General features: G+C 70.2%; 99 protein-coding genes, 5 tRNA genes and 1 pseudogene (1 of these 105 running past the window's edge). 33 read left to right on the top strand and 72 right to left on the bottom strand.

The annotated features are described in order from the left end of the window. A protein-coding gene (locus ACWGLC_RS08190; protein WP_452099418.1) for an ABC transporter ATP-binding protein crosses the window boundary here: on the bottom strand, positions 1–745 show its 5' portion. 185 nt of this gene lie to the left of the window's left edge; the window shows 745 of its 930 coding nt (coding positions 1–745); its start codon is at positions 743–745; the stop codon falls past the left edge of the window. A gap of 80 nt (positions 746–825) precedes the next feature. On the opposite strand from ACWGLC_RS08190, the gene ACWGLC_RS08185 reads away from it, so the two are divergent. Continuing rightward, entirely contained in the window at positions 826–1920 is a 1095-nt protein-coding gene (locus ACWGLC_RS08185; protein WP_452099417.1) for an alpha/beta hydrolase, read from the top strand. A 43-nt stretch (positions 1921–1963) separates the two neighbouring features. Here the strand turns inward: ACWGLC_RS08185 and ACWGLC_RS08180 are convergent. The 3 genes from ACWGLC_RS08180 to ACWGLC_RS08170 form a co-directional block, all read right to left on the bottom strand. Then, positions 1964–2037, bottom strand: a tRNA-Ile gene (locus tag ACWGLC_RS08180). A gap of 54 nt (positions 2038–2091) precedes the next feature. Continuing rightward, positions 2092–3480 (bottom strand): carboxylesterase/lipase family protein, encoded by a 1389-nt coding sequence (locus ACWGLC_RS08175; protein WP_452099416.1) that lies wholly within the window; start codon positions 3478–3480, stop codon positions 2092–2094. Positions 3481–3552: 72 nt separating this feature from the next. Beyond that, positions 3553–4539 carry a diaminopimelate dehydrogenase gene (locus ACWGLC_RS08170; RefSeq protein ID WP_452099415.1) on the bottom strand — a complete coding sequence of 329 codons (987 nt, stop codon included), beginning with the start codon at positions 4537–4539 and terminating at the stop codon, positions 3553–3555. A 143-nt stretch (positions 4540–4682) separates the two neighbouring features. Here ACWGLC_RS08170 and ACWGLC_RS08165 point away from each other — a divergent pair, with 143 nt between their 5' ends. Further along, positions 4683–5102 carry a nuclear transport factor 2 family protein gene (locus tag ACWGLC_RS08165; RefSeq protein ID WP_452099414.1) on the top strand — a complete coding sequence of 140 codons (420 nt, stop codon included), beginning with the start codon at positions 4683–4685 and terminating at the stop codon, positions 5100–5102. A gap of 92 nt (positions 5103–5194) precedes the next feature. Here ACWGLC_RS08165 and ACWGLC_RS08160 read toward each other — a convergent pair. Together ACWGLC_RS08160 and dnaG are read right to left on the bottom strand one after the other, a co-directional pair. Further along, positions 5195–5267, bottom strand: a tRNA-Asn gene (locus ACWGLC_RS08160). An 80-nt stretch (positions 5268–5347) separates the two neighbouring features. Further along, entirely contained in the window at positions 5348–7348 is a 2001-nt protein-coding gene (gene dnaG / locus ACWGLC_RS08155; protein WP_452099413.1) for a DNA primase, read from the bottom strand. Between the two features lie 67 nt (positions 7349–7415). Here dnaG and ACWGLC_RS08150 point away from each other — a divergent pair, with 67 nt between their 5' ends. The 3 genes from ACWGLC_RS08150 to ACWGLC_RS08140 all read left to right on the top strand — a co-directional run bounded on the left by ACWGLC_RS08150 (position 7416) and on the right by ACWGLC_RS08140 (position 13080). Next, complete coding sequence (locus ACWGLC_RS08150) at positions 7416–9464, top strand: TPM domain-containing protein (protein ID WP_452099412.1); 2049 nt, start codon at positions 7416–7418, stop codon at positions 9462–9464. Positions 9465–9466: 2 nt separating this feature from the next. Further along, a complete protein-coding gene (locus tag ACWGLC_RS08145; protein ID WP_452099411.1) occupies positions 9467–10804 on the top strand; it encodes a serine hydrolase domain-containing protein in 1338 nt (445 codons plus the stop codon). A gap of 77 nt (positions 10805–10881) precedes the next feature. Beyond that, positions 10882–13080: an FUSC family protein gene (locus ACWGLC_RS08140; RefSeq protein WP_452099410.1), complete on the top strand. Its 2199-nt coding sequence runs from the start codon at positions 10882–10884 to the stop codon at positions 13078–13080. Between the two features lie 21 nt (positions 13081–13101). Here ACWGLC_RS08140 and ACWGLC_RS08135 read toward each other — a convergent pair whose 3' ends face one another. Genes ACWGLC_RS08135 through ACWGLC_RS08125 form a run of 3 tightly spaced genes read right to left on the bottom strand, consistent with a single transcriptional unit; the run spans position 13102 to position 16442 of the window. Beyond that, entirely contained in the window at positions 13102–14364 is a 1263-nt protein-coding gene (locus ACWGLC_RS08135; RefSeq protein ID WP_452099409.1) for a deoxyguanosinetriphosphate triphosphohydrolase, read from the bottom strand. A gap of 10 nt (positions 14365–14374) precedes the next feature. Further along, entirely contained in the window at positions 14375–14992 is a 618-nt protein-coding gene (locus tag ACWGLC_RS08130) for a YdcF family protein (RefSeq protein ID WP_452099509.1), read from the bottom strand. A 55-nt stretch (positions 14993–15047) separates the two neighbouring features. Further along, positions 15048–16442, bottom strand: a complete 1395-nt coding sequence (locus tag ACWGLC_RS08125) for a glycine--tRNA ligase (RefSeq protein ID WP_452099408.1) — start codon at positions 16440–16442, stop codon at positions 15048–15050. A 189-nt stretch (positions 16443–16631) separates the two neighbouring features. On the opposite strand from ACWGLC_RS08125, the gene ACWGLC_RS08120 reads away from it, so the two are divergent. After that, positions 16632–17003, top strand: a complete 372-nt coding sequence (locus ACWGLC_RS08120; protein ID WP_452099407.1) for an ArsR/SmtB family transcription factor — start codon at positions 16632–16634, stop codon at positions 17001–17003. A 5-nt stretch (positions 17004–17008) separates the two neighbouring features. Next, a complete protein-coding gene (locus ACWGLC_RS08115) occupies positions 17009–17422 on the top strand; it encodes a Fur family transcriptional regulator (protein ID WP_452099406.1) in 414 nt (137 codons plus the stop codon). 68 nt (positions 17423–17490) lie between these two features. Here ACWGLC_RS08115 and ACWGLC_RS08110 read toward each other — a convergent pair whose 3' ends face one another. From ACWGLC_RS08110 to ACWGLC_RS08045, 14 genes and pseudogenes are all read right to left on the bottom strand, one after another. Next, a complete protein-coding gene (locus ACWGLC_RS08110; protein ID WP_452099405.1) occupies positions 17491–18330 on the bottom strand; it encodes an isoprenyl transferase in 840 nt (279 codons plus the stop codon). Further along, a complete protein-coding gene (gene recO, locus ACWGLC_RS08105; protein ID WP_452099403.1) occupies positions 18305–19120 on the bottom strand; it encodes a DNA repair protein RecO in 816 nt (271 codons plus the stop codon). Before recO ends, ACWGLC_RS08110 begins: the two co-directional genes overlap by 26 nt. A gap of 80 nt (positions 19121–19200) precedes the next feature. Further along, positions 19201–20109, bottom strand: coding sequence for a GTPase Era (gene era, locus ACWGLC_RS08100; RefSeq protein WP_452099402.1), 909 nt, complete (start codon positions 20107–20109; stop codon positions 19201–19203). Continuing rightward, positions 20106–21422, bottom strand: a complete 1317-nt coding sequence (locus tag ACWGLC_RS08095; RefSeq protein ID WP_295651032.1) for a hemolysin family protein — start codon at positions 21420–21422, stop codon at positions 20106–20108. The genes era and ACWGLC_RS08095 overlap by 4 nt, the downstream gene beginning before the upstream one ends. A 3-nt stretch (positions 21423–21425) precedes the next feature. Then, the gene (ybeY, locus tag ACWGLC_RS08090; RefSeq protein ID WP_230929556.1) at positions 21426–21908 is read right to left on the bottom strand and encodes an rRNA maturation RNase YbeY; all 483 of its coding nucleotides are present in this window, start codon (positions 21906–21908) and stop codon (positions 21426–21428) included. Then, a complete protein-coding gene (locus tag ACWGLC_RS08085; protein WP_230929604.1) occupies positions 21905–22888 on the bottom strand; it encodes a PhoH family protein in 984 nt (327 codons plus the stop codon). The genes ybeY and ACWGLC_RS08085 overlap by 4 nt, the downstream gene beginning before the upstream one ends. A gap of 65 nt (positions 22889–22953) precedes the next feature. After that, positions 22954–23766 carry a 16S rRNA (uracil(1498)-N(3))-methyltransferase gene (locus ACWGLC_RS08080; protein WP_452099401.1) on the bottom strand — a complete coding sequence of 271 codons (813 nt, stop codon included), beginning with the start codon at positions 23764–23766 and terminating at the stop codon, positions 22954–22956. Positions 23767–23772: 6 nt separating this feature from the next. After that, the gene (gene dnaJ, locus ACWGLC_RS08075; RefSeq protein WP_452099400.1) at positions 23773–24933 is read right to left on the bottom strand and encodes a molecular chaperone DnaJ; all 1161 of its coding nucleotides are present in this window, start codon (positions 24931–24933) and stop codon (positions 23773–23775) included. A gap of 83 nt (positions 24934–25016) precedes the next feature. Beyond that, positions 25017–26057 carry a heat-inducible transcriptional repressor HrcA gene (gene hrcA, locus ACWGLC_RS08070; protein ID WP_230929559.1) on the bottom strand — a complete coding sequence of 347 codons (1041 nt, stop codon included), beginning with the start codon at positions 26055–26057 and terminating at the stop codon, positions 25017–25019. Between the two features lie 114 nt (positions 26058–26171). After that, entirely contained in the window at positions 26172–27374 is a 1203-nt protein-coding gene (gene hemW, locus ACWGLC_RS08065) for a radical SAM family heme chaperone HemW (RefSeq protein WP_452099508.1), read from the bottom strand. 731 nt (positions 27375–28105) lie between these two features. Then, positions 28106–29494: pseudogene (locus tag ACWGLC_RS08060) on the bottom strand (WS/DGAT/MGAT family O-acyltransferase); the annotation flags it as partial. A gap of 144 nt (positions 29495–29638) precedes the next feature. Then, positions 29639–29848, bottom strand: coding sequence for a hypothetical protein (locus tag ACWGLC_RS08055; protein WP_344989714.1), 210 nt, complete (start codon positions 29846–29848; stop codon positions 29639–29641). Between the two features lie 9 nt (positions 29849–29857). Further along, on the bottom strand, positions 29858–31966 hold the full coding sequence (locus tag ACWGLC_RS08050; protein ID WP_452099399.1) for a M3 family metallopeptidase: 2109 nt from the start codon (positions 31964–31966) through the stop codon (positions 29858–29860). Positions 31967–31998: 32 nt separating this feature from the next. After that, the gene (locus ACWGLC_RS08045) at positions 31999–32820 is read right to left on the bottom strand and encodes a TSUP family transporter (RefSeq protein WP_452099398.1); all 822 of its coding nucleotides are present in this window, start codon (positions 32818–32820) and stop codon (positions 31999–32001) included. A 26-nt stretch (positions 32821–32846) separates the two neighbouring features. On the opposite strand from ACWGLC_RS08045, the gene ACWGLC_RS08040 reads away from it, so the two are divergent. After that, entirely contained in the window at positions 32847–33359 is a 513-nt protein-coding gene (locus ACWGLC_RS08040) for a CGNR zinc finger domain-containing protein (protein ID WP_452099397.1), read from the top strand. 79 nt (positions 33360–33438) lie between these two features. On the opposite strand, the gene lepA is transcribed toward ACWGLC_RS08040, so the two are convergent. Continuing rightward, positions 33439–35298 (bottom strand): translation elongation factor 4, encoded by a 1860-nt coding sequence (gene lepA / locus ACWGLC_RS08035; protein ID WP_452099396.1) that lies wholly within the window; start codon positions 35296–35298, stop codon positions 33439–33441. Between the two features lie 186 nt (positions 35299–35484). Here lepA and ACWGLC_RS08030 point away from each other — a divergent pair, with 186 nt between their 5' ends. Together ACWGLC_RS08030 and rpsT are read left to right on the top strand one after the other, a co-directional pair. Further along, positions 35485–36033 carry a type II toxin-antitoxin system PemK/MazF family toxin gene (locus ACWGLC_RS08030; RefSeq protein WP_452099395.1) on the top strand — a complete coding sequence of 183 codons (549 nt, stop codon included), beginning with the start codon at positions 35485–35487 and terminating at the stop codon, positions 36031–36033. A 165-nt stretch (positions 36034–36198) separates the two neighbouring features. Further along, complete coding sequence (gene rpsT / locus ACWGLC_RS08025) at positions 36199–36459, top strand: 30S ribosomal protein S20 (RefSeq protein ID WP_230929566.1); 261 nt, start codon at positions 36199–36201, stop codon at positions 36457–36459. Positions 36460–36606: 147 nt separating this feature from the next. Here the strand turns inward: rpsT and ACWGLC_RS08020 are convergent, their stop codons facing one another. From ACWGLC_RS08020 to ACWGLC_RS08010, 3 genes are all read right to left on the bottom strand, one after another. After that, positions 36607–37356, bottom strand: a complete 750-nt coding sequence (locus tag ACWGLC_RS08020; protein WP_452099394.1) for a hypothetical protein — start codon at positions 37354–37356, stop codon at positions 36607–36609. A 461-nt stretch (positions 37357–37817) separates the two neighbouring features. Next, complete coding sequence (gene holA, locus ACWGLC_RS08015; protein WP_452099393.1) at positions 37818–38795, bottom strand: DNA polymerase III subunit delta; 978 nt, start codon at positions 38793–38795, stop codon at positions 37818–37820. 156 nt (positions 38796–38951) lie between these two features. After that, complete coding sequence (locus ACWGLC_RS08010; RefSeq protein ID WP_452099392.1) at positions 38952–39881, bottom strand: SDR family NAD(P)-dependent oxidoreductase; 930 nt, start codon at positions 39879–39881, stop codon at positions 38952–38954. Positions 39882–40083: 202 nt separating this feature from the next. Between ACWGLC_RS08010 and ACWGLC_RS08005 the strand changes: the two genes are divergently transcribed. Then, complete coding sequence (locus tag ACWGLC_RS08005) at positions 40084–41739, top strand: RecQ family ATP-dependent DNA helicase (RefSeq protein WP_452099391.1); 1656 nt, start codon at positions 40084–40086, stop codon at positions 41737–41739. Here ACWGLC_RS08005 and ACWGLC_RS08000 read toward each other — a convergent pair. The 11 genes from ACWGLC_RS08000 to ACWGLC_RS07950 form a co-directional block, all read right to left on the bottom strand. Then, a complete protein-coding gene (locus tag ACWGLC_RS08000) occupies positions 41726–43192 on the bottom strand; it encodes a ComEC/Rec2 family competence protein (protein ID WP_452099390.1) in 1467 nt (488 codons plus the stop codon). The two genes, ACWGLC_RS08005 and ACWGLC_RS08000, sit on opposite strands and share 14 nt — an antisense overlap. A 7-nt stretch (positions 43193–43199) precedes the next feature. Next, a complete protein-coding gene (locus ACWGLC_RS07995) occupies positions 43200–44288 on the bottom strand; it encodes a helix-hairpin-helix domain-containing protein (protein ID WP_452099389.1) in 1089 nt (362 codons plus the stop codon). A 51-nt stretch (positions 44289–44339) separates the two neighbouring features. Further along, the gene (locus ACWGLC_RS07990) at positions 44340–45170 is read right to left on the bottom strand and encodes a DegV family protein (RefSeq protein ID WP_452099388.1); all 831 of its coding nucleotides are present in this window, start codon (positions 45168–45170) and stop codon (positions 44340–44342) included. Next, a complete protein-coding gene (locus ACWGLC_RS07985) occupies positions 45167–45865 on the bottom strand; it encodes a histidine phosphatase family protein (RefSeq protein WP_452099387.1) in 699 nt (232 codons plus the stop codon). Before ACWGLC_RS07985 ends, ACWGLC_RS07990 begins: the two co-directional genes overlap by 4 nt. A gap of 6 nt (positions 45866–45871) precedes the next feature. Then, complete coding sequence (rsfS, locus tag ACWGLC_RS07980) at positions 45872–46321, bottom strand: ribosome silencing factor (protein ID WP_230929575.1); 450 nt, start codon at positions 46319–46321, stop codon at positions 45872–45874. After that, positions 46318–47034 (bottom strand): nicotinate-nucleotide adenylyltransferase, encoded by a 717-nt coding sequence (gene nadD / locus ACWGLC_RS07975; RefSeq protein WP_230929576.1) that lies wholly within the window; start codon positions 47032–47034, stop codon positions 46318–46320. The genes rsfS and nadD overlap by 4 nt, the downstream gene beginning before the upstream one ends. A 60-nt stretch (positions 47035–47094) precedes the next feature. Then, complete coding sequence (locus ACWGLC_RS07970; protein WP_452099386.1) at positions 47095–48540, bottom strand: vWA domain-containing protein; 1446 nt, start codon at positions 48538–48540, stop codon at positions 47095–47097. 35 nt (positions 48541–48575) lie between these two features. Beyond that, positions 48576–49457 carry an AAA family ATPase gene (locus tag ACWGLC_RS07965; RefSeq protein WP_230929578.1) on the bottom strand — a complete coding sequence of 294 codons (882 nt, stop codon included), beginning with the start codon at positions 49455–49457 and terminating at the stop codon, positions 48576–48578. A gap of 66 nt (positions 49458–49523) precedes the next feature. After that, positions 49524–50828 (bottom strand): glutamate-5-semialdehyde dehydrogenase, encoded by a 1305-nt coding sequence (locus tag ACWGLC_RS07960; protein WP_452099385.1) that lies wholly within the window; start codon positions 50826–50828, stop codon positions 49524–49526. Between the two features lie 53 nt (positions 50829–50881). Beyond that, positions 50882–52171 carry a DUF222 domain-containing protein gene (locus ACWGLC_RS07955; RefSeq protein WP_452099383.1) on the bottom strand — a complete coding sequence of 430 codons (1290 nt, stop codon included), beginning with the start codon at positions 52169–52171 and terminating at the stop codon, positions 50882–50884. Between the two features lie 83 nt (positions 52172–52254). After that, on the bottom strand, positions 52255–52866 hold the full coding sequence (locus ACWGLC_RS07950; RefSeq protein WP_452099382.1) for a class I SAM-dependent DNA methyltransferase: 612 nt from the start codon (positions 52864–52866) through the stop codon (positions 52255–52257). A gap of 128 nt (positions 52867–52994) precedes the next feature. Here ACWGLC_RS07950 and ACWGLC_RS07945 point away from each other — a divergent pair, with 128 nt between their 5' ends. The 3 genes from ACWGLC_RS07945 to ACWGLC_RS07935 all read left to right on the top strand — a co-directional run bounded on the left by ACWGLC_RS07945 (position 52995) and on the right by ACWGLC_RS07935 (position 56951). Beyond that, positions 52995–55178 carry a RecQ family ATP-dependent DNA helicase gene (locus ACWGLC_RS07945; protein WP_452099381.1) on the top strand — a complete coding sequence of 728 codons (2184 nt, stop codon included), beginning with the start codon at positions 52995–52997 and terminating at the stop codon, positions 55176–55178. A gap of 106 nt (positions 55179–55284) precedes the next feature. Next, positions 55285–55677: a YciI family protein gene (locus ACWGLC_RS07940; protein ID WP_452099380.1), complete on the top strand. Its 393-nt coding sequence runs from the start codon at positions 55285–55287 to the stop codon at positions 55675–55677. After that, positions 55674–56951 carry an RNA polymerase sigma factor gene (locus tag ACWGLC_RS07935; protein WP_452099379.1) on the top strand — a complete coding sequence of 426 codons (1278 nt, stop codon included), beginning with the start codon at positions 55674–55676 and terminating at the stop codon, positions 56949–56951. Before ACWGLC_RS07940 ends, ACWGLC_RS07935 begins: the two co-directional genes overlap by 4 nt. 146 nt (positions 56952–57097) lie before the next feature. Here ACWGLC_RS07935 and ACWGLC_RS07930 read toward each other — a convergent pair whose 3' ends face one another. Together ACWGLC_RS07930 and ACWGLC_RS07925 are read right to left on the bottom strand one after the other, a co-directional pair. Then, the gene (locus ACWGLC_RS07930; RefSeq protein ID WP_452099378.1) at positions 57098–58918 is read right to left on the bottom strand and encodes an FAD-binding dehydrogenase; all 1821 of its coding nucleotides are present in this window, start codon (positions 58916–58918) and stop codon (positions 57098–57100) included. Positions 58919–58935: 17 nt separating this feature from the next. Next, entirely contained in the window at positions 58936–59667 is a 732-nt protein-coding gene (locus ACWGLC_RS07925) for an AAA family ATPase (RefSeq protein ID WP_452099377.1), read from the bottom strand. A gap of 23 nt (positions 59668–59690) precedes the next feature. Here ACWGLC_RS07925 and ACWGLC_RS07920 point away from each other — a divergent pair, with 23 nt between their 5' ends. Genes ACWGLC_RS07920 through ACWGLC_RS07910 form a run of 3 tightly spaced genes read left to right on the top strand, consistent with a single transcriptional unit; the run spans position 59691 to position 62031 of the window. Further along, on the top strand, positions 59691–60491 hold the full coding sequence (locus tag ACWGLC_RS07920; RefSeq protein ID WP_452099376.1) for an MBL fold metallo-hydrolase: 801 nt from the start codon (positions 59691–59693) through the stop codon (positions 60489–60491). Further along, a complete protein-coding gene (locus tag ACWGLC_RS07915) occupies positions 60491–61384 on the top strand; it encodes a Sir2 family NAD-dependent protein deacetylase (RefSeq protein ID WP_452099375.1) in 894 nt (297 codons plus the stop codon). Before ACWGLC_RS07920 ends, ACWGLC_RS07915 begins: the two co-directional genes overlap by 1 nt. 23 nt (positions 61385–61407) lie before the next feature. Next, positions 61408–62031, top strand: a complete 624-nt coding sequence (locus ACWGLC_RS07910) for a carbonic anhydrase (RefSeq protein WP_452099374.1) — start codon at positions 61408–61410, stop codon at positions 62029–62031. A gap of 2 nt (positions 62032–62033) precedes the next feature. On the opposite strand, the gene proB is transcribed toward ACWGLC_RS07910, so the two are convergent. From proB to ACWGLC_RS07850, 12 genes are all read right to left on the bottom strand, one after another. Next, on the bottom strand, positions 62034–63146 hold the full coding sequence (gene proB, locus ACWGLC_RS07905) for a glutamate 5-kinase (RefSeq protein ID WP_452099372.1): 1113 nt from the start codon (positions 63144–63146) through the stop codon (positions 62034–62036). Then, positions 63143–64603: a GTPase ObgE gene (gene obgE, locus ACWGLC_RS07900; protein ID WP_452099371.1), complete on the bottom strand. Its 1461-nt coding sequence runs from the start codon at positions 64601–64603 to the stop codon at positions 63143–63145. Before obgE ends, proB begins: the two co-directional genes overlap by 4 nt. 152 nt (positions 64604–64755) lie before the next feature. Next, a complete protein-coding gene (rpmA, locus tag ACWGLC_RS07895; protein ID WP_182633316.1) occupies positions 64756–65019 on the bottom strand; it encodes a 50S ribosomal protein L27 in 264 nt (87 codons plus the stop codon). A gap of 66 nt (positions 65020–65085) precedes the next feature. Continuing rightward, on the bottom strand, positions 65086–65391 hold the full coding sequence (gene rplU, locus ACWGLC_RS07890; protein WP_230929591.1) for a 50S ribosomal protein L21: 306 nt from the start codon (positions 65389–65391) through the stop codon (positions 65086–65088). A 239-nt stretch (positions 65392–65630) separates the two neighbouring features. Next, a complete protein-coding gene (locus ACWGLC_RS07885) occupies positions 65631–69227 on the bottom strand; it encodes an Rne/Rng family ribonuclease (RefSeq protein ID WP_452099370.1) in 3597 nt (1198 codons plus the stop codon). 334 nt (positions 69228–69561) lie between these two features. Further along, entirely contained in the window at positions 69562–69975 is a 414-nt protein-coding gene (ndk, locus tag ACWGLC_RS07880) for a nucleoside-diphosphate kinase (protein WP_230930849.1), read from the bottom strand. A gap of 30 nt (positions 69976–70005) precedes the next feature. Continuing rightward, entirely contained in the window at positions 70006–70443 is a 438-nt protein-coding gene (locus ACWGLC_RS07875) for a DUF4233 domain-containing protein (protein WP_452099369.1), read from the bottom strand. Then, complete coding sequence (folC, locus tag ACWGLC_RS07870; RefSeq protein WP_452099368.1) at positions 70440–72038, bottom strand: bifunctional tetrahydrofolate synthase/dihydrofolate synthase; 1599 nt, start codon at positions 72036–72038, stop codon at positions 70440–70442. Before folC ends, ACWGLC_RS07875 begins: the two co-directional genes overlap by 4 nt. After that, a complete protein-coding gene (locus tag ACWGLC_RS07865; RefSeq protein ID WP_452099367.1) occupies positions 72035–74746 on the bottom strand; it encodes a valine--tRNA ligase in 2712 nt (903 codons plus the stop codon). Before ACWGLC_RS07865 ends, folC begins: the two co-directional genes overlap by 4 nt. Before the next feature lie 99 nt (positions 74747–74845). Then, entirely contained in the window at positions 74846–75838 is a 993-nt protein-coding gene (locus tag ACWGLC_RS07860) for a malate dehydrogenase (protein WP_452099366.1), read from the bottom strand. A gap of 105 nt (positions 75839–75943) precedes the next feature. Next, complete coding sequence (locus ACWGLC_RS07855) at positions 75944–76573, bottom strand: 3-oxoacid CoA-transferase subunit B (RefSeq protein WP_452099365.1); 630 nt, start codon at positions 76571–76573, stop codon at positions 75944–75946. Continuing rightward, on the bottom strand, positions 76570–77337 hold the full coding sequence (locus ACWGLC_RS07850) for a CoA transferase subunit A (RefSeq protein ID WP_452099364.1): 768 nt from the start codon (positions 77335–77337) through the stop codon (positions 76570–76572). Before ACWGLC_RS07850 ends, ACWGLC_RS07855 begins: the two co-directional genes overlap by 4 nt. Positions 77338–77443: 106 nt before the next feature. Between ACWGLC_RS07850 and pcaD the strand changes: the two genes are divergently transcribed. The 3 genes from pcaD to ACWGLC_RS07835 all read left to right on the top strand — a co-directional run bounded on the left by pcaD (position 77444) and on the right by ACWGLC_RS07835 (position 80367). Beyond that, the gene (pcaD, locus tag ACWGLC_RS07845) at positions 77444–78235 is read left to right on the top strand and encodes a 3-oxoadipate enol-lactonase (RefSeq protein WP_452099363.1); all 792 of its coding nucleotides are present in this window, start codon (positions 77444–77446) and stop codon (positions 78233–78235) included. Beyond that, entirely contained in the window at positions 78232–79089 is an 858-nt protein-coding gene (locus ACWGLC_RS07840; RefSeq protein WP_452099362.1) for an IclR family transcriptional regulator, read from the top strand. Before pcaD ends, ACWGLC_RS07840 begins: the two co-directional genes overlap by 4 nt. A gap of 66 nt (positions 79090–79155) precedes the next feature. Continuing rightward, positions 79156–80367, top strand: a complete 1212-nt coding sequence (locus tag ACWGLC_RS07835; protein ID WP_452099361.1) for an acetyl-CoA C-acetyltransferase — start codon at positions 79156–79158, stop codon at positions 80365–80367. Between the two features lie 154 nt (positions 80368–80521). On the opposite strand, the gene catC is transcribed toward ACWGLC_RS07835, so the two are convergent. From catC to catA, 3 genes are all read right to left on the bottom strand, one after another. Beyond that, entirely contained in the window at positions 80522–80806 is a 285-nt protein-coding gene (gene catC, locus ACWGLC_RS07830) for a muconolactone Delta-isomerase (RefSeq protein WP_452099360.1), read from the bottom strand. Positions 80807–80879: 73 nt separating this feature from the next. Continuing rightward, on the bottom strand, positions 80880–82001 hold the full coding sequence (locus ACWGLC_RS07825) for a muconate/chloromuconate family cycloisomerase (RefSeq protein ID WP_452099359.1): 1122 nt from the start codon (positions 81999–82001) through the stop codon (positions 80880–80882). Positions 82002–82110: 109 nt separating this feature from the next. Then, on the bottom strand, positions 82111–82977 hold the full coding sequence (catA, locus tag ACWGLC_RS07820) for a catechol 1,2-dioxygenase (protein ID WP_452099358.1): 867 nt from the start codon (positions 82975–82977) through the stop codon (positions 82111–82113). A 348-nt stretch (positions 82978–83325) separates the two neighbouring features. On the opposite strand from catA, the gene benA reads away from it, so the two are divergent. The 7 genes from benA to ACWGLC_RS07785 all read left to right on the top strand — a co-directional run bounded on the left by benA (position 83326) and on the right by ACWGLC_RS07785 (position 93853). Further along, positions 83326–84741 (top strand): benzoate 1,2-dioxygenase large subunit, encoded by a 1416-nt coding sequence (gene benA / locus ACWGLC_RS07815; protein ID WP_452099357.1) that lies wholly within the window; start codon positions 83326–83328, stop codon positions 84739–84741. A gap of 32 nt (positions 84742–84773) precedes the next feature. Further along, positions 84774–85283: a benzoate 1,2-dioxygenase small subunit gene (gene benB / locus ACWGLC_RS07810; protein ID WP_452099356.1), complete on the top strand. Its 510-nt coding sequence runs from the start codon at positions 84774–84776 to the stop codon at positions 85281–85283. A 97-nt stretch (positions 85284–85380) separates the two neighbouring features. Next, positions 85381–87369: a benzoate 1,2-dioxygenase electron transfer component BenC gene (gene benC, locus ACWGLC_RS07805; protein ID WP_452099355.1), complete on the top strand. Its 1989-nt coding sequence runs from the start codon at positions 85381–85383 to the stop codon at positions 87367–87369. Next, positions 87366–88199 (top strand): 1,6-dihydroxycyclohexa-2,4-diene-1-carboxylate dehydrogenase, encoded by an 834-nt coding sequence (locus ACWGLC_RS07800; protein WP_452099354.1) that lies wholly within the window; start codon positions 87366–87368, stop codon positions 88197–88199. Before benC ends, ACWGLC_RS07800 begins: the two co-directional genes overlap by 4 nt. A 71-nt stretch (positions 88200–88270) precedes the next feature. Next, entirely contained in the window at positions 88271–89731 is a 1461-nt protein-coding gene (locus ACWGLC_RS07795) for an MFS transporter (protein WP_452099507.1), read from the top strand. A 4-nt stretch (positions 89732–89735) separates the two neighbouring features. Then, complete coding sequence (locus tag ACWGLC_RS07790; protein WP_452099353.1) at positions 89736–92588, top strand: LuxR C-terminal-related transcriptional regulator; 2853 nt, start codon at positions 89736–89738, stop codon at positions 92586–92588. Continuing rightward, a complete protein-coding gene (locus ACWGLC_RS07785; RefSeq protein WP_452099352.1) occupies positions 92585–93853 on the top strand; it encodes a benzoate/H(+) symporter BenE family transporter in 1269 nt (422 codons plus the stop codon). Before ACWGLC_RS07790 ends, ACWGLC_RS07785 begins: the two co-directional genes overlap by 4 nt. A gap of 129 nt (positions 93854–93982) precedes the next feature. Here the strand turns inward: ACWGLC_RS07785 and clpX are convergent, their stop codons facing one another. From clpX to ACWGLC_RS07760, 5 genes are all read right to left on the bottom strand, one after another. Then, on the bottom strand, positions 93983–95251 hold the full coding sequence (gene clpX / locus ACWGLC_RS07780) for an ATP-dependent Clp protease ATP-binding subunit ClpX (RefSeq protein ID WP_230930828.1): 1269 nt from the start codon (positions 95249–95251) through the stop codon (positions 93983–93985). Between the two features lie 146 nt (positions 95252–95397). Next, positions 95398–96021 (bottom strand): ATP-dependent Clp protease proteolytic subunit, encoded by a 624-nt coding sequence (locus ACWGLC_RS07775; protein WP_452099351.1) that lies wholly within the window; start codon positions 96019–96021, stop codon positions 95398–95400. Positions 96022–96089: 68 nt separating this feature from the next. Next, positions 96090–96731 carry an ATP-dependent Clp protease proteolytic subunit gene (locus ACWGLC_RS07770; RefSeq protein ID WP_230930826.1) on the bottom strand — a complete coding sequence of 214 codons (642 nt, stop codon included), beginning with the start codon at positions 96729–96731 and terminating at the stop codon, positions 96090–96092. 261 nt (positions 96732–96992) lie between these two features. After that, positions 96993–98369 carry a trigger factor gene (gene tig / locus ACWGLC_RS07765; RefSeq protein WP_452099350.1) on the bottom strand — a complete coding sequence of 459 codons (1377 nt, stop codon included), beginning with the start codon at positions 98367–98369 and terminating at the stop codon, positions 96993–96995. A gap of 49 nt (positions 98370–98418) precedes the next feature. Next, positions 98419–98495: transfer RNA gene (locus ACWGLC_RS07760), tRNA-Pro, on the bottom strand. A gap of 200 nt (positions 98496–98695) precedes the next feature. Here ACWGLC_RS07760 and ACWGLC_RS07755 point away from each other — a divergent pair. Further along, positions 98696–98769, top strand: a tRNA-Gly gene (locus ACWGLC_RS07755). Between the two features lie 44 nt (positions 98770–98813). Here the strand turns inward: ACWGLC_RS07755 and ACWGLC_RS07750 are convergent. The 3 genes from ACWGLC_RS07750 to ACWGLC_RS07740 form a co-directional block, all read right to left on the bottom strand. Then, positions 98814–99665, bottom strand: a complete 852-nt coding sequence (locus ACWGLC_RS07750) for an Fpg/Nei family DNA glycosylase (RefSeq protein WP_452099349.1) — start codon at positions 99663–99665, stop codon at positions 98814–98816. Between the two features lie 34 nt (positions 99666–99699). Continuing rightward, positions 99700–100182: a ribose-5-phosphate isomerase gene (locus ACWGLC_RS07745; RefSeq protein ID WP_452099348.1), complete on the bottom strand. Its 483-nt coding sequence runs from the start codon at positions 100180–100182 to the stop codon at positions 99700–99702. Between the two features lie 132 nt (positions 100183–100314). After that, a complete protein-coding gene (locus tag ACWGLC_RS07740; protein WP_452099347.1) occupies positions 100315–100941 on the bottom strand; it encodes a mycothiol-dependent nitroreductase Rv2466c family protein in 627 nt (208 codons plus the stop codon). A gap of 110 nt (positions 100942–101051) precedes the next feature. On the opposite strand from ACWGLC_RS07740, the gene pepN reads away from it, so the two are divergent. Next, positions 101052–103649 carry an aminopeptidase N gene (pepN, locus tag ACWGLC_RS07735; protein WP_452099346.1) on the top strand — a complete coding sequence of 866 codons (2598 nt, stop codon included), beginning with the start codon at positions 101052–101054 and terminating at the stop codon, positions 103647–103649. Between the two features lie 32 nt (positions 103650–103681). Here pepN and ACWGLC_RS07730 read toward each other — a convergent pair whose 3' ends face one another. Beyond that, on the bottom strand, positions 103682–104320 hold the full coding sequence (locus ACWGLC_RS07730) for an HNH endonuclease (protein ID WP_452099345.1): 639 nt from the start codon (positions 104318–104320) through the stop codon (positions 103682–103684). Between the two features lie 205 nt (positions 104321–104525). On the opposite strand from ACWGLC_RS07730, the gene ACWGLC_RS07725 reads away from it, so the two are divergent. The 3 genes from ACWGLC_RS07725 to ACWGLC_RS07715 are packed head-to-tail and all read left to right on the top strand — an operon-like array spanning position 104526 to position 107271. Continuing rightward, positions 104526–104921, top strand: a complete 396-nt coding sequence (locus tag ACWGLC_RS07725) for a globin (protein ID WP_344989529.1) — start codon at positions 104526–104528, stop codon at positions 104919–104921. Next, entirely contained in the window at positions 104918–106507 is a 1590-nt protein-coding gene (locus ACWGLC_RS07720; protein WP_452099344.1) for a glycoside hydrolase family 13 protein, read from the top strand. Before ACWGLC_RS07725 ends, ACWGLC_RS07720 begins: the two co-directional genes overlap by 4 nt. A gap of 20 nt (positions 106508–106527) precedes the next feature. Further along, the gene (locus ACWGLC_RS07715; protein WP_452099343.1) at positions 106528–107271 is read left to right on the top strand and encodes an SDR family NAD(P)-dependent oxidoreductase; all 744 of its coding nucleotides are present in this window, start codon (positions 106528–106530) and stop codon (positions 107269–107271) included. Between the two features lie 6 nt (positions 107272–107277). On the opposite strand, the gene ACWGLC_RS07710 is transcribed toward ACWGLC_RS07715, so the two are convergent. The 8 genes from ACWGLC_RS07710 to ACWGLC_RS07675 all read right to left on the bottom strand — a co-directional run bounded on the left by ACWGLC_RS07710 (position 107278) and on the right by ACWGLC_RS07675 (position 115151). After that, positions 107278–108342: a site-specific DNA-methyltransferase gene (locus tag ACWGLC_RS07710; protein WP_452099342.1), complete on the bottom strand. Its 1065-nt coding sequence runs from the start codon at positions 108340–108342 to the stop codon at positions 107278–107280. A 158-nt stretch (positions 108343–108500) separates the two neighbouring features. Continuing rightward, positions 108501–109184 (bottom strand): hypothetical protein, encoded by a 684-nt coding sequence (locus tag ACWGLC_RS07705; protein WP_452099341.1) that lies wholly within the window; start codon positions 109182–109184, stop codon positions 108501–108503. Beyond that, the gene (locus tag ACWGLC_RS07700; protein ID WP_452099340.1) at positions 109181–109666 is read right to left on the bottom strand and encodes an acyl-CoA thioesterase; all 486 of its coding nucleotides are present in this window, start codon (positions 109664–109666) and stop codon (positions 109181–109183) included. The genes ACWGLC_RS07705 and ACWGLC_RS07700 overlap by 4 nt, the downstream gene beginning before the upstream one ends. Then, positions 109663–110124 (bottom strand): acyl-CoA thioesterase, encoded by a 462-nt coding sequence (locus ACWGLC_RS07695; RefSeq protein ID WP_452099339.1) that lies wholly within the window; start codon positions 110122–110124, stop codon positions 109663–109665. The genes ACWGLC_RS07700 and ACWGLC_RS07695 overlap by 4 nt, the downstream gene beginning before the upstream one ends. 9 nt (positions 110125–110133) lie before the next feature. After that, on the bottom strand, positions 110134–110601 hold the full coding sequence (locus ACWGLC_RS07690; protein WP_452099338.1) for an acyl-CoA thioesterase: 468 nt from the start codon (positions 110599–110601) through the stop codon (positions 110134–110136). 5 nt (positions 110602–110606) lie between these two features. Next, on the bottom strand, positions 110607–112280 hold the full coding sequence (gene ettA, locus ACWGLC_RS07685) for an energy-dependent translational throttle protein EttA (RefSeq protein ID WP_452099337.1): 1674 nt from the start codon (positions 112278–112280) through the stop codon (positions 110607–110609). Between the two features lie 102 nt (positions 112281–112382). After that, positions 112383–112952, bottom strand: coding sequence for a single-stranded DNA-binding protein (locus ACWGLC_RS07680; RefSeq protein WP_452099335.1), 570 nt, complete (start codon positions 112950–112952; stop codon positions 112383–112385). A gap of 168 nt (positions 112953–113120) precedes the next feature. Beyond that, positions 113121–115151, bottom strand: coding sequence for a cytochrome c oxidase assembly protein (locus tag ACWGLC_RS07675; RefSeq protein ID WP_452099334.1), 2031 nt, complete (start codon positions 115149–115151; stop codon positions 113121–113123). Positions 115152–115259: 108 nt separating this feature from the next. Between ACWGLC_RS07675 and ACWGLC_RS07670 the strand changes: the two genes are divergently transcribed. Next, positions 115260–115332: transfer RNA gene (locus tag ACWGLC_RS07670), tRNA-Arg, on the top strand. The last annotated feature ends 11 nt before the right edge of the window (positions 115333–115343 follow it).

The raw sequence follows: 115343 nt of genomic DNA, 5'->3' as shown, positions 1-115343 counted from the left end.
CGTCCACGACGTCGCCGATTCTGTCGAGCCCGTCGGGCCTCCTGTCGGTGATCGCGTGCACCTCGGTGGTGGTGTGCCGTCGCAGTTCCGCGAGTGTCCCCGAGCTGACCGTGCGGCCGTCGCGGATGATGCTGACGCGGTCGGCGAGCGCCTCGACCTCACCCATGATGTGGCTCGACAGCAATACCGTGGTGCCGCGGTCGACCGCGTCCCGCACGCACTCCTGGAACACCTGCTCCATCAGCGGGTCCAGCCCGGATGTCGGCTCGTCCAGTACGAGTAGCTCGGGATCAGAGGCGAACGCGGCGATCAGGGAGACCTTCTGCCGGTTGCCCTTGGAGTAGTCGCGGGTGTGCTTGGTCGGGTCCAGTCGGAACCGCTCGATCAGTCCGTCGCGACGCCCCTGCTCGAGGCCGCCCAGCGCCCTGCCGAGCAGGTCGATACTCTGCCCGCCGGTCAGCCGCGGCCAGAGCGTGACGTCGCCCGGGACGTAGGCCAGGCGGCTGTGGAGGTCGACCGCGTCGCGCCACGGGTCCGCGCCGAACAGGGTGACCCGTCCGGAGTCCGCACGCATGAGCCCGAGCACGATCCGGATGGTGGTGGACTTCCCCGACCCGTTGGGACCGAGGAATCCGTGGACCTCGCCGCGGCTCACGTCCAGGTCGAGCCCGTCGAGCGCCCGAGCCCTGCCGAATGCCTTGACCAGGCCCTCGATCCGGATGACGTCGTCGGTTTCTGGACGCATGACCAGCCCCTTCGTCGGCTACCGTCGTCCGGCCGTCGGATACCCACCACAGGCGGACGGTTACACGCCACAATATGGCAATGAACTCTCCGATGTCCGGCCACCGGACCTTCGTTCCGACGCTCGCAGACCGGCTCGTGAAGGCCGCCATGACGACGGCGGGGCGCCTACCGGGTGGGCTGATCCGGGCGATCGCGGGCTCGCCGCGTCAGGTCGACGGCCAGACCCTGGACCCGCACTTCCAGGCCGGCCTCCGGGTGATCTCCCTGATGGCCGGGGGCGAGTACGAGGATCTCGCACTCGAGGAGGCGCGGGAGACGGTCGAACGCTCGGCGTTCACCGCGTCCGGCGGCCGGATCGACCTCGCCGTCGTCAAGGACATCATCCTTCCGCTCGCCGGTGACGATCCCGCACGCGCCGACCTGCCCGCCCGCCTCTACGCGCCCGTGGACACCGACGAGCCGCAGCCGGTGCTGATCTACTTCCACGGTGGCGGGTGGACGCTCGGGAGCGTCGACTCGCACGACGCCACGTGCCGCTACCTCGCCCGGGAGGGCGGCCTGAAGGTCCTCAGCGTGGACTACCGGCTCGCTCCCGAATTCCAGTTCCCGACGGCTGTAGAGGACACCCTCGCGGCGTTCCGGTACGTCCGCGACAACGCCGCAGAGCTCGGTGTGGACGCCTCCCGCATCGCGGTGGGCGGTGACAGCGCCGGCGGTAACCTCGCGGCGGTCGTGTGTCAACAGACCCGCGACGCCGGCGAGACGATGCCCGCCTTCCAGTTGTTGTTCGTCCCCGCCACCGACATGTCCACCCGGACCGCGTCGTACGAGACGTTCCGTGAGGGCTTCTACCTCACGAAGGCGACAATGGACTGGTACGAGAAGACCTACATCCGATCCGACGACGACCGCACCGACCCGCGTGCCTCCCCGCTGCTGGCGAGGGACTTCTCGAGGCTGCCCCCGGCGCACGTGGCCACCGGCGGCTTCGATCCGTTGCGCGATGAGGGCGAGGCGTATGCCCGCAGGATGTCCGACGCCGGCGTCGCGGTGTCGCTGCGGCGGCACGCCTCGCTGGTGCACCCGTTCGTCAACGGCGTGGGCGCCAGCCCGGTCGCCCGTGAAGCACTGGCCCAGGCGGTCGGCGCGCTGCGCATGGGGCTGGCCTACTGAACGAGGCGACGCCCGCTCGACGTCCGCCGGCGGTGCCCTGAGGTGGGGCCAGCGGGGCTCGAACCCGCGACCAGCGGATTATGAGTCCGCGGCTCTAACCAACTGAGCTATAGCCCCCGATACGCGCGGCGAGGATCTGCCCGACGCGCGCCGGGCAATCCTAGCAAGCCGCTACCGTGCCTCCTCCGGCCACCAGACCTGCCGTACCGCGGAGAGTCCGTCCTCGACGACGGACTGCGGGGTGTCCCAGGACATGACCGCGCGCCGGGTCGCCTCATACGCGGCGAACCCGGGATCACCATCGGTGACGAAGCGGACCCACGATTGGTGCATGGCAGTGACCAGCGCCCCCGGGGCCGGGGCACCCAGATAGCGTTCGACGTTCTCCGCATCAGGCGAGCCCCAGAAGAACGGCAGGTCCGCGCAGTGCCGCGGGCCGTTGCCGTCCGCCCAGCAGAAGTCGTACACCCACGTGGGATCGCCGGCCGCGAGTCGTGTCTCGGCAGCGCGGGCGACCGTGGAGTGGATGGCGGCCGCATCGATCACCGCGCCGACGCTGCGCCGCAACGACCGCCCGTTGGACTGGCGGGCCAGCGCACGCAGCCCCGCCCTCGGGATCTGCTGGGACAGCGCGATGAGGGCGGCGCCCGGCACCAACGCGGGCCCGGGCAGCCTGTCGGCAATCGCTTCGAACTCGGTGGCGGTGGAACCGATCATCAGCGGGACCTCGCTCGCCCGCCCTCCGGCGACCGCCTCTAACGGCGGGGCCGGCAACAACTCGTCGCCGACCACCGGCCGGAACGGCAGCGTGAACTGATTCTCCTTGCGCATCCGGCGATGGAACTCATCGACCGCTCCCCTGCCCCCTGCGGCCAACGACGCCGCGGTGACACCCTCTGGCGCGGCAGTGGACGGTGCCCGGAGGACGGCCGGTGACGCCGCGATAGCGCGCTGGAACAGTCCGGCGGCGGCCGGGGATCCGAGCAGACACAACACCGCTCCCCCGCCGGCGGACTGTCCGGCGACGGTGACGCGGTGGGGATCCCCGCCGAACGCGGAGATCTCGCTCCGGACCCACTCGAGGGCGGCGATCCAGTCGAGCATGCCCCGGTTGTCCGGCGCATCGGGGAACGAGGTGAACCCCTCGACCCCGAGGCGATATCCGACCGACACCACGACGACGCCGTGGCGCGCGAATGCCGCCCCGTCGAACCACGGCTGGTTCGAGGAACCCGACTCCCAGCCGCCGCCGTGGATCCACACCATCACCGGATGGCCCGCCCCCTCGGCGGGGGCCCAGACGTCGACGTGCAGCACGTCCGTGCCTGCGACTATCGGCTCGGGGATCGCCGGATCCGGGTCGAACCGCAGCCGCTGTGCGGTCGCGGCCGGTCGGGTCGCATCGCGCGTGTCCTGCCACGCCGAACGCGGAATCGGCGCGGCGAATCGCCGTTCGCCGACGGGGTCCTCGGCGTAGGGGATGCCGAGGAAGCGGGCGACCCCGTCCCGCACGATCCCTCGTACGCGTCCGGTGGACAACGAGATGTCGACATCTGTCATGGTCACAGCGTAGCCAGCGACCGGGCCGTCCCCCGCGTGTGAACCTGCGGCCCGCGGGCCACGCGCGCGCCGTTACAGGTCGTCTGCGCGCAGCTGCTCGGGGGTCTTGGGCGAGAGCAGGCCGGGGGCGATGTCGAACACGGTGACCGCGCCCACCTGGCCACCTCGGTGGAGCCGGTACACCGCCCGCGAGTAGGCCACCAGGACGCTGGCGGTGAACTCGGGGTTGCTGCCGAGGGTGAGCCGGTACTCGACGCCCTGGGTGTTGCCCTGCCCTGTCACCCCGGAGCGGAGGACGAACCCGCCGTGCGGCATGGCGCCGTGGTCGCGGGCGAGCTCCTCGGCGGTGATGAAGGTGACCGACGTGTCGTAGTCGGCGAAGTAGTTCGGCATCGTCACGATCGCCTCGCGGACCGCGGCGGCGTCCGCGCCGTCCTCGAGCACCACGAAACACTCGCGAACGTGCTTGTCACGGGTGGCGAGCTCCGGACGCTCGCCGGCCCGCACAGAGGCGATCGCGGTCTCGCTGGGCAGGGTGTACTGCACACCGCCGGCGACCCCGGGTACGCGCCGGACGGCGTCCGAGTGGCCCTGACTCAGGCCGCGGCCCCAGAACGTGTACGTGTCGCCCTCGGGCAGCAGGGCCTCGCCGAGGATGCGGTTGATCGAGAGCATCCCGGGATCCCACCCGGCGGAGATCAACGCGGTGGTCCCGGCCGCGCGGGCGGACGCGTCCACCGCGGCGAAATGCTCGGGGATCCGGGCGTGCGTGTCGAAGCTGTCCACGATGTTGAACCGCGCCGCCAGCTCGGGGGACTGCACCGGCAGATCGTCCTTGGATCCTCCACAGAGGATGAGCACATCGATCTGTGCGGCGTCGGTCGACAGCGCGTCGTACGCGAACACCGGGGTCTCCGGGCTCAGCGTCGCCACGTCCTCCGGCGCGCGGCGGGTGAACACACCCACGAGCGACATGTCGGGGTTCTGTGCAAGCGCGGCCTCCACACCGCGGCCGAGGTTGCCGTAGCCGGCGATACCGATCCGAATCTGCGTGGTCATGCGCTGTCTGTCCTCCGTCGTTCGAGCCGGTGCTCAGCGTAGCGAACGGGACGAGTGCGGCCCCGCCGCCTCCGGCAGAGCTATGCGGCCCGAATTGCGAGAAGCACAGAAACTTGCCGGGACCCTGCTGATACACATGGATGATGACCACTGACAGAGACCAGATCATCGAGCGCCTGTCGGACGTCGCCTCCGCGCTCGACACACGCGACTGGCACGCGCTCGGCGAGTTGTTCACCGAATCCGCGACCGGATACGGGTCGACCGGCCGGCAGGAAATCATCACGGGAGTGCGGCAGCACCTCGGAGGATGCGGTCCGTCACAACACCTCCTGGGCAACCACCGGGTTGAGCTCGCCGGCGACGACGAGGACCACGCGAGGAGCCGGACGTACGTCCGCGTCTACCATGCCGGGACAGGCGAGCAAGCCGGACTGTCGTACGAGTGCTTCGGCGAATACACAGACGAGTGGACCCGGACGTCCGAGGGGTGGCAGATCAATTCCCGGGTGCTCCGCGTGGACTTCACCCTCGGCGACCGCCGCACACTACAGCCCGGCTGACTCACACAGCCCGGGATCCTGCGGGAAGTACCGACCATCAATATCGAAATGCGGACCAGGCCAGGGCGGATCGCCTCTGGCCTGGTCTGGTGCTCCCCCAATTGGACTCGAACCAATAACCCTTCGATTAACAGTCGAATGCTCTGCCAATTGAGCTATGGGGGATTGTCTGCGGCTTCCGGCGCTCGTGCCGGATACCGAGAACTTACCTTAGTGCGCCCGCCGTGACGAACCAAATCGCCTGGTCAGGCAATGTCCGGAGTGGCCCCGACCGCCTGCTCCAGCAGGCCACGTCGGTATTCCTCCAGGGCCACCAGATCTCCGAACAGCGCGGAGTAACCCTCCGGGTCCTCGGCGGGGCTCATCCGCTGCACCCGGGACTTGAGATCCGCGATCTGCCCGGACACCCACACCTCCTGCAGCCGCGCCAGCACGCCCGAGATGTAACGGGGCATCGCCTCCTCGGATGCGCGCAGTGTCTCCACCGCCAGCGCGCCGACCAGACGACTCAGCCCCTCGTCCTTCAGTCCCCCGGAGACCTCGCTGACCCAGTTCGCGCCGCTCTTGCCGGCCACACACCCCCCGGCCCCGGCGAGCGCTCCGGCGATCGCAGAATACGCCGGATGCGTGTAGCACTCCTGCGGCAACGAGTCGAACAACGGACCCGCCAGACCCGGGTACTGCAGGGCCGCCTTGATCGCCTCGCGTTGCGGCCAGAGCACCGGATCCGCAGGAGCGGGCAGCGGGACACCGGGCCGGGCCTCGGGTGACCGCTGCGCATCTGCCGCCGTCTCGTCGTCGTACCCCCGCTTCTCACCCCCCGCACGATCCCAGCCGGGCCGGGCGCCCCCACCGGGGCCACCCGGCGCGCGGCGGCGTCCGCCCGGGCCCGACGGACGGGAGCGCCCCTTCTTGCGCGACTCCTCGCGGACCCGCCGCACGACCAGCGACGGATCGTCCCATCCCACCCAGCCGGCGAGCTGGCGCGCGTACTCGTCCCGCAGCGACGAATCGCGGATGTCGGCCACCACCGGCACCGTGCGGCGCAACGCCTCCACGCGCCCCTCGGCGTGGTCGAGATCATGCTCCTCGAGCATCGAACGGATCGCGAACTCGAACATCGGCACCCGCGAGGAGACCAGGTCACGCACCGCCGCGTCCCCGCGGTTCTGGCGGATGTCGCACGGATCCTGGCCCGGCGGGGCCACCGCGACGAATGTGCGGCCCGAGAACTGCTGGTCGCCGGCGAACGCGCGCAGTGCCGCCTTCTTGCCGGCCTCGTCGCCGTCGAAGGTGTAGACGATCTCGCCGCGGAAGTAATTGTCGTCCAGCATCAGCCGTCGCAGCGTCGACAGATGATCCTCGCCGAACGCGGTGCCACACGCGGCCACCGCCGTGGTGACCCCGGCCGCGTGCATGGCCATGACATCCGTATAGCCCTCGACCACCACGGCCCGGCGCTGCGAGGCGATGTCACGCTTGGCCAGGTCCAGTCCGAACAGCACCTGCGACTTCTTGTACAGCATCGTCTCGGGCGTGTTCATGTACTTGCCCAGCTTGTCGTCCTCGAAGAGCTTGCGGGCACCGAAGCCGATCACCTCGCCCGCCAGGTTCCGGATCGGCCACAACAGCCGGCGATGGAAGCGGTCGATGAGCGTGCCACGCGAGCTGGTCTTGGACAGACCGGCCGCCTCGAGCTCGGAGGCCTCGAAGCCCTGGCGCATGAGGTGCTTGCTCATGGTGTCCCAGCCCGCCGGTGCGTACCCGCACCCGAAGTGCTCGGCCTGACCCATGTCGAAGCCGCGCTCGGTGAGGAAGTCCCGCGCGATCTGCGCCTCCGCGTCCTCCCGCAGGCGCTCGGCATAGAACTTCTGGGCCGCCGCGTTGGCCAGCGCGAGCCGGGAGCGCGTCCCGCGATCACGCTGGACCACCTGCCCGCCGCCCTCGTAGGTGATGCGGTAGCCGATCCTGTCCGCCAGCTGCTCGACGGCCTCGACGAACCCGATGTGCTCCATCTTCATGAGGAAGGCGAAGACATCCCCGCCCTCGCCGGTGGAGAAGCAGTGGAAGTAACCGTGCTGCGGGCGTACGTGGAACGACGGGGTTTTCTCATCCTTGAACGGCGACAGGCCCTTCATCGAGTCCGCGCCGCCTGGTTTGAGCGCGACGTACTCGCCGACGATCTCCTCGATACGGGTGCGCTCGCGGATCGCGGCGATGTCCTGCTCCGGAATCCGCCCTGCCATGACGCCCAGAGTAGCGGCCCGTGCCGGACCGCGCCTGCCGCCGATGCCGGGCCGATACGCTGGGCCCATGATCGTCACCCTCCCCTCGCCGGCCGCCATCGGGACGCGCCGGACCCGGTTCACCGCGGCACTGGCGCTGGTCGTCGCGTTTCTCGCGACCTCGATGCTCTGGGCCGCGCCGGGCGCCATGGCCGACCAGCCATTGCGACTCCAGCAACGGGTCACTGATTCCGCAGGCGTCCTGGGTGCCCGTACAGGAGAGGTCGAGACCCGGATCTCGGAGCTGCAATCGACGGACTCCATCAAGCTCTGGGTGGCCTATGTGGACACCTTCGACGGCATGCGCCCGCAGACATGGGCCGAGCAGACCCACCGGCTCTCGCAGTTCGGAACGAGGGACGCGATGCTCGTGGTGGCGGTCGACGAACGCGCTTACTGGTTCGAGTACGGCGCTCTCGACGCCCGGGCCACCGACCAGATCGCTGCACAAGACATCGAACCGCACCTGGCGGTCCGGGACTGGGCCGGCGCGGCGATCGGCACCGCCGACGGACTGGAGCGGCAGGGATCCGGGTCCGAGGTCTCCCCCGTGGCGATGCTGATCGGGATCGCCGTGATCATCGCGCTCGTGGTGGGACTGGTGCTGTTCAGCCGCCGACGCCGCGCCGCGAAGACCGCCAGGCAGATCGAGGACGCCCGCGACATCGCCGGCGACGACACGGCCAGGATGTCCGCCCTGCCCGTGGAGGTGCTCGACGCCCGCGCCCGCGCAGGCCTCGTCGACGCGGACCAGGCGGTGGAGGCGTCCGCGACGGCACTGAAGACGGCGGCCGGGGAGTTCGGCGAGCTGCGGACCCGGCCGTTCCGCTCGGCCCTGGACACCGCCCACGCCGAGGTCAACGCGGCGCACGCGTTGATCCAGCGCCTCGACGACGACATCCCCGAGACCCCCGACCAGCGCAGGAGCATGCTGCTCGAGGTGGCCGCCCGCGCCGAACGCGCGGAGCGAGGACTCGAGGGTCAGGCCAAGGCGTTCTCCGACATGCGTGACCTTCTCATCAACGGCGCCGCCTCGGTCGACGCCCTCACCCGACGGGCGATCAGCCTGCGTGCCCGGATCCCCGAGGCCGAGAAGTCGATGGAGAGCCTGCGGCAGCAGTTCCCGCCGACGGTCCTGTCCTCGATCACCGACAACCTGTCGTTGGCCGAACAGATGCTCGACGCGGCCGATGCCGATACCGCCCGCGCCCGCGAGGCGCTGGCCCGCCCGGTGGGCGAGCAGGCCGAGGCAGTGGACGCCATCACCACCGCCGAGGGCGAGCTGACGCAAGCCGAGAAGCTCGTCGACGGCGTGGACCACGCGGCCGACGACATCGTCACCGCGCGCCGGGACCTGCCCGCACTGATCGCCGAGGTCGACGAGGAGCTGGCGATCGCCGGCCGTCTGCTGGCCTCCACCGATGTCAGCGATGCCACCAGCCGCACTCTCTCGACGGTCGCGACGACAGCGCGGGCGGCGGCTGATCAGGCGCGCGCGCAGGGCCAGTCGGACCCGCTGGGCAACTTCTCCCGGCTCATCGACGTGGACCGGAACCTCGACGAGGCCTTGGCCGCCGCAGGCCACGAGGCCGAGGCCGCCGGTCGCGCCCGCGCCGCCCGCCAGGCCGCGCACACCCGCGCCCGGGGCGCCGTCCGCGAGGCCGACGACTTCATCGGTAGCCGATCGGCCGTGATCGGACAGGCCGCACGCACCCGGCTCGCCGGGGCCAAGGACGCCCTGGCCACGGCCGAGGCGACCGCGGGCCCGGCCGCGTTCCCCGCCGCCGATCGCGCACTGTCACTGGCCCGGGAGGCACTCCGCCTGGCGCAGTCCGACGCCTCCCGCCCCCAGTACGGCAGCGGACCGTACGGCCGCGGCCCTCGAGGGGGTCGCGGCGGATCCAACACCGGCGCGATGGTCGGCGGGATGATCGCCGGCGCCCTGATCCAGGGCATGGCGCGCGGCGGCGGATCGAGCTTCGGCCGAAGCCGCGGTGGCTTCGGTGGCGGGTTCGGCGGCGGTGGGTTCGGTGGCGGCGGAGGCGGCGGCTTCGGTGGCGCGGGCGGGCGATTCTGACGATGACGCGCCGACGCATCGCTCTGCTTTCGCTTCTGGTCGTGATCGTGGTGGTCGCGGCTGCTCTCGTCGTCGTCGGATCCATCTACCGACCGATGCTGCGCACCGGCACCGGGTACGCCGCGCACAACGCGTGCGCCGTCACCTTCCTCACCGGGCGCGCCGACCCGGAGACGGACCTGCCTCCCAACCCGTTGGTGCCGTACCTGCGGACCGATGTCGACGAGGAGGAGGGCACGGCCGCCGTCTCGGTCCTGGGCGTGGCATTCCGGCAGACGGCGTACGTCTCGGAGTACGGATGCGCACTCGGTGACCGTGTCGCCGGATCGCAGCAGTCCGCACCTCCCCCGGAGCTCGTCGCACCGGGCCCCGAGGGTATCGATCTCCCCGTGGGCGAGGAGTCCCGGGCCGACGTCGAGACCGCACTCGACGAGGCCGCCGCGCAGGAGGGAACGCGGGGTCTCGTGGTGGTCCACGACGGCCGGATCATCGGCGAGCGGTACGCGGACGGGTTCGACGCCGACACCCGGCAGCTCGGCTGGTCCATGGGCAAGAGTGTGGCCTCCACACTCGTCGGACGCGCCCGACTCGAGCACCCGGACGCCGACCTCGACCCGGACGGGACCGGGCTGCGCCCCGAATGGACCGACGAGCGCGCACAGATCTCGCTGGACGACCTGATGCGCATGACCTCGGGCCTGGAATGGGACGAGGAATACGACCTCGGCACCCCCATCACCCAGATGCTCTTCGACGCGCCCGACATGGCCGCGTTCGCCGCCTCACAGCCGCTCGCCCACGAACCGGGCACCTACCGCCAATACTCTTCCGGTACCACCAACCTGATCTGCGACCTCCTGCACGAACGCACGGGCATGGGTCCCAGGATGGCCGAGGAACTGCTCTTCCGGCCCCTGGGGATGCGCAGCGCCGTGCTCGAGGCCGACGCCTCCGGCCACTCCGTCTGCAGCTCATACCTGTGGGCCACGCCCAGGGATTTCGCCCGCTTCGGCCAGTTCGCGCTGGACGACGGCGTGGTGAACGGCGACAGGTTGCTGCCCGAGGGCTGGATGGAGTACTCGACGACCGTCGTCCCGGCCGAGGGTGAAACAGAGCGGTACGGCGCCCAGTGGTGGGTGAACGTCGCCGGAGACGGGACGCCACCGCGGATGGATATGCCGGAGGACGCGTACTGGGCCTCCGGGCATGACGGGCAGTACGTGGTGGTGGTCCCCTCGGCCGACCTCGTGGTCGTGCGAACCGGATTCACCCCCGGCGCCACCATGGATTCGCTCGAGGTGGACCGTCTCGTCAGCGATCTGACCCGGGCGGTTGGATGACGGCGCCCTCCGGTGTGATCACCCGGGCCCTCCGCTCCCTCGGCGCTCGGGATCCCGCGCGGGAACGACTCCGAAAGATGCTCTCCGTCACCACCGGGGTCCTTCTGAGTGTGCTGTGGGGCTACGGCGTCATCCACGTTCTCGACGCCGACAGTGGTCTGCTGTCCATGTCGGTGTTCCTGTCCCTGATGTCCGGGCTCTTCGTCAAGGATTCGACCGCATCGGCCCGCGTACTGACCACCGGGCTACTAATACCCACCCTTATCCTCGTGCCACTTCTGGCCACGGCCCTGCACTCACAGCGCATCATCATGCTCACCGTGTTCGTCTTGATCTCCGGTATCACCGTGTGGGTCAGGCGATTCGGGGCACGGGCCACCGCGGTGGGCACCCTCGCGTTCTTCGCATATTTTTTTACCCTGTTCATACACCCCAGCCCGAAGGACCTACCTGCGTTCTGCCTGATCGCGGCGGGCGCCGCGGGGATGCAGTTCGTCATGAAGCTGATCATGTGGCTCGGGCGGCACCCCGAGCGCGAACTCGGGGTGATGTTCCGCGAACTGCGCGTGGCCACCGCTGCTGCCCTCGAATCGGCCGTAGCGCCAGCGCACGCGCACGCGCTCGCGACCCGTCTCGACCGAGTCGACACGATTTGGCGGGCAATCACAGACTGGCAGAAGAACTTCCGTACCGATGCGTTCACGAACTGGGATGCCGACGCCCTCGCCCTACGTGTCCTGGACGCTTGCGTGCACGCCGAGGAGGCCTGTCACCAGCTGACTTTCGGCCACAGCGGCGGGCTCAGCCCCGTCGGGACGGGCGACCCCTACCAAGACCGCCAGCCGGATCGAAGCTCTGGCGCCGGAGACCTCGAGACGGCACTCGACAACGTGCTCGTCACCCTCGACGAGCGCACCCCCGCCACAAGGCTCGAACAGGCTCAGCGTTGGGCGCACTCTGTGGTCGACGGGGTCGATTCCCGTGAGCAGGCGAGCGCGAAACACGCCGACCTCCGCACCTACCGGCTCGCCGAGTGCGTACTCGCCCACGCGCGCCTGAAAGAAGTGGGGCTACACCCCAGGAGCGCCCCCCACGGGAACTCCGCAACGAGCCCGGTCTCGTCTGTCATAGCCACTCCGCTGGACGCCTTGTCGCCAGCCTCTACGACAGCACCCCGCTCCGGGCATGGTGTTCCACACCCACGGTGGACACGGTGGCGCGACTGGAACCCCACGAGCCGGCTCGCGATCCAGGCCATGACCGCCACCGCTCTCGCCTCCGTGGTGGGCGAGGCAATCTCCGCCACCAGGTGGTACTGGGCGGTATTGACCGCCTTCGTGGTATTCCTCAGCACGACGACCCGCAGTGGCATCCTCACCCGTGCCTACCGTCGGCTTCTGGGAACCGTGCTCGGACTGGCCTCGGGCATCGCCCTGACCTTCCTCGCCCACGACGTCAGCGGTGTCCTTCTCGCGATCTGCCTGCTGTGCGTCATGGGGATGATCTACTTCGCACCGCTCAACTACATGTTCGCCGCGTTCTTCGTCACAACCATGCTCGTGGCCGTGTACGACCTGCTCGGAGTACTGCACGGCCACCTTCTGGAAGTGCGACTCGAGGAGACCATTGCCGGCTGTGCCTGCGGGGTACTCTGCGCCTACATGCTGCTGTCCACGACCTCACGGCCAGCACTCGTCGCCAATATCAACGCGTACGTCAACGCGGTAGATGAACTGCTGCAGGAGGGGGCCGCGCTCGGCGAGTCACACGCCGAATGCGGCACGTTGCTGGGCAAGGTCCACGCGGTGGAGTCGGCGCAGTCCGAGGTCGACCAGACCATCTCGGCGATGTCCGCGGCGTTCCTCGTCATCGGACACGAACGCGTCGAGTCCGCGCGCATCCTCATGGCCTACTCGTCGCGGTCGGCCGTGCGTTTCGCCCAGGTCGTCATGAGTACCGCCACCGCCCCGACTGGGGCTGCGGGGTTGGCACGGCACCACGACCTGATCCGGGATGCGGTCGACGGTGCGCGGGAGGCCGCAGCGAAGGCGCGACGCCAGATCGACCATCCACCCGACGTCTCCGACCCGGGCACCGCACCGACGACTACATCCGCCGAGTCTGCGGAGGAGCTTTCACCCGACGTCGAGGATCCCACGGTCAGAGCCGCATTGATCGCACTCGCCCGTTTCACCTGGGTGATGCGCCGACTCAGCGAGGTCCTCGAACCGTCAGAGGACCGACGCTTCCGACGGGAACGCACACACGCCCAGTAGCTGGCGCATGCCGGATGACGGTCAGCCCCACGCCGCCTGAATGCCGGCGCTGGCCCGGTCGATCCGTTCGAGTCTGCTCTCGGTGTACAGCGCGATCTGGTCGACGATGACCCGCACCCGCGCGGCGTCGTCCCCGGCGGCATCCCACAGCGGTCGCAGCACGGGGTCGAGCGCCGCGTGACCGGAGTGGGCCAGGTACTCGGCCACCCGATGGATACGGTCGCGTTGGCGGTCCTGCCGGACCCGGTGGCCCGGGTCGCTCATCACGTAGCGCACGGCCATCGTCTTGAGCATCACCACCTCGGCCTCGACCTCCACCGGTACCTCCAGATCCGCGCTGTACCGGCCGTGCGGCACCGCGCCGTGCACCTCACGGGTGGCGTGGATGGCCGGCATGACGAAGCGTCCCACCAGCTCGCTGGTCAGCGCCTTGAGCGCCACCATGCCCCGGAAACTCTCGTCGAAGGGCTGGACGACCTGGACCACCTCCAGCGCGCCGAGTCGCTCGGCGGCCTGCTCCAACTGATCGGCGTCGGGGCCGCGGAACTCCGTGGCCCCCATCTCCGCGAGCGCGGCGACCTCCGAGGCGTCGGACAGCGAACGCAAATCCAACCGTCCGGCGACGATCGCGTCCTCCACATCGTGGACCGAGTAGGCCACGTCGTCGGAGAAATCCATGATCTGGGCCTCCAGCGACCGGGTGTCACCGGGTGCTCCCTGCCGGATCCATTCCAGTATCTCGGCGTCCTCGGCGTAGGCCCCGAACTTGGTGGTGCCCTCGCGGGGCAACCACGGGTACTTGGTCGCCGCGTCCAGCGCCGCGCGGGTGAGGTTGAGCCCCACCCCGGTGCCGCGGTCGTCGACCACCTTGGGTTCCAGACGCGACAGGATCCGGATGGTCTGCGCGTTGCCCTCGTAGCCGCCACAACCGCGCGCCACCTCGTCCAGGGCCCGTTCGCCGTTGTGCCCGTACGGCGGATGGCCGATGTCGTGGCTCAGCCCCGCCAGGTCCGCGAGGTCGGGATCGCAGCCCAGGCCAGCGGCGATGCTGCGGGAGATCTGCGCGACCTCGAGCGAGTGGGTGAGGCGGGTCCGCGGGGTGTCCCCGTCGCCCGGCCCGACGACCTGCGTCTTGTCCGCCAGCCGCCGCAACGCGGCCGAATGCAGGACACGCGCGCGATCCCGTTCGAAGGGGCTGCGCTCACTGGCCGAGGGCCGGGCCCGGCCAGGGTGCTCGTCGACACGGCGTTCCGCGTCCGCCTCGCTGTAGGCGTATCCCGTCATGCCGTCACTCCTAGTCGGGGAAGTCCACGTTGCTCCCGGCGAGCCGCTGGTACTGATACCAGAGCACCGCCCCGGTCTCCCGGATGATGCTCATGATCTGGTTCTCCCTGGTCCACACCGCGGGACCGTGACGCGTCGGCGAGGTCCAGGCGTCGAGACCCACGTCGTGCGCCATCATCCGCGAACGATATGAGTGGGTGGGGTCACTGACCAGGACCACCGATTCGCCGCCCTGGTCCCGGACCGTCCGGGCGACGGCCTCCAGGCTTCCGACGGTGTTGGTCCCGGTCTCCACGGCGAGGATCGCCTCGGGTGGGACGCCCAGCTGGGTCAGGTAGGAGCGCCCCGATCCGGCCTCCGTGTACAGGTCACCCGGCTGACTACCGCCGACCGTGATGATCTGCGGCGCCACCCCCTCGTCGAAGAGCGTGGCCGCGTGCTCCAGCCTCGCCTGGAAGACAGGCGTGGGGATGCCGTTGTACTGCGCGGCACCCAGCACGACGATCGCATCGGCCGGCGTCCGGTCGTCTATGCGCGCCACATACCAGACGCGGAACGCGATGAAACCGGGAATGATCAGGCACGACAGCAGCGCGATGACCACGACCCATCCGAGGGCCCTGGTCACCGCGCTGCGTGGGGACCGGGTTCTACTCACCCGACCAGTGTGCCAGGAACCGGCATCAGCACCCGATGAGGCGCTGGGCGAGGTAGCCCTCCACCTGGTCGATCGCGACACGCTCCTGCGCCATGGTGTCCCGCTCGCGGATGGTCACGGCCTGGTCCTCGAGCGTGTCGAAGTCCACGGTGATACAGAACGGGGTGCCGATCTCGTCGTGGCGACGGTAGCGGCGGCCGATGGCCTGCGCGTCGTCGAAGTCCACGTTCCAGTTCTTGCGCAGCTGCGCCGCCAGATCCCGCGCCTTGGGCGACAGGTCGGCGTTACGCGACAGCGGTAGCACCGCGGCCTTGAAGGGCGACAGGCGACGGTCGAGCTTGAGAACGGTCCGGGTGTCGACGCCGCCCTTGGCGTTGGGCGCCTCGTCCTCGGTGTAGGCGTCCACCAGGAACGCCATCAGCGAGCGGGTCAGGCCGAAGCTGGGCTCGATGACGTACGGGATGTACTTCTCGCCGGTCGCCTGGTCGAAGTACTGCAGGTCCTCGCCCGAGTGCTTCTGGTGCTGCGACAGGTCGTAGTCCGTGCGGTTGGCGATGCCCATGAGCTCGCCCCACTCGTTGCCCTGGAAGCCGAACTTGTACTCGAAGTCGATCGTGCGGGCCGAGTAATGGGCGCGCTCGTCCTGCGGCACGTCGAAGCGACGCAGGTTGTCCGGGTCGATCCCCAGATCCACGAACCAGCTCCAGCAGTCCTCGACCCAACGGTCGAACCACTCCGGGGCCTCGTCGGGCCTGGTGAAGAACTCGATTTCCATCTGCTCGAACTCGCGGGTGCGGAAGATGAAGTTGCCGGGGGTGATCTCGTTCCGGAACGCCTTGCCGATCTGGCCGATGCCGAACGGCGGCTTCCGGCGCGCCGTGGTCATGACGTTCTTGTAGTTGACGAAGATCCCCTGGGCGGTTTCCGGACGGAGGTAGTGCAGGCCCTCCTCGTTGTCCACCGGGCCGAGGTAGGTCTTGACAAGGCCGGAGAAGAGCTGCGGATCGGTCCACTTGCCCTTGGTGCCACAGTTCGGACACGCGATCTCGGACATCGGGGCATCTGCCGGGTCGTCCAGCTTCTTCTTGGCCGCGTAGGCCTCCTGCAGGTGGTCATGACGCAGGCGGGTGTGGCAGGACATGCACTCGACCAGCGGGTCGGTGAACGTCTCGACGTGACCGGAGGCCTCCCACACCCTGCGCGGCAGGATGATCGAGGAGTCCAGGCCCACCACGTCCTCGCGCGCGGTGACGAAGGTCCGCCACCACTGACGCTTGATGTTCTCCTTGAGCTCCGCACCGAGCGGACCGTAGTCCCAGGCCGAGCGGGTACCGCCGTAGATCTCGCCGCTCTGGTACACCAGTCCCCGGCGCTTGCAGAGGTTGACGACGGTGTCGATGACGGAAGCTGAGGCTGCCACGTCGGGGGTTCTCCCTTTGGTGAGTCGGTTGGCGGAGGTGTCGGGGTGGATCACCTCGGCACGGGCCGGCGCCCGGGCACTTGTCACCAGGGTATCCGGTACGGACTCCGGGTCTGGGATACTGGGGTCCCCTGCCCGAAACGACATCGGCTGCGACCTGCCGGTCGCCCAGTCCGGAAAGTGGAGACGATGGCCCCCGGATCACAGCGGACGGCCGGCGGAGAGCCGGTCACGGACGTGCACGAGTCCGGGCTCCACGCCGCCCCGGTGCCGCTCCCGCCCGCACCGGTGATGTCGGCGGCGGGGGATCTGCTCCGGGCCCTGTCCGCGCCACTGCGGATCGCGATCGTGCTCCAACTGAAGGACGGCCCCCGCTGCGTGCACGAACTCGTGGACGCGCTGGGGGTGACCCAACCGCTCGTGAGTCAGCACCTGAAGGTGCTCAAGTCCTCCGGAGTGGTCTCCTCGCATCGGCAGGGCCGCGAGATGCGCTACGAACTGCTCGACGAGCACCTGCTGAGTATCGTCGAGGCGGCGGTCGACCACGCCGGGGAAGGATGATCTCAGTGACCACCCCCGACAAACCGATCGGTGTGCGTTCCACGAGGCAGCGCAGCGCGATCTCCGCCCTGCTCGATGAGTCCAAGGGCTTCCGGTCCGCCCAGGACCTGCATGCGGAGCTGCGCGACAAGGGCGACGCAATCGGCCTGACCACTGTGTACCGGACGTTGCAGTCGATGGCCGATGCCGGCGCCGTGGACGTGCTGCGCACCGACTCCGGCGAACTGATCTTCCGAAAGTGCTCGGACTCGCACCACCATCATCTGGTGTGCCGGGAATGCGGCTTCACTGTCGAGGTCGAGGAGCCCAAGGTCGAGATGTGGGCGCGCAGCGCAGGCCTCGCCCACGGGTTCACCGACGTCACCCACTCCGTGGAACTGTTCGGCCTCTGCGCCGAGTGCGCCGACCGGGCCGGTTGACCCGGTTCGGCCCGGGCCTGGCGTGATCGACCCGGGCCGACCACCGGGCGACGACGCCGGCCGGGGCCTCAGGGCGGGGTGACGCCCCCGAAGCGCCGGTCGCGCTCGGCGTACTCCAGGCACGCGGCCCACAGGTCACGCCGGTCGAAGTCCGGGAACAGGGTGTCCTGGAAGACGAACTCGGCGTACGCGCTCTGCCAGAGCAGGAAGTTCGACGTGCGCAGCTCGCCGGACGGCCGCAGGAACAGGTCCACATCGGGCATGTCCGGCTCGTCCAGGTACTGCGCGAAGTCGTCCTCGGAGAGGTCGTCGGGCGAGATCTCACCGGCCGCCACCCGTCGGGCGAAGGCCTGCGCGGCGTCGACGATCTCGGCGCGACCGCCGTAGTTGACGCACATCGCCAGCGTCATCACCGTGTTGTCCCGGGTTAGCTCCTCGGCCTCCTCGAGTTCCGAGATGACCGACTTCCACAGTCGGGGGCGTCGTCCCGCCCAGCGGACCCGCACCCCGAGCGCGTTCATCTCGTCGCGGCGCCGCCGGAGCACGTCCCGGTTGAAGCCCATGAGGAAGCGCACCTCCTCGGGACTGCGCTTCCAGTTCTCGGTGGAGAAGGCGTACGCGGACAGGTACGGGACCCCCATCTCGATGCATCCCTGGACCACGTCCATGAGGACGGCCTCGCCCCGCTTGTGCCCTTCGGTGCGTGGCAGTCCGCGCTCCTGGGCCCAGCGACCGTTCCCGTCCATGACCAGCGCGACGTGGCCGGGCACGAACTCCGCGGGGATCGCGGGAGGCGTGGCCCCGGACGGGTGCGGCGTCGGTGGCCGGACGGCCGCGCGCCCCCCCGCGACCGCCGCCGTGGTGCCCGCCGTGGCGGAGCGCTTACGAAATCTGGGCAGTCCGGGCACTGGACTCCTCCCTGTGGTCACGGGCGATCGCGTGCGGCGTGGGGTGTCCCACGCCGCGGTCGACGAGGGGCAGGCTGCGCAGGTCACGCTCCAGATGCCACTGGAGGTGGGCCGCGGCGATCCCCGAGGCCTGCCGGACGACGGCGGGCGAGGACACCGCGACGGTCTCCCACTGCCCGGCCATCAGCGCCGCGAGATGCTCGGCGACGCCGGGCGAGAGCATCGCACAACCCTGTGGCCGGCAGTGCACGCACACAGTGCCGCCGGAGGGCACGTGGAACGCCCGGTGCGGCCCCACCACGCCGCAGCGCACGCAGCAGTCCAGGACCGGCTCCCAGCCGGAGGCGGACATGGCACGCAGAAGGAAGGCGTCGGCGACCAGCCCCGGGGAACGTCGCTGCTCCGCGAGGGAGCGCAGGGCGCCGACGGCGAGGCCGAGCAGCCGCGGGGTCGGAGCCCCGTCCTCGCCTGCGAGTCGTTCCGCGGTCTCCAGGACCACGCACCCGGAGGTGTACGAGGGATAGTCGCCCACGAGCGGGCGGGCCAGGGACTCCCGGCTCGAGGCCTGGCGGACCGTCCCCAGCCCACTCCGGCCACGGCCGGGCGCGATCTGCACCTCCACCACGGCGAACGGCTCGAGGCTCGCGCCCATGCGTGAGCGGGTGCGGCGCACCGCCCGGGCGACCGCGCGGACCAGTCCGTGCTGCTCGGTCAGCAGCGTGACGATCCGGTCGGCCTCACCGAGGTCGTAGGTACGCACGACGAGACCGGTGTCGGTGAAGGGATGCATCCCGGTCTCCTCTCGGCATCGGTGTGGCGGCACTCGGCGTCCGCGCGAAGGTTCATCATCCCACTGGCGGCGGCCGGAGCCTAGAAGCCGAGCCGCCCCAACATCTTGGGATCGCGCTGCCACTCCTTGAGCACCTTGACGTGCAGATCCAGATAGACCCTGGTGCCCAGTAGCTTCTCGATCCCGGCGCGGGCCTGCGTGCCGACGTCGCGCATGCGGGCGCCCTTCGGGCCCAGGACGATCGCCTTCTGGCTCTGGCGCTCGACGTACACGGTCGCGTGCACGTCCACCATGTCGTCGCGGCCCTCGTGCGGCAGGACCTCTTCGATGGTCACCGCGATCGAGTGTGGCAGTTCGTCACGCACGCCCTCGAGCGCCGCCTCACGGATGAGCTCGGCCATCCGGGACTCGTCGGATTCCTCGGTGATGATGTCGTCGGGATAGAACTGCGGCCCCTCCGGCAGCAATGAGGCGATGACCTCGGCCACCACGTCGACCTGCTCTCCCGAGACCGCCGACACGGGGACCACCTCGGCCTCGGGGCCCAGGAACTTCGACACGGCGACGAGCTGCTCCATGACCTTCTGCTTGGAGACCGAGTCGATCTTGGTCACCAGGCCCATCACCGGCGTCGTGGGGCACAGGGCGCGGACCTGCTCGAGGATCCACTTGTCGCCGGGGCCGATCCGCTCACCGGCGGGGAAGCACATCCCGATCAGGTCGACGTCGGAGAAGGTCTCCTCCACCAACGCGTTGAGTCGCTCGCCCAGCAGGGTGCGGGGCCGGTGCAGGCCGGGGGTGTCCACGAGGATGATCTGGGCGTTCTCCCGGTGCACGATGCCGCGGATCGCGTGACGGGTGGTCTGGGGGCGCGACGAGGTGATCGCGATCTTCTCCCCCACCAGCGCGTTGGTCAGCGTCGATTTACCGGTGTTGGGACGTCCGACGAAACTGACGAACCCACTGCGGAACCCCTCGGGCGTGCTCATCTGTTCTCCTCGTCGTCGTCACTACCGGTCTTCTCCACGGCGGCGCGCTCGGCCACCACGGTCACCACTTTCACGCGTCCCCGCCGGTCGTGCCCGCCCTCGGCGCGCAGGTCGAGTCCCGTGGAGACCACGCGTGCGCCCGGCAGCGGGACGCGCCCGAGCTCCAGGGCGAGCAACCCTCCGAGGGTCTCGACCTCCTCGGTGACCTCGCCCGGGAACTCGATGTCGAACAGGTCGGCCACCTCGTCCAGGCCCAGCCGCGCAGACAGCCGGTACCGGCCGGCCCCGATCTCCTCTACAGGAGGCACCTCGGTGGTGTCGTACTCGTCGACGATCTCGCCGACGATCTCCTCGAGGATGTCCTCGATGGACACCAGGCCGGCGGTCCCGCCGTACTCGTCGACGAGGATCGCCAGGTGGTTGTGGTCGCGCTGCATCTCCGAGAGCAGGTCGTCGATCCGCTTGGCGTCGGGCACGAACACCGCCGGCCGCATGACCTCGGCGACCGGTGCCGCCCGGCCGTCCGGGTCGTCGAGGCGCGCCACGATGTCGCGCAGGTACACCACGCCCACCACGTCGTCGGAGTTCTCGGTGTCCACGACCGGGATCCGCGAGTAGCCGGACTTGACCGTCAGGCGCGCGGCCTGGCCGACGGTCTTGTCGGACTCGATCCACACCATCTCCGTGCGCGGCGTCATGACCTCCCGCGCCGTGGTGTCGCCGAGTTCGAAGACGGACTGGATCATGCGGGATTCGTCATCCGCGACTACCCCGCGCTCCCGCGCCATGTCCACGATCTCGAGCAGCTCGATCTCTGTGGCGAACGGGCCGTTGCGGAAGCCGCCACCCGGGGTGACGGCGTTACCCACGCCGACCAGCAACCGGGCGACCGGCCCGAGGACGATCCCCACCACCGTCATGGGTACGGCCGAGCCCAGTGCGATCGAGTAGGCGTGCTGGCGGCCGAGCGTGCGCGGCCCGACCCCGGCCACCACATAGGCCGCGACCGTGGTCACGGCCGCGGCGGTCACCAGTGCCCACGCCGCCGAGTCGATGACGTCATTGAACACCACGGTGAACAGCACGGCGGTCGCCACCAGGCTCAGCACGTGGACCAGCACCGCCACGTTGATGTAGCGGGGCCGCTGCTTCAGCATCGTGGACAACCGCGCCGCCCCGTACCGGCCCTCCTTGGCCATCTCCTCCACGCGCGCCACCGACACGGTGCTCAGTGCGGCGTCGAGAGCGGAGAACAGACCGGCGGTGAGGATGAGCAGGACGGCGCCGACCGCCGCGAGGATCGTCTCGTCCACGACTCAGGCGTCCCCCGCCGGGCGTTCGTCCCGATGGTCGTACCACTCGGCCAGGAGCTCGTTCTGCAGCCCGAACATCTCCCGCTCCTCCGCAGGCTCCGCGTGGTCATAACCGAGCAGGTGCAGGCAGCCGTGGACCGTGAGCAGCGCCAGCTCGTGCGCGAGCGGATGCCCGGAGCTGGCGGCCTGGTCGGCGGCGAACGCCGGGCACAGCACGATGTCGCCGAGCATGGCGGGCCCCGGCTCGGGCAGGTCCGGGCGTCCGCCGGGGGTGAGCTCGTCCATCGGGAAGCTCATCACGTCGGTCGGCCCGGGCAGGTTCATCCACGTCACGTGGAGATCGGCCATGGTGTCCTTGTCGACGAGCGTGATGGACAACTCGGCGGCCGGGTGGACGTCCATCCGGGCGATCACGAACGCGGCCACGTCGACGAGCTCTGCCTCGTCGACCTCCACACCCGACTCGTTGGCGACCTCGATACTCATCGGCGGCGCTGCTCCCTGTTCCTGTGCGGCTCGGTGTTCCGGTGTGACCGGGTCTCGTTCTGGCCCCGTTCGAGGCGGGCTTCGTGCTTGGCATAGGCGTCCACGATCCGGCCCACCAACGCGTGCCGGACCACGTCCTTCGAGGTGAGCTCCGAGAAGTGGATGCCCTCGACCCCGGAGAGGATCTCGCGCACCACCTTCAGGCCGGAGCGCTGCCCGCCGGGCAGGTCGATCTGGGTGATGTCGCCCGTCACGACGATCTTGGACCCGAAGCCCAGGCGCGTGAGGAACATCTTCATCTGCTCGGGCGTGGTGTTCTGGGCCTCGTCCAGCACGATGAACGAGTCGTTGAGCGTGCGCCCGCGCATGTACGCCAGCGGCGCCACCTCGATCACGCCGGCCGCCATGAGCTTGGGGATTGTCTCGGGGTCCATCATGTCGTGCAGCGAGTCGAACAGCGGCCGCAGGTACGGGTCGATCTTCTCGTGCAGCGTGCCCGGCAGGTAGCCGAGCCGCTCCCCCGCCTCCACCGCGGGCCGCGTGAGGATGATGCGGCTGACCTCCTTGGCGCGCAACGCGGCGACGGCCTTGGCCATGGCGAGATAGGTCTTACCGGTGCCGGCGGGGCCGAGCCCGAAGGAGATGGTGTGCTCGTCGATCGCATCGACGTACCGCTTCTGGCCGAGCGTCTTGGGCCGGATCATCCCGCCGCGGCGCGAGAGCACGTCGGTGCCCAGCACTTCCTCGGCGGTCAGCGGACCGGACCCGGCGAGGATCTCGACCGATCGACGCACAGAGGCGGGGGTGATCTCCACGCCCTTGCGGGCCTGGCGCAGCAGGTCCGACACGACGCGGGAGGCGGTGTCGACCGCCTCCGGATGGCCGGAGACGGTCATGGTGCCGCCCCGGACGTGCAGGTCGGCGTCGAGAAGTTCCTCGAGGGTGCGGAGGTTGGTGTCGGCGGCGCCGAGCACCGCCATCGCCAGGTCGGGGTCGAGCTGGACCGCCGTGCGGACGGTATCGCTGTCTGGGGTGCTTACGTGGATCACTTCCCGTGGTGTGGTGCGGTTGCCCCGAGTGTAGTACCCGCACCGGCCCACCTCGGGGTGAGAACGCCGAGCGCCCCCAACGCGACGGCCGCGGCGGTGGAGGTGCGCAGGACCTCCGGTCCCAGTACGACGGGGCGTGCGCCGGCGCCGGTCAGTGCCTCCAGCTCGGCGTCGGAGACGCCGCCCTCGGGCCCGACGACGACGAGGACGTTCATCGGCCGCCCGTGGGCCCCGGGAGTCGGGGCGGTCACCGCGTCCGCGAACGGCACGGCCCCCTCCTCGTGCAGGATCAGCACGCGTGTTCCGGCGGCCGCCTCCTCGGCGACGAGCCGGGCCAGGGCTGCCGAGTCGAGCAGCTCACCGATCTCGGGCTCGTGGGCCCGCCGCGACTGTTTGGCGGCGGCCCGCGCGGCGTTCGCCCACTTGGTGCGGCCCTTACCCACCTTGGCGCCGGCCCAGCGACTCACGCAGCGCTCGGCCTGCCAGGGAACGATCCGGTCGGCGCCGGCCTCGGTCGCCAGCTCCACCGCCAGTTCGGAGCGTTCCGATTTGGGCAGGGCCTGGACAACCGTGACCTCCGGGACGGGGCGCGGGACGTCCGTCCGGGTGCCGACCTCGGCTTCGACGACGCCCGGGCTCGTCGTCGTCACCACACAGTCGGCCACGGCCCCACGGCCGTCACCGACGCGGATCGGTTCCCCCGGGCGGAGCCGCAGCGCGCTACCGGCGTGACGCCCCTCGGGGCCGTCGAGCACGACGGTCTCACCCACGGCCGGGACGGCCTCCACCCGGAACAGCGACGGGGTCACAGGGCGTCAGTGCCCGGCGACCGCGTCGCGCAGGCGGGAGAACAGACCGCCGCGGCGGGCGGTGTCCTCGCTGACGACCTCGGCCGAATCGCCGTCCAGGCGACGCAACTGCTCGACGAGGTCGCGGCGCTTGCGGTCGAGCTTCTCGGGCACCACGACCTCCATGTGCACGGTGAGGTCGCCTGCACCTCCACCTCGGACGCGCGGCATGCCGCGGTCGGTGAGGGTGACGGTGTGGCCGGGCTGGGTGCCGGCCGGGATCTCGATCTCGATCGGGTCACCGATGACGGTCTCGAGCTCCACGGTGCCGCCGAGCATCGCGTCGACCACCGGGACCCGCACGGTGCAGTGCAGGTCCTCGCCGTCGCGTACGAACACCGGGTGCGTGCGCTCGTTGACCTCGATGTACAGGTCCCCGGCGGGCCCGCCGCCGGGGCCCACCTCGCCCTGGCCGGACAGCCGGATCCGCATGCCGCCGCCGACACCGGCGGGGATCTTGGCGGACACGGTGCGACGCTTGCGGACGCGGCCCTGACCGGTGCAGTCACCACACGGATCGGTGATGATCTCGCCGGTCCCGGCGCACGTCGGGCAGGGGCGGCTGGTCATGATGTTGCCCAGCAGCGAGCGCTGCACGGACTGGATCTCGCCCTGGCCCTGGCACATGCCGCAGGTGGCGGGCGGCGCATCGGAGGCCGAGCCCTTGCCGTGACAGGTCTCGCACAGCACCGCCGTGTCGACCTTGATCTCCTTGGTAACGCCTGTCGCGCACTCGTCCAGGGTCAGGTTCACCCGGATGAGCGCGTCCGAACCGGGCTGGACCCGGCTGCGCGGGCCCCGGCCGCCGCCTCCGCCTCCGGCACCACCGAAGAAGGCCTCGAAAACGTCGCCGAGGCCGCCACCGAAGCCACCGCCGAATCCGCTGCCGTAACCGCCACCGCCGCCGCCGGAGTCGAGCGGATCCCCGCCCATGTCGACGATGCGTCGCTTCTCCGGGTCGGTGAGGACCTCGTAGATCGCGGTGATCTCGCTGAACCGCTCACGCGCCTCGTCCGACGGGTTGACGTCAGGGTGGAGCTCGCGGGCGAGCTTGCGGTAGGCGCGCTTGATCTCGGTCTCCGAGGCGCCCCTATCGACCCCGAGGGTCCCGTAGTAGTCGCGTGACACGTCTGACCTTTCGTTCAAGAAGACTGTTCGTGCTCGTGGTGCCGCCTGCTCGACGCCGCGGCTCCTGGAAGAGAGTACGGGGGTCAGCGCCCGCCGAGGATCTCGCCCACGTAGTGGGCAACAGCGGCGACCGAGGCGATTGTTCCCGGATAATCCATCCGGGTGGGTCCCAGCACCCCCATGCCGCCGAACGCGTGGCCCTCCGCGCCGTACTGCGAGGAGACCACCGACGCGCCGCGGATCTCGGCAGATTGGGTCTCGGCGCCGATCTGCACGGTGACGCCGCCCGGCCCGCCCGCGCCCACGGCCTGGGCGGCGGTGAGCAGACGCAGGATCACGACCTGCTCCTCCAGCGCCTCCAGCACCGATCGCAGGGAGCCGTCGAAGTCGGCGGCGCTCCGCGTGAGGTTGGCGGTGCCGCCCAGCACGATCCGGTCGTCCGGGTGCTCGACGAGCGTGTCCACGAGCACGGTGACGCAACGCTCCACCGCGTCGCGGTACGCCGGCCGGGCCTGCTCCCCCGTGGCCGTGAGTGCCGCGGAGGCGTCCGCGAGACGCTTGTCGGCCACGGCCTCGGAGAGCAGGGTCCGGATCTCGGCGAGGTGCTCCTCGGTATGCGGGGCCGCGAGCTCGACGGTTCGCTGGTCGACGCGGCCGGTGTCGGTGATGAGGACCAGCAGCAGCCGCGTGGGGGTCAGACTCACGACCTCGAGATGCCGCACGGTCGAGCGGTCGAGGACCGGGTACTGGACCACCGCGACCTGGCGGGTGAGCTGCGACAGCAGCCGAACCGCCCGCCGGAGCACGTCGTCCAGGTCGAGCGCGCCTTCGAGGAAGGCCCGGATGGCCTTGCGCTCGGCTCGCGAGAGCGGCGTGATCTCCTCGATCGAGTCGACGAAGTGGCGGTAGCCCTTCTCCGTGGGCACGCGCCCCGAGCTCGTGTGGGGCTGCACGATGAACCCCTCCGCCTCCAGCACCGCCATGTCGTTGCGGATGGTCGCGCTGGAAACTCCCAGTGCGTGCCGGTCGACGAGCGCCTTGGAGCCGACCGGTTCGTGGCAGGCGATGTAGTCCGAGACGATGGCCCGCAGAACGTCGGTCCTACGGTCTGATGCGCTCGACATGGACCGCCCTCCTTCCAGTTCTCCGGTGCTGTGTGTCTACGACCTCGCCCGCGGCACGGGCCCGATTCACCCGCTGCATGGGCCCGATTCTAGGCGAGCCCGGGCGTGTTCTCCTCAGAGGAGGATGTCGCGGACGACTCCGTCAGCCAACAGTCTGCCCGCCTCGGTGAGCGCGAAGCCGGGCCCGCCCGGGTGATCGGTCCCGCGCCGCCGCAGCAGGCCGGCCGCGACCTGCTCGCCCGCGCGTGCCCGCTCCTCGGCCGTGAACGCCTCGTCCCCGAGCCCCTCGGCCAGTCGGAGCGCGGTCATGATCAGTTCGATGTGACGGTCCTCGTCGGTGAGCCTCTCGCCGCCGTCGACGGGGAGATCGCCGGCATCGCAGGCGGCCGCGTACCGGGCGGGGTGCTTGAGGTTCCACCAGCGCGCGCCGGCCACGTGGGAGTGGGCTCCCGGCCCGACGCCCCACCAGTCGCCACCACGCCAGTAGCCCAGGTTGTGGCGGCAGTATCCGGATTCGCCCGTCGCGAAGTTGGAGACCTCGTACCAGCGGAAGCCGGCGCGCGACAGTCGCTCGCTCACCTGCTCGTACCGGTCGGCCAGGACGTCGTCGACCGTATTCGGCAGCTCGCCGCGACGGATTCGTCGTGCGAGGGCCGTACCGTCCTCGACGATGAGCGAGTAGGCGGAGACGTGGTCCACGCCGGCATCGACCACCGCATCGAGAGTGCGCGCCAGATCGTCCTCGCGTTCTCCGGGCGTCCCGTAGATGACGTCGAGGTTGACGTGCTCGAACCCCGCCCGGACGGCCTCGGCGACGGCCTCCAGTGGGCGCCCCGGGGTGTGCGCGCGGTCGAGGATCTGCAGCACGCGTGCAGAGGTCGATTGCATGCCCAGCGAGATGCGGGTGAATCCACCCTCGCGCAGTGTGGTGAAGAACTCTGGCGAGGTGGACTCGGGGTTGCTCTCCGTGGTGACCTCGGCGCCGGGGGCCAGGCCGAACGCGGAATCGATGCGGTCGAGCAGACCCACCAGGACGTCGGCCCCGACGAGGGAGGGGGTGCCACCGCCCACGAATACCGTGTCCACCTTCGGCGCGGTGCCCGAGCGGGCGAGCACGTCGGCTGCCCGTTCGATCTCGATGGCCGCGGCCCTCTCCCAGTCGACGGGCGAGGTGGCGGAGCCCAGTTCGCCCGCGGTGTAGGTGTTGAAATCGCAGTAGCCACACCGCGTCGAGCAGAACGGGACGTGAAGGTAGATCCCGAACGGCGAGGCGGGATCGCGTTCAGGTGGGGCGAGCGCGAGTCCCGCCGGGTCCACGCCGGCGGTCACGCCTGACCGGTGTCGGGGGTCGAGCCGGTCTCACCTCGAGCCTCGGGGCGGGCCGGCGTCGCGGAGGGCGCCACAGACGACGAGGCCGCGGCCGGTGCCGCGCCGGTCGGCTTGGAACCGGTCGGCTTCTGTGCGGGGGGAGTGGCGGGAGCAACCGACTTCGACGCGGACTCCGCGACCGCGGGTGCGGGCCGACCTGGTGTCTCGGCGGCGGGCTTGGTCCCGGCGGCGGGCTTCTGCGCGACAGGCGTGGCCGCGGGCGCGGGCTTCTGCGCCACCGGCTTGGACTCGGACACCTTCCTGGGCGTCCTCGTGGCGGCGGCCTTCTTCGCGGGGGTCTTCGAGGTGGCCGCCTTCTTCGCCGGGGCCTTCGTGGCGACGGCCTTCTTCGCGGGGGTCTTCGAGGTGGCGGCCTTCTTCGCCGGCGTCTTCGTGGCGACGGCCTTCTTCGCAGGGGTCGAGGCCGCCGGGGCCTCCGGTGAATCCGCCGTGGTATCCGCGGCCGGGGTCGTCTGCGCCGCTGCGGGCGAGGCCTTGCGGGGCGGGGCCTTCTTGGCGGGCGCCTTCTTGGCCGGTGCCTTCTTGGCCGGATTCTTCGGCGCGGGCTCCACCTTCGCCGAGTCCTTCGCCGACTGGCGAGCCGCCTTTCGCTGCGCACGACGGTCTGCCGCCAACTCTGTAACCGTCTTCTTCTCCAAGGCGGGTGCGCCGCTGCGCTCACGCTCGGCGGCGGCCTCGACGAACTCCGCCAACGCCTCCGTGACGGCGTCGGCGAGTGGCCACGGATCGGGTACGGAGCGCTTGCACGCGATGAATCCGAAGTGCAGCCTGCCGTCCATCGACATCACCGTGCAGTTCAGTCCCGCACCGTGGAAGACGGGACCCAGCGGCAGCATCTGCTCGATGCGGGCACCCAGGAAGTAGAGCGGGATGTTGGGCCCCGGCACGTTGGAGATGACCAGGTTGTGCACCACCGGGTGGCGCTCGGACAGCCGCAGCCGCGAGTACATCCGAACGGCCGACCCGAAGACCGAGGGGGCGGCGAACTGCGCCCAGTCGGTCAGCAGGTTGGCATCGAGTGCGTTGGTGTGGTCCTTGGCCACGACGTTGGCGTCGCGGATGGCCTCGAGGCGCTCGACCGGGTCGTCGATGTCGGTGGACAGCGACATGAACATCCCGGACACGCGGTTGGTGCCGGGGCGGGACTCCGCAGCGTGGACGGACATCGGGACCATCGCGATGAGCGGCTTCGCCGGCAGCGCGTTCTGCCCGTCGAGGTACTTGCGCAGGGCCGTGGACGTGATGGCGAGCACCACGTCGTTGACGGTGGTTCCGAACGCGTTCTTGACCCGCTTGATGTCGTCCAGGTCCACGCTCGTGAACGAAATGGTGCGGTGGCCGGTGATCGTCCGGTTGAACGGGGTCCGCGGGGCCGTGAACGGAGCCGGCATCGCCAACCCCTTGCGGGCGCGGCTGATCCAGGACGGCAGCACGCCGAGGGTCCCGGGCAGCAGGGAGGCGAGCCGCCACGGGGTGGCAAGACGCGAGAGTGCACCCCCCACCGCCAGCTCGAGCGCCCCCGAGCCCCCGGCGGTCTCCTTGACCAGGTCGGCGTCCAGCGCCGGATCGTCAGAGGTGAGCGTGCACAGCTGCGACATCATATTGGCGCCGGTGACGCCGTCGACCGTCGAATGGTGCATCTTGGCGAACACCGCGACCCGGCCGTCGGACAGACCTTCGATGACGTACATCTGCCACAGCGGCATCGAGCGATCGATCGGCTGACTGGCCAGGTGCGCGCACAGTTCGGCGAGCTCATGATCGTCCCCCGGCTCGGGCAATCCGATCCGCTGGAGATGATGATCGATGTCGAAGCTCTCGTCCTCGACCCACACCGGGTGGTCGACGTTGAGCATCGAATCGTGCAGCTTGCGCCGGAACGCCGGCATGCCGGTGACCCGGCGCGCGAGTTCGGTACGCAGCTTGTCGAAGGTGTAGCCGCCGGGAACCTCCGAGACGTCCAGAACGATCAACCCACACACGTGGAGAAGCTGAGACCGGGTCTCGAAATACAGGAAACTGGCGTCAAGTCCACTTAAACGCTGCATGACGGGAGTGTACTTCCGGAATCGACTCCACGGCGGTGGTCCGGCCGACCGCCGCGCGAGGTCAGAGAACCTCGATGAGGAACCAGGCGATGACGACGAAGACGATCAGCAGGATCAGAGCGAGGGTGACACGTGACCGGGGCATCAGCGGACCTCCTTCCCGGTCTCGGCGGGCCGGGACGCGACGAGCACCCGGAACCGGTGCACGAGAACGTCTGCGACCTTCTCGACCAGCACCGCGGTGGCCAGGAACAGCGGAATCCCCATCGCGAGCATGATCACCACCTGCAGCGGAAAGGGCAGGGTGACGAGCCAGAGCTCGACCCTGTCCCAGAACTGCAGAAACGCTGACACGTACCGATCCTACGATCGCCCTGCGGCGGCGGCCTCACGGCCACCGACCACGGAGGAGTCCAGTCCGCGACGACGCAGCAGCGCCGCCGGATCCGGGTCGCTCCCGCGTAGGCTCCGATAGGCGTCCAGGAAGTCGATGGCACCACCACGGGAGAGCACCTCGCGGCGCATCGCGTCACCGGAGGAACGCTGCAGTCCCCCGCTCTCGACAAACCACTCGGCGGCATCCGCGTCGAGGACCTCGGCCCAGAAGTAGGAGTAGTAGGCCGCCGAGTAACCGCCGGCGAACACATGCTGGAAATAGCGGGACCGGTAGCGCGGTTCGATCCCCGGCACGTCGAGGCCCGCATCAGCCAGGACCTTCGACTCGAACGCATCGACGTCGGTGACCTCGCGCGCCTGCTCGAGGGTCAACGAATGCCACGCCAGGTCGAGCAGCGCGGCCGCGAGGTACTCCACGGTCGCCTGCCCCTCACCGAAGCGCTCCGCCTCCCGCATCCGTTCGACCAGCTCCGCCGCGATGGGCTCGCCGGTCTCCCGGTGCCGGGCGTAATGGGCGAGCATCTCGGGACGACGAGCCCACATCTCGTTGACCTGGGAGGGGAACTCCACGAAGTCGCGGGGCACGGACGTGCCCGAGAACACGGGGTACTCCACGTCGGAGAGCAGCCCGTGCAGGGCGTGCCCGAACTCGTGGAACATCGTGGTGACCTCGTCCATCGTCAGCAGCGTCGGCTCCCCTTCCGCCGGACGGGACAGGTTCATGACGTTGACGATCACCGGGCGGGAGTCGAGGAGCCTCGACTGGTCCCGGAACGAGGTCATCCAGGCTCCGCCACGCTTGGTGGGTCGCGCGTAGTAGTCCAGTAGCAGCAGGCCGATGCCGGCGTCCCGCTCGGACCGCTCGTCGTCGAACACCTCGACCACCCGGACGTCGGGCAGGTAGCCGGCCAGGTCGGGCCGCTCGGCGAAACGCAGGCCGTACAGCTGCTCGGCGGAGTACATCACAGCGTCCCGCAGCACGGTCTCCAGCTCGAAGTAGGGGCGCACCGTCGCGTCGTCGACGCTGTAGCGCTCGGAACGAAGACGCTCCGGCTCCCAGGCCCAGTCCGCCGGGTCGAGAGAACGGTCCTCGCCGCCGAGCAGGTCCTTGGCCTCGTTGCGGGCGTTGGTCACCGCGGCGTCCACCACGTCCATCAGCAGCCCGCGGGCGGCCTCGGGTGTCTCGGCGGTCTCCACCGCGAGCACGTGGTCGGCGTGGCAGCGCAGGCCCAGCAGCTCGGCCCGCTCGGCACGCAGCCGGACGATCTCGAGGACGATCGGGGTGTTGTCGTGTCCCGCGGTCGAGCCCCGCTTCATCGATGCCTCCATGACGCGTCCGCGCAGTCCGGCGTCGTCGAGCCAGGCGCTGATCGGCTGCACCGTGGGCAGACCCAGCGGGATCAGCCAGCCCTCGAGACCGGCCTGCTCTGCGGAGGCGGCCAGCGACGCGCGCATGGATTCCGGAAGCCCCGCGAGCTCGGACTCGTCGGCGACCGGTACTGCCAGTTCCGTAGTGGAGGCCAGGAGGTTCTCGCCGAACTCCGTCGTCAGTTCGGCCAACCGGGTGTCGATCGCGGTCAGGCGGGCGCGGGCCCCGTCCTCGAGGGCCGCGCCGGCACGGAGCAGGTCCCGGTGGTGGCGCCGGATGAGGCGGGCGGTCTCGTCGTCGACATCCAGCTCTCCCGCCTCGAGCGCCGCGGCGACCGCGTCTACACGGGCGTAGAGGACCGGGTCCGTCATGACCGCCGAGTGATGCGCGGCCAGCAGCGGGGACACCACGCGGTCCACATCGAGCCGGGCGGGCGTCGCGTCGGGCCCGAGCAGCCCGTAGAACACCGACAGCACGCGGTGCAGCGCCTGCCCCGAGCGTTCCAGCGCGATCACCGTGTTCTCGACGGTCGACGCCTCCGGGCTCGAGGAGATGGCGGCGACCTCGGCCGCGTGGTCGTCGATCGCGGCCCGGATCGCCGGCTCCAGGTCCTCGTCCCGGACGGCGGCGAAGTCCGGCAGCCCGTACGGCAGTGACGACTCGTCGAGCAGCGGGTGGAGCGGAGCATCGGGGCTCGGGGTGGTCATGACCGCGAGTCTACGGACGGCGCGACACGGGCTCACACCCACGTGGACACGGTGTCCCAGGCGAGCCTGGCCCCGAGGATCACGATGACCAGCAGGAACACCCTCCGGATGAACTCATTGCCATGGCGCATGGCCATCCGCGCCCCGAGGAAGCCGCCGGCGAGATTCGCCACCGCCATGCAACCGCCGATCACCCACAGCAGCTCTCCGTGCAGCCCGAACACCAGGATGGACGCGATGTTGGTGGTGAGGTTGGCGAGCTTGGCCGCGACGGTCCCCTGCAGGAAGCCGAAACCCAGGAACGCCACGATCGCGATCACGAAGAACGAGCCCGTCCCCGGCCCCAACACGCCGTCGTAGAACCCGATCCCCAGCCCGATCACCGCGGACCGCCACGCCCTGGCCCAGCCGCTGAAGCGCTCGGCATGGGTGCGGCCCAGGTTCGGCTTGAGCCACGTGTAGGTGCCCACCACGATCACCGCGACCAGCACGATCGGCGTGAGCAGCTCCTTGGGGATGAAGCGTGCGACCGAGGATCCTGCGGCCGAGCCCGCGAACGCCGCGGCCACGAGTGGCGCCACCATGGCCACCGGAACCCGGATCTTGCGCAGGTAGGTCAGGGTGGCGACGAGCGTGCCCGCCACCGAGGACAGTTTGTTGGTCCCCAGCACCTCGGGCGTCGAGACGTCAGCGGGTAGCGCGATGACCAGCGCGGGCAGCTGGATCAGCCCACCCCCGCCGACCACCGAGTCGACCCACCCGGCGACGAAGGCCGCCAGCACGAGCGCGAGCAGCACCCAGACCGGGATGCCGAGCGCCGGAGAGGCGGCGAGCTGCGCGAAGGTCTGGGGCATGCCGACAACTGTGCTGTAATCGGTTTGTGTATATCAACCCTTACGGCGCCGATCCGGTCACCCTGGCCGCCGACCTGGCCAACCGCCGCCCCCGCAGCGCCCGCGAACTCGTGGACCGCTGCCGGGAAGCCGGCGTGACCATCGACCGTGAAGCCCGGGAGGAAGAACTCGCGGAGGTCGACGAGTTCCTGGACGGATGGCTCGTCGTCGTCGACACCACCGATCCCCGTGCCCGCGCCGAGGCGCTCAACACCCTCCTCGCCGAGCACGCCGGGCCGCCCCGCCTGACCGACCACGACGGTCACTGGCACGTCCACTACCGCGCCGACGACGTCAGCTTCGCCCGCCTGCTCACCGCCATGTTCTCCGTCGGCACGGCGCTGCACCTCACCGAGCGCGGCATCGACCGGCTGTCCCGGTGCGCTGCGGACGACTGCGAGGACGTCTTCGCCGACACCACCCGCAACGGACGCAAAACCTACTGCTCGCCGCGGTGCAACAACCGGTCGGCAGTACGACGCCACCGCGCCCGCGCCTAGGTGGACTGCCCGGGGAGGTCGGGCGACGACACCGAAGGGCGGCCGGTGTGACCGACCGCCCCGGGGCAGGAAAGTGCCCCTACTTCTTGTCCGAGCTCGTGTCCGAGGACAGGGCTGCCACGAAGGCCTCCTGCGGCACGTCCACCCGGCCGATGGACTTCATGCGCTTCTTGCCCTCCTTCTGCTTCTCGAGCAGCTTGCGCTTACGGCTGATGTCGCCGCCGTAGCACTTGGAGAGCACGTCCTTGCGGATCGCGCGGATGTTCTCGCGGGCGATGATCTTGGAGCCGATCGCGGCCTGCACCGGCACCTCGTACTGCTGGCGCGGGATGAGCTCCTTGAGCTTCACGGTCATCTTGTTTCCGTAGCCCTGCGCGTAGTCGCGGTGCACGATCGCGCTGAACGCGTCCACGGCCTCGCCCTGCAGCAGGATGTCGACCTTGACCAGATCCGCCAGCTGCTCGCCGGCCTCCTCGTAGTCCATCGACGCGTAGCCCTTGGTGCGGGACTTGAGCGAGTCGAAGAAGTCGAAGATGATCTCGCCCATCGGCAGGATGTATCGCAGCTCGACGCGCGTCTCGGACAGGTAGTCCATGCCCTTCATCTCGCCGCGCTTGGACTGGCACAGTTCCATGGTGGTGCCCACGAACTCGCTCGGCACGATGATCGTGCACTTGACGATCGGCTCATAGATCTCGCGGTGCTTACCCTCGGGCCAGTACGACGGGTTGGTCACCTGGTGCTCCGAGCCGTCCTCGGCGATCACCCGGTACACCACGTTCGGTGCGGTCGAGATGAGGTCGAGGTTGAACTCGCGCTCGAGCCGGTCGCGGGTGATCTCCATGTGCAGCAGGCCGAGGAAGCCACAGCGGAAGCCGAAGCCCAGGGCCACCGACGTCTCCGGCTCGTAGTCGAGAGACGCGTCGTTGAGCCGCAGCTTGTCCAGCGCGTCTCGCAGAACCGGGTAGTCGGAGCCGTCGATCGGGTACAGGCCCGAGAACACCATCGGGTTGGGCTCGGCGTAACCGGGCAGCGGCTCGGTCGCGCCGCCGCGGGCGCTGGTCACCGTGTCGCCGACCTTGGACTGGCGGACGTCCTTCACCCCGGTGATGAGGTATCCCACCTCGCCCGGCCCGAGTCCCTTGGTCGCCTTGGGCTCCGGCGAGATGACGCCGATCTCCAGCAGCTCGTGGTTGGTGCCCGTCGACATCATGGTCAGCTTCTCGCGCGGGGTGAGCGATCCGTCGACCACACGCACGTAGGTCACGACGCCGCGGTAGGTGTCGTAGACGGAGTCGAAGATCATCGCGCGGGCCGGGGCGTCAGGATCCCCCACCGGGGCCGGGATGGTCTCGCAGAGCTTGTCCAGGAGCGCCTCGACACCCTCGCCGGTCTTGCCCGACACGCGCAGGACATCGCCGGGCTCGCAACCGATGATGTGGGAGATCTCCTCGGCGAACCGCTCCGGGTCGGCGGCCGGCAGATCGATCTTGTTGAGCACGGGGATGATCTCGAGATCGTTCTCCATGGCCAGGTAGAGGTTGGCCAGGGTCTGCGCCTCGATCCCCTGCGCGGCGTCCACCAGCAGGATCGCGCCCTCACACGCCTCCAGCGCGCGGGAGACCTCGTAGGTGAAGTCCACGTGGCCGGGGGTGTCGATCATGTGCAGGACGATCTCCTCGCCCTCGTGCGCACCGGAGCGTGGCACCCACGGAAGGCGGACGTTCTGCGCCTTGATGGTGATGCCGCGTTCGCGCTCGATGTCCATCCGGTCGAGGTACTGGGCGCGCATGAGGCGCTCCTCGACCACACCGGTCAGCTGCAGCATGCGGTCGGCCAGGGTCGACTTGCCGTGGTCGATGTGCGCGATGATGCAGAAGTTCCTGATCCTGGCCGGATCGGTGAACGTCGTCTCTGCGAAGTTGGGAATCTCGATCACTCCTGGAGGCGGGCCCGGGTGCGGCTGGATTGCGGTACGTCCGGACGATCACCCCATTGTCACACGACCGCGCCCGGAACACTCATCACGTATCGGCCCGTGCGCACCGCATCGACGGCGCCGTCGCCCGGGAAGCGAGCGGTCGAGGCCGTCATGGCGCGGGCGTCGGCCGTTACCCTTGGCCGCATGGCTATCGACTGGGCCCGCGTGGGTCGCAAGGCAGTCCACATGGGACGCAAGTACGGGCCGACGGTCGCCCAAGCGGTACGGAAGCAGCTCGACGAGCGCGGAGGATCCCCCGCGTTGGGGTCGCGGAACGCCGAGGCGGGCCGGCCCGCGACCACCACCACCGCGCCCACCTCCAGCCGCGCCCGCACCCTGGCCTACGCCCCCGACCTGGACGGTCACGCCGACCCCGGCGAGATCGTGTGGACGTGGGTGGCGTTCGAGGAGAACGACGGTCGCGGCAAGGACCGTCCGGTCCTGGTGGTGGGTCGGGACGGGGATCGTCTGCTCGGCCTCCAGCTGTCGTCCCGGTCCAAGCGCGACGACGACAACGGCTGGCTCGGGCTCGGCAGCGGGCCCTGGGACTCGGAGGGACGCCCCAGCTGGGTGCGTCTCGACCGCGTGCTGGATGTGCCCGAACAGGGCATCCGGCGCGAGGGCGCGATCTGCCCCAGGGACGCGTTCGACCGCGTGGCGGACCGGCTCCGTCGCGACTACGGCTGGCGCTGACGCCGCGCCGGTCGCGTTTTGGCCGGTGACGCGCCCGCTGGTAAAGTGGGCCGTCGGTGTCCACCGGACGGCGTTCAGCGCGTCCACAAGGACAAAGACGACAAGACATCCGATCGGCGGGATCCCCTCGTGGAGCCGTCGACACACGACAAAAAGGTGTGACGAGTGGCCAACATCAAGTCCCAGATCAAGCGGAACCGCACCAACGAGCGCAGCCGTCTCCGCAACCAGTCGACCAAGTCGGCTCTGCGTACCGCCATCCGCAGCCTCCGCGCCGCCACCGAGGCCGGCGACAAGGAGAAGGCTGGCGCCCTGCTGGTCGCGACCTCGCGTCAGCTCGACAAGGCGGCCAGCAAGGGTGTCATCCACCAGAACCAGGCCGCCAACAAGAAGTCGGCGCTCGCCAAGGCTGTCGACCAGCTCTGAGGCACCCCGGCCCTCTCCGGATGAGAGGTCCCCAGCCCCGCGTCGGCCAACGCTGACGCGACGCGGCTCCGAGGGCCCACCAGCATCGTCACTGATGCGCGGTGGGCCCTCGTCGTGTGTCAGGACCCTGCTGCTACGAGGACGCTCCTACGCGCCCCCTGCGCCACTCGACTCTGTATAGCGTTCGACATTCGGATCGAACGCGATGACATGGGTGGGGTCCGGTTCGATGAGAAGGGCCTCGGGCGCGGTGGTCGCGTGTCTGCGTGATCGTGCGCGAGCCGGGCGCGGCTGGATGTCGGCCGCCGTCGGAGGGCTGACGATGACCACCACCTTCGTACCCGGCAACGGCACCCGGGTGGGCGACGTGGCCATCTGCGCCGCCACATCCCGCACACCGTCGCCGTCCCCGAATCGAACCGTCACGTCGAACTGGCACAGGCCGGCGACTCGCTGGTGGCAGTGTCCTACCCGGCCGAGCGTGCCGACGTGGTGCGCACCTGTGGCACGGATACTTGCGATGCGACGCTGTTCACGGACCGCCCCGGACACGGCGAACGGAACCACGAGCACAGAGAACACGATGAACGCGGCGACGACCAGTACGACGATCGACATGATCGTCATATCGACCTGCTGCGCATGTCGTTCACCCAGCGGGATCATCTCGACGTAATCGTTCAACAGCCGTCGGTGAACTTCCGCGGCGATACCCACCCCGAGGGCGATCGCCGCGCCCGCGGTGATCGTCGACGCGAATGCCTGCCCATAACGATCGAGCAGCCGTGTATACAGCCCGAACGTGCCCCCAAAGGCGGCGACGGACAGAAAGAAGATCGCGAGCACAGCCCAGAACCACCAGCTCCCGCTCATCGCCACCGTCAGTGGAGTGGTCACCCCGGGCAGAATGCGAGGAAGGACCAGATAACCGGCGCCGGCCCAGAGAAGTACGGTGAGAGCTGCGCGCACCCACGCGTCGGCCGGCATCCGGCCAGGTTCGGCCCCCGGCTTGTGGGTGGTGATGAGAGAACCGCGTGCCCGGGTCGAGAAGACCGGGCCATCGATCCACCAATTCTCCGGCCAGTACCCGGCAGCACTCCCCCGGGGTTCCGGTTTCGCGATGGGTACGTCCATTGCAGCCTCCCGGTTCAGGCACCCGCCGGGTACCGACGTGCGCACTCGCACCGGCGGTGTGCGGCTGCATCGGTCGGGCGACGGCGCGTGCCGGGCAGGAGACCATTATTCATCCCCCGCACGGCGAATGGGGGCGTTTATGACGTCGCCGGTCCGTGTGCCGGGCGCCGGAGTGAGCCGCCGGCCCGCGTGCTGGCAGCCGGCCGGACGACATACCCGGGCCGTCAGGCGGAGCCGGCCAGCGTGCCGACCTGACGCACCGCCCGTTCCAGGGCGTACGAGGTGTCCTCGGCCATGCCCTTGACCTCGCCGTTGAGCCGCGAGACCACCTGCAGTGCGGTGCCCAGGGTGTCGATGGACCAGAACCGGGTCTGCGCCTGGACCTTCTTGACCTTCCACGGGGGCAGGCCCTGCCGCGCGAGATCCCCTGGGGCGACCCCCCGCTGGGTGCCGACCAGAGCGATGGAGTTCACCGCATCGGCCAGCGCGTCGGCCAGCACGACGTGCGGGACCCCGGTGTGCATCGCCCACTCCAGTGCTTCGATGGCCCCCGCCACGTCGCCGACCACGGCCCGCTCGGCCACGGTGAAGCCGCTGACCCCTACTACGCCGGAGTGGTACCGGCGAACGGCCTCGACGTCCACCTTGCCGCCGGTGTCGGCCACCAACTGGTCACATGCGGAGGCGAGCGAGCGCAGGTCCGTGCCGACCGCCTCGACGAGCGCCTCACACGCCTCGGGGGCCACGCGCACATTCAGTCCGCGGAACTCCGACCGGACGAAACCCATCACCTCGGTGTGCCGGGTGATCTTGCCCGCCGCGTGTTCCTCGGCACCGGCCTTGCGCAGGTCCGCCGCCAGGGTCTTGGCCCTGCCCCCACCGGTGTGCTGCACGATCAGCACTGTCTCCGCCGGCAGGTCCCGGGCCGCGTCCAGCACCGCGGCGACGGCGTCCTTACCCAGCTCCGCGGCCCCGGTGATCACCACGATCCGGGCCTCACCGAACAGCGACGGGGAGAGCAGTTCGAACAACTGGGCCGCCGTGACCTCCGGGCCACCGAGCCGGGAGGCCACGGGCGGGTCCTCCCCCGCAGGTGTAGCTGCCCGGACCACCGAGACGACCCCCATCGTGGCGCGCTCGGTGAGGAACTCATCCTCGCCGAGCACGAGATGAAGTGGAGCCGGTGCGGGGCCTGCCGCCATGGGGAGAACTCCTCGTCGTCGTCGTGATCGTTGTCGTCGTCGCCGACATCACCAGTGCCGTCGTCGTCCCCGACATCACCAGTGCCGTGGTCGTCCCCGACATCGTGCCACGTCGCACCGACAGGCCCGCGGCCCCGTCGCACGCGAGCCGGCACCTCACGGCCGGCGCTCGGCGTCCTCCATCACCATCCGCTCGCGGGTGTCACCGTGGAGGGTGGTGCCCCCGGCGACCGGCTCGTGGAGGGCTCCGGAGGTGTCCGGAACCGCGGAGCCCTTCTCGATCTCTGACTCGGAGAGCGTGCCGGAGAACCTCTCGGTCAGTTCGCGGAACAGCCGGTGCGAGGCCTTCGCTGAGCGCGCTTTGGGGCCGACCGGCCGCTCCTGCTGCGGGTCGGTGCAGGCGTCGACGATCGCCTCCACCACGATGTCGGGGTCGTCCAACGCGGCCAACCGTGGCGCGTGTCCGGTGTAGTTGCCGACGTGCTCCCACCACGGCGTGTCGGCGGCCCACGGCAGGATCGTGCTGACCTTGATCGACTCACCCAGCCCGGCCAACCGCAACTCCTCGTTGAGCGAACGGCCCAGGCTGGAGATCCCCGCCTTCACGGCGGCGTAGCTGGCCTGATAGGCCAGCGGCACCTCCCCGGCGACCGACCCGACGTTGATGAGCACCCCCTCGCCACGCGCACAGAAGCGGCGCAGGGCCACGTGCGACCCGGACAGCATGCCCTTGAAGGTCACGTCGACGAGCCGGGTGTGGTCGGCGAGCGGAACCTCCCAGAACAGGCCCATGACGCCGACGCCGGCGTTGTTGATCCACACGTCGATGTGGCCGGTGAGTTCCTCGGCGCGCACGGCGAGCCGCTCGACGGCGTCCGCATCGCTGACGTCCGTGGGCACGGCCAGTGCGCTACCGCCGACCTCGGTGATCTGCGCGACCACCTCGTCGAGCAACGCGGAACGTCGGGCGGCGACGACGACGTGGGCGCCCCGCGCACCGAGCGCCAGTGACGCGCCGCGGCCGAATCCGCTCGATGCGCCCGTGATGACGATGGTCCGTCCCGCCAGGCTTCCCCGAGTGCCCACGACGCCCCCTCCCTGTCGGACCCCCGCGGGCCCGGATGTGCGCATCATGGTCCACCGCGGACGTCGACCGTGCATCCGGTACGCCCACACCCCGAGCGGCCGGGGTGTGCGCGGTGGGAGCCCCGGGGCTGTGCGCCTACGCTCGGCGGTCCGGGACCATCCCACTGCGGGTCGCCCGGCCGCGAACCGAGAGGACAGACACGTGACGACGACCCAGGGCGAGGCCACCGATCCCGGTGAGATGGCACGCCGCGTCTTCGGGTGGGACGGGTTGCGCCCGCCGCAGGCCGAGGCGATCGAGGCGGCGATCGCCGGCCGGGACGTGCTGGCGGTCTTGCCCACCGGGTACGGGAAATCGGCGATCTATCAACTCGCCGGGATGATGGCAGAGGGGCCCTGTGTGGTGGTCTCGCCTCTCATCGCGTTGCAGACCGACCAGTGCGAAGGCCTGAACTCGCTCGCGGACCGCGCGCCCACCCGGTCGATGGCGATCAACTCCTCGCTCGGGGCCCGCCAGCAGGCTGATGCGTGGGACGAGGTCGTGGCCGGTCGCGTCGACTTCCTCTTCCTCACCCCCGAACAGCTGGCCAAACGGGAGGTCCTCGACCGGGTCCGTGAGGCCGGGCCGAGTTTTCTCGCGGTCGACGAGGCCCACTGCGTCTCCGCCTGGGGACACGATTTCCGGCCTGACTACCTGCGGCTGGGCGCCGCGCGGCACCGTATGGGGTCGCCGACCGTCATCGCCCTCACGGCGACCGCGTCGACGCCGGTGCGCGAGGAGATCGTCGACAGGCTCGCCATACCCGACGCCCTGGTGCTGGCCGGCGGGTTCGACCGGTCCGAGCTCCACCTGGCGGTGCGGCGTCATGTCGAAGACGACGACAAACAGGACGCGGTCGTGGAGCGGGCAGTCGAGTTGGCCGGCCCCGGCCTGGTCTACGCCGCGACGCGCCGGTCCACCGAGGAGTACGCCGAGCGGATCGCCGCACTCTCGACCGAGGCGGGCCGGCCGCTGAGCGTCCGCGCCTACCACGCCGGGCAGAAGGCGGCGGTGCGCGAGGAGACGCTGGGCGACTTCGTGGACGGTGGGCTCGAGGTGGTGGTGGCGACCAGTGCGTTCGGCATGGGGATCGACAAGGAGGACGTGCGGTTCGTCCTGCACGCGGACATCCCCGACTCACTCGACACCTACTACCAGGAGGTGGGGCGGGCCGGCCGGGACCGGGATCCGGCCACGATCGAGCTGCACTACCGCAGCGAGGACCTGGGCCTGCGCAGCTTCTTCTCCTCGCACAACGCGGACGAGGAGGTCATCAGGTCGGTTTTGGCCCACCTGCGCCGCGCCGATGGCCCGGTGCGGCTGACCCATCTGAAGAAGGCCCTCGACGTCGGTGCGAAGCGTGTCACGGGCGCGGTCAACCTCCTGGAGGCGGCGGGCGTGCTGACCTCCGGTCGCCGGGGGGTGGCGTTCGCGGAGGACGTGAAGACCGGGGTCGCGGTGCGCCGGGCGGAGGAGACGTCGGACACGCTCGAGCGCATCGAGCGCTCACGGATCGAGATGATGCGCGGCTACGCCGAGACCGACGGGTGTCGACGCCAGTTCCTGCTCGGCTACTTCGGCGAGGAACTCGCCGAACCGTGCGGGAACTGCGACACCTGCGACGCCGGCACAGCCGTCGACATCACCCACGACGCGGACGACTTCCCCCTGCAGTCCGCGGTGGTCCACCGAGAGTGGGGTTCCGGAATCGTCATGAGCGTCGACGACGACCGGCTCACCGTGTTCTTCGCCGAGCAGGGCTACCGCACGCTGTCACTGGACCGGGTCCGCGAGCAGGATCTGCTCACCCGGGCGTGACCGTCGGCGAGCCCGGCAGCCCCGCCGCGACGCCGGCGACCGTGTCGAGCCACCACAGGGCCGGTGCGCACGCCGCCGCGAGCAGCACCGCACCGTCCTCCCACACCGGCCCCACCGCGGCCGCCAGGGTTCCCAACACCGTCACCATCGGCACCGCCGGCGCCACGGCGATGTTCGCCGGCAGCGCCCACGGGCCGGTCTCCAGACCGGACGCGGCGAGCACCGGCAAGGTCGCCACGTGCGCCACGACGCACACCGCCAGCACATCCGCGACCCGACCCGGCATCCACGTCCGGCGGATCCGCTCCGCCACCGGGCGCGCCGCGAGCACGAGCGCCGCGGTGGCCGCCACCGACAGCACGAACCCCGCGCCGGTGGCGGTCACGGGGTCGAGCATCGCCACCAGCAGCACGATCGCCGCCAACGCCGCGAGCGGCCGGCCGGAGCGGTGGGCGGCCAGGGCAGCCAGGCCGATCGCCCCGGTCCCGGCCGCGCGCAGCACCGCGGGCTCTGGCCCGACCACCGCCACGAATGCCGCCAGCGCCAACCCGGCGGCCACGATGCGACCACGCCGACCCACCCCGACTCCCGCGGCCACGAGCAGCACCGCCCCCACGACGTAGGTCGTGTTGGCCCCGGACACCGCCGCCAGGTGGGACAGCCCGGCCGCGCGGAAGTCGTCCCTCGTCTCGGTGGACACGCCGCCCTCGTCGCCCAGGACGAACGAGGGCAACAGGCCGACCGACTCGCCCTCCAGGGCTCGCGCAGACACCTGCCGCATCCGTTGGCGCACCGCCGCCGGGATCCGCCCCGCCGCGCCCGGCTGCCCGATCACCGTCGGCGGGGTCAGGGCCCGCAGCGCCGGTGGATCGCCCGACGACAGTGGCTCGAGCACCGCCACCGAGACCCGCACCCGGGTGCCGGGCGGCAGCCCGCGCCAGCCCTCACGGGCGAGCAGCACCACGTCGAGATCGGCCTGCCTCGCCGACCGGCCCGACCCCGTCACCTCGACCCGCACCGGCACCATCACGCCCCCGGAACGCACCGGCCGGTCGAACCCGGTCACCTCGGCCTTGATCCCGGTCCGTTCCCCCACCGCCGCCGGCAACGGATGGGCCGCCAACGCGTGTGCCCGGGCCGCCTGCACCCCGGCCGCGACCGCCCCCACAGCGCAGACGACCGTCAGTACCCCCAGCGCAGGATGGTCCGGGCCGCGCTCGACTCCTCCGGCCACCGACCACACCAACGCCACCACCGCGCCGACCAGCAGCACCACCGCCACCGCGAGCGCCATCGACGGCCGGACGCCGACCGTCACGGCGGTGACGACGAAGACCGCCAGCGTCGGCGATGCGAGCCGCAGGTCTCGGATCGCCGGGACCCGCGGCCCCGCTTCGCCTTCCCCGCCCGGCCGGGCCGCGCCGCCGGGTGCGGGAGGATCCGTCGCCCCCACGTCGCGGTCAGACCGTCACGAGCGGTCGAAGCTTGGCCAACGTGGCCGGGCCTATGCCGTCCACCTCCGCCAACTGGTCGACGCTCGCGAACGACCCATTCGCGGTGCGCCAGGACAGGATCGCGGACGCCGTCACCGGCCCGACTCCCGGAAGCTCGTCGAGTGCGGCGGCGTCGGCGGTGTTGAGGTTGACCGGCCCCGGGGCGCCCGATGCCTGACCGCCCGCCTCCCCGGCCGGCGGCGCCCCTCCCGCCTGCGGGGTCTCGGAGCCCGGGCCCACGATGTCGCTTCGCGGGCCCCGCGGCCCGTCCGGCCCGGGTGCCACGCCGACGAGGATCTGCTCGCCGTCGACGACCTTCCGCGCCAGGTTGAGACCGTCTCTGTCACCGCCGTCCAGCACTCCGCCGGCGTGGTCCAGCGCGTCGGCGACGCGCGACCCCGCCGGGAGGGTGACCAGTCCACTGCGTCCGACCATCCCGACCACCGCGACGACGACAACGCCGTCTCCTGCCTCCGGTGCGGCGGGCACCGTGGACGACGTTCCGCTCCCCGGCGCGGAGGATGCTCCCGGCTCGGTCGGCGATGCCGTGTCGTCGGCACCGACCGTGACGCCCGGTGTCGCCAGTGGGAGCTGCGGCACCGGAGCGGCCTCGGGCACGGTGGACAGCAGACGGTGGACCGAGAACGCCCCGAGCCCCACCACGAGCACCACCAGTGCGATTCCGGCCAGGCGGTCGGGCGCCCAGCGGATGCGGCGCCACCACGGCGGGTCCGCCCACGAGGACAGGTCCGGTTCGGCGGGCGGGACTCGCTCGGGGCGATCACCGTCGGGCCCGGGCGTCGCCCACGGTGCGAGAGGGGTCGCGGCCGACAGATCGGGCGGCGGGGCGACAGCGGGGAACTGCTCGGTCGGCGCAGGGCTCGCGACGTGATCCGGCATCGGCCTCGCGTCCGACGCGGCAACCGTATCCGCGGCCGGCTGCAGGGCGCCGGCCAGGCGCTGCAGGGCCGCCGCTCTCGTCGGGTCCCGTCCCGCGTCGGCGGGGGCGACGGAATCGACCGGGGTGGCGGGCCGTGCCCGGGTGTCGGATCGCATGGCGCCGACGCTAGACCGGGGTGGGCCGCGCTTCCGGCCGTGGCGGGGCGATCAGTCGGTGGCCTGTGGAGAGGGCGAGGGGATGGGGAATTCCGGGTCCTCGAGGTCCGTGACGGACACTCCCACTGTTCCGGGCCCGAGATGCCAGGCCAGCACCTCGTCAAACTCGACGATCAACACGCGCTCCGGGAACTGGGTCTCCTTGCGGATCTCCGTGGCCATCTCCTCGGCCCGATCCCCGGCCTGGTGGTGATGGACCACCACCAGGACGTCACCGCGGTCGACCTCGTCACGCAGAAGCGTCCGAAGCCGCTGATGCGCCTTGGAGGTGGTCCGGGCCTTGGCCGCGAGGTCGACCGAGCCCTTGCGCAGCACGATCACCGGGCGCATCGCCAGTGCACTACCAAAGATCGCGGCGACCGCGCTGATCCGGCCGCCCCGGCGCAGATGTTCGAGTGACTCCAACGCTGCGAAGGTCGACGCGCCCCGGCTGAGGCGCTCGGCGAGCTCGTATACGCCGGACAGTCCGAGCCCGTTCCGGGCAGCCCACGCGCACTGGGCCACAGCCGCACCGAACGCCATGCCGGCGCACCGGGAGTCCGACACCAGGACGCGGCCGCCGAACCTGGTGGCCGCGTCGACCGCGGACTCCCACGTGCGCGACAGCTCCCGGGACAGGTGCACCGAGACCACCCCTGTGCACTCCGGGTCGGCCAGCAGCCGCTCGTAGATGGTGGCCAGCTCGTCGGGGCTCACCGCCGCCGTGGACACGGCGCGCTCCTCCTCCTCGACGACGTGCAGGGGTACGACGGTGATGTCGAACGCGCGCACCCAGCTCTCGGGCAGGTCGGAGGCGGAGTCGGTGACGAGACGGATGGTCACGGGGCACCCACCGGTGGGGTGACGCCCGCATTCCACTGGTCCAGTCGCCACAGCAGGCCGCGGGCCGTGTCGGTTCCGGGGGGAACGTCGAGGTCGGCGGACGGTCCGTCGGATTCCTCGGGTCGACGGTGCGCGGAGAGTTGCACCCAGCAGGTGTTGCCCAGTCCGTTGAACATCGGGTACTGCTCCACCGGAAGCTCCAGCAGCGCGGCGGTCATCGCCGCGATGGCACCGCCGTGGGCGACGATCACCGCGGGGCGCTCGCTCCACTCCGGCTGCTGTTGGACCATCTCGTCGACGACCGCGCGGGTCCGACGCGCGACGTCGATCCGGCTCTCTCCCTCAGGTGGCGACCACCGCGGGCTGCTGCGCCACCGCAGTCGCGCATCAGGCCACTGCTCGTCGACCTCGGAATGACTCATTCCCTGCCACGTCCCCAGGTTCGTCTCGCGCAGCCGCGGGTCGGTGTGCACGTCCAGCCCCACCTCGGTGGCCAGCGCCGCCGCGGTGTCGCGGGCGCGTCGCAGGTCCGAGGAGAGGATGGTCCACGGGCGGCGCGGGGCGAGAACCCGGCCGACCGCGTGCGCCTGCCGGACACCCAGTTCGCTGAGTTCGGTGTCCAGCTGGCCCTGCATGCGGAACGACGCGTTGTAATGCGTCTGTCCGTGCCGCAGGAGAATGAGACGACGAGTCACCGCGGGTCAGAGCTCCTGATCTCGCCGCGGCTCCTCCGGTGCCAGCGCGTCCTCGGCGGCACCGGACGAGCCGGCGCCGGCCGGGCGGGTGCTGGTCTGCACGCCCTCGATCTCCACGACGGGGCAGTCCTTCCACAGGCGGTCCAGCGAGTAGTAGTCGCGCTCGTCGACGTGCTGGACGTGCACCACCAGCTCGTTGTAGTCCAGCAGTGCCCACCGCCCCTCGCGGGTGCCCTCACGACGCAGCGGCTTGTGGCCGGCCTCGCGGAGCTTGTCCTCGATCTCCTCGACGACCGCGTTGACCTGACGTTCGGTCTCCGCGGACGCCAGGACGAAGGCGTCGGTGATGACGAGTTGGCCGGAGACGTCGAGGACGACGATGTCGGTCGCCAGCTTGTCGTCTGCGGCACGGGCCGCGATGGCGGCCATGTCCAAGGCCTCGGGGCTTGCGGTCACTGGGGGATCTCCTCATGGTGGGGGTCGATGGGGACGGGCTCCCGGTGTACCGGGGCCGTCACTGCGGGGGTGCCGTCGAGGCGGGTCGAGCCCTCCGGCCGATACAGGTTGCGTTTGGCGATGTACTGCACGACCCCGTCCGGAACGAGGTACCAGACGGGCGCACCGGCGGCCGCGCGGCGGCGGCATTCGGTCGAGGAGATCGCCAGTGCCGGGATCTCCAGCAGGTGGACCCGGCCGTCGTCGATCTGGGCGAGATGCGTGTCGGACAGTTCGAATCCGGGGCGGGACACGCCGACGAAGCTCGCCAGTCCGAACATCTCCTCCCATCCGTGCCACGTGAGGATCTTCTCCAGCGCGTCGGCGCCGGTGATGAAGTACAGGTCGATGTCCGGCTGCTGGCGCAGCAGGTCCTTGAGCGTGTCGAGTGTGTAGGTGGGCCCGTCACGCTCGATATCGACGCGACTGACCGAGAAACGCGGATTGGAGGCGGTGGCGATGACCGTCATCAGATAGCGGTCCTCTGCCGGCGAGACCCGCCGGGTGTCCTTCTGCCACGGCTCGCCGGTGGGCACGAACACCACGTCGTCGAGATCGAAACGGTGGGCCACCTCGCTGGCCGCCACGAGGTGCCCGTGGTGGATCGGATCGAACGTCCCGCCCATCACTCCGATGCGGCGACGTGCGCCTGAGGCGGCCCCGGTCGTGGTCATGGTGGTCGAGTCTATCGGGCGGGTCTCACACCCGGTCGCCACCCGCACCGCCTTCACCCGTCACACCGGCAACAGGCCCGCGACGACCGCCGTGAGCTGTTCCACGTTGCGGCACTCGTGCATCGGTACGTACTGGGAGTAGAGCCTGGCCGCCGAGTCGCCCGTCCCCCATTGGCGCTTCGGTTCCGGGTTGAGCCAGTGAGTGTGCCCGACGCGCTCGCTGACGAACTCGAGCGATGTCACGGACGGGTCCCGGTAGTTGTTCCGCCCGTCCCCCAGGATCAGCAGCGAGCCGGTTCTGGTGAGGGTGTGGGCGTAGCGGTCGGCGAAGCCGGACAGCGCATGCCCGTAGTCGGAGTGTCCGTCGTAGGTGACGATCTCGGCCTCGCGGACCATGCGGGCCATCGCCGACCCCAGGTCGGATCCGGTCTCGAAGAACGACGTGACCTCGTCGGTGGTATCGACGAAGGCGAACACCCGCACGCGCGAGAACTGCTCCCGCAGCGAGTGCACCAGCTGCAGGGTGAAGTGGCTGAAGCCGGCCACCGAGCCGGAGACATCACACAGCACCACGAGCTCGGGGCGGGCCGGCCGGGGTTTGCGCAGCACCAGTTCGACGGGAACGCCCCCGGTGGACATCGATCTGCGCATGGTCTTGCGCATGTCGATCGCCCCGTGCCGGTGGCGGCGGCGCCGGGCGGCGAGCCGGCTACCGAGCTGCCGCGCCAGCGGTCCGACCTTGCGTCGCAGCACCTGGAGGTCCTGATCGTTCGCCCGAAGGAAATCGACCTGCTCGGCGGCCTGCCCGACCGCGTACTGGGCAACCCGGTCGCGACCCACCGTCTCCGCTGTACGGCGGCGGGTCTCGTCGGCGACCTCGCGGAGGAAGCCGCGCACCATGTCCGCAGCGGAGTTGGCGGCGGCGGACTTCTCGGCGTGTCGCTTGGCCCCGTCCGGGTCGAAGGGGTCCGCGCCGAGAAGTCCGTCGAGGACCTTCTGCATGATCGCGCTGGTGTCGAGCGGGCTGAGCGCCTGGTACGCGGAGAAGCGTTGGCCGCCCGCCGAATCGTAGGAACCGAGCTGCTCCACGAGGAGCTCGGCCAGTGCCCGGGCCTTCGCTCGGGACTCGTCGGTGTCCTCGAGCAGCAGTGAGGCGATGAGCTCGTTGAGCGCCTCTGGGTCGACCCGGCCGTCCTCATCGGTCGGGATCTCCACCTCCAGCGTCACCGCGTCCCCCGGGGACCTGCCACCGATCGCGGCGGGGAACCACAGGTCGAAGAGCTGGTCGAACACGCCGCGGTGGGTCGGCTTGTGCAGGATCGTCGACGCGAGCGCCTCACGCAGGGCGGCACGGTCGAGCAGGTCGATGTGCACCATCGCCGACGCCGCGTCCACTGCCTCACTCGGGCCGACGGGGATCCCCTTGCGTCGCAGCGCGTCGACGAAGTCGACGAGGTGCCCGGACATCCCACCCGGTGACTTCTGGATGCTCGACGCCTCGCTCATGGTGCCCACCTCCCGATCGGCGTGTCGTGCCCGGACTAGTTGAGCCGCAGCTCGGCGGCCGCCCGCAGCTGGTCGGACTGATGCTTGAGGACCACGCCGAGGGTCTGCAGGACCACCTCGTCGTCGATGGTGTCCAGACCCAACGCCACGAGGGTGCGTCCCCAGTCGATGGTCTCGGACACGCTCGGCACCTTCTTGAGCGCCATGGCTCGCAGCACGCCCACCACACGGACGAGCTGTTCGGCCAGCCGGTCGTCCAACTCGGGGACGCGGGAGGCGAGGATCTTGCGCTCGAGCTCGGGCGTCGGGAAGTCGAGATGCAGGTAGAGGCAGCGCCGCTTGAGCGCCTCGGACAGCTCGCGGGCCGCGTTCGAGGTCAGCACGGCGAACGGGCGCCGGGTCGCCTCGATGGTCCCCAGTTCGGGGATCGTCACGGCGAAGTCGCTGAGCACCTCGAGAAGCAGGCCCTCGATCTCGATGTCGGCCTTGTCCACCTCGTCGACGAGCAGCACGGTGGGCTCGCTGCGCCGGATGGCGGTGAGCAGCGGTCGCGAGAGCAGGAACTCCTCGGAGAACACGTCGTCGCGGGTGGAGTCCCAACCCTCGCCCTGCCCTGCCTGGATCCGCAGGATCTGCTTGGCGTGGTTCCACTCGTACAGCGCGCGGGCCTCGTCGACACCCTCGTAGCACTGCAGGCGGATGAGTTCGGCCTCGGTGGCCGCGGCGACGGCCTTGGCCAGCTCGGTCTTGCCGACGCCCGCCGGCCCCTCGATCAGCAGCGGCTTGCCCAGCCGGTCGGCCAGGTAGACGACCGTCGCGGTGGAACGGTCGGCGAGGTAGCCCTGCTGTCCCAGCGCCTCGATCACGTGGTCGATGCTCTGGAACGCCGGTCGCTGGGCGGTACGGGCGCGGTCCATATGGTGGATCCTTCCGGTCGGGGGTCGTCGATGGCGGGCCGGCTGTCGGCCCGGGCGGTGCGCTCGCTACGGGCGCACGTGCCCCTTGCCGTGGGCGATCCACTTGGTGCTCGTGAGCTCCTCGAGTCCCATGGGTCCGCGGGCGTGCAGTTTCTGGGTGGAGATGCCGATCTCGGCGCCGAAGCCGAACATCTCGCCGTCGGTCCAGGCGGTGGAGGCGTTGACCATCACGGCGGCGGCGTCGACCCGGGCGCAGAAGTCCTCGGCCACGTCGATGCTGCGGGTGGCGACGGCCTCGGTGTGCCCCGAGGACCAGCGCGCGATGTGCTCGATGGCCTCCTCGACCCCGGCGACGACCTTCAGCGCGATGTCCATGCTGAGGTACTCCTCGCCCCAGTCCACGTCATCGGCGGGGATCAGGCCCTCGCGGTCTCCGTGGACGACCACGCCGGCGGCTTGTAGCGCCCCCACGACGCGATCCACGGCGGCCTCCCCCAGCGCCGAGTCGAGCAGCACCGTCTCCGTGGCATTGCACACGCTGCAGCGGCGGGTCTTGCCGTTGAGAAGCAGCTCGATCGCCTCGTCGAGATCAGCGTCACCATGGATGTAGAGGTGGCAGTTCCCGGTGCCGGTCTCGATCGCCGGTACCTTCGCGTTCTCCACCACGGCCTGGATCAGTCCGGCGCCGCCGCGGGGGATCACCACATCCACGAGTCCCCGGGCCTGGATGAGGTGGGTGACGGACGAGCGGTCCTCCGACGGCAGCAGCTGTGCCGCATCGACGGGCAGGTCGTGCTCGGCGATCACGCCACGCAGTACCTCGACGAGCGCCTCGTTGGAGTTGCGCGCCGACCGGGATCCACGCAGCAGTGCGGCGTTTCCGGACTTGAACGCCAGCCCGAACGCGTCCACGGTGACGTTGGGTCGCCCCTCGTAGATCATGCCGACCACGCCGAGCGGGACCCGGATCTGCCGCAGCTGCAGCCCGTTGGGGCGGACCGAACCGCGGATGACTGCGCCGATCGGGTCGGCCAGCCCCGCGACCTGGCGGAGTCCGCCGGCGATGCCCTCGATCCGTTCGGGCGTCAGGCGGAGCCGGTCGAGCATGGCCTCGCCGGTACCTTCCGCGGCCTGCTCGGCGATGTCGCGGGCATTGGCCTCCAGGATCCGCGCCTCGGCGGCGACCAGCGCGTCCGCGGACGCGAGCAACAGCGCGTTCTTCCGGTCCGCGGTGAGCAGCGCCAGCTCGCGCGACGCGGCACGGGCCCGGCGGGCGGCATCGAGCACGGCCTCGCGCACCGGGTCCGCGGCGGCCTGCCCGGCGTCGGCGAGGTCGGTACGTACGGGGGCGTCGAGATGGCTGGAGGTCATGCGCCCCAGCTTACCTATGGAATATGGCGCGGCAGCGGGCGCCGCTCGACCGCTCACGCCGCCCTCGCGGGTGTGCCGGGCGGGATCCAGAGCGGTCGGCCCGGCCGGGCCGGATCAGGCACCGTCCGCCACGAGTCGGGGCCGACGCCGATCCACCCGTGATGGATCGGACACACCAGCGCCAGGTTGGGCAGGGTCGTGGGGCCGCCCTCGGACCATTCCACGACGTGGTGCGCCTGACAGCCGGCCGCGGGCCGTTCGCATCCGGGGTGAGTGCACCCGCCGTGGGCCGCGTAGAGAACGAGCCGTTGTATCGCGCTGGCCAGCCGCCGGTCTCGGCCCCGGTCGATGTCGATCCGCCGCAGCTCCTCGCGCCCGTCACGCAGCGCCGACAGGAACCAGGAACGGCGGCCGGCGAGGGAGACCGCCTGCGCCGCGCTGAGCTGGGTACCGCCATCGGTCTCGACCAGCCCGCCCTGCTCGCCGGATTCCACGGAGTCGAGCTGCTCGGGGGTCAGCCGGACGACGATGGCGGCCACGCCGCGGGTCGCTCCGGGCTCGACGGCCAGCCCCAGCGAGAGCACGTGACACAGCGCGTCGTAGGCCCGCTGCCCGCTGGTGCGCGTGTCCGCCTGCGCGATCTCGTCGGGGTCGGCCGCCTCACCCGCAGCCGGGTCATCCGGCGCAGAGACGCACTGGCCCGGCGCGCCGAAGCGGGCGATCACCGCGGCGAGGAGAGCCTGCAGCCGGGGCTCGCACGTGATCCCCACGGTGGCGAGCCCGTCGAGGCCGGCCCGGTGTGCACGCAGTTCGCGGCGCTTCTGCTGCTGCTCTTCGAGCCTGTCGAGTCGGCCCGGGTCGGCTGTCGCCAGCTCTCGCGCCGCTGCCGCGGTGAGCGCACGCACGCTCGCCCCGGCCTCCGCCAATGCGGTGAGGTGCCGCGAGAAGTCGCGGCGAGCCTCGTCCGGGGTGCCCTCTGGCAGCTCGGCGACCGCCTCACCGATCGCGCGTTCCTGCCCCGCGGTGATCCGGCCCCGCCGGTGCGAGGCCATGGCCGGGGAACCTTCGCGACGCCCCGCCTCGATCCGAGACCTGCACTGCCCGGCCGTCAGTCCGAGCTCCTTGCCGAGACCGGTCGCCGTTGACGAGACCGACCTCCCTTCGCGTTGGGCCCGGGCCGCCGCCTCTGCCGCCCCTGCGGCATTGATGGCATCAAGCCGGCGGGAGAGTTCCTCGAGTCGCCGCAGCACCCCGGGGAGCTCGGAGGCGTCCACCTCGGCCCAGCACACGGTTGAGAGCTCGCACACGCTCGTCGTCGTCGCCCCCACCAGGTCCTCGATCATGACCCCATGCTACCGCCACGACCGAACGTCCGTTCGAACACGCGATATCGATCAGATAACCTACTTAGCTACCCTACCTGCGCTTACGCTGCCGCTGAGCGCACCAGGACGGCCACCATGAACCCACTGTCGGCGGTGAAGGGCCGCAGATCCCACGTCGACCACCGCTGCTCCACCCGCATGCCCGCGCGCTCGGCCTCGGCATCGAACTCCTCCCGGGTCCAACCGCGGTCCAGGCCGAACCCCACGACGAGCCGTCCCGCCGCGCCCTCGCCCGCCGGCGCGATCCGCGCGGCGAGGTTGGCCAGCACCGCGGGTCGGTCGGCAGGGTCGACGAACGCCAGCACATTGCCCGCCGAGACCGCCAGGTCGAACGGTCCGGCCGCCCAGCCGTCGTCGGCGAGATCGGCGACCTCCCACGTCGCGTCCGGACAGGCCTCGCGCGCCCTCTCGATGAGGTACGGATCCAGGTCCACCCCCGAGACCAGGTGGCCACGCGCGTGCAGATAGATGCCCATCCGACCCTGCCCGCACCCCACGTCGAGGATCCGGGCGCCGCGCGGGGCCATGGCGTCGACGAGCCGCGCCTCACCGTCGATGTCCACGCCCTCGGCGACCATGTCGTCCCAACGCTGCGCGTAGTTGCGCGAGTGATCGGGGTTGGCGGCCACGATGTTCTTCCAGGTCTGTGTCATGTCGCCAGTATGGACCCGCAAACGGTGCGGCGCGCTCGGGTGGGTGAGCGCGGCCGGACGAGGAACACGGGCGACGACGACAACGCCGTCCACACACCGGCCCGGCACTGTCGGAGGTCTGGGGCACGATGGGCGTCATGATCTCCACCCCCGCTTCCGTCAGCACCACCGCCCCCGACCGCGCGGCCCTGCGATCCCGGGCGGATGAGCTGCTGTCCGCCCTCGCCGGTCCGGGCGCGAGGCTGCGCGAGGACCAGTGGACGGCCATCGAGGCGCTGGTCGCGGATCGGCGTCGTGCGCTGGTCGTGCAGCGCACCGGCTGGGGCAAGTCGGCCGTCTATTTCATCGCGGCACGCCTGCTGCGCGAACTGGGCTCCGGTCCGACGGTGATCGTCTCGCCGCTGCTGGCGTTGATGCGTAACCAGGTCGAGTCCGCGGCACGGGCCGGGGTGCGGGCGGCCACCATCAACTCGGCCAACATGACCGAGTGGGACGAGGTCCGGGCGTCGGTGCGGGCCGGCGAGGTGGATGTGCTGCTCGTGAGCCCCGAGCGGCTCAACAACCCGGACTTCCGGGACACCGTCCTGCCGGCGCTGGCCGCCGATGCGGGACTCGTGGTGGTCGACGAGGCGCACTGCGTGTCGGATTGGGGTCACGATTTCCGGCCCGACTACCGGCGAATCCGGACACTGCTGGCCGACCTCCCCGAGGGCGTGCCCGTGCTGGCCACCACCGCCACGGCCAACGACCGGGTGGTGCGGGATGTCGCCCAGCAGCTGGGCGTGGGCACGCCGGGGGCCACGGGTTCGGCGGGCCACCCGGACACCCTGGTGCTCCGCGGCGGCCTCGACCGCGAGTCGCTGCACCTCTCTGTGGTCTCGATCGACGACTCGGAGAAGCGGGCCGCCTGGCTGGTGGAGAACCTCGAGACGCTGCAGGGCAGCGGGATCATCTACTGCCTGACCGTCGCGGCGGCCCAGGATATGGCCGAGCTCCTCACCTCCGCCGGACACCGGGTGAGCGCGTACACCGGACGCACCGATGCGGGCGAACGCGAAGAATTGGAGCGCGCGTTGTTGGACAACGAGGTCAAGGCGCTCGTGGCCACCTCCGCGCTGGGGATGGGCTTCGACAAACCGGACCTGGGCTTCGTGGTGCATCTGGGCGCGCCGCCGTCGCCGATCTCCTACTACCAGCAGATCGGCCGTGCCGGCCGCGCTGCGGACCGCGCCGACGTGGTGCTCATTCCTGGACCGGAGGACCGCGCGATCTGGAACCACTTCGCTTCACTGGCGTTCCCGCCCGAGGACGTCGTGCGACGGGTGCTCGACGCGCTCGCGCCGGATCGGCCGCAGTCCACGCAGGCCCTCGAACCGGCCGTGGACCTGGGCCGGACACGCCTGGAGATGGTGCTCAAGGTTCTCGACGTGGACGGCGCGGTCCGGCGGGTACGCGGTGGCTGGGTGGCCACCGGACAGCCGTGGGAGTACGACGCCGAGCGATACGCGGGCCTGGCGGAGGCACGGCGGTCCGAGCAGCTGGCGATGCTCGAGTACATCCGCACTGCCGGCTGCCGCATGGACTACCTGCGCGCTGAACTCGACGATCCCACGCTCGACCCGGCCGCCGGTGGGTGCGGACGCTGCGACAACTGCACCGGGCAGCGACGCGAGACCACCGTCGAGGAGGCCGCGCTGACCCGGGCACGGGAGGCGCTCGAACGTCCCGGCGTGGTGCTCCCACCGCGACGCCAGTGGCCCACAGGGCTGGCGAAGCTCGACATCCCGCTCAAGGGCAAGATCGCTGACGGGCCCGCCGAGGGCCGTGCGCTCGCGCGATTGACCGATCTCGGGCTCGGTCAGAAGCTGCGGGCGCTGCTCGCCGAGGCGGATCAGGACGCCCCGGAATGGCTCGTCCGGGCCTGCGTTCCGGTGCTGCGCGAGTGGGGCTGGGCTGAGCGACCCACCGGCGTCGTCGCCCTCCGCACCGGCGAGCATCCTCTATTCGTGTCGAGCCTGGCCCGCGCGCTGTCGCAGATGGGGCGGATGACCTACCTCGGCGAGCTCACCCGCGACGAGGCACTGCCGCCGGTGACCGCCCAGAACTCGGCCTACCGGGTGGCCCAGCTCTGGGGCACGCTCGCCGGGCCGGCGGCCACCGACGATGCGGCTGGCGGCACAGCCGACGACGGGCCGGTCCTGCTGGTCACGGACGTCTTGGGAACCGGCTGGACCGTCACCGAGGCGGCGCGGCACCTGCGCGAGACCGGCGCTTCGGACGTCCTGCCCTTTGCTGTGGCCGCGGAGACCTGACCGTATCCGGAGAAAATTCTCGGCCCGGATGTCGATTTCGGGCAGAGTCGATCGTCATCATCCGAGCCGGTCGAGAGGCGACCGATCACGAGGAAGGATCACCCCCATGCGATATTCACTGATTTTCCATGCCCCGGAACTCGACGAGAGCGGGCCACGCCCCACCGACGAGCAGATCGCCGAGATGCAGCAGCTCATGAACGACTACGTCACGGCACTCACCGACGCCGGTGTTCTGATCTCCGCCGAGATGCTCGAGCCGACTTCCGCGACGACCACCGTGACCCGACGGACCGGCTCGACTGTCATCGAGGACGGCCCATTCGCCGAGGTCAAGGAATCGCTGGCCGGGGTTTTCCTACTCGAGGTGGCGGGCCACGACGCCGCGTTAGCCTGGGCGGAGAAGTTCCCCGGAGGCTCCTACGGGGTTGTCGAGATCCGCCCGGTCGCAGTCTTCGCGGACCAAGATGGCTGGCAGATTCCCTGCTCCCCGGAATGATCGCGAACCTCGTCCGGAACGCCCGCCCACGGCTGCTCGCCCTCCTCGCGGCCCCGGACGGAGACCTCGCCGCGGCCGAGGACGCGTTCTCCGACGCCGTGGAGAAGGCACTTCGCGAGTGGCCGACGACCGGTGTACCCGCCAATCCCGAGGCGTGGTTGTTCACTGTGGCCCGGAACCGACGTCGCGACGGGTGGCGGGGAGCTGCACGGACGACGTGCCTCGATGACGAGGTCACTACCCCAGGCCTGGCCCGCGACCGGGGAGGGATTTCAGGAGTTCCGACAGCGCGAACCGGGACCGTCGAGGACGCCGCCCTCGAGATTCCCGATAGGCGCATGACGCTGCTGGCAGTAGCCGCACACCCTGCCATCGATCCAGTCGCCCGTACACCGCTCATGCTCAATACCGTGCTCGGGCTCAGTGCCGGACGGATCGGGGCCTTGCTCCTGGTCCCGACCGCGACCATGGCGGCACGACTGACACGGGCCAAGAAGCGGATCAAGTCGTCGGACCTCCGGTTCGAGCAACCCGGCGTCGATGAGTTGCCGGGCAGGCTCGAGGCGATTCGCGACGCGATCTATGGTGCATATTCTGTGGATTGGATGCACTCCGCCACGACGCACCGCGACGGGCTCGCGGATGAGGCTCTCTTTCTGGCCGAGCTGCTCACCGACCTGGTCCCTGACGACCCCGAATCCCACGGACTGGCCGCGTTACTCTGCCTGTCCGCCGCGCGGAGGAGGTCGCGGATTGACAAGCGCGGAGAGTTCGTACCGCTCGACCGTCAGGACACGACGACATGGGACCACGCGCTCCTCCATCGCGGCGAAGAGCATCTGAGGGCGGCGGGAACGTCGACCTCACCCGGCCCATACCGGCTTCAGGCGGCGATCCAGGCGGTTCACTGTGCACGGCGACGTACCGGGACGACCGACTGGGAGGCGATCCGTCGACTCCACTCCGGGCTTCAGGAGTCGTGGCCCTCCACAGGAGGCGCGGTGGCGCTCGCCGTGGCGACCGCGCGCTGCGACGGCCCGGAGGCGGGGCTCGCGATCCTCGATCGGATCGGCGACCGGGCCGAACGATTCCAGCCCGCCGTGGCCGCCCGCGCCGCCCTTCTCGCCGAAGTCGGTCGTCCCGGCCAGGCCGTCGAGGCCTACGCCCGAGCAATCGTCCTGACGACAGAACCGACTGCTCGGCGGCACCTCGAAGCCATTCGCGCGCGACTGGCCTCCGCTACCGGCGGCGACGCCTCTGCCCCACCCATGTGACCGTGCCGACCCACGCGAATCGGCGGACCGGAGTCCCAGGAACGCCCCCGGCGCCGAACTCGATCGGTCGACCGATGTCCGAACCGCGCACGAGCATGCCGGCCGTTATGGGTGCTGCCACAGCCTCGATCACATCGTGCAATCGCTCAGACGTCCCGTGCCATCGCGCGGCCGGCCTTGAGCCCCGAGAAGATGCAGCCGCCGAGGAACGTGCCCTCGAGCGAGTTGTAGCCGTGCACGCCGCCACCGCCGAAGCCGGCAACCTCGCCCGCCGCATAGAGGCCCGGGAACGGCTGCCCGTCCTCGGCCACGCACTGCGAATCGAGCGTGGTCTCGATCCCGCCGAGCGTCTTGCGGGTCATCAGGTGCACCTTGACCGCGATCAACGGCCCACGGGAACCCGCCGCGGACCCCTTGCCCGGCCCGGAATCGGCGAGCAGACGATGTGGCTTGGCCATCCTCGTGAGCTTGTCGGTGAGCACACGACGGGCGTTGTGAATCGCCTGGACCTGAGCGTCCTTGGCGAACGGGTTGTCCATCTGTCCGTCCATCGCCAGTACGAACTCTCGAACCCTCTCCAGATCCAGCTCGGGCTCGTCCTCGTTCACCAGCTCGTTCATCCCGGCCACGAGTTCCTCGATGGAGTCGGCCACCACCCAGTCGACCCCCTTCTCGGTGAAGTCGGCGATCGACGGCGGCAGCCCGCTCCCGGCCTTGGAGGCGAACTTCTTGAGACTCTTGTCGGTCAGCTCCGGGTTCTGCTCGGACCCCGACAGGATGAACTCCTTACCGGCGATGGACGAGTCGAGGATGAACCACGAGTAGTCGTGCCCGGCTCTGCGGATGGCCTCGATGGAGGCGGTGGTGTGGTAGCCGGGGAACAGCGGCACGGGCATGCGGTCGCCGTTGCCGTCCAGCCACAGGGTGGACGGGCCGGGGATGATCCGGATGGCGTGCGAGGGCCAGATGGGCGCGAAATGGGCCACGCCCTCCGTGTAGTGCCACATGCGGTCCCGGTTGATCAGGTTGGCGCCGGCGTCCGCGGAGATCTCGAGGATCCGCCCGTCCACGTGCTCGGGGACGCCCACGATCAGGTCCCTCGGTGCCTCGCCGAGCTTGGCGGTGGGCCAGTACTTCCGCACGAGATCCGGGTTGCCGCCGATGCCACCCGACGACAGCAGCACCGCCTTGGCGCGGAACTCGAACTCGCCGGTCTCCTCGCGGGGGGAGGCCACGCCGCGGTCGAGATCGCAGGGCACCAGCGTCGCGCCGCGCACGCCCACGGCGCGGCCGTCTTCGACCACGATCTCGTCCACCCGGTGCCGCACGGCGAACCGGACCCGACCCTCCCGGGCGGCGTCGCGGACGGGCTCCTCGAACACGCGCACCACCTCCGGACCGGTCCCCCAGGTCACGTGGAAGCGCGGGACGGAGTTGCCGTGGCCGTCGACCTCCCCGCCGCCGCGCTCCGCCCAGCCGACGGTGGGGACGATCCGCAGCCCCAGATCGTGGAGGTACCGGCGCTTCTCCCCGGCCGCGAACTCGACGTAGGCGCGCGCCCATTCGCGCGGCCGCGCGTCCTCGGGGCGGTCGAACGCGGCGGAGCCGAGCCAGTCCCGCCAGGCGAGTTCGAGGGAGTCGGAGATCCCGATCCGCCGCTGCTCGGGGGTGTCCACCATGAACAGCCCGCCGAGCGACCAGAAGGCCTGGCCACCGAGGTTCTTCTCGTTCTCCTGGTCCACCACCAGCACCTTCTTGCCCGCACGGCTCGCCTCGTAGGTGGCGACCAGACCGGCGAGTCCGTGCCCCACCACGATGATGTCCGGCTCGAACCCCGGCTCGGGCGCGGGCAGCGGGCCGGCGTTGGCCGCGCGCGACGTCGACGGCGGCTGCCACGCGGGGTAGACGGGGTGGACGGGCCTGGCCTCGCCCGTGGTCCGGCCGGGGCGGGATGCGGAATTGGTCATGGGTCCAGTGTGCCCCGTCACCCCAGCAGATACCGCAGGTATCTCTCCGGCGCCTCGAGATACCTGCGGTGGTGGTCGACCATCGCCAGGTCCTTCCAGCGGGCCCGGTGCATCCCCGAATCGGAGAGTTCGTAGACGGCGGCGCCGGGCACGGAGGCGAGGATCGGCGAGTAGGTGGCCATCAGCACCTGCGCACCCCGACGGTCGGCCAGTTCGAGCAGCAGCGCGACCAACCTGAGCTGCGCGTCGAACGACAGTCCGGCCTCGGGCTCGTCCAGGACGAACAGTCCGCCGCCATCAAAACGCGAGGTCGAGAGGATGTCCCAGAACGCCTCCCCGTGACTTCGGGCGTGGAAATCCTGCTCCGGGCCGCTGGACTGCAGGTAGGTGAACATGCCGTGCATCGTCTCGGCGCGCAGGAAGTATCCCCACTTCGACGCCGCCCCGCCCCGCACCAGTCGCAGTGACTCGTGCAGCGGCGACTCCGAGGCCCAGGTTACGTCCCTGCCGTTGACGGATCCGCCCTCGGCGCCCAGCCCGTACGCCATGGCCACGGCCTCGACGATCGTCGACTTACCGGTCCCGTTCTCGCCCACCAGCACGGTGAGGTCGTCGAGTTCCAGACCGTCGCGGAGCAGGTGCACCACGGCGGGGAACGAGTACGGCCAGCCCTCCGTCGGGCCCGCGAGACCCGGGGCTGCCGAGACGGACACGACGGGCCGGGGGTCCAGCACGGAGTCATGGCGCACGTGGCCACGGTACCGTTCCTGCCATGCGTATCCACCAGCTCAACTGCGGCACCATGGCGGGCATCTCCCCCACTCGCGTCCTGCTGGTGGAGGCGCCGGGCGGGCTGGTGCTGGTCGACTCCGGCATCGGCCTGCAGGACATCGCGGATCCGGCCGGTCGGCTGGGTCCGCTGCGGCACCTCGTGCGCCCGGCGCTGGATCCGGCGGAGACGGCTGTACACCGCATCGGGGCGCTGGGCCTGGACCCGCGCGACGTCCGACACATCGTGCTGACGCATTTCGATGTCGACCACATCGGCGGCCTGGCCGACTTCCCGGACGCGACCTTGCACGTCACCACGCAGGGTCTGACCCGGGCGGTGCGCTTGCCGCGGTTCGTCGAGCGTCGCCGATACCGGCGCGCCCAGCTGGCGCACGGGCCGAACTTCGCCGAGTACGAGTTCGGGTCCGACAGGTGGGAGGGGTTCCGCATGCTGTCCCTGGACCACATCGCCGAGGGGATGATGTTCGTCGATCTGCCGGGCCACACCACGGGTCACGCCGGCGTGTTTGTGCCGGGTGGCGCGGGCGCCGGCCACGATGACGACGACGAGACACCCGTCGGCAAGGACGTCCTCCACGCGGGTGATGCCTTCTACCATCGCGGCCAGATCGACCCGTCGGCCCGGACACCTGCCGTGATCCCCCTCCAGGAGCGGGCGTTCGCGCTCGAGCCGGGCGCGATCGCGATGACGCACTCCGGTCTGGCCGCGCTCGCGCGGCGACGGGCCGACACCCTGGACGTGGTGTGCGCGCACGACCCCTCGGGGCCCGGGGGCCTGTGATGGTCAGGGTCCGAGAGACCGCCTGGACCCCCGCCGAGCGCACCGCGCCGGACCGCGATCCGGCCGAGCGGGCCGCCGCTCTGGCCGGGTTGCTGCGGGGTCGCCGGGCTGTGATCGTGACCGGCGCCGGGATCTCCACGCCGTCCGGGATCCCCGACTACCGGGGGCCGGATTCCCCCGGCCGCACCCCGATGACGTACCAGCAGTTCGTGGGTGATCCGGGCTTCCGCCGTCACTACTGGGCCCGCAATCACCTCGGCTGGCGCCACATGGAGGCCGCCCGCCCCAACGCGGCGCATCTGCTGCTGGCCGACTGGGAGCGTCGTGGCCTGGTCTCGGGCGTCATCACCCAGAACGTGGACCTGCTGCATCTCAAGGCGGGCAGCCGCCGGATCGTGGACCTGTACGGCACGTACGCGGTCGTCACCTGCCTGGGCTGCGGGGCCCGCCGCAGCCGGTGGGCGCTGCACGATGACCTCGAGGCCCTCAACCCGGACTTCGCCGAACGCGTCGCGTCACGCGGTGCGATCGAGGTGGCCCCCGATGCGGACGCCGTCCTGGACGACACCGCCGGCTTCCGGATGGTGGACTGCCCCGGCTGTGCGGGGATGCTCAAACCAGACATCGTCTACTTCGGCGAGAACGTCCCGGCCGCCCGCGTGCAGGAGGCGAACGCTCTTGTGGACGAATCCGACGTTGTCGTCGTCGTCGGATCGTCTCTCACCGTCCGGTCCGGATACCGGTTCGTGCGGCGGGCGGTGACCACCGGCAAGCCCGTCGCGGTTCTCAACCGCGGGCGCACCCGTGCGCACGACGAGGCGACCCTGACCATCGACGGCGACTGCGTGGAGGTACTCGAACTCACCGATGCCGCCCTGCCGGATCCGGAGTGACCGGCGAGGAGCACACTAGGGGTATGCAGATCGCGACGACACCCGAGACAGCCCTGGCACGACTCCTCCGCGGCAACGCCCGCTACGTGGCCGGAGAGAACCTCAACGAGCACCAGGCGCCCTCGCGTCGCGCCGAGCTCGCCGGACAGCAGAACCCGTTCGCCCAGGTCTTCGGCTGCTCCGACTCGCGCGTGCCCGCCGAGGTCGTGTTCGACCAGGGGCTCGGCGACCTGTTCGTGATCCGCAACGCCGGCCACATCGTGGACCCGTCGGTGCTCGGGTCGGTCGAGTTCGGGGTCGACGCGCTGCGCATCCCGCTGACGTTGGTGCTGGGCCACACCTCGTGCGGCGCGGTCGGCGCGACGATCAAGGCGATCGACTCGCACTCCACGCCGTCGGGCTATCTGCGGGACGTCGTGGAGCGCATCGCGCCCGCCGTGTTCGAGGCGCGCCGTGACCCGGAGGCCGGGTACCAGGACATCGTCATCGAGAACGTCCGTCAGACCGTCACCGCGATCCGGGAGAAGTCCGCCGCTGTCGACCGCGCGATCACCGAGGGACGCACCGCGATCGTCGGCGCGCTCTACAACCTCGAAGAGGGCACGGTGACCCCGGTCCACACCGAGGGACAGGTCGACGGGCTCTGAAATCAGAGGGCGACGAGGTCGTCCGCGTGCACCAGGGGGCGGCCCTGCCCCGCGGCAGCGCCGGACTCGCGCTCGGCCAGCCGGGTCCGGACCTCGACCGAGTCGTACTGGGCGATGCCCCGGGCCACCGCTCGACCCGCCTGGTCGTGCATCTCGATCACGTCCCCGAAGTGGAACAGGCCCTCAACCCCGGTCACGCCGGCCAACAGCAGCGAACGGCGTGCTCCGGTGATCGCCCGCACCGCACCGTCGTCGAGCGCCACCGAGCCACTCGTGTCCGCGGCGTGACGCACCCAGAACCGGCGCGCCGACATCCGCTCGGGGCGCGGCGCGAACACCGTGCCCACTCCCGGTTCGGCGGCGAGGGCCTCGGCGGCACGCTCGGCGGCCGTGAGAAGGACGGGCACCCCGGCGTCGGCCGCGAGGCGGGCCGCGGCGAGCTTCGAGGCCATCCCCCCGGTGCCCAGCGCACCGCCGGGGCCGGCGATCACGCCGTCGAGATCGCCCGCCTCGCCGACCATCGTGACGGCCCTGGCGTCGCCCTTGCGTGGATCGGAGTCGTACAGCGCATCGACGTCCGAGAGCAGGATGAGTGCGTCGGCACTGATCAGGTGTGCGACGAGGGCCGCCAACCGGTCGTTGTCCCCGAACCTGATCTCGTTGGTGGCCACGGTGTCGTTCTCATTGATCACCGGGACAGCGCTCAGCGTCCGTAACCGGTCCAGGGTCCGTTGGGCGTTGGCCGCGCTGTCGCGTCGCCCGATGTCGGCGGCGGTGAGCAGCACCTGCCCGACCACCCGGTCGTGCCTGGCGAACGAGTCACCCCACGCCCGCGCCAACTCCAGTTGGCCGACGCTGGCGGCGGCCTGCTTGGCGGACAGGGTCGTGGGGCGCGCGGGCATCCGCAGCGGGGCCATCCCGGCCCCGATCGCCCCGGAGGAGACAACGAAGACGTCCGAGCCCGCCGCCATGCGGGCCTGGCAGACGTCGGCGAGAGCGTCGAGCTCAGCACGGCGGATCCCGCCGTGGAAGCTCGTGATGGCCGAGGAGCCGATCTTCACCACCACTCGTCGGGCGGTCCCGATCCGGCGGCGAAGCTCCGACTCGACCGTCACTCGAGGGTCTCCTCGTCCGGGTCGATGAGACCGCGACGGACGTGCTTGCGGTACTTGCGTTCGGAGGCACCCACGCGATCGGTCGACTCGAAGCGCATGTCGGTACCGCGACCGATCCGCATGAGGTCCACGCCGGCCGGGGTCTGCGGCTCCCACTCGAACGAGACGTCACCGATCGTGACGGAGCAACCCTCCTCGGCTCCGGCCTTGATGAGCGCCTCTTCCACCCCCAGGCGCGCCAGGCGATCGGCGAGGAAGCCCACGGCCTCGTCGTTGGCGAAGTCGGTCTGACGGATCCATCGCTCCGGCTTGGCGCCGAGCACGATGAAGCCGTCGGGCTCGTCCGGGTCGCGCCGGATATCGAACTGGTCCGCATCGACGGCCCTGGGCCGCAGCACGATCCGCTCGGGGGCCGCGGGCGGGTTGGCCTTGCGGTGGGCCTTGACCAACTCGTACAGGCCGAACTTGAGCTCGTCGAGGCCCTTGTGGGCCACCGCCGAGATCGCGTACACGGGCCAGCCCTTGGCCTCGAAGTGGCCGCGGACCATCTCGGCCATGTCGGCGGCGTCGGGCACGTCGATCTTGTTGAGCACCACCACGCGGGGCCGGTCCGCCAGGTGGCCCATGCCGGCGTCGGTGAGCTCGGACTGGTAGGCGGCGAGCTCGGCCTCGAGGGCGTCGACGTCGGAGATCGGGTCGCGGTCGGACTCCAGGTTCGCGCAGTCCACCACGTGGGCGAGGACCGCGGTGCGCTCGATGTGGCGCAGGAAGTCGAGGCCGAGGCCGCGTCCGTCGCTGGCGCCGGGGATCAGCCCGGGAACGTCAGCGATGGTGATGGTGTCATCCCCCACCGAGACCACGCCGAGGTTGGGCGCGAGGGTGGTGAACGGGTAGTCGGCGATCTTGGGCTTGGCGGCCGAGATCACCGAGATCAGTGACGACTTGCCCGCCGACGGGAAGCCGACCAGCCCGACGTCCGCCATCGATTTGAGCTCGAGGGTGACATCGAAGACGCCGCCGGGCTCCCCCAGCAGCGCGAAGCCCGGGGCCTTACGCGAGCGCGAGGCGAGCGCGGCGTTGCCCAGGCCGCCCTTGCCGCCCTCGGCGACGACGAACCGGGTGCCGGCCCCGACCATGTCGGCGATCGGCTCGCCGTCCGAGCCGAGGACGACGGTGCCCGGCGGTACCGCCAACACGAGATCGTCACCGTTGGCGCCGTTTCGGTTCCCACCCATCCCGGGCTGGCCTTTTCCGGCACGGGCGTGGGGGCGGAAGTGGAAGTCGAGCAGCGTGTGGACCTGGGGGTCCACCACGAGCACCACGTCTCCGCCGCGGCCGCCGTTGCCGCCGTCGGGGCCGCCGAGCGGCTTGAACTTCTCACGGTGCACGGAGGTGCAGCCGTTGCCGCCGTCCCCCGCGGCGAGGTGGAGGACTACGCGGTCGATGAATCTCGACATGGTGTGGGCTCCTCCTGGTGGTGGCCGGTGGGGGTCGGGTCAGTGGATGCGTAGTCCGATACTGCCCGATAAATGCTCTCGGGGGCCGGGTGTGGAGTCATCAGACCCCGCCCGGCCCCCGAGGGCGAATCGTGACTGTGGTGGCTACCGGGTCAGGCCTCGGCGCCGGCGGGCACGATGTTCACGGTCTTGCGGCCACGCTTGGTGCCGAACTCCACCGCGCCGGCGGAGAGAGCGAACAGCGTGTCGTCTCCGCCACGGCCGACGCCCACGCCCGGGTGGAACTTGGTGCCGCGCTGGCGGACCAGGATCTCGCCGGCGTTGACCTCCTGGCCACCGAAGCGCTTCACGCCGAGGCGCTGGGCGTTGGAGTCACGACCGTTACGGGTGCTGGATGCGCCCTTCTTACTTGCCATGTCAGTCCCTCCTTAGGGGAACACGCCCGGAGGCGCTGAGCTGGTGGCCTGTACCGGCCGAGACGACTACTTGATACCGGTGATCTTGACGACCGTCAGCTTCTGACGGTGGCCCTGACGCTTGTGGTAACGGGTCTTGTTCTTGAACTTGTGGATCCGGATCTTGGGACCCTTGGTCTGCTCGACGATCTCGGCGGAGACGGTGACCTTGGTCAGCGCGTCCGCATCGGAGGTGACCGAAGCACCATCGACGACGAGGATCGGGGACAGCGACACGGAGGTACCGGCCTCGCCCTCGATCTTCTCGACCTTGACGTGGTCCCCTTCGGCGACCTTGTACTGCTTGCCGCCGGTCTTGACGATCGCGTACATGGAGGGCTTCCCCTTGCTTCTCGGGTGTGCGGCCGCGCAGGGCGACCACACCGTGTGTGCGGTGTTCTTACTTGCTCGCCGACTCTCATCGGCCAGGATCGCAGACGCCCATCCCCTGGAGGACCGGCCCGCGACTCTTCGCGCAGCGACATAGCGCCGCGACGAGCGACCTGTCAAGGTTACGGTCCGGTGGCACAGCAGGTCAAACCGACCGTGCCACCGGCTCCGCGCCCCTGCGTTCAGGCGCCCCCGGGAGCGGTCGTGGACCGAGTCGCCCGGCGGCGGGCGGGACGCTGACGCGGTTCCGCGACCACTGCTGTCGGCGCCTCTGTCAGCGCCGCTGCCTCGACCTTGGCGGCCGGGGCCCCGGGGGCGGACTCCGGCGCGGCGGCCGCAACCGCGGCACCGGCTTCGCGGCGACCGGACCGCCGTCGCGGGCGGCGCCCCGACTGTCCTTCCGACTGCGCGCCCGACGAGCCACCGTCCGCGGTTGCGCCTGCCGCGGTGCCGGCGGCACCGTCGGCGGGCGAGACCTTGGCGACCGCCTCGGCGGCCTCGGCCACCGCTGCGGTCTCCGCCTGCGGGGTCTCGGCGAGCTCTGCGGCCGCGGAGTCCCGGGCGGCGGTGGACGGCGCCGGTGCGCTCGAGGTCGACCGGCGGGTCGCTCGGCGACGGCGAGTCGGACGCGTGGCCCCCGCGGCGTCCGAGGACTCCGCGACGGACGAGTCGTCGGCCTCGTCGGCCTTCTCCGTCGCCTGAGTCGGCCCGGCCGCAGCCGCGGCCGCGGCGTCGGTAGCCGTGTCCGCGGAGCTCGTGTCCGCGGGCGTCGTCGCGGTCGCGGACGTGGCCTCGTCCACCACCGGGGTGCTCTCCGCCGCCGTGGACGCCGCGGCCGCGGGCTTCTCCGCGCGACCGTCGTCGGTCGCCGTCTCGTCAGCCTCGGGCGTCTGCCGCCCCATGGCCAGGGCGGCCGGGTGCGCGGACGGCGCCGGGCCGTCCTTGCGCGGAGCCTGCTTGGTCGCGGCAGGCTCGGAGGAGGACGACGCGGAATCGCCGCCCTTGCCGCCGCGGCGCCGGCCACGGCGGGTGCCCGGCTCGTCGGCGTTGTGCGACTCGGTGTGGATCGGGTCGGTGTGCACGATCAGGCCGCGGCCATGGCAGTGCTCACACGGGGTGGAGAAGGCCTCGACCAGGCCGGTACCGAGCTTCTTCCGGGTCAGCTGCACCAGTCCGAGCGACGTGACCTCGGAGACCTGATGACGCGTGCGGTCGCGGCCGAGGGCCTCGGTCAGGCGCCGCAGCACGAGGTCGCGGTTGCCCTCCAGCACCATGTCGATGAAGTCGATGATCACCATGCCGCCGACGTCGCGCAGCCGCAGCTGCCGCACGATCTCCTCGGCCGCCTCGAGGTTGTTCTTGGTGACGGTCTCCTCGAGGTTGCCGCCGGAACCGGTGTACTTGCCGGTGTTGACGTCGATGACCGTCATGGCCTCGGTGCGGTCGATGACCAGCGAGCCGCCGGACGGCAGCCACACCTTGCGCTCGAGCGCCTTGGCCAGCTGCTCGTCCACGCGGTGGGTGGCGAACACGTCGACCTCGGGGTTGTCGTAGCGCTCGAGCCGCTCCACCATCTCGGGAGCGACGCGGGAGACGTAGTCGTGGACGGTCTTCCACGACGTCTCGCCCTGGATGACGAGCTTGGTGAAGTCCTCGTTGAACAGGTCACGCACGACCTTGACCAGAAGGTCGGGCTCCTCGTAGAGCGCGACGGGGTTGCCGGCGCCGGAGGAGGTCCGCTTGGCGGCGTCCTCGGAGATCTCTGTCCACTGCCCGGCCAGACGCTCGACGTCGCGGCCGATCTCCTCTTCGCTGACGCCCTCGGCGGCCGTGCGGATGATCACGCCGGAGCCCTCGGGGACAACGTCCTTGAGGATCGCCTTGAGGCGACGCCGCTCGGTATCCGGGAGCTTGCGCGAGATCCCAGCGGAGTTGCCGTCCGGCACGTACACCAGGAAGCGGCCGGCCAGTGAGATCTGCGTGGACAGGCGGGCACCCTTCTGCCCGACCGGGTCCTTGGTGACCTGCACCAGAACCATGTCACCGGGCTTGAGCGCCTGCTCGATACGCCGGGCCTTGCCGCCCAGCCCGGCGGCCTCCCAGTTGACCTCCCCGGCGTACAGCACGCCGTTGCGGCCACGCCCGATGTCGACGAACGCCGCCTCCATGCTGGGCAGCACGTTCTGCACGCGGCCGAGGTAGACGTTGCCCACCATCGAGCGCGCGGACTCGGTGGTGACGAAGTGCTCGACGAGCACCTTGTCCTCGAGTACGCCGACCTGGGTCATGATCCCCTTGCCGTCGACGCGCGGCTTCTCGCGCACCACCATGACGCGGTCCACGGACTCGCGCCGGGCGAGGAACTCGGACTCGGACAGGATCGGCTGACGGCGGCGGCCGGCCTCCCGGCCGTCCCGGCGACGCTGGCGCTTGGCCTCGAGGCGGGTCGAACCGGTGATGCCCTGCACCTCGTCGGTGGAGGTGCCGGAGCCCTGTCCCCCGCGTCCGGAGCGCCGGCGGCCGTCGCGCTCGTGGATCTCGGTGTTGGGCGGGTCGTCGACCGCGCCCTGGTTGTCGTCGGAACCGGAGCCGGAGCCCCCACTGCGACGACGACGACGGCGTCGGCGACGCGAGCCCGAGGGCGACGAATCCGAGCCGTCCGAAGCGTCGTCGGAGTCGGGGTCGTTCGAGTCGGTCCCGCTGTCCGCGTCGTCGCTCGCGCCGGGCGCGGTGCTGGCGGAGCCGTCGCGTCCGGTGTTCGACTTGTCGTCCTTACCGTCGGCATCCTCGTGCCCGTCGGTGTCCGAGCCGGAGCCGGTGCCCGAGCCGTCGCCCGACTGGTCGGTGGCGTCGTCGTCGGTGTTCTGGTTCTGGTCGTCGCCACCCTCGCCACGCCCACGGCCGCGGCCACGGCGACCACGCCTGCGGCGGCGATTTCCGCCCTCGCCCTGGCTCGTCTGATCGTCGTCGTCGCGGTTGTCGTCCTGACTCGCCTGGTCGCCGCTCGCATCGCTACCGTCAGAGCCGCGAACAGAATCACCGCTGCCGGGCCGGTCGGAACCCGACGCCCGACTGCTGCGCCCCTCCGACTCGTCGGGGGACAGGAACAGCGGGGAGAACGACGGGCTGGCCGAGGACCGGCGGCGCCGATTGCCGGAGTCCGCCGAGCCGACCTCGCCGGTGACGATCGCCTCGGGAAGCGCCGGTCGCTCCGAGGACGTGGCGGGGGCCGAGGTATCAGCCTGCGGCGCCGTCGACTTCTTGGCGCTGCGCTTGCGTGCGGGGGCCTTCTTCGCGGCCGGCTCCGGCTCGGTTGTGACCTGGTCGGTCGAGCCCGTGGCGACGGTATCCGCAGCTGATCCCGCCGCAGTCGAGTCTTGCGCTGCCGGGTCCTTCGCTGCCGGGTCCTGTGACCGGGCGGACTTCCGGGCCGGGGCCTTCTTCGCCGCGGCCTTCTTGGCAGGGGTCTTCTTCGCCGGGGCCGCAGGGGCCCCGGCCCCGGTGACAGCGCCGCTGGCAGTCTCGGGCTCGGCCGCTGCGGGCGCCGGCGCCGCAGCCGCGTCCGTCGAGCCTGCGGCACCCCGCTGACGGCCCTCGAACCAGGTGAGCAGCACCTCGCGGGTCACGCCCGACTGGGCGCTCTTGATCTCCACGCCGATCCCGGACATGGCGGCGAGGAACTCCTTGCTCGTCATGCCCACGGCCTTGGCGGCCGCGTGTGCGCGCATCCTCTCGGGCAACGCATTGAGATGGTCGATGGTCAGGTTCGGATCCGACACGTGTCTCCTCTGGCCGGACTCCGGGCGCGATCACGTCACCGATCACGGTGACCCACGCCGCCGCACGGGGTCGGGCGTTTCTGGTCTCGGCCCCGCCGAGGCGGGGCGATGTCTGTTGGTCCGCGGTACCGATCGGAACCGGCCACGGTGGCGGGCGCTCGTTCCGGGGCGGACTGGTAGACCACTCGCCAGGATGAGCTTCGGCCATTCTCCCACACCCGACGCTCAAGCGTCGCCGCGCGGGCACGACAGACGAGAACGCGCCCGCCGGTCCGGGGACCGACGGGCGCGTGAGGAGGTCGGGTCGACGCAGCGACCCGGAGGTGCGGAGCCCTCAGGCCAGGCCCGGGAACCAGAGGGCGATCTCACGGGCGGCGGACTCCTCGGAATCCGAACCGTGGACGAGGTTGAGCTGCGTCTCGAGACCGAAGTCGCCACGGATCGAGCCGGGGGCGGCCTTCTCGACCGGGTCGGTCCCGCCCGCGAGCTGACGCCACGCGGCGATGGCGCGGGGGCCCTCGAGGACGCCGGCGACGACCGGGCCGGAGGTGATGAACTCGAGCAGGTCACCGTAGAAGGGACGCTCGGCATGCTCGGCGTAGTGCTCGGCCGCGGTCTCCCGCTGCACCTGTCGAAGATCCATTGCCGCGATCGTCAGGCCCTTGGCCTCGATGCGGGCGAGGATCGTGCCGGTGAGGCCACGCTCGACGCCGTCGGGCTTGATGAGGAAGAAGGTTCTCTCGGTCACGGACGCAATGCTACAAGCAGCGCCGCGGGCTCAGTCGTGCTGGCTGGGCAGATACCCGCCGGCTATCCGTCGACTCAGGTCGTACCGCAGGTACAGGATGTACGCCCACACCGCGGCGAACATCAGGCCACACACGCCCATCGACCAGTGCACGATCCACCCCGGGACCACCGCGAGTGTGGCCAGGACGATGTTCATCGGGATGGCCCACGGCCTGCGCTGCAGTCCCGCGGCCGCGATCATCGCCACGGCGAGCAGGCTGACGAACCACACCTTCCACGACTGGAAGTGGGCGCCGTCGTCGAGACGCGCGATCACCGTGAGCACGAGCCCGATCACGATGGCCTCGAGGAAGAGCGTGCCGGCCATGATGCCGCGCAGCCCCTTCCACGGATCCACCGAGGGCGCGTGTGCTGTGGTGCCGTGGAGCGCGGGGCCGGCGGAGCCGCCGGTGTCGGGGTTGCTCACTGTGCGTCCTTTCCGAACAGGCTGCGTGCGGCCCCGGCGGTCACCACGGACCCCGTGACGAGTACGCCGACGCCGGAGACGTCGTCGTCGGCGGTCGGGTCGGGGACCCCCACCAGGTCGAGCGCGGCGCTGACCGCGTCGGGGAGCGTGTCCACGACGTGGACACGCTGGGACGTGAACCGCTCTTCGGCGATCCGAGCGAGATCCTCGGGCGCCATCGCCCGGGGCGAGGCCGCCCGGGTGACGATGACGTCCTCGACGACCGGCTCGAGCGCGGCGAGGAACGCGTCCGCGTCCTTGCCGTCGAGCATCGCCACCACCGCGACCAGCCGCTTGAAGTCGAACTCCGAGGTGATGGCCTGCGCGAGAGCGCGACCACCGTGCCCATTGTGGGCGGCGTCGACCAGGACCGTGGGGCTCGAGCTGAGTCGCTCGAGACGCCCCGGATTGTCGACCGCGGCGAACCCGGCGCGGATGAGTTCGGGGTCCAGCGTCCGCCCGGGACCGGCGCCGAAGAAGGCCTCGACCGCGGCGAGGGCGGTGGCGGCGTTCTCGGCCTGGTGTTCGCCGAACAGCGGAAGGAAGACGTCGGTGTACTCGCCCCCGAGGCCGCGCAGGGTGAGCTGCTGCCCACCGACGGCCAGGCGGCGGTCGATCACGTCGAACTCCGAGCCGAGACGGGCCACGACGGCGCCCGCCTCGACGGCCCGCCTCAGCAGGACCTCCATCGCCTCGGGCTCCTGGCGACCGATCACCGCGACCGGGTCGCGGGGCAGCAGGTCGTCGGCGGGGGCGGGCTGGATGATGCCGGCCTTCTCCCCCGCGATGGTGGCGAGGTCCTCGCCGAGATAGTCGGTGTGGTCCAGGCCGACGGGGGTGACGACGGCGACGGCCGGCCGCACCACATTGGTGGCATCCCACGTGCCGCCCATCCCGGTCTCGATCACGGCCACGTCGACGGGCGCATCGGCGAACGCCGCGAACGCCATCGCGGTCAGCACCTCGAAGTAGCTCATGCGGGGACCACCGGCCGCCTCGGACCGCTGGTCGACGAGCTCGAGGTACGGCTGCAGTTCGCGGTAGGTGTCCACGAACAACCGGGCGGTGATCGGCTCGCCGTCGAGGGCGATGCGCTCGGTCACGGTCTGCAGGTGCGGGCTCGAGTTGCGGCCGGTGCGCTGGTGCAGTGCGCGGAGCAGGGCGTCGACCATCCGGGTGACCGAGGTCTTGCCGTTGGTGCCGGCCACATGAACGACCGGGTACGCGTGTTGGGGGTCGCCGAGGACCGAGGTCAGCTCGCTGATCCGGTCGAGGCTGGGCTCGAGGCGGGACTCGGGCCACCGGGCGGACAACTCCTCCTCGACCGCGGCCAGCTCGGCCGTGTCGGTCTGCCACTCGGGGCTGCCGACCTCGGGGATCGGGCGGGGCGGCAGATGGTCGTCGCCGTCGCCCTCCTCGTCACCGGGGAGCGGCCCGCCGAGGGAGACGCCGGCCACGAGGCCGTCCTCGCCGAGCATGTCGGCGACGTCCTCCTCGGTGGGGGTGTCCCACCCCTCCTCCGGGTCGTGCGGCGGGAGCCATTTGCGATCGCTCACGCCGATCCACTCCCGGCGGGCATTCCCTCGAGGCGGGCGCCGATGCGCTCGACCTCGGCCTCGGCCAGGTCGCGGCGGGCGCGGATCTTGTCCACCACGTGGTCGGGGGCCTTGCCGAGGAACGCCTCGTTACCGAGCTTGGCGCCCGTGGTCTCCAGCTCCTTGCGCGCGGCGGCGAGGTCCTTCTCCAACCGGCGGCGCTCGGCGGCCAGATCGATCGTCCCGGAGGTGTCGATCTCCACGCCGACCGTCGACAGGCCCAGGCGGACCTCGAGCGACGCCGTGGCGGTGAAGTCGGCCTCCGCCGGGGTCAACCGGGCCAGCGACGTGACCTGGTCGAGCAGGTCGGACGGCAGGTCCGCCTCGTCGGTCCGTGACAGGCGGGCGGGGACCCGCTGGCCGGGCTTGAGCCCCTGATCCGAGCGGAACCGGCGGATCTCGGTGACGAGCGTCTGGGCATCGCCCACGCGGCGGACCGACTCCGCGGCGTCGCCGGTGGGGACGACATCGGCGGGCCACTCGGCGACGACGAGCGACTCCCGCCCGGTCAGCGCGGTCCAGAGCGTCTCGGTCACGAACGGGATCACCGGGTGCAGCATCCGCAACACAGCGTCGAGAACGTGGCCCAGGACCAGCCTGGTGTACCCGGCCCGATCGGAGGAGCGGGCCTCGTCGTCGCCACCGAACTGGACCTTCGCCAGCTCGAGGTACCAGTCACAGACCTCGTCCCACGCGAAGTGGTAGAGCGTCTCGCACGCCTTGGAGAACTCGTAGCGTTCCAGTGCGTCGTCGACGGACACGCGCACCTCGCCGAGACGCCGGAGGATCCAGCGGTCGGCGTCGGTGAGCGCGGAGGACTCCGGCAGCGTCCCCACTGTCGCACCGTTCATCAGCGCGAAGCGGGTGGCGTTGAACAGCTTGGTCGCGAAGTTGCGCGAGGCCTGGGCCGAGTCGTCGCCCACCGACAGGTCGCCGCCGGGGTTGGCACCGCGGGCGAGAGTGAAACGCAGCGCGTCGGCACCGAAGCGGTCCACCCAGTCCAGCGGGTCGATGCCGTTGCCCTTGGACTTGGACATCTTCTGCCCGTGTTCGTCACGGACCAGGCCGTGCAGGAAGACGTCGGTGAACGGCACCCTGCCCGGGGCCGACTTATCACCGGTGAGCCGCTGCCCCACGAAGGTGCCGAACATCATCATCCGGGCCACCCAGAAGAACAGGATGTCGTAACCGGTGACCAGCACGGACGTGGGATAGAACCGCTCCAGGTCGGCGGTGCGCTCGGGCCAGCCCATCGTCGAGAACGGCCACAGCGCCGAGGAGAACCACGTGTCGAGCACGTCGGACTCCTGCGTGTAGCCGGCGGGCGCCCGGTCGTCCGGCCCGACGCAGACGACCTCCCCCTCGGGGCCGTACCAGATCGGGATCCGGTGCCCCCACCACAGCTGACGGGAGATGCACCAGTCGTGCATGTCGTCGACCCAGTCGAACCAGCGTGGCTCCTGGCTCGTCGGATGGATCACGGTGTCACCGTCGCGAACGGCGTCACCGGACATCCGCGCCAACTCCTCGACGCGGACCCACCACTGCAGTGACAGGCGCGGTTCGATCGGCTCGCCGGAGCGCTCGGAGTGGCCCACCGAGTGCAGGTACGGGCGCACCTCCTTGACGATGCGACCCTGGGCGGCGAGCTCCTCGCGGACGGCCTTGCGGGCCTCGAAGCGGTCCATCCCGTCGAAACGGGTGCCCGTGCCGGTGATATGGCCGGTGACGTCCATGATCGTGGGCATCTCGAGGCTGTGGCGCTGGCCGATCGCGAAGTCGTTCGGATCGTGCGCCGGGGTGACCTTGACGGCGCCCGTGCCGAACTCGGGGTCGACGTAGTCGTCGGCCACGACGCGCATGGTCCAGCCCTCGCGGAACGGATGCGGGATCTGCGTGCCCACCAGGTGGGCGTAGCGCTCGTCCTCCGGGTGCACCGCGATCGCGGTGTCACCGAGCATCGTCTCGAGACGGGTGGTGGCCACCACCAGATGCGGCTCCGAATCGTCCATCGAGCCGTAACGGAAGCTCACGAGCTCGCCCTCGACGTCCGCGTATTTGACCTCGATGTCCGAGATCGCGGTCTGGAGCGTGGGCGACCAGTTGACCAGGCGCTCGGCCCGGTAGATCAGGCCCTGGTCGAACAGCTCCTTGAAGATTGTCTGCACGGCGCGGGACAGTCCGTCGTCCAGCGTGAACCGCTCGCGCGACCAGTCGACGCCGTCGCCGAGTCGGCGCATCTGCTCGCCGATCGTGCCGCCGGACTCGGCCTTCCACTCCCAGACCTTGTCGATGAAGGCCTCACGGCCGATCTCGTGCCGGTCGATGCCTTCCTCGCGGAGCTTGCGATCGACGAGGGTCTGGGTGGCGATGCCGGCGTGGTCCATGCCCGGCAGCCACAGCACCTCGAAACCCTGCATGCGCTTGCGTCGGGTCAACACGTCCATCAGGGTGTGGTCGAGCGCGTGCCCCATGTGCAGGCTGCCCGTCACGTTGGGCGGCGGCAGCACCACCGAATAGGCGGGCTTGGCGCTGGCGGAATCGGCCTCGAAGTAACCGGCGTCGACCCAACGCTGATACAACTCCGCCTCCACCTCACCTGGGTTCCAGGAGGCGGGCAGGGCGTCCGCGCGGTCGGTGTTCGGGGCGGGGGAAGCTGGAGTCGTCACCCGCCCATCGTAGGCCGTGAGCGCCCGGGGCCGACACACGCCGTCGGCGCAGGCCCACCCGCACAGGCGGGCCGACCCGCGCCGATCAGCGACACCGGATCAGTCGACCAGTCCCAGGCCGTGCACCGCGTCACGTTCGGAGACCAGCTCGGCCACCGACGCGTCGATGCGCGCACGCTGGAAGTCGTCGATCTCCAGGCCCTCGACGACCTGCCACTCCCCGCCGTCACTACGGCACGGCAGGCCGGTGACCACGCCGGGGACGGTGCCGTACTCGCCCCGCGACGGCAGTGCGACGGTGGCCCAGCTCCCCTCGGGGGTACCGCGGACCCAGTCCCGCATGTGGACGATCGATGCGCCTGCCGCGGACGCTGCCGACGACGAGCCCCGGACCTCGATGATCTCCGAGCCCCGGCGCGCGACGCGGGGGATGAAATCGTCTTCGAGCCACTGCCGGTCGAGTCCGTCGGCGACGGGGACACCACCGCGGGTCAGGTAGCTGACGTCGGGGAACTGCGTGGCCGAATGGTTGCCCCACACCACCACCCGGTCCAGCTCCCCCACCGGTGCGTCCAGCCGGGCCGCGAGCTGACTCAGGGCCCGGTTGTGGTCCAGCCGCATGAGGGCGGTGAACCGCTCCGCCGGCACATCCGGGGCGTGGCGGTGGGCGATGTAGGCATTGGTGTTCGCGGGGTTGCCCACCACGAGCACACGCACGTCCTCGGCCGCGTGGTCGTTGATCGCCCGACCCTGGTCCCGGAAGATCGCGCCGTTGGCGGTGAGCAGGTCGGCGCGCTCCATGCCGGGACCGCGGGGGCGGGCACCGACCAGGACGGCGGCGCCGGCCCCGTCGAAGGCCACAGCCGGGTCGTCGGTGATGTCGATCGAGGCCAGGGCCGGAAAAGCGCAGTCCTCCAACTCCATCGCCACGCCCTCCGCCGCGCCGGTCTGCGAGGGGACCTCCAGCAACCGGAGTCTGACGGGGGTGTCCTTGCCGTAGACGCCGCCCGCCGCGAGCCGGAACAGCAGGGCGTAGGAGATCTGGCCGGCGGCGCCGGTGACGGTGACGGTGACCGGGGTGGGGATGCTCATTCGCGGAGGCCTTCCGGAGTCGACGACGGGGTCGGACCTCACACTAGTGAGGATCCGACCCCGTGTCGGACGCTCGACGCGACGTACACCCGGCGGCCGGGCTCGTCAGGCGTGGACCGGGGCGCCCGTCTTCTCGCGGACCTCGTCGATCGTCACATCCGGGGCGAGCTCGACCAGACGGAAGCCCTCGTCGGTGATGTCGAGGACGCAGAGGTCGGTGACGACACGCTGCACGCAGGCCCGACCGGTGTAGGGCAGCGTGTTCTCGGCCATCAGCTTGATGTCGCCCTTGCGGGTGACGTGGTCCATCATCACGATGACCTTGCCGGCACCGTGGACGAGGTCCATCGCGCCGCCCATGCCCTTGACCATCGCACCGGGGATCATCCAGTTGGACAGGTCGCCGACCTGAGACACCTGCATCGCACCGAGCACGGCAACGTCGACGTTGCCGCCGCGGATCATCGCGAACGAGTCCGAGGAACCGAAGAACGCGGCGCCCGGCGCGGCCGTGATGGTCTCCTTGCCGGCGTTGATCATCTCCGGGTCCAGCTGCTCACTGGTCGGATACGGGCCCACACCGAGGATGCCGTTCTCCGAGTGGAGGGTGACCTGGACGCCCTCGGGCAAATAGTCCGGGATGAGGGTCGGCATGCCGATACCCAGGTTGATGTACTGGCCGTCGCTAAAGTCGGCGGCGATGCGGGCCGCCATCTGCTCATGGGTCCAGCTCATGACCGGTCCTCTCCCTTACTGCTGAGCTTCTCGATCTCGACACCGGTCTCCTGGCGACCGACCTCGACGAGACGCTGGACGAAGATGCCGGGCAGGTGTACGTCGGCCGGGTTGATCTCGCCGGCGGGGACGATCTCCTCCGCCTGGACGATGGTGACGCGACCCGACATGGCGGCATCCGGGTTGAAGTTGCGGGCGGTGCCGTAGAACTGCACGTTGCCGGCCGTGTCCGCCCTGCGTGCGTGCACCAGTGCGAAGTCGGTGACGATGGAGTGCTCGAGCACGTAGGGCACACCGTCGAGCTCGCGGACCTCCTTGGGCTCGGAGGCCACGGCCACCCCGCCCTGTCCGTCGTAGCGCAGCGGAAGGCCACCGTCGGCGACCATCGTGCCGACACCGGCCGGGGTGTAGAAGGCAGGGATCCCGGCGCCGCCGGCGCGCATGCGCTCGGCGAGGGTGCCCTGCGGCGTGAGCTCCACCTCGAGCTCGCCGTTCAGGTACTGACGGGCGAACTCCTTGTTGGCGCCCACGTACGAGGCGGTGGTCCGGGAGATACGCCGGGCCTCGAGGAGCTTGCCGAGGCCGAATCCGTCCGTGCCGCAGTTGTTACTGACGGTGCGCAGATCGGTTGCACCCTGCTCGAGGAGCGCGTCGATGAGGACGGCGGGAATGCCGACCAGACCGAAACCTCCCACGGCGAGGGAGGCGCCGTCCGGGATATCCGCGACCGCGTCGGCGGCCGAGGCGAAGATCTTGTTGGTCATGTCACGCACCGTAGTGCGTGTTCGCAGATTGTACAAGCGTTCGCAATTCGCACACATTGGACGTATCGTGGTGCCCATCACCGATCGCCCACGAAAGGACGGATGCATGCCCGCCACCCTGTCGTACGAGGTCAGCGGCCCCCGCTCACCGGAGACTCCCGTCGTGGTACTGCTCGGGTCCCTGGGATCCGACCGGCGCATGTGGGACGCGCAGGCGCGAGACCTGCGGGTCGACCACACCGTCGTGGCCGTGGACCATCGCGGTCATGGCGGCTCGGCGGTCGTTCCCGGCCCGGCCACCATCGCCGACCTCGCGGGCGACGTACTCGCACTTCTCGACTCGCTGGAGGTGGACCGATTCCACGTGACCGGCCTGTCACTGGGCGGCGCCGTGGCCCAGTGGCTCGCCGTCAACACGCCGGAGCGGATCCTCTCGGCGGCGCTGCTGTGCACCGCCGCGCGCTTCGGGGAGCCGTCCGGGTGGATCGAGCGCGCCGCGGCCGTCCGCGCGGGCGGGACGGAGGCCGTCGCCGACGCGGTGGTCGCCCGGTGGATTACCCCCGCCCGCGCCGAGGCGGAACCCGAACTGGTGGCGCGACTCCGCGAGATGGTCGTGGGGACCGCAGCCGAGGGTTACGCTGCCGCGTGCGACGCACTCTCCGGCTGGGACAACCGCGCCGACCTCGGCCGGATCAGCTGCCCGACGCTGGTCCTGGCCGGGGACGAGGACCCCTCCACCCCGCCCGACGTGCTCCGCGAGATCGCGGACGGCATCCCGGGTTCGAGGTTCGTGACGCTCTCCCCCGCCGCCCACGTCCCCACCGTCGAGATCCCCGACCGGGTCACCGAAGTGCTACGTGACCACCTCACCGCCGCCTCCGCCCCGGGCCGGGTATGACCGCCTCCAGCACCGAGAGAGCAGATGCAGTGAGTACCGACCCCGCCGCGACCACCGAGCCCACGGGCACGTCGACCGTCGAGCGGTCCGCCTCCCCCGACTTCGTCCAGTCCCTGGCGCGCGGTCTCGCCGTGATCACCGCCTTCGACGCGGACCACCCGAGGCAGACCCTCAGCGAGGTGGCCCGCGCTACCGGACTGACCCGCGCCACGGCGCGTCGATTCCTGCACACCCTGGTCGAGCTCGGCTACGTCGACACCGCCGGCACCAGCTTCTGGCTGACCCCGCGCGTGCTGGACCTGGGCTACAGCTACCTGTCCTCGATGCCGCTGTCCGAACTGGCACAGCCGCACCTGGAGAAGCTCAGCGCCCGCCTCGACGAGTCCTCGTCCGTGGCCGTGCTCGACGGGTCGGACATCGTCTACGTCGGACGCGTCCAGGTCCGGCGCATCATGAACATCGGCATCACCATCGGCACTCGATTCCCGGCGTTCGCGACCTCGATGGGCCGGGTACTGCTGGCCGCGCTGCCGGGGGACGAGCTCGACGCCTACCTGGCGGACACCGATATGCGCGCGATCACCCCGCACGGTCTCACCGACGAGGCTTCACTGCGAGCCGAGCTCGCCGTCATCTCCGCGCGCGGATGGTCACTGGTCGACCAGGAGCTCGAGCCCGGACTCCGCTCACTGGCCGCGCCGGTACGCGACCGTGACGGGCGGGTCGTCGCCGCACTCAACGTCTCGACCCACGCCGCCCGATACTCCCTGGAGCAGCTCCACGACGACCTGGTCCCCGTCATCCTGGACGCCGCGCGCGCCCTGTCCGCCGATCTCGGCACCGTCAACCGCTAGCTCGCCCGGGCCCGGAAGCGGCCGGCCCCCTTCGCCCCCAGCCCCCCTTTCCCCTGAGGAGAAACCATGCGTGACGTCGTCATCTGTGAACCCCTACGCACCCCGGTCGGCCGCTTCGGCGGCGTGTTCCGCGACCTCGACGCGGGCGCCCTCGCCACCGGGCTGCTCACCGCCCTGGTGGAACGCACCGGACTGACCAGTGCGGACGTCGACGACGTGATCCTCGGTCAGGGCTCGCCGAGTGGCGAGGGGCCCGCGATCGGCCGGATCGCCGCCCTGGACTCGCCGCTCGGCATCGACGTTCCCGGCATGCAGCTAGACCGCCGCTGCGGCTCCGGCCTGCAGGCAGTGATCACCGGCGCGCTGCAGGTCGCCTCCGGGGGCGTCGACCTGGTGGTGGCCGGCGGCGTCGAGTCCATGAGCCAGGTCGAGTTCTACGCCACCCCGTCCCCTCGCTGGGGCATCAAGGGTGACGGCGTCTCGCTCGTGGACCGTCTCGGCCGCGCCCGCACCACCGTGGGCGGCCACTCGCACGTCATCGATGGCGGCATGATCGAGACCGCCGAGAACCTCCGCCGCGAGTACGGAATCGGCCGCGAGGAGCAGGACGAGCTGGCCGTGCAGTCGCACAAGCGCGCTGTCGCCGCCCAGGAGTCCGGCGTGTTCGCCGACGAGATCATGCCGGTGAGCGTTCCGCAGCGCAGGGGCGACGACGTCGTCGTCGACACCGATGAGCACCCCCGCGCCGACAGCACCGTCGAGGCGCTCGCGGGACTCCGCCCCATTATGGGACGCACCGACCCGGATGCCACAGTGACGGCGGGCAACGCGTCAGGGCAGAACGACGGCGCGGCGATGTGCGTCGTCACCACCGCCGACAACGCGGCCGCCCTCGGCCTGACCCCGCTCGTCCGGCTCGCCTCGTGGGCCGTCGCGGGCGTAGCGCCGGAGACCATGGGAATCGGGCCCGTCCCGGCCACCGCCAAGGCTCTCGGGCGCCTCGGCCTGACGCTCGCCGACATGGGCGTCATCGAGCTCAACGAGGCGTTCGCGGCGCAGGCGCTGTCCGTCATGCGCGAGTGGGACATCGACCCGACCTCGGAGCACCTCAACCCGCACGGTTCCGGAATCTCGCTCGGCCACCCCGTCGGCGCGACCGGCGCCCGCATGCTCGCCACACTGTCGCGAGAGATGGTCCGCCGCGACGCGCAGTGGGGTCTGGAGACCATGTGCATCGGCGGCGGGCAGGGCCTGGCCGCGGTGTTCGAGCGCGTCTGACCCCTCGCGCGCAGCCGCACCCGACCCGGTGGCGGGCTGCCCTGAGACCGCTGACGCACGTCGAGGCCGGCACCCGCTGTGGGTGCCGGCCTCGACGTCTCGATTGGCCCGGCGCGTCGGCGCCTGAGCGTGCGCCTGCGCGAGCTCCCTTACGTCAGTCGTCGACCCGCGACGGGTGACGGGTCAGCGCCATGACCTCCATGTCCATGTACCGGAAGAGGGGCAGCCCCTGGAGGATCTCGTGCAGTTCGTCGGCCGACTCCACGTCGAAGATGCTGATGTTGGAGTACTGGCCGACGATGCGCCAGAGCTCGCGCCATTTGCCGGAGCGCTGTAGCTCCTGGCTGTAGGCCTTCTCGCGGGCGACGGTCTCGGCGCGGACCTCCGGGTCCAGGTCGTGCGGAATATTGACGTCCATGTGTACGTGGAACAGTGCCATGTCGTTTCTCTCCTGGGGTTGAGCGGTGATGTCCGTCGGGGGTCGCGGCCCGTTCGGCCCGCGACCCGGGTGATCAGTGGCGGGTGAACTTCTCCACGGCGTCGTGGTCGAGCTCCACGCCCAGGCCCGGGCCCTCCGGCAGGTGCACGCGGCCGGCCTCGTAACGGATCGGGGTGGTCACGTACGTCTCGGCCAGCAGCAGCGGGCCGAACAACTCCGAGCCGTAGTTGAAGCCGGGCTCGGCGCATGCCAGGTGCAGCGAGGCCATCGTGCCGATGGGGCCCTCGAGCGAGGTCGCCGCGTGGCAGGCCACGCCCGCCGTGCGCGCGATGGCCACGACCTCCTTACTCCGGGTCAGGCCGCCGAGCTTGGTGGTCTTCACCGCGATGACGCCGGCGGCATCGCGTCGGACGATCTCGAGCGCGTCGTGCGGCGACTGCACGGACTCGTCGGCCATGAACTGCAGCGGCAGCGTCTGGTTGAGCTCTGCCAGCACCTCGAACTGCTCGGTCGGCGTGGGCTGCTCGATGAGCTCGATACCCGCCTCCACCAGCGCCGGAAGGTGCACGTTGGCAGTGAAGCGGTCCCACCGGGCGTTGATGTCCACCCGAAGGCCGGCGCGGCCGTCGAGCCGCTCGGCGAGAGCGGCGATCCGGGCCACGTCCTCGGCCGGGTCCAGGGCGCCCATCTTCAGCTTGAAGGTGCGGTGGCGATCGGAGGCCAGGAGCTCGTCGATCTCCTCGACCATCTCGTCCAGCGGCATCGCGCCGAGCGCCCAGGTGCATTCGATCGAGTCGCGGACCGCGCCGCCGAGCAGCGACCGGACGGGGACGTCGAGCGTGCGGGCCCAGGCGTCGAACATCGCGATCTCGAGGGCCGCCTTGGCGAACCGGCCGCGCGCGACCACGCCCTCCATCGCCTCGAGCACCGCCGGCACCTCGTCGACCCGACGCCCCACCGCGACCGGGGCGAGGTACTTCTCCACCAGCACCTGCATGGTCTCCGCGGACTCACCGCCCCACCATGGCCCGCCGGGGGTGACGCCCTCGCCGTAACCCACCACGCCGTCGTCGGTGGTCACCGACACGAGCAGGATCGACTGCCTGGTCGCGGTGGTGGTGGCGAACTTGTGCGGCCGGATCAGCGGGACGTCGAGAATGCGGGTCTCGACGGAACGGATGGTCATATCGGGCATGGATCGGTCCTCGTTTCGCTGCTGGCACCGACGCCCCGACCGCGTGTGGCGGCCGGGGCGGGCGGTGGGAAACCCCGTCACGGGGTCGTGGGTCGGGCGCGCGCCCTGATCAGGCGACGTACCGGGCGTCGGAGACCGGGTCGAGGACGAAGTCGTAGGTGACCTCGTCGACACCGGCCGCGTTCGGCTTCGGATCCAGGGTGAGCTCGGGCTTGACGGCGCCGGCGACGTCGTCGTCGACCCACTGACCGCCCTGGAAGTAGAGCTGCGTGGTGATGAGTCGCTTGCCCGGGGCGGTGACCTTGAGGTGCAGGTGCGCGGGACGCCACGGGTGGCCGTCGTAGCTGGCGATGAACTCGCCGGTCGGCCCGTCGTGGGGGATCTGGTACGGCGCGGGCTGGATCGTGGTGATCTCATAGTTGCCCTCGGCGTCGGTGGAGAAGGTGGCGCGCAGGTTCCACTCGGGAATGCCCATGCCGTCGTCGAACTGCGAGTAGTAGCCGTCGGAGTCGGCGTGCCAGAGCTCGACGTTCGCACCCTCGATGCCCTTACCGTCCAGGTCACGGACCTGGCCCTTGAACACCAGCGCGGTGCCCTTCTCGTCCTCGCGCATGGGCATGGTGCCCTTCGAGCCGAGGTTCGGGGCGCCCGGCACGTAGTAGGGACCCTCGATCGAACCCTTGGTGCCGGTGAAGATCCGGCTGTTGGAGTCCTCGATGAAATGCTCCAGGAAAACATCGAGCCACAGCGGCCACTCGCCGCCCTCGCCGACCTCGATGAGCCACTGCTTGAGGACGCGGTACTCGGCGTAGGTGACCTCGTGCTCGAAGATGACCTCGGACAGCTTGGTCAGGACGTCCTTGTAGATCGCGGCGGCACGCTCCTTCGATGTGTCCGAGCTGACTCGGTTGCCCTTGAACCTGTCGGTGGCTGCGCTGCCGGAGCCGGCGGCGGTGGGGACTGCGGTGGTGGACATGACGCTCCCTGGTGACGTGGGGGGTGAGGTGGATCGGAGCGGAGGGACCTCGCCTGGTCTCGGCGCTGTTTTCCGTCTGACCGATGTCCACACTGTGCCCCCGCGCATCTGTGTCGTCAATCACTGAATCTACAAACGTAGAACGCACATTGTGCGCATGTCGAACTGTAAAGGATCGTTTCCGCAGGTGGACGTGCGGAGATTGCGCGTGCGTTCGCCCACCGAACGCCGAGCACCTAGGCACGACTAGGCATTGCCCTAGTGTGACCCGACCCACAATTGGGCACTGTTGTGTGAAACCGGCAACAGGCCGCCATCGGCCGGCCCCGACCACGCGAGGAGGATTCGATGTCGGAGCGACTCGATCACCTGCAGCACACCCTCGACACCGCTCTCGAGGACCGCCCCGAAGACGGCATCGTCCGCGCCAACCGTCGGATCTTCACCGACGAGGAGATCTTCGAACTCGAGATGAAGCACATCTTCGAGGGCAACTGGGTGTACCTGGCCCACGAGAGCCAGATCCCGGAGGTGGGCGACTACTTCACCACCGACATCGGTCGCCAGCCCGTGGTGATCACGCGCGGCAAGGACGGGGAGCTCAACCTCCTCGTCAACGCGTGCTCGCACCGCGGCGCGATGTTGTGCCGCCGCAAGACCGACAACCGCACGACCCTGACCTGCCCGTTCCACGGTTGGACGTTCTCCAACTCGGGCGAACTGCTCAAGGTCAAGGACCCCCGCGACGCCGGCTACCCGGAGCAGTTCAACTCCGGCGGCTCCCACGACCTGCGGCGCGTCGCCAAGTTCGCCAACTACCGCGGCTTCCTGTTCGGCAGCCTCAACCCGGACGTGCTGCCGATCGAAGAGCACCTGGGAGACAGCCGCACGATCATCGACATGATGGTCGACCAGTCCCCCGAGGGCCTGGAGGTGCTCCGCGGCTCGTCCACGTACACCTTCGACGGCAACTGGAAGCTCCAGGCCGAGAACGGCGCCGACGGCTACCACGTGTCGGCCACACACTGGAACTACGCAGCCACCACCGCCCGACGCGGCTCGGGCGAGTCCAAGAACGAGACCAAGGCCATGGACGCCGGGACCTGGGGCAAGCAGGGCGGCGGCTACTGGTCCTTCGACCATGGCCACCTGCTGCTGTGGATGTGGTGGGGCAACCCCGAGGACCGCCCGCTGTGGGAGCGGCGTCAGGAGCTGGCCGACCAGATCGGCACCAAGAAGGCCGAGTTCATGGTGGGCGCCTCGCGCAACCTGTGCCTGTACCCGAACGTGTACCTGATGGATCAGTTCTCCAGCCAGATCCGGCACTTCAAGCCGATCTCCGTGGACAAGACCGAGGTCACGATCTACTGCATCGCCCCCAAGGGCGAGAGCGCCGAGGCCCGCGCCGCGCGCATCCGCCAGTACGAGGACTTCTTCAACGCGACCGGCATGGCGACCCCGGACGACCTGGAGGAGTTCCGCTCCTGCCAGAAGACCTACCTCGCCGAGGCCGCCCCGTGGAACGACATGACCCGCGGCAGCACTCACCAGCTGAACGGCCCGGACGAGACCGCCCTCGGGCTCGGCATGAACAACGTGCTGTCCTCCGGCGCCAAGACCGAGGACGAGGGCCTGTACCCGGTCCAGCACGGCTACTGGCTCGAGACCATGCGTCGCGCCGTCGACGCGGAGGAGAAGCCCTCCGCGAAGGCCCCGGCCGCCAATGGCGTGACCGACCGCGCCGCAATCACCGCCGACGCCTGATCCCCGCCCACTACAGCGAGAAAGGACTGACCATGTCCGCACCTGCGACGGCGTCGATCACGGTCGACGAGATCTCCGCCTTCCTGTTCCGTGAAGCCCGGCTGCTCGATGACCGCCAGTTCGAGCAGTGGATCGAGTGCTACCGCGAGGACGCGATGTACTGGATGCCCGCCTGGGACGACGGCGGTGAGCTCACCACCGATCCGTACTCCGAGATCAGCCTGATCTTCTACCCCAACCGGGCTGGCATCGAGGACCGCGTGTTCCGGATCCGGACCGAGCGCTCCTCGGCCACGTCCCTACCCGAGCCGAGGACGAATCACCTCATCAGCAACATCGAGGTTCTCGAGCGCCGCCCGGGCGAGGTCGACATCCGCTTCAACTGGCTGTCGTCGTACTTCCGGTACAACACCACGGACCAGTACTTCGGCACCTCCTTCTACACGCTCGACGTGACCGGCGAGTCCCCGCTGATCACGTACAAGAAGGTCGTGCTGAAGAACGACTACATCCATCACATCGTCGACGTCTACATGGTGTGACCCACCCCGGCGCCGGCCCGGTCGTCTGCCGGGCCGGCCCCCTGACCAGGGGCCGCGCCTCAGCGGCCGATATCGCCAGTGACCAGGAGTGAAACCCATGAGCTTTAAGGTGGCCCTGAGCTTCGAGGACGGAGTGACGCGTTTCGTCAACTGCGGCCCGACGGAGACCGTCGCCGACGCCTCGTACAAGGCGCGGATCAACATCCCGCTCGATTGCCGTGACGGAGCCTGCGGCACCTGCAAGTCCCTCTGCGAGTCCGGCGAGTTCGACGGCGGCGACTACATCGACGACGCCCTCACCAAGGACGAGGCCGCGGCAGGCTACTGCCTGCCGTGTCAGATGGTCCCGACCTCCGACCTGGTGGTGCAGATCCCCACCACCTCGGACGTGGCCAAGACGACGGCCGCCGCGCACCCCGCCACGGTCACGGCCGTGGATCGGCTGGCCGAGGGTGCGTTCGCCCTGACCGTGGAGCTCGATGACCGCGCGGCCCTGGCGTTCCTGCCGGGCCAGTACGTGAACATCTCGGTCCCCGGCACCGACCAGACGCGTTCCTACTCCTTCTCCACCGGCGCCGACGCGGCCCGGCTGTCGTTCCTCATCAAGTACGCCGAGGGCGGCGCGATGTCGGAGTACCTCGCGCAGCGGTGCGCGATCGGCGACCGGCTGGAGCTGACCGGGCCGATGGGCTCGTTCTTCCTCCGCGAGTCGACCCGTCCCCTCCTGCTGCTCGCGGGCGGCACCGGCCTCGCGCCGGTCCTGTCGATCCTGGAGACCCTCGCGGCGGCCGGCACCACCGGCCGCCCGATCCACCTCGTCTACGGCACCTCCTTCGACACCGACGTGGTGTACACCGATCTGCTGGACGAGTACACGACCCGCATCCCGGGCATGACGTGGGACCTCGTCGTGGCCGACCCGGAGACCGTGCACCCCAACTCCGGCTATGTGACGAGCCTGATCACTCCGGATCACCTCCACGACGGCGCCGCCGACATCTACCTCTGCGGTCCTCCCCCGATGGTCGAGGCCGTACGCGGCCACCTGGACGCCGAGGGCCTGGAGGTCACGCACTTCTACTACGAGAAGTTCACCCCGGCCAGTGCGCCGGCCGGTGAGCAGGCCGCTCCGGCGGAGGAGGTCGCCGCTTCCGAGACCGGCGTCGTCGCCGCGGACGAAGGCGAGGTGGATGCCGTTCTCGTCGTCGACGCCCCGGTCGGCGAGTCCTCCCCCGCGGCGCCGGCGGCTCCCGCCCCGGCCACCGCACCCGTCACGCCCCTCCCGTCCGCCGGCGCGAAGCGCGTCTCGCGGCTGCCCGGCGACCCGATCCCCTCGATCGAAGCCCGCCCGCGCGGTTACACCCCGCCCGCCCCGGGTACCCACCCGGCCGTCGCCCACACGCCCGACACGCTCGCGGGGATCGCCGCGCGACCCGACGGCCACGCCCCGCCCGCTCCCGGCCTGTTCCCCGCCCCGGGTGTTGTCGCCGAGCCCCGTGCGCCCATCGCCGCGCGTCCGGACGGGTACACCCCGCCGCCGGTCGCCCTCCCCACCGCGGCGACACAGGCGACCCCACGCTCGGAGACCATCACGTCCGGGCCCGGCGTCGTCAGCGGCGAGATCCACCCCGCGATCAGCCACTCGGACGCCCAGTTCGACGCCCGCATGGCGCTCGAGCTCGGCGTGGTCGAGTTGACCATGGGACGCCTCGACCGGGCGCGGCTGTCCGAGTTCCGGATGCTGGCCGAATCCGCCAACCAGTACATCGACGGCGACCGCTTCCTCGACCCGGAGAAGTTCACCGCCGCCAACTCCCAGTTCCACGAGTTCCTGTTCCGCTGCACCGGCAACGACTCGCTGCTGCAGGCCTACCGACTGCTGGAGGTGACGCAGGTGATGAACAGCGTCCTGCCGGACGCGCGCTGGGTGTCTCAGGACATCGTCCCCGAGCATCTCGAGATTGTCGACGCGTTCGAAACGGGCGACCGTGACGCGGCCCGCTACCTGATCCGGCGGCACACCGCGCACGCCAAGGCCACAATGCGGACCGCCATGGACCGTCAGGGGCTGGGGGCGGCGTCGTGAGCGCGCCCGTCGGCGAGCACGATGCCGTGCCCCCCGTCCTCTCGCCGGGCCGCTTCGCCGGCCGGTCGGTCCTCATCACCGGAGCCGTGCAGGGCATCGGCCGCGCGGTCGCAGACCGGGTCGTCCGCGAGGGCGGCGCCGTCACCGTGGTGGACCGCGCCGACCTCATCACCTCCGTCGCGGACGAGCTGACCACCGTCTCGCCGGAATCGATCCGGGTGACACCTGTAGAGGCCGACCTCGAGACCTTCGAAGGGGCGCGGGCCGCAGCCGACGCCGCGCTGACGGCGCACGGCCGGATCGACGTGCTCATCAACAACGTGGGCGGCACGATCTGGGCGCGCCCGTACCACGAGTACTCCGCCGACCAGATCGAGGCGGAGGTACAGCGCTCGCTGTTCCCGACGCTGTGGATGTGCCGCGCCGTGCTGCCAGACATGGTCGACCGCGGTGCCGGCACGATCGTCAACGTCTCCTCCGTGGCCACGCGCGGTGTCAACCGCGTGCCGTACGCGGCGGCCAAGGGGGGTGTCAACGGGCTGACCTCGGCCCTCGCGCTCGAGGCCGCACCCCACGGGGTCCGGGTGGTGGCCACCGCCCCCGGCGGCACGCTCGCCCCCGAGCGTCGGATCTCCCGCGGCGGTGACGCCCGCACCGAGCAGGAGAAGGCCTGGTACTCGCAGATCGTCGACCAGACCGTCGAGTCCACCGCGCTGGGCCGCTACGGAACGCTGCACGAGCAGGCCGCGCCCATCTGCTTCCTCGCCTCGGACGAGGCCTCCTACATCACCGGATCAGTCCTGCCCGTCGCCGGTGGCGACCAGGGCTGACGCCTCCCACCCCGACCCGGGCCGTAGCCCTGCCCTCCCCGTACCCCACCGAACGGAGCTCTTCCGTGTCCATCGCCCCTGCCCAGCCTGTGTGGGAGTCCCCGGCGCATCGGCGCACCGTGTACGGCGTGCTCGCCGTGGTGGCGCTGACCATCCTGTTCGACGGCTACGACCTCGTCGTCTACGGTGCCGTGCTGCCGACCCTGATGAACGACCCTTCGCAGATCGGCGCGCTCGGTGCGGCCCAGGCCGGTGCTCTCGGCTCGTACGCGTTGGTCGGCGTGATGATCGGCGCGCTCAGCGCCGGTGCGATCGGTGACCGGATCGGCCGACGCAGGATCATGCTCGGCGCGGTCGCCTGGTTCTCGGTCGGTATGGCCGCCACCGCCCTGGCGCGGGATATCACGACGTTCGGCATCCTGCGCCTGCTCACCGGTGTCGGGATCGGTGCGATCGTGGCGACCGCAGGCGCGGTGATCGCCGAGTTCGCGCCCGCCGGGCGACGGAACCTGTTCAACGCCGTGGTCTACAGCGGCATCCCCGCCGGTGGTGTGGTCGCCTCGGCACTGGCGATGATCCTGCGCGACCACATCGGGTGGCGCGGGCTGTTCCTCATCGGCGCGCTGCCACTGGTGGCGGTGCTGCCGTACGCGTGGTTCGCGCTCCCGGAGTCGCCGCGGTGGTTGGCCTCCCGTGGCCGTGTCGAGCGCGCCCGCACGGTGTGCGACGCCTACGGTCTGCCGCGGGCGATGGCCGTGGTCGAGGCACCCGGCGCCGTGGAGCCGGCCGCACCCGGGAGCGACGACGACAACGCGCCCACCCGGGCCCGTTCACGTACCGGCTTCGCCGCCCTGCTGTCCCCCGACTACCGATTCGGCACGCTCCTGCTGGGGTTCATGAGCTTCGCCGGCCTGCTGCTGACCTACGGACTCAACACGTGGCTACCGACGATCATGGAGACCTACGGTATCGACGCCACGAGCTCGCTCGGCTTCCTGCTGGTCCTCAACGGCGGTGCGATCATCGGCGGCCTGGCCGCCTCGTGGCTCGCTGACCGTCACGGCCCGCGCGTGATCGTGGCCTGCTCGTTCGTCCTGGCCGCACTGGCATTGGTCGTGATCACCATCTCCCCCCCGTTCGCGCTCATGGTGCTGCTCGTGGCGGCGGCCGGGATGGGCACGATCGGCACCCAGGTGTTGCTGTACGGCTTCGTCTCCAACTACTACGAGACGGGTGCCCGCGCGGCGGGGGTGGCCTGGTGTGCCGGCTTCGGTCGCCTCGGCGGCATCCTGGGGCCGGTCATCGGCGGGCTGCTCGTCGCCGGTGGTCTCCGGGCGGAGACCTCGTTCCTGGTGTTCGGCGGTATCGCGCTGGTCGGCGCCGGCCTGACCCTGGCCGTCCCGCGATCGCCGGTCACGGAGGAGCCGGCGGCCCCCGCCGAGCCCGAGGCGCCGCTGGTATTCGAGCCCGGGACCGCATCGGTCGACTCTGTCGCGACACCGGACTCGCGGTCGGAGTCGACCCTAGGCTGACGGAATGACCACCTCCCTCCCGCGTCACAGCCGCCACCGCGCCGTGGACCGTCTCCGGGCGATCCACGGCGCGGTGGCGCGCTCGACCTCCTCGATCGTCGTGGTGTCCGCCACCGACGGCGGCGGCAAGAGTCATCTCGTCGACTCCGTGCTCGTCCAGCTGACCGGCATCACCGCGGTGCTGGTCCGGGCTCTGCCGTGGGAGAAAGACGCGCGATGGGTGGTGGCGGCCCGCGTCCTGGACCGGCTGCCACGGCCGGAGGCCGATCTGCCGCGTCGGCCCGAGCCCGGCTTCGATCCCCCTGCCACCGAGCAGCCGGAGTCCGACTCGCCCGGTGACGCACCCGGGGGCGCGCCTGGCGGATTCGCCGTCCTTGTCGACGCCGTGGCGCGCGCTCTCACCGCCGCCGGTCCCGGCACGGTCATCGTGATCGACGATGCCGAGTACTGCGATCCCGACTCCCTGCGGGTGCTCGCCTCGGCACTGGAGGCGGCCGGCCCGACCCCGGTGCTGCTCGTCCTCACCCTCGGAAGCCCCGCCCGCGGCCCGTCCGCGACGCTGTGCGCACAGCTCGCCCGGGAGACGGTGCGCCTGGGCCCACTCGATCAGTCCGAGATCCGCGAACTGGTGGCCACCCGGACAGGCCGGGAACCCTCCGCCGCCGCGGCCCGTCAACTGCTCGAGTTCACCGGTGGCGAGGCGGGAGCGGTGGCGACGGTGGTCGACGAGGCCCCCGACTCGTGGTGGGGGTCCCCGTTCTCCGTGCCTCCCCTACCCGCCTCCGTCGAGCGGGAGACCGTCGCGCTGCTCGCCGATATGGACCCCGACCAGCGCGCTGTACTGGAGGCCGCCGCGGTGCTCGCGCCGCCGGTCACGCTCACCTCCCTGGCCGCCCTCATCACCGCGCGGACGGGGAGCACCCCGAACGAGGCCGTGGTCTCGTCCGCGCTCGACGCCGCCCACGAGGCCGGCCTGATGCGGATGGACCTGTCCCCAGGTGCCGCCGGGATCCTCTTCCGCTCGCCCCTCCTGCGCACGTCGGTGCTGCGCAGCCTCGCGCCGAGCCTCCTGCTGGAACTACACACACTGGCAGCCGGCGTGGCCGAACAGCTCCACGACACAGACGCGGCGCTGGACCACCGCGCGTCGGCGTCGACCGGGCCGGACCCGGACCTGTCCGAGAACCTGCGCATCCGCGCGCTCGAGCACGCCCGCGCCGGCCACTGGAGCGACGCGGGCCGGGCTTTCCTCACCGCTGCGGCGCTCAATCCAGATGCCGATGCCGCACGCGAGCTGCACGTCGACGGAATCGACGCGCTCATCAACTCCGGGCGGATCAGCGAGGCCCGCGCCCTGTCCCACGCACTCGAGCGGGTACGCAAGAACGCTCGGCGCGACGCCGTCCTGGGGTCGCTCGCTCTGCATCTCGGCCACGCCCGTGAGGCAGAGGCCCAGCTGGGCCGCGCCCTCACCGCCGGTGCGGACAAGGACCCGCACGCACCGGCAGAGCCGTCCGTCGCGCTCGCACTCGCGCAGAAGTACGTCGTCCACTCACTGTGCGAATGGCGTCCCGACCGGATCCGGCACTGGGCGGCGGTGGTCATCTCCAGCCCCGCCCGGGACCGCCCCGAGATCGAGGAGGCCCGCGCCGTCGAACTGCTGGGCAGTGCGATCGACGGCGGGACCTATACCGGCCCCGCGATCGACGACCGGCTGGCCGGGCTCGCCCCGGCCGTGGCCCAGCGCTTCGAGATGGCGACAGGCTGGATCGCCCTGGCCCGCGACGATCTCGAGACCGCCCGCCGGCACCTCGGCTCGGCCGTCCCGACCGCCGATGTCTCCGGCTCGGCCCGCATTTCGCTTTTCGCCCAAGCATGGCTCGCCCGGACGCTCACGATCCGCGGGGAGTGGGACGACGCCCTGCGGGTGGTCGATACCGCCGCCCGACGAGTCGATGATCTGGAACTGGATCTGCTCGCCCCTGTCATCCACTGGTCCGGCGCCGTCATCCGCTCGATGCGCGGCGACCACCTCGGGGCCGCCGCCCACCTGCGCAGCCTCACCACCAGCAGCGACGCCTACCCCATGCAGATCATCCCGTCTGCGATGGCCCGCATGCAGGTGGCCGCCGCGAGCGGCGACTACACGTCCGTCCGGCTGGCCGCCGAGCCGATCGTCTCGCTGTCCCATGCGATGGACATCGATCAGCCCGGGTTCTGGCCCTGGCACGACCTGTACGCCCACGCCCTCGTGCTGGGCGGCAGGCTGGACGAGGCCGAGGGGCTCATCGGCCCCTCGGAATCCCGGGCCGAGGCCCAGGGGCACCGCTCCACCCTCGCCCGCCTCGGCGCCGTCCGCGCCCGCATCGCCGCGGTACGTGGGGACGTCGACGAGTGCAATCGGATCTTCCGGCGCAGCCTCGAGCACCTCGACGGCCTGGCGATGCCCTACTACTCGGCGCGCATGCACTTCGGCTATGGGCAGACCCTGCGCCGGGCGGGACGACGTCGTGAGGCGCACCTGGCGCTGGGTACCGCCCGCGACATCTACGAGCAGCTCGGCGCCCGCGCATACGTGGAGCGGTGCGACCGCGAACGCCGCGCCGGTGGCGTGGACGTCACCCGCACCGGCGGGAACAGCACGCTGACCCCTCAGGAGCGGGCCGTGGCAACGCTAGTGGCGGACGGCCGCACCAACGCCCAGGCCGCCGAGGAACTGTTCCTGTCCGTCAAGACCGTGCAGTACCACCTGACCCGCATCTACTCGAAGCTCGGCATCAGCGGCCGGACCGAACTCGCGGTCTACGTCTCGCGCAACGCCGAGCCCTTCAGACCCGACCCCCCGGGAGACCAATGAGTAACCGCCCCGACGTCCGCACGCCCGGAACCCCCACCGGTGTGTCAACCGGGGAGAACGACCCGGACGCCCCGCCCGGCCGGCCCTCGCCCCGTCAGGTCCTCACCGATCTCGGCCCCCGCGAGTTCGCCAACGCCCTCATCGCGCTCATCTTCTCCGCGACCGGCCCCGTGGCGGTCATCCTCACCGCAGGCGCCCAGGGCGGGCTCTCCCCCGCGCAGCTGTCGTCGTGGATCTTCGGCGTGTTCTTCGCCAACGGACTGCTCACGATCCTCATGAGCTGGGTCTACCGCACCCCGCTCGCGTTCTTCTGGACCATCCCCGGCACCGTGATCGTCGGAAACTCCCTCGGACACCTGGGCTGGTCCGAGGTCCTCGGCGCATACGTGGTGACGAGTCTGCTGATCGTGGCGGTCGGCCTGTCAGGGCTCGCCCGACGGCTCATGGACTGGATCCCCATGCCGATCATCATGGCGATGGTCGCCGGTGTCTTCCTCCAGTTCGGGCTCGGACTGGTCGACGCCGTGTGGACCTCCCTGACCGTGGCCCTCCCGATGGCGATGGCCTTCGTCGTCGTCGGCGCAGTACCTCGGCTCGCCCGGGTCTTCCCCCCGATCCTCGCGGCGATGGTCGCCGGGATCATCGCCGTGGTCCTGACCGGCGGCCTGTCCCGCGGGGTACTCGACGGAGGCCTCGTGGCAGCCCCCGTGTTCCAGGCACCCGAGTTCACCCTCCGCGCGATCACCGAACTGGTGGTCCCGCTCGCCATCACCGTGCTGGTGGTGCAGAACGGCCAGGGCATCGCCGTCCTGCGCGGCCGCGGCCATCACCCGCCGGTGTCCGCGTGTGCCACCGCCTCCGGCGTGTGGTCGCTTCTGGTCGCCTCCATCGGCGCCGTCTCCACATGCCTGACCGGCCCGACCAACGCGTTGCTCGTGTCCTCCGGCGAGCGCGAGCGCCACTACGCGGCCGCGATCGCGAACGGCGCGCTGGCGCTGGTCGTGGGCATCCTCTCGCCGGCGTTCGTCGGGCTCATCCTGGGCACCCCCGCCGCGTTCATCGCGACCCTCGGCGGGCTGGCGATGCTCGCCCCACTCCAGGGGGCGTTCGTCACCGCGTTCCGGACCGACCGCGCACTCGGCCCCCTCATCTGCTTCCTGGTGACTGTCGCCGACGTCTCGCTGATGGGCATCTCGGCGCCGTTCTGGGGCATCGTCCTGGGCATGCTCGTGACCGCACTGCTCGAACGCCGTTCGATGTCCTGACGGCCTGCCGCGGGACGGGCTGTTCGGGGATGTCGGCCGTCTACGCTCCCCGGGGGACAACCCGGAAATGACCCGGGCCGCCCCGCGATGCGGGACGGCCTGGGTCGCTGGTGTGTGACGCGCAGCTGACTACGCGGACCTCTCGCGCGGCTCCTCGTCGGAGACCGGCACGATGGTGGGCAGGACATTGTCTCGGACCGTCTCGCCACTGACCACGACGCGGGCCACATCGTCGCGACCGGGAATGTCGTACATCACCGGGAGGAGGACCTCCTCCATGATCGCGCGCAGGCCGCGGGCACCGGTGCCGCGCAGGATCGCCTGATCGGCCACGGCCTCGAGTGCGTCCTGGGTGAACTCGAGCTCCACGCCGTCCATCTCGAACAGCCGGGCGTACTGCTTGACCAGCGCGTTCTTGGGCTCGGCGAGGATGTTGACGAGCGCCTCGCGGTCCAGGCTCGTGACGGTGGCGACCACCGGCAACCGGCCGATGAACTCCGGGATTAGACCGAACTTGACCAGGTCCTCCGGCATGACCTCGGAGAAGTTGGCCGTGGTGTCGAGCTCGTTCTTGCTCGCGACCTCGGCTCCGAAACCCAGGCCCTTGCGGCCCACACGGTCGCCGACGATCTTCTCCAGCCCCTGGAACGCACCGGCCACGATGAACAACACGTTGGACGTGTCGATCTGGATGAACTCCTGGTGCGGGTGCTTGCGACCGCCCTGCGGCGGCACCGAGGCCTGCGTGCCCTCGAGGATCTTCAGCAGCGCCTGCTGGACGCCCTCACCGGAGACATCACGGGTGATCGACGGGTTCTCGGCCTTGCGGGCGATCTTGTCGACCTCGTCGATGTAGATGATGCCCATCTCGGCGCGCTTGGTGTCGTAATCCGCGGCCTGGATGAGCTTGAGCAGGATGTTCTCGACATCCTCGCCCACGTAGCCGGCCTCCGTCAGCGCGGTGGCGTCGGCGATCGCGAACGGAACGTTGAGCATCTTGGCCAGCGTCTGCGCGAGGTACGTCTTGCCACAGCCCGTGGGGCCCAGCATCAGGATGTTGGACTTGGCCAACTCGACGCTGTCCCCGCGGCCGAGGGTCGCCCCCACGCGGATGCGCTTGTAATGGTTGTAGACGGCCACGGCCAGGTTCCGCTTGGCGGCATCCTGTCCCACCACGTACTCGTCGAGGAACGAGTGGATCTCCGCCGGCTTGGGCAACTCCTCCAAGCCGGACTCCTGCGCGTCCTCGACCTCGGATTCGATGATCTCGTTACACAGCTCGATGCACTCGTCGCAGATGTAGACCCCGGGACCGGCGATCAGCTTCTTGACCTGCTTCTGACTCTTCCCACAGAAGGAGCACTTCAACAGGTCGCCGCTCTCACCCACACGTGCCATGAGTTCTACGTCCTCGCAATCCAGGGGCGCCGATGCACGCCCCCACGTCGACGGTACGCGCAGCAGACCGAAAAGCCGACCCCTGCGCGGTCAGTTCATTGCACCCGACGGCGCGCCGCTACCCGTAGCGGCGCGCCGCCACCGCCTCAGTTGGTCGCCGACAGCTTGCGGTAGTCGAAGACGGTGTCGATGATCCCGTACTCCTTGGCCTCCTCGGCGGTGAGGATCTTGTCGCGATCGGTGTCCTTGCGGACCTGATCTGCATCACGACCGGTGTGGCGGGCCAGCGTGGTCTCCATGAGACGACGCATGCGCTCGATCTCGGCGGCCTGGATCTCGAGGTCCGAGACCTGGCCCTGCATGCCGCCGGTGGCGGGCTGGTGGATCAGGATGCGCGCGTTCGGCAGGGCGGCGCGCTTGCCCGGCGTGCCGGCGGCGAGCAGGACGGCGGCGGCGGAGGCCGCCTGGCCCAGGCAGACCGTCACGACGTCCGGGCGGACGTACTGCATCGTGTCGTAGATCGCCATCAGCGAGGTGAACGAGCCACCCGGCGAGTTGATGTACATCGTGATGTCACGGTCCGGGTCCTGGCCCTCCAGGACCAGCAGCTGGGCCATGATGTCGTTCGCCGAGGCGTCGTCGACCTGGGTGCCCAGGAAGATGATGCGCTCCTCGAAGAGCTTGTTGTACGGGTTGGACTCCTTGACGCCGTAGCTGGAGTGCTCGACGAAGGACGGAAGGATGTACCGGGAGGACGGCATTGAGGTCATCTGGGACTCCGTGGTCGTGGTCTGGAATGGGCGGACGGCGGGAACGGTCCCGCGGGGAGCGGGATCGATCACGACGGGGAGGTTCCGCCGGACTGCGACGCACGCGCGATGACGTGGTCGACGAAGCCGTACTCCTTGGCCTCCCGCGCGGTGAACCACCGGTCGCGATCGGAGTCCTCGGTGACCTGCTCGAAGGTCTGGCCCGTGTGCTGCGCGATGAGCTCGGCCATCTCCCGCTTGGTGGCGGCGAACTGCTCGGCCTGGATCGCGATGTCGGCCGCGGAGCCACCGACACCGGCGGAGGGCTGGTGCATCATGATCTTGGCGTGCGGCAGGGCGTAGCGCTTGCCCTTTGCGCCGGCGGCCAGCAGGAACTGGCCCATCGAGGCGGCCAGCCCCATGCCGTACGTGGCGACGTCACACTCGACGAACTGCATCGTGTCGTAGATCGCCATGCCGGCCGTGACCGAGCCTCCCGGCGAGTTGATGTACATCGCGATGTCGCGGGTGGGGTCCTCGGCGGCCAGCAGGAGGATCTGCGCGCACAGCCGGTTGGCGATGTCGTCATCCACCTGGGAGCCGAGGAAGATGATCCGCTCCTGCAGGAGGCGCTCGTACACCGAGTCGCCGAGGGTGAGCCCGTGCGAACCCGGGGAGTTGAGGGCGGGCTGCGTCGAACTGGGCGTAGCCGCTGAACCGTTCTGTGCCACGGGGAACCTACCTTCGCTCATCGTCTTCGCCGCTACCGCGGCGCCCGGCCGGCCGGTGGCCGGGAAACCGTTACGTCAAACACTAACCAACTACACCGACGGAACCGTCCCGCCGGGGCGGGTGTTCGCTCTCAGCGTCGACCCGACCCGGCTGCCCTCCCCCGAGGACCCGACCAAATAGCCGACGGCCGACCACCGTCTCGCGGTGGCCGGCCGTCGGCACGGGACGGGCCCCGATCACTCGGGCCCGTCTGGCGGATGTCAGTCCTCGGAGGTCTGCTCGTCGGTCGCCTCGGTCGACTCGGCCTCGGCGTCCTCGCCGGTGCCGAAGAACTCGCTGGTGTCGACGGCGTTGCCCTCGGTGTCCTTGACCGTGACCTTCTCGATCACATCGGCCAGGGCCTTGGAACGACGCACGTCGGCGAACAGCGAGCCGAGCTGGCCGGCCTGCTGGATCTGCTGGACGAACTGGTTCGGGTCCATGCCGTAGCGCTGCGCCTGGAACAGGATGTGCTGGGTGAGCTCCTCCTGCGAGACCTCGGTCGAGGCCTCCTCGGCCACCGCGTCCAGCAGGAGCTGGCTGCGGATCGCGCGGGCGGCACCCTCACGGGTCTCGGACTCGAAGGTCTCGCGGTCGGTGCCCTCGGCGGCCAGGGCCTGGTCGAGGATCGCGGTGTCGCCACCGAACTGGTCGACCAGCTGGTGCATCTGGGCGTGGGCCTCGGCGTCGACGACGGCCTCGGGGGTCGGGACCTCGGTGGCCTCGATCAGGGCGTCGAGCACCTTGTCGCGGATCTCCCCGGCCAGGCCGGCCTTTGCCTGCTGGGCGACCTTCTCCACCAGGTCGGCGCGCAGCTCCTCGAGGGTGTCGAACTCGCTCGCCATCTGGGCGAACTCGTCGTCGGCCTCGGGCAGCTCGCGCTCCTTGACGGACTGCACGGTGACGGTGATGAGCGCCTCCTTGCCGGCGAACTCACCGGCGACGAGCGAGGAGGGGAACTCCTTGGACTCGCCGGCCTTGAGGCCCTTCGCGGCATCGTCGAGTCCCTCGACGAGCGTGCCGGAACCGAGCTCGTAGGACAGCCCCTCGGTGGAGGCCTCCTCGACGGCCTCGCCGTCGACGGTTGCGGCCAGGTCGACCGACAGGAAGTCACCCTCCTCGGCGCCACGCTCGACACCCTTGAGGGTGCCGAACCGGGCGCGCAGGTTGTCCAGCTCGGTGTCGACCGCGCTGTCGTCGGCCACGGGCGCCTCGACGGTGACCTCGAGCTCCTCGTACTTCGGCAGGGTGATCTCCGGGCGGACGTCGACCTCGGCCGTGAACTCCACGACGTCGTTGTCCTCCAGCTTGGTGACCTCGATCTCCGGCTGCGCCAGGACCTTGAGGTCGTGCTCCTCGATGGCCGCCGAGTAGCGGGCGGGGATCATGTCGTTGATGACCTGCTCGAGGACGGCCGGGCGGCCGATCCGCGACTCCAGGAGCTTGGCCGGGGCCTTGCCCTTACGGAAACCGGGGATGTTGACCTGACCTGCGAGCGCCTTGTACGCCTTGTCGAAGTCCGGCTCGAGCTCCGCGAACGGCACCTCGACGGTGACCTTGACCCGGGTCGGGTTCAGCTGCTCGACAGTGCTCTTCACGGTGATGTTCTCCTAGAAAGTCTTCGGGGATTCGTACGTCGTTCTCCGCTGGTCGGGATGACAGGATTCGAACCTGCGACCCTCCGCTCCCAAAGCGGATGCGCTACCAAGCTGCGCCACATCCCGGTGAGTCGCGCGGCCGGCCACCCCACGTCGCGCGCGGGAAACCTGCCGGGCCGTTAAACCAACTCTCCCAGTGTACGACAGGCCCGACGTGGCGCCGATTCCGAGTTCGCGGCCCGGGAGTTGGGGGCTTCGCGACCGTCCGGTAGTGTTGGCGGAGCACGCGCGGGACCGGGGATGAAACACCAGGTCACGCCGCCGATGCGGGTGTAGCTTAATGGTAAAGCCTCTGCCTTCCAAGCAGAATACGCGGGTTCGATTCCCGTCACCCGCTCCACACGATGCCCCGCCCGGTCGATCGCCGACCGCGCGGGGCATCCGTCATCTGGACGCGCTCCCCCGCCCCGCCTGACAGGTGGGACACCAGAACAGCGTGCGGGCCTCCATCGTCTGCAGCGCGATCTCTGTCCCGCAGACCCGGCACTCCCAGCCGTCGCGCTGATAGACGTAGTTCCGCGGCCGGTCGGTTCCGCGCCGCGGCAGGTCCCCGTGGTCGTGTTCGTCACGGATCGTGTGGATCGCGCCGGTGTCGACGCCCACCGCCATGAGGGCCACGAGGTCGTCCCACATCGCACGGAACTCGGCCTCGCGCATCGCGGTGCCCGGCCGGAACGGGTCGATGCCCGCACGGAACAGCACTTCAGCGCGGTAGACGTTGCCGACACCGGCCAGGACTTTCTGGTCCATCAGCAGCGCGCCGATCGGGCGGGAGCTGCGGCGGATCCGCGCCCACGCCCGCTCCGGGTCGGCGTCGGGGTCGAGCGGGTCGGGGCCCAGCCGGTCGCGGACGTCGGCGACGCCGTCGTCGTCGACCACCTCACACCTCGTGGGGCCCCGCAGGTCCACGACGTGGGCCGGGCCGCCCCTAGCTGCCTCCCCCGACCCACCGACGCGCATCCGCACCTGCCCGACAGGCGCGGGCGGCTCGGCCCCGTCCTCGACGAGGTGGGTGTCGAAGAAGCCGTAGAGGCCCAGGTGGATGTGTACCGCCAGGCCACCCTCGTAGTGGTGGAAGAGGTGCTTGCCCGTCGCCGTGGCGTGGTCGAAGTACCGTCCGTCGACGACGACATGGTCGACGAACCGCCCTTGTGGGCTGGACACACGGACGGGCCCGCCTGCGAAGTACCGGGTGTGCAGGCGGGCCAGTCGGTGGAGGGTATGCCCCTCGGGCACGGTGTATCGGGTTCCGGTTCTCTGTCTCCGTGCCTCAGGCTCCGGGCGCGGACGGGACCTCGGGAGCGACCCCGGTGCGCTCGTACTCGGCGAGGATATCGATGCGGCGCTGGTGGCGCTCGACCCCGGACCACTCCTGGTCGAGGAACGCATCGACGATCGCGAGCGCCTCCTCGCGGGAGTGCATGCGGCCACCGAGGCCGATCAGCTGCGCGTTGTTGTGCTCGCGGGCCAGTCGAGCGGTCTCGACGCTCCAGGCCAGAGCGCAGCGGGCGCCGGGCACCTTGTTCGCGGCGATCTGCTCACCGTTGCCGGAGCCGCCCAGCACGATGCCGAGACTGCCGGGGTCGGCGACGACCTTGGCGGCGGCGTCGATGCAGAAGGCCGGGTAATCATCCTCGGCGTCGTAGATGTGGGCGCCACAGTCGATCACCTCGTGCCCGGAGGCGTTCAGATGCTCGGCGATGGCGTTCTTGGTCTCGAAGCCGGCGTGGTCCGCTCCCAGGTAGATGCGCATGCGGAAGATTCTGCCACGTGCTGCCGTGCCGGGAACGCGCGGTGGAGGCGACGCCCGGTGCACTCAGGGTCGGAGGCCGATAGCCAGTGTCCCCGGCGAGCAGGTCCTCCCCCGAGATCACGCCGGACCCGCTCAGTCGAACCGCGGGTCCTCGGTGCGGCTGCGCTTGAGCTCGAAGAAGTACGGGAAGTCGGCGAGCAGCGCGGCGCCATCGAAGACCCGGCCGGCCTCCTCGCCACGCGGGATGCGCGTGAGCACCGGGCCGAAGAAGGCCGTTCCGTCGACGTGCAGGACCGGGGTACCGACCTCGTCGCCGACCGGGTCCATTCCCCTGTGGTGCGAGGCGCGCAGCTCGTCGTCGTACTCGTCGGTCCCCGCCGCGACGGCGAGGTCGGCGTCCAGGCCGGCCGCCTCGAGCGCCTCGGCGATCACGGCCGGGTCCCCGATCCCCCGGCCCTGGTCGTGGATGCGGGTGCCGAGCTCGGTGTAGAGCGTTCCGAGAACCCCCTGGCCGTGGCGCTTCGCGGCGGCGATCGCCACCCGCACCGGGCCCCAGCCGAGCTTCATCTTCTCCAGGTAGTCCTCGGGCAGGTCGCGTCCATCGTTGAGGACGGACAGGCTCATCACGTTCCAGGTCAGCGTGATGTCGCGGACCTTCTCCACCTCGAGGATCCACCGACTGGTCACCCAGGCGAAGGGGCACAGCGGGTCGAACCAGAAGTCGACGGAGACGGGCGCGGACTGCGTGCTGGTGGTCATGACCCCATCTTCCCCGTCCACCCCGGTCGCCGCCACCACCGGTTTCGTTCGGGGGCGAGTGGTAGACCTGATGCCGTAGCCGTCTTCCGAAGGAACCGAGGATCCCCACCATGCGCTCGCTCAACCTCACCCGCGCCGACGCCGCCGCCCGCTCGGAGCTGCTCTCCGTCGAGTCGTACGAGGTGGAGGTCGACCTGACCGACGGGCACGGCGGCCCGGGATCGGACCGGTTCCGTTCGCGCACCGTGGTGCGATTCTCCTGCAACCGACCGGGTGCCGAGACGTTCATCGACCTGCGCTCCGCGGTGATCCGGTCGGCGGTACTGAACGGCCGGGAACTGTTCCCGGCCGGGGAGGGGAACAACTACGACGACGAGGTGGGCCTCACGCTCCCGGACCTGCAGGCCTCGAACGAACTCGTCGTCGATGCGGATCTGAAGTACACGACCACCGGTGAGGGTCTGCACCGGATGGTCGACCCGGCCGACGGCGAGGTCTACCTCTACTCGCAGCTCGAGACGGCGGATGCCAAGCGGGTCTTCGCCTGCTTCGACCAGCCGGACCTCAAGGCCCGCTACACGCTGACGGTCACCGCGCCCGAGAACTGGGTCGTCGTGACCAACACCGCGGCCGAGCAGTCGCCGGCCGACGGCGGCGGCGTCGTGCACCACTTCGCGCCCACCGAGGTCATGTCGACCTATCTGGTGGCGCTCATCGCGGGCCCGTACCACGTGGTGGAGGACTCCTACCGCGACGAGCACGGAACCATCCCTCTACGGCTGCTGTGCCGGGCGTCGCTGGCCGAACACCTCGACTCCGAGCGACTGTTCGCGGAGACCAAGGAGGGCTTCGGCTTCTATCACCGCGAGTTCGGACTGCCGTACGCGTTCGGCAAGTACGACCAGATCTTCGTGCCCGAGTTCAACGCCGGCGCCATGGAGAACTCCGGCGCGGTGACGTTCCTCGAGGACTACGTGTTCCGGTCCCGGGTCACCGGCTACCGGCACGAACGCCGCAACGAGACACTGCTGCACGAGATGGCCCACATGTGGTTCGGCAATCTCGTGACCATGCGCTGGTGGGACGACCTGTGGCTCAACGAGTCGTTCGCCACCTTCGCCTCGGTGCTCGCCCAGGTCGACGCCACGCAGTACACGGACGCCTGGACCACCTTCGCCAACGTCGAGAAGTCGTGGGCGTACCGCCAGGACCAGCTGCCGTCCACCCACCCGGTGGCCGCCGACATGACGGACCTGGAGACGGTCGAGGCCAACTTCGACGGCATCACCTACGCCAAGGGCGCCTCGGTACTCAAGCAACTGGTGGCGTACGTGGGTCGCGAGCCGTTCCTCACCGGCCTCCGCACGTACTTCACCGAACACGCCTTCGGTAACGCCCAGTTCGACGACCTCCTGTCGGCGCTCGAGAAGTCCTCCGGTCGCGACCTCTCCGGCTGGGCCGACCAGTGGCTGCGCACGACCGGCATCAACCCGATCTCGGTGGAGGTCGCCCACTCCGGCAGCGCCATCACCGAGCTCGCCGTGCTCCAGAGCCCGGCCGCCCCCGGCGCCGGGGAGCTGCGCACACACCGGCTGGGCGTCGGCCTCTACAGCCGTAACGACTCCGGCGAGTTGGTTCGTACCGCCCGCGCCGAGCTGGATATCCACGACGAGCGCACGGTCGTGGGCGACCTCGCCGGCCAGCCCGTCCCCGACCTGATCCTGCCCAACGACGACGACCTCACGTACTGCTCCGTCCGCCTCGACGATCGCTCGGTGGCCACCGTCCTCGACTCGCTGGAGGACATCTCCGATTCCCTGGCCCGCACGCTGTGCTGGTCGGCGCTGTGGGAGATGACCCGGGAGGCACGACTGCCGGCGCGCAGGTTCGTCGAGGTGGTCTCTCGTGCCGCGCCGCGCGAACCTCACATCGGCGTGGTGCAGCGGGTGCTCACGCAGGCGCAGACCGCACTGGCCCGCTACGCCGACCCCGACTGGGCCGCGGCCACCGGCTGGAAGACCTTCTCCCGCGCGATGCTCGAGGCCGCCCGGGCCGCCGAGCCGGGGTCAGACCATCAGCTCGCGTTCCTCACCGCACTGTGCGCCTGTCCCATCGGGGCCGACCAGTGCCGGGCTCTGGAGACACTCCTCGACGCCGGTGCCGACGAGGCGGGACTGCCCGGTCTCGTCGTGGACACGGACCTGCGGTGGACCGCGCTCACCGCGCTGGTGGCCGCGGGAGCAGAGGACTCCGAGCGGATCGATGCCGAACTCGCGGCCGATGACACCGCAGGTGGCGCCCGACGGGCCGCCACGGCGCGCGCCGCCCGGCCCACCGTCGGGGCCAAGGAGGAGGCCGAGCAGCTGCTGCTGGCGACCGGCGCCGACGCCCCGAGTAATGCGATCGTGCGCGCGACGCTGCTCGGCATCGACCTGCCCGGGCACGAGCACCTGCTGTCCGGGCTGTGCGAGCGCTATCTCGAGGACGTGACCACACTGTGGGCCGCACGCCCGGGCGATCTCGCGCAGACCGTCGCCGAGGGGATCTTCCCGTCGTGGGCCGTGGACACCCAGACCGTCGCACGGTTCGAGTCGGTGATCGCCGATGCGACGAAGCCGGCCGCGTTACGCCGCATCATCGCCGAGCAGTCCGCCGACATGACCCGGGCCCTGGCAGCGCGCACGGTCGACACCGCCGAGTCCGACTGACCCGGCCCCGGGGCCGTCGGACGCCGCGGGGATCAGGCGGCGTCGAGGTAGAGGTAGTCCTCCCAGTGGGGGCCGATCTCCCGCAACTGGGACACCAGCCGCCAGGTACGACCGCGAGGTGCGACCAGCGGCGCCCGCAGTTCCCAGCCGAGTTCCGAGAGCAGTTTGTCGGCCTTGCGGTGGTTGCACGGCGCACACGAGGCCACGCAGTTCTCCCAGCCGTGTGCCCCGCCCCGACTACGCGGGATCACATGGTCGATCGTGGTGGCGCGGGCGTTGCAGTACCCGCAGCGGTGTGAGTCCCGGTGCATGAGCGCCGCGCGCGTCATGGGGATCTGCGCGTGGTACGGGATCCGGACGTACTCGCGAAGCCGGATCACCGAGGGCACCTTCACCGACGTCTCCACGGATCGGACCACGACCTCGGTCGGGTGGTCATGGACCACATCGGCCTTGCCGCCGATCAGCATCACGACCGCGCGACGGGCCGGCAGCGCGGTGAGCGCCTCGTAGCTCGCGTTCAGCAGGAGGACACGAGGGGCCGCCGCGAGCGTGACCGGCCGGGCGCGCGCGGAGGGTTCGGAGCGGGCATCGGGCACGGGTTCGAGCCGGCCGGGGCGTCGTGACACCCGTTGTCGGTACTCCGAGTTCTCGCGCACTGCAGTGCCCATGTGTGGTCTCCGCTCGTCTCTTCGAGCCCAGTGCACCATGGTCGACCGGGCCCGCGATGAACCTCGCCTGCAACGATGATGCACCTTCGGTGAACTCTTCGTACGACTAATGCGTCGGAGATCCGGAGGAGCCCGCCCCCGGACGCCCCACACCCGTGACGGACGTCCGGCCCCCGTTCCGCTCCCGATCTGGACAATGGAGCCCATGAGCAGCAGCACGTTCTATGACGAGGTCGGCGGCGCGGAGACCTTCCGCAAGTTGGTCCACGAGTTCTACCGGGGCGTGGGAGAAGATCCGGAGTTCCGGGCGATGTACCCGGAGGAGGATCTCGGACCCGCCGAGGACCGACTTCGGATGTTCCTCGAGCAGTACTGGGGCGGGCCCACCACCTACTCCGAGCAGCGCGGGCACCCGCGGCTACGGATGCGGCACCACCCCTACGTGATCGACCGGACCGCGCACGACACCTGGCTGAAGCACATGATGGCCGCGGTCGACACCATCGACAGCGAGACACTGGATGACGAGCACCGCGCGGCGCTGGTCGACTACCTCACGCGGGCCGCCGCAATGCTGGTCAACAGCCCCGACATCGCATGAATCCCGGGCCCCACGCGCCGCGTCCGTGGGAGGAGATGGTTCTCTACCAGATCTACCCACGGTCATTCGCCGACTCGGATGGCGACGGTGTCGGTGACCTGCAGGGCGTCATCGACCGCATCGGCCACCTCGAGTCCCTGGGCGTGGACGGCGTGTGGTTCTCGCCGATCATGCGCTCCCCCGGCGTCGACCACGGCTACGACGTCTCCGATCCCCGTGACGTCGACCCGTTGTTCGGCGACGTCGACACGCTGGGCCGCCTCGTCGATGCCCTGCACTCCAGGCGGATGGTCCTCATCATGGACCTGGTGCCGAACCACACCAGCTCCGAGCACCCCTGGTTCATCGAGGCGCTCGCCGCCGGACCGGGTAGCCCCGAGCGATCCCGCTACATCTTCCGCGACGGCCGAGGAGAGGACGGCACGCAACCGCCCAACAACTGGCCGTCAGTCTTCGGGGGGCCGGCCTGGACCCGCGTGACCGATCAGGATGGCACGCCCGGGCAGTGGTACCTCCACCTGTTCGCCCCGCAGCAGCCGGATCTGGACTGGTCGAACCCGGAGGTCGCCGACGACCTCGAGCGCACTCTGCGGTTCTGGCTGGATCTGGGGGTGGACGGGTTCCGGATCGATGTGGCCCACGGACTCGCCAAACCGGCGGAACTCGCGGACCTGCCCGACGATCTGGAGATCGCCCAGCTCGTCGTCGACGCCCGTGACGCCCGCTGGGACCGCCCCGGCGTCCACGACGTGCACCGCCACATCCGTCGCGTCCTCGACGAGTACCCCGGCACCGCCGCGTTCGGCGAGGTGTGGGTCGGCCCAGTCGAGAGGTTCGCCCGCTACCTCCGGTCCGACGAACTGCACTTCGCCTTCCACTTCGCCCTCACCGACGCGCCGTTCGAGGCCGATGCCATCCGCACGGCTATCGACTCCGGCCTCGAGGCCGCGCGTGCTTCCGGGGCGGCCCCGACGTGGGCACTGTCCAACCACGATGTCGTGCGCGAGGTGACCCGCTACGGCAACGGCGACGTGGGGCTCTCCCGGGCCCGCGCGATGCTGTTGGTCACGCTGGCACTGCCCGGCATCGCGTTCGTCTACAACGGTGCCGAACTCGGGTTGCCCAGCGACTTCTCGATCCCGCACGACCGCCTCACCGACCCGACCTGGGAACGCACCGGCCACGCCGAGCTGGGACGCGATCACTGCCGCGTGCCGCTGCCCTGGGCCGGGCTGCGTCCGCCCTACGGTTTCTCCGCCGCCGACGAGACGTGGCTGCCGATGCCCGAGACCTGGGCGGGTCTCACCGTCGCGGCCCAGGACTCCGACCCCGACTCGACGCTGGCGCTGTACCGGAAGGCCATCCGGATCCGCCACTCCTGGCCCGCCCCGACCACACCCGATGTGCACTGGACCAGGAAACTTGACGGGTGTCTGGAATTCCGGCGCGAAGACGGCCCGGTCGTGTGCATGATCAACACATCCCGTCGATCGGTGCCACTTCCGACCGGCGATGTGGTCCTGTCCTCGGGACCGCTCGACGGGGACCACCTGTCACCGGACACCGCCGTGTGGCTCCGGAACTGAGACGAAGAAGGAATCGAGAGATGCGACTTTCGGGCAAGACCGCCATCGTGACCGGCGGGGCCGGCGGGATCGGCCGCGGCATCACCCGCGCGTTCGTCAAGGAGGGCGCCTCCGTCCTCGCCGTGGACATCAACGACGAAGCCGGCGCGGCGCTCGTCGACGAGCTCGGCGAGAAGGTCCGCTTCCTGAGTGTCGACATCTCGGTCGAGGCGAACGCCGAGAAGATCGTCGCCGCCGCGGTCGAGGAGTTCGGCGGGGTCGACATCCTGGTCAACAACGCGCACGCCTCTCAGCAGGCCCCGCTGTTGGAGACGACCCAGGACATGCTCGACCTGTCGTTCAACACCGGTTTCTACCCCACGTTCTGGTTGATGAAGGCCGCGCACGCCCAGCTGGCGGAGCGCGGTGGGTCGGTGATCAACTTCGCTTCCGGCGCCGGGATCAACGGCCATCCCACCCAGGGCTCGTACGCGGCGGCCAAGGAGGCGATCCGTGCCATCAGCCGCGTCGCGGCGAACGAGTGGGCCCGGGACGGGATCAACGTCAACGTGATCTCGCCGCTGGCGCTCACCGAAGGCGTGGAGAGCTACATCGAGGCCAACCCGGGAATCGAGAAGAAGCTCCTCGCCGGCACCCCCATGCGCCGGTTCGGTGACCCGGAGGGCGACATCGGCCGGGTGGCCGTTTTCCTCGCATCCGAGGATGCCTCCTACATGACGGGGCAGACCCTGATGGTGGACGGTGGCAGCGTCATGCTCCGCTGAGCCCGGTCATGATCCTTGGAGGCCGAGCCTCGGCAGGACGACGTCGCGGACCGTGTCCGGATTACGTTCGACCACGATCCAGCGCCTGCCGAGGTCCCGGGCGGCGACCGCGGTCGTGCCCGACCCGGCGAACAGGTCCACCACCAGATCATCGGGCCTGGTCGACAGTTCGATGATGCGTCGCATCAGCGCCTCGGGCTTGGGGGTGCGGAAGCCGTCGACGCCGGCCGCGCGCAACTCGGCGCGGGCGGTGTCCGTCGAACCCACCTCCTGGGACAGCCAGATGGTCTTGAGCTTCTTGATCCGACCCACCTCGTGCCGGTCCCGCTGATAGATGTCGATGCGTGTGCCCGAGCGGCCTCGCACCGTCCGGCACACCAGCTCGTCCACGCGCTCGACGGCGCGATTCCGGGACCAACGCCACACCGCCGGCGTGAGGTCGCCGAACACCGGCAGGATCTCGACCTTTCCGGGCCCGGGATCCACCGCGACGGCACCGGTCTCCGGATCCCCGTAGAGCGGGTACGTCATGGTGGGGGTCGTCAGCGGGTTGAAGCGCTTGTTGGTGTTTCGTAGCGGCAGAAGCCGGAAGTTCACCCCGTCGGAGTCCACGTGCGGAAAGTCCGCCGGGTTGACCGCGGCGGCGATACCCCCGTCCAGTACCACCTTCTCCGGGTTCCGCGCGTACACCATCAGGCGGTCGTGGGAACCGGCGAAGAATCGATCGAGTTGGCGGCCCTTCGGGTTGCTCTCCACCGTGAGGTCGGCGATGAACGCCTCGACGCCGAACACCTCATCGAGCAGGCATCTCACCCGATGCGCCTCCGCGTCGTCGAGGTGCACCCAGATGGTCCCGGTCTCGGCGAGGAGTTCTCGCGCCACGACGAGGCGTTCTTCGATGTAGGCGAGCCACTCGTGCCGGGGCATGTTGTCGTCATAACCGTTGAAGCTGCCGCCGCGGTTATAGGGCGGGTCGAGATACGCCAGCTGGGTGGTGCCCACCGGCCCCAGCCCGAGCTCCTGTAGGTCACCGGCGGCCTCGGCGAGCCGAGCACCGTCGCCTACGAGCACGGCCCCCCGAGCCGGTGCAGCGGATCGTTCGGCAGAACGGCCCGTCGGGCCGCCTACCTGCGCCGGGAGGGCAGCACAGAGGCGCGGGGCGGGCCCGTGTGCGCCCGGTGGCGACGGCTCGCCCCGGCCCGGCCAGGCGACCGAGAACCCCTGCGGAGTCATCTCAGTGGTTCGAGAGTGAGTGAGTCGGTGCGGCGGTACACCGTGCCGTAGCGCGCGTCGATGCGCAGCCACGCCCCACGCTCGCTGACCCTGACCGGCTCGCCCTCCGGGGCGCGGCCACCCCGCTCGGGGACGAAGCCACACATGACCAGGGAGAACACGGTTCGCATATCGATGCCCAGAGGACTACTGCCGTCCGAGCGAACCGTGAGCGCCTCCTGGTCGAGCAGTGACGGCGGCAACCCGGCGGGTCCGGCGTTCTCCTGCGCCACGGTGCGGCCGGATTCGGTGAGGTCCAGCAGCACCTGGGCGGGGACGTCCTCGACCAACTGGAACCCGTCCGTCGGAGGCAGCAGCCCCTGCCACGCGGACAGCAGCGGCAAACCGGGGTCGACCCGGCCTTCGCTGTCCCCACGGGGCAGGAGATCCAGCTCGGTGAGAAGGTGGTCCGCGCCGCACACCACGTCACCACCGGGGCAGTCCCCAGCGAGTACACGCACGACCAGCGGCCCGAACGGGGTGCGCGCCCACACCCGCATCCGTCCGCCACCGGCCGTGGTGAGCCGGACGACCGCCGCCTCGTCCAGCCTGAGCACCCGGCGCAGCAGGGTACGCAGGTCGTCGCGGTCGGCGGGCGCGGGAACACGGATCATGCCGTCTCGCGGACCGGCATCCGTCACGAGGGGTCCTTGTGATGGAACCGCAGTAGGTGTTCGCGCTCGGCCGGGGTGAACCGCCGGGGCCGCTGGGTCTGCAGGTCGAACGCGGCGATCCTCGCCGTGCAGTCCACCGACGGGGGCTCGGAGTCGGGTGTGTGACGTCCGCGCACCTCATGGCGTGCCACGAACAGCGCTCCCCCGACCTTCTCGCACCACATGCGCACGCGGATCGGGCCATCGGCGTGCTTGATCTGCCCGCGGTACTTCACCGCTAGATCGGTCATCACCGCTCCCGCGGCGAGAGTCGACGTGGGGGTGCCCTCCTCGAAGAGCCACGGAATGCGCGCTTCTTCGATGAGCGTGATCATCCGTGCGTGGTTGACATGGTGATAAAGATCCTGGTCCGACCACCGGACGGGCATCGCTGCGGTGTAGACCATGCGGCCGGGCTCGCCCGAGACGCCCAGCGGTCCGCCGGTGTCGAAGACGAGCTGTTCGCTCATCCGGCCGACTCCTTCTCGGTGATCGCGGCCCGCTGCCGGGCCGCTTCGAGCACGTTGCGCACCGTGGCCGGGATCTCGACGGACGACGACGAGGCGACGTCGTAGGCGACCATCACCACGTGCAACGTGCAGCACACGTCGCCCGCGGCATCCAGGATCGTCTGCCGGATCTGGTACGAGGAGGTCCCGACGTGCACGACCTCGATCTCCACGTCAACCGTGGCGGAGTCCCGGAGCACCGGGCGAAGATGGTCGATCTCGGTCCGGCGCACCACCTGGGCGAGGTTGCCCAGGCCGAACGGGCTGAAGCGGCTGCGCGAGAACAGGATCCGCGCCTCCTGCGCGTACTCGATGTACTTGACGTTGTTGACGTGACCGAACTGGTCGAAGTCAGCCCACCGCACCTGCAGGGTGCAGCGGAAGACTCCGTTGTCGGTCGCCTCGTCGCCGGTACTCATACCCGCCCCCTAGCCTGCCCCGAGGAGCGCACGACGCTCCTCGGGGGTGATCTGCATTGTCGTGACCTCGTCAGCGGCCGCGACCACGAGAACCGTGTCGACGATCGCGCACGGCTCGGGCCCCGTGTCCTCCGAGCCGATAGCGGTCCGCATGGTGAACGAGGTCCGTCCCACCCGCAGGACCTGGACGTCCACCCACACCTCCGGGACGCCCATCCCGATGACGCGCCGGAAGTCGATCTCCATCCACCGGGCCAACGCGATCGGCACGCGCGAGCCGGGGACGTCGAACTTCTCGCGGAACCACATGAGCCTGGCGTCCTGCGAGAACTCCTGGAAACGCACGTTGTTCACGTGCATCCCCACAAAATCCGAGATACGCAACGGGATCCGGACCCGGTGCACAGGACCCGACGTCCCGTCCGGGGCGTCGGCCGTGTTCGTTCCGTCCGCGTCGGCCGCGATGGGGGCACTCATCGCGCTCAGTCCCGTGTGAGCTTGCGGTGGGTGACGCGGCTCGGGCGTGCGGCGTCCGCGCCGAGACGCTCGACCTTGTTCTTCTCGTAACCCTCGAAGTTGCCCTCGAACCAGTACCACTGGCCCTCTTCGACGTTGCCCTCCCACGCGAGGATGTGGGTACAGGTGCGGTCCAGGAACCATCGGTCGTGCGAGATCACGACGGCGCAGCCGGGGAAGTCCTCGAGCGCGTTCTCGAGGCTGCCGAGCGTCTCGGTGTCCAGATCGTTAGTCGGCTCGTCCAGGAGGATCAGGTTGCCGCCGACCTTGAGGGTCAGCGCCAGGTTGAGGCGGTTCCGCTCACCACCGGACAGGACGCCGGACTTCTTCTGCTGGTCCGGGCCCTTGAATCCGAAGGCGCTCACGTACGCGCGCGACGGCATCTCGTTCTGGCCGACCTCGATGAAGTCGTTGCCCTCGGAGACGACCTCCCACACCGACTTCTCCGGGTCGATGTTGGCGCGGTTCTGGTCGACGTAGCTGAGCTTGACCGTGTCGCCGATGCGCACGGTGCCGGCGTCCGGCTCCTCGAGGCCCACGATGGTCTTGAACAGCGTGGTCTTACCGACGCCGTTCGGGCCGATGACGCCGACGATGCCGTTGCGCGGCAACGTGAAGGTCAGGTCCTTGATCAGGACGCGGTCGTCGAAGCCCTTCTTCAGGTCGTTGACCTCGACCACGACGTTGCCCAGGCGCGGCGGCGTGGGGATCTGGATCTCCTCGAAGTCCAGCTTCCTGTGCTTCTCCGCCTCCGCGGCCATCTCCTCGTACTTGGCCAGACGGGCCTTGGACTTGGTCTGCCGGGCCTTGGCGCCGGAGCGAACCCACTCGAGCTCGGCCTTGAGGCGCTTCTGCAGCTTTTGGTCCTTCTTGCCCTGGACCTCCAGACGCTCGGCCTTCTTCTCCAGGTAGGTGGAGTAGTTGCCCTCGTAGGGGTGCAGCTTGCCGCGGTCGACCTCACAGATCCACTGCGCGACGTGGTCGAGGAAGTAGCGGTCGTGTGTGACGGCCATGACGGCGCCCGGGTAGGCGGCCAGGTGCTGCTCCAGCCAGAGCACGGACTCGGCGTCCAGGTGGTTGGTGGGCTCGTCGAGCAGCAGCAGGTCGGGCTTGCTCAGCAGCAACTTGCACAGCGCCACGCGGCGCATCTCGCCACCGGAGAGGTTGGTGACCGGCGAGTCCCCGGGCGGGCAGCGAAGGGCGTCCATGGCCTGCTCGATCTGCGAGTCGACCTCCCAGGCGTCGACGGCGTCCAGGTACTCCTGGAGCTGGCCCATCTCCTCCATGAGCTCGTCGGTGTAGTTGGTCGCCATCTCCTCGGCGACCTCGTTGTACCGGCGCAGCTTGACCATCGTCTCGCCGAGCCCGTCCTCGACGTTCTCCTTGACGGTCTTGGACTCGTCGAGAACCGGCTCCTGCATGAGGATGCCGACGGTGGCCTCCGGGTCGAGGAACGCCTCGCCGTTGGACGGCTGGTCGAGCCCCGCCATGATCTTGAGGATGGAGGACTTACCGGCGCCGTTCGGCCCCACGACGCCGATCTTCGCACCGGGATAGAAGGCCATCGTGACGTCGTCGAGGATCACCTTGTCCCCGTGCGCCTTGCGGACCTTCTTCATGGTGTAAATAAACTCGGCCATTCTACCCTCTCACCTGCGAAAACAGTTCTCATCGCCGCGGGTGGGCCGCGGGCACGACCCCCATATTACGTGGCTGCCCGCGGCCCGGCTCGCACAGCGGAGTCAGGCGGGTGTGGCCGCTGCCAGCTCGTCCATCTCGGACCGCTCCTCCGAGAGGTCCGGGGCGGCAGCGTCCAGCCCGCGCAGACCCAGCGCGTCCGTGTCTCCGGACGACTCTCCGTCCGCGTCGTCGCCCGACACCGATCCGAGCGACATCGCATCCGCCCCGGTTTCGCCATCCTCCTGAGGACCGCCGGGCCCGGGCTCGACCGGACCGAACCGGAATCGTCGGGCCGAGACGTCCATGCGCGACATGTCCGGCCCGATCGCGCTGACCCGCATCTCCAGGTCCCGCTGCACACGCCCCTCGCGCTCGTACTCGTTGGTCAGCAGCCGCCCGTGGACGAGCACCGCGTCCCCCTTGAACAGCCGCCCCGCGGTGCGTTGCGCGAGCTTGCCCCAGCAGTTCGCGGAGAAGTACAGCGTGCCGCCGGTCTTCCACTCCCCCGAGCTACGGTCCTGGTAGCGGGTGTTGCTGGCGACGCGGAATGTGAACACCTCGTCGTCGCCCACGCGCCGGGTGACGGGATCGGTGATGATGGTGCCGCGGACGGTCGTCTGGGTCTCGTTCATGGGGACTCTCCTGTGTCGTCGGGACCGACCGGGCGCCGGCCACCTGACCGCAACAGTGCACGACGTCGTCGTCGTCACCCCTTGCCCTCACCGCTCGTGGTGACGTCCCTGTGGACAGGGACGACGGGTGTGGAAGAACGGACCCCGACGACGACGAGGTGCGCGTCCTCAGTGCCGGCGGTCCGCCTTGGCCATCTGCGCGAGCATCTCGTTATAGGCCTTGAGCTCGGCGTCATCGTCGCGCTCGGCCTGTCGCTCCGAGCGCCGCGCCTCGCGCATATCGCTCTGGTACCACTGCCAGGCGAGCGCGATCATGACGATGAACAGGGGTATCTCCCCCATCGCCCAGGCCACGCCGCCGCCGACCCGTTGACTCTGCAGAAGGTCGGGGATCCAGGGCAGCCCGATGCCGGAGTACCAGCCCTCGGCCAGGACCGTCGGGTAGTTCATGAGCAGGATGCCGAAGAAGGCGTGGAACGGCAGCGAGGACAGCAGGACCATCATCATGTACATCGACGTGAACTGCCGCGGCGCCGCGTCGACCCCGATGATCACCCAGTAGAACAGGTAGCCACTGATCAGGAAGTGCACGTTCATGAACATGTGGCCCAGATGCTCGGAGGCCAGCGTCTCGTAGAACCCGCCGAAGTAGATGAGGTAGAAGCCGGCCACGAACTGGATCGACGCCACGATCGGGTGGGTGAGGAAGCGCGAGATGGGGTTGTTGATGAACTCGACGATCCACTCGCGCGGACCCGGCGGATTGCCGCGACCGGCCGCCGGGAGCGCACGAAGCGCCAGGGTCAGCGGACCACCGAGGGCGAGCAGGACCGGCACCAACATCGAGATGAGCATGTGGCCCACCATGTGGCTGGCGAAGTCGGCCATCATGAACATCCCCAGGCCGGAGCTGGTGGTGATGAACAACGTCACGCAGCCCGCCACCCAGAAGAACGTCCGGCCCGCGGGCCACGAGTCCCCGCGCCGACGCAGGTGGATCACGCCCCACAGGTACAGGCCGAGTAGCACCACGGACACCAGGCCAAGGACGAGGTCGAAGCGCCAGAGGCCGAAGACCGTCTCGAACGAGAACGGTCCCGGAAGCTCGAAGCCGAGCAGCGCCTCCTGGCGGGTGGGCACGTACAACGGCGCGGGCGGTGGGGTGCGACCCAACGACACCGACAGGCCGATGGTCCCCGCCATCACGGCGGATTCGACCAGGACGATCCGCAGCAGCGTGCCGCGGTCGACCGGCGCATTGGCGTTCGTCGACTCGATCTTGGCGATGATGCGGCGCCGGATCGCGAGCCCGAACAGGGCCAACAGGCACAACAACAGCGCCTTGGCCACCACCAACAGGCCGTAGGTGGAGGAGAACAGGTCGGCCGGGTGCAGGCGGACCATCGCGTTGATCACACCGGTGAACGCCAGGGCGGCGATCGCCACGGTCGCGACCACCGAGTACCGGCGCAGGGCCAACGCCACCCGGGTGCCGCCGCGCATGGTGTGGATGATCACCGCGACGAGACCGCCGACGTAGAACGTGGCGCTGAACAGGTGGATGATCAGCGAGTTGGTGGCGATGTCGTGGGCCGTGCTGCCGGAGGCGTGGCCCGTGGCCGCCACGGGCAGCAGAGACAGCACCGTGACGGCCAGCCAGATCGTCGACCAGCGCCAACTCAACGTGAGTCGCTGGCCGATGGCGGCGACCACGGCGATCACCGCGGCCCAGCGCCACGAGGACGCGACGTCGATCTGATTGATCGCCACCAGCCACTGGTCCGGCGGCAGGGACTGGACGAAGGTCCGACCTGAGACATCGGACAGGGTCAGCGGGATGAGAAGCGCCGCCGCGACCGCCCAGGCGATGTTCGCCCACGACGAGATGTGCTGCATGCGGTAGCCGTCGACGTCGAGCGTCTTGTCCTTCTGCGGCGGAGTGAAGAACGCCGCGAACAACGCGGTGCCCACCGCGACGGACGCGAGCAGCTCACCGATCGCGCGGATCGCCGGCAGCCCGGCGGTGGTCAGCACCCCCGGGTCGGGCACGCCGATCATCTCCAGCGCCACATCGGTGGACATGGCCGACAGCGGAATGACCACCGCCGCGGCGACGGCCGCGAGGAGCAGCACCAGCAGAACCGCACCGCGGGCTCCCAGCCGTCCGAGAATGGCGGGAGCGGACTTCGACGACGTCATGACCTCCATCGTAAGAAGCCCGATGCCTCGACGGCGATTCGCTCCTTCTCGGCGGTCCCCCTGCATCGGCTACCATTCTTCCGGCGACGCCTCCTGCAGGCGCCGCATGCCTCCGTAGCTCAGTGGATAGAGCATCCGGTTTCTACCCGGCTGGTCAGGGGTTCGAATCCTCTCGGGGGCGCGCAGGTCAGA

This window comes from Dietzia sp. NPDC055877, from assembly GCF_053615975.1.
Note: the sequence above shows the minus strand (reverse complement) of the source record. Positions and strands in the feature narration are given on the sequence as shown.

Excerpts from the sequence above, each read along its gene's own strand:
- rpmA (WP_182633316.1), bottom strand. The coding sequence starts at position 65,019 with ATGGCAAGTAAGAAGGGCGCATCCAGCACCCGTAACGGTCGTGACTCC.
- ACWGLC_RS07695 (WP_452099339.1), bottom strand. The coding sequence starts at position 110,124 with ATGAGTACCGGCGACGAGGCGACCGACAACGGAGTCTTCCGCTGCACC.
- dnaG (WP_452099413.1), bottom strand. The coding sequence starts at position 7,348 with ATGGCAGGGCGGATTCCGGAGCAGGACATCGCCGCGATCCGCGAGCGC.
- era (WP_452099402.1), bottom strand. The coding sequence starts at position 20,109 with ATGAGCACGCCCGAGGGGTTCCGCAGTGGGTTCGTCAGTTTCGTCGGA.
- ACWGLC_RS07775 (WP_452099351.1), bottom strand. The coding sequence starts at position 96,021 with ATGACCTCAATGCCGTCCTCCCGGTACATCCTTCCGTCCTTCGTCGAG.
- ybeY (WP_230929556.1), bottom strand. The coding sequence starts at position 21,908 with ATGAGTATCGAGGTCGCCAACGAGTCGGGTGTGGAGGTCGACGAGGCA.
- hrcA (WP_230929559.1), bottom strand. The coding sequence starts at position 26,057 with ATGTCGAGCGCATCAGACCGTAGGACCGACGTTCTGCGGGCCATCGTC.
- ACWGLC_RS07835 (WP_452099361.1), top strand. The coding sequence starts at position 79,156 with ATGCGTGACGTCGTCATCTGTGAACCCCTACGCACCCCGGTCGGCCGC.
- ACWGLC_RS07965 (WP_230929578.1), bottom strand. The coding sequence starts at position 49,457 with ATGGACCGCGCCCGTACCGCCCAGCGACCGGCGTTCCAGAGCATCGAC.
- ACWGLC_RS07940 (WP_452099380.1), top strand. The coding sequence starts at position 55,285 with ATGCGATATTCACTGATTTTCCATGCCCCGGAACTCGACGAGAGCGGG.
- ACWGLC_RS07970 (WP_452099386.1), bottom strand. The coding sequence starts at position 48,540 with ATGAGCGAGGCGTCGAGCATCCAGAAGTCACCGGGTGGGATGTCCGGG.
- ACWGLC_RS07945 (WP_452099381.1), top strand. The coding sequence starts at position 52,995 with ATGGGCGTCATGATCTCCACCCCCGCTTCCGTCAGCACCACCGCCCCC.
- ACWGLC_RS07915 (WP_452099375.1), top strand. The coding sequence starts at position 60,491 with ATGGTCAGGGTCCGAGAGACCGCCTGGACCCCCGCCGAGCGCACCGCG.
- ACWGLC_RS07995 (WP_452099389.1), bottom strand. The coding sequence starts at position 44,288 with ATGCGATCCGACACCCGGGCACGGCCCGCCACCCCGGTCGATTCCGTC.
- ACWGLC_RS07680 (WP_452099335.1), bottom strand. The coding sequence starts at position 112,952 with ATGAACGAGACCCAGACGACCGTCCGCGGCACCATCATCACCGATCCC.
- benB (WP_452099356.1), top strand. The coding sequence starts at position 84,774 with ATGTCCGCACCTGCGACGGCGTCGATCACGGTCGACGAGATCTCCGCC.
- catC (WP_452099360.1), bottom strand. The coding sequence starts at position 80,806 with ATGGCACTGTTCCACGTACACATGGACGTCAATATTCCGCACGACCTG.
- ACWGLC_RS07745 (WP_452099348.1), bottom strand. The coding sequence starts at position 100,182 with ATGCGCATCTACCTGGGAGCGGACCACGCCGGCTTCGAGACCAAGAAC.
- benA (WP_452099357.1), top strand. The coding sequence starts at position 83,326 with ATGTCGGAGCGACTCGATCACCTGCAGCACACCCTCGACACCGCTCTC.
- ACWGLC_RS08085 (WP_230929604.1), bottom strand. The coding sequence starts at position 22,888 with ATGGCGGTGCTCGGCGCCGCCGACACCAACCTCCGCACCCTCGAGGAA.
- ACWGLC_RS07715 (WP_452099343.1), top strand. The coding sequence starts at position 106,528 with ATGCGACTTTCGGGCAAGACCGCCATCGTGACCGGCGGGGCCGGCGGG.
- ACWGLC_RS08120 (WP_452099407.1), top strand. The coding sequence starts at position 16,632 with ATGGCCCCCGGATCACAGCGGACGGCCGGCGGAGAGCCGGTCACGGAC.
- recO (WP_452099403.1), bottom strand. The coding sequence starts at position 19,120 with ATGCATCCCTTCACCGACACCGGTCTCGTCGTGCGTACCTACGACCTC.
- holA (WP_452099393.1), bottom strand. The coding sequence starts at position 38,795 with ATGGCGGCAGGCCCCGCACCGGCTCCACTTCATCTCGTGCTCGGCGAG.
- ACWGLC_RS07785 (WP_452099352.1), top strand. The coding sequence starts at position 92,585 with ATGAGTAACCGCCCCGACGTCCGCACGCCCGGAACCCCCACCGGTGTG.
- ACWGLC_RS07920 (WP_452099376.1), top strand. The coding sequence starts at position 59,691 with ATGCGTATCCACCAGCTCAACTGCGGCACCATGGCGGGCATCTCCCCC.
- ACWGLC_RS08135 (WP_452099409.1), bottom strand. The coding sequence starts at position 14,364 with ATGACGGGATACGCCTACAGCGAGGCGGACGCGGAACGCCGTGTCGAC.
- ACWGLC_RS07740 (WP_452099347.1), bottom strand. The coding sequence starts at position 100,941 with ATGACCACCAGCACGCAGTCCGCGCCCGTCTCCGTCGACTTCTGGTTC.
- ACWGLC_RS08165 (WP_452099414.1), top strand. The coding sequence starts at position 4,683 with ATGACCACTGACAGAGACCAGATCATCGAGCGCCTGTCGGACGTCGCC.
- ACWGLC_RS07700 (WP_452099340.1), bottom strand. The coding sequence starts at position 109,666 with ATGAGCGAACAGCTCGTCTTCGACACCGGCGGACCGCTGGGCGTCTCG.
- ACWGLC_RS07850 (WP_452099364.1), bottom strand. The coding sequence starts at position 77,337 with ATGACCAACAAGATCTTCGCCTCGGCCGCCGACGCGGTCGCGGATATC.
- clpX (WP_230930828.1), bottom strand. The coding sequence starts at position 95,251 with ATGGCACGTGTGGGTGAGAGCGGCGACCTGTTGAAGTGCTCCTTCTGT.
- benC (WP_452099355.1), top strand. The coding sequence starts at position 85,381 with ATGAGCTTTAAGGTGGCCCTGAGCTTCGAGGACGGAGTGACGCGTTTC.
- rplU (WP_230929591.1), bottom strand. The coding sequence starts at position 65,391 with ATGTACGCGATCGTCAAGACCGGCGGCAAGCAGTACAAGGTCGCCGAA.
- ACWGLC_RS08045 (WP_452099398.1), bottom strand. The coding sequence starts at position 32,820 with ATGCCCCAGACCTTCGCGCAGCTCGCCGCCTCTCCGGCGCTCGGCATC.
- ACWGLC_RS07720 (WP_452099344.1), top strand. The coding sequence starts at position 104,918 with ATGAATCCCGGGCCCCACGCGCCGCGTCCGTGGGAGGAGATGGTTCTC.
- ACWGLC_RS07960 (WP_452099385.1), bottom strand. The coding sequence starts at position 50,828 with ATGACCTCCAGCCATCTCGACGCCCCCGTACGTACCGACCTCGCCGAC.
- ACWGLC_RS08170 (WP_452099415.1), bottom strand. The coding sequence starts at position 4,539 with ATGACCACGCAGATTCGGATCGGTATCGCCGGCTACGGCAACCTCGGC.
- ACWGLC_RS08145 (WP_452099411.1), top strand. The coding sequence starts at position 9,467 with ATGACGCGCCGACGCATCGCTCTGCTTTCGCTTCTGGTCGTGATCGTG.
- ACWGLC_RS07955 (WP_452099383.1), bottom strand. The coding sequence starts at position 52,171 with ATGATCGAGGACCTGGTGGGGGCGACGACGACGAGCGTGTGCGAGCTC.
- ACWGLC_RS07725 (WP_344989529.1), top strand. The coding sequence starts at position 104,526 with ATGAGCAGCAGCACGTTCTATGACGAGGTCGGCGGCGCGGAGACCTTC.
- ACWGLC_RS08030 (WP_452099395.1), top strand. The coding sequence starts at position 35,485 with ATGGCTATCGACTGGGCCCGCGTGGGTCGCAAGGCAGTCCACATGGGA.
- ACWGLC_RS07935 (WP_452099379.1), top strand. The coding sequence starts at position 55,674 with ATGATCGCGAACCTCGTCCGGAACGCCCGCCCACGGCTGCTCGCCCTC.
- ettA (WP_452099337.1), bottom strand. The coding sequence starts at position 112,280 with ATGGCCGAGTTTATTTACACCATGAAGAAGGTCCGCAAGGCGCACGGG.
- ACWGLC_RS08050 (WP_452099399.1), bottom strand. The coding sequence starts at position 31,966 with ATGACCACCCCGAGCCCCGATGCTCCGCTCCACCCGCTGCTCGACGAG.
- ACWGLC_RS07825 (WP_452099359.1), bottom strand. The coding sequence starts at position 82,001 with ATGCCCGATATGACCATCCGTTCCGTCGAGACCCGCATTCTCGACGTC.
- ACWGLC_RS07730 (WP_452099345.1), bottom strand. The coding sequence starts at position 104,320 with ATGGGCACTGCAGTGCGCGAGAACTCGGAGTACCGACAACGGGTGTCA.
- pcaD (WP_452099363.1), top strand. The coding sequence starts at position 77,444 with ATGCCCGCCACCCTGTCGTACGAGGTCAGCGGCCCCCGCTCACCGGAG.
- pepN (WP_452099346.1), top strand. The coding sequence starts at position 101,052 with ATGCGCTCGCTCAACCTCACCCGCGCCGACGCCGCCGCCCGCTCGGAG.
- ACWGLC_RS08140 (WP_452099410.1), top strand. The coding sequence starts at position 10,882 with ATGCTCTCCGTCACCACCGGGGTCCTTCTGAGTGTGCTGTGGGGCTAC.
- ACWGLC_RS07910 (WP_452099374.1), top strand. The coding sequence starts at position 61,408 with ATGCAGATCGCGACGACACCCGAGACAGCCCTGGCACGACTCCTCCGC.
- catA (WP_452099358.1), bottom strand. The coding sequence starts at position 82,977 with ATGTCCACCACCGCAGTCCCCACCGCCGCCGGCTCCGGCAGCGCAGCC.
- obgE (WP_452099371.1), bottom strand. The coding sequence starts at position 64,603 with ATGTCGAGATTCATCGACCGCGTAGTCCTCCACCTCGCCGCGGGGGAC.
- ACWGLC_RS07860 (WP_452099366.1), bottom strand. The coding sequence starts at position 75,838 with ATGAGCATCCCCACCCCGGTCACCGTCACCGTCACCGGCGCCGCCGGC.
- ACWGLC_RS08150 (WP_452099412.1), top strand. The coding sequence starts at position 7,416 with ATGATCGTCACCCTCCCCTCGCCGGCCGCCATCGGGACGCGCCGGACC.
- ACWGLC_RS07930 (WP_452099378.1), bottom strand. The coding sequence starts at position 58,918 with ATGACCAATTCCGCATCCCGCCCCGGCCGGACCACGGGCGAGGCCAGG.
- ACWGLC_RS07675 (WP_452099334.1), bottom strand. The coding sequence starts at position 115,151 with ATGACGTCGTCGAAGTCCGCTCCCGCCATTCTCGGACGGCTGGGAGCC.
- ACWGLC_RS08175 (WP_452099416.1), bottom strand. The coding sequence starts at position 3,480 with ATGACAGATGTCGACATCTCGTTGTCCACCGGACGCGTACGAGGGATC.
- ACWGLC_RS08185 (WP_452099417.1), top strand. The coding sequence starts at position 826 with ATGAACTCTCCGATGTCCGGCCACCGGACCTTCGTTCCGACGCTCGCA.
- nadD (WP_230929576.1), bottom strand. The coding sequence starts at position 47,034 with ATGACCACGACCGGGGCCGCCTCAGGCGCACGTCGCCGCATCGGAGTG.
- ACWGLC_RS07950 (WP_452099382.1), bottom strand. The coding sequence starts at position 52,866 with ATGACACAGACCTGGAAGAACATCGTGGCCGCCAACCCCGATCACTCG.
- ACWGLC_RS07790 (WP_452099353.1), top strand. The coding sequence starts at position 89,736 with ATGACCACCTCCCTCCCGCGTCACAGCCGCCACCGCGCCGTGGACCGT.
- ACWGLC_RS07840 (WP_452099362.1), top strand. The coding sequence starts at position 78,232 with ATGACCGCCTCCAGCACCGAGAGAGCAGATGCAGTGAGTACCGACCCC.
- ACWGLC_RS07690 (WP_452099338.1), bottom strand. The coding sequence starts at position 110,601 with ATGAGTGCCCCCATCGCGGCCGACGCGGACGGAACGAACACGGCCGAC.
- ACWGLC_RS07855 (WP_452099365.1), bottom strand. The coding sequence starts at position 76,573 with ATGAGCTGGACCCATGAGCAGATGGCGGCCCGCATCGCCGCCGACTTT.